The sequence below is a fragment of the Symbioplanes lichenis genome, assembly GCF_030709675.1.
GTDB classification, from domain to species: Bacteria; Actinomycetota; Actinomycetes; order Mycobacteriales; family Micromonosporaceae; genus Actinoplanes; species Actinoplanes lichenis.
In genome coordinates, this window is record NZ_JAUZQD010000012.1 from 113767 (window position 1) to 229109 (window position 115343).

Genomic DNA, 115343 nt, shown 5'->3' on the forward strand with positions numbered 1-115343 from the left:
TCACGCCGCTCCGCACCTCCCGTGACTTCCGGCTCGTCTTCACCAGCGGCACGGTGACCAGTTTCGGGTCGTTCATCACGTACGTCACGATCCCCTTCCAGGTCGCCCAGCTCACCGACGATCCCCTGATGGTCGGCCTGCTCGGCGTCTGCGAGCTGGTCCCGCTGCTGGTCATGGCGTTCGTCGGGGGCGCCCTGGCCGACTTCGTCGACCGCCGCCTGCTGGTCCGCGGCAGCGAGCTGGCCCTGGCCGCCCTCTGCGGCGCCCTGCTGCTCAACTCGCTCGCGCCGTCGCCGCACCTCTGGCCGCTCTTCCTGATCGCCGCGCTGACCGCGACGGTCGACGGCCTGCAACGGCCGGCCCTGGAGGCCATGCTGCCGCGGCTGGTACGCCCGGAGGAGATCCCCGCCACCATGGCGCTGCGCTCACTGGGCTCGGAAATCGCCCAGCTCGGCGGCCCGGCCCTGGCGGGCGTCCTGATCGCGTCGGTCGATCTGGCCTGGGTGTACGCCTTCGACCTGCTCACCTTCGCCGTCTCGGTCCTGTGCCTGACCCTCGTCAAGGCCGTCCCGCCGCCCCCGGACGCCGACCGCCCCTCCCTGCGCTCGGTCGTCACCGGGCTCCGCTACGCCCGCAGCCGCCCCGAACTCCTCGGCACCTACCTGGTCGACATCAACGCGATGTTCTTCGGCATGCCGCAGGCCCTCTATCCGTTCCTGGCCCTCAACCTCGGCGGCCCGAAGGTCCTCGGACTCCTCTACGCGGCGCCGGCCGCGGGTTCCCTGCTCGCCACGCTCGCGTCGGGCTGGACCAGTCACATCCACCGCCACGGCCTCGGGGTACTGATCGCCGCCACCCTCTGGGGCGTGGGCATCGTCGGCGCGGGTCTGTCGACCATGCTCTGGCTCACGCTCCTCTGCCTGGCCTTCGCGGGCGCGGCCGACATGATCTCAGGCATCTTCCGCATGACCATCTGGAGCCAGACGATCCCCGACCACCTGCGCGGCCGCCTGGCCGGCATCGAGATGCTGAGCTACACGACCGGGCCGCTGCTCGGGCAGCTCCGCTCCGGCCTGATGGCGCGCACCTCGCTCGGCATCGGCGGGTCCATCTGGGTGGGCGGCGTGCTCTGCGTTGCCGGTACGGCCGTCATGGCGCTCGCGCTCCCCAAGTTCGCCCGGTACGACGGCCGGGACGGGCTGGCCCGGAAACAGGCCGAGGACTCGGCGTGGGCTGCTCGCGCCGTTTAGCCGTCCCGACGCGGGGAAGCTTCCTGGCAACGTCGAGAGAATGGGGAATTCGCCATGACTACCTCGATCAGCGGTAAGCGCGTCGCGTTCCTCGCGACCGATGGCGTCGAAGAGGTCGAGTACACCGAGCCGCGCAAGGCCGTCGAGGCCGCGGGCGGCGAGGCGGAGCTGATCTCCATCAAGAGCGGCGAGATCCAGGCCGTGAACCACATGGACAAGGCCGGCACGTACCCGGTCGAGAAGCAGGTCAAGGACGCCCACGTCGATCAGTACGACGCCCTCGTGCTGCCCGGCGGCGTGGCCAACCCGGACTTCCTGCGGACCGACCCGGACGCGGTCCGGTTCGTGCGCGACTTCTTCACCGCGGGCAAGCCGGTGGCGGCCATCTGCCACGGCCCGTGGACGCTGGTGGAGGCGGGCGTCGTCGACGGCCGCACGCTCACGAGCTGGCCGTCGTTGCGGACCGACCTCGCCAACGCCGGGGCGACCTGGGTGGACGAGGAGGTCTATGTGGACCAGGGCCTGGTGACCAGCCGCAAGCCCGATGATCTTCCGGCCTTCTGCGAGAAGATGATCGAGGAGATCGCCGAGGGGGCGCACGACCTGCAGCACGCTTAGGGGTAGCGCTCCCCCTCACCAGAAACGCCCGGGATCGGTGATCCCGGGCGTTTCCGTGTGTGCGTTCTCTGCTGCGCGCTTTTTCGCCGGGCGTGGGTCAGCGGACTCCGGCCCGGGCGCGGGCGTAAGCGGGGCGGCGGTTGACCAGCTCGCCGCCGTACCAGGCGCCGAAGACCGCGGCCGCCAGGGCGAGCAGCTCGACGACGAAGAGGCCGCCGCTGATCACCCGGTCGGCGCTGCTCATCCGCACCATCGCGATGACCGCGAAGAGGATGAGCACGCCCATGTTGGCCAGCCCCTGCAGCACGCCGATGCGCTTGGCCCGCGTGCCGTTCGGGATGAACATCAGGTCGATGGCGCCCGCCACGGCCACCAGGACGCCACCGATCAGCCCGGCGACGATGTTCCAGTAGGCGAGCGATCCGACGATGTCGGGGGCGCCGGCCAGCGTGGCGAGATCGAAGAAGACGGCCATGGCGAACAGGCCGAGCGGAAACATCACGAGAACGGGCTGGACCGCCTGGTTCGCGATCTTGAGTCGGCTCTCCATACTGGTGCTCACCCTCCCCAGGCTGCTCATTCGTGTGCCATCGATGGGCTACCCGGCCCTTGCGGGGCGCTAAACGTGCAGTGCCGTCCCCCACAGGACCAGGATATGGATCTTGTTCGCCTACGCTGGCCGGATGGAATGGGCTGCGCGAATCCTGGTGGGCCTCGTGGCCCTCATCCACCTTTACATTCTTGTCCTGGAAATGTTCCTCTGGCGTACCGATCGTGGGCGTGCCGCCTTCGGGCTGACCGAGGATTTCGCCCGCCAGAGTGCCACCCTCGCCGCCAACCAGGGCCTCTACAACGGCTTCCTGGCCGCCGGCCTCGCCTTCGGCCTGGCGACCGGCGACGTGAGCTTCCAGATATTCTTCCTGTCCTGCGTGGTGATCGCCGGAATTTATGGCGCCGCGACGGTCAGCCGCCGCATCCTGTTCGTGCAGGCCACACCGGCCGTGGTCGCCCTGGCCCTGGTGCTGCTGGCCCGCTGACCGGCGCCGAGCGGCTTGTACGCAATCTGCGATATGGCAGGTTGAAGTGTGGCGGACGGCTGGCTCGCATGCTTCACTGAATGCGGGGACGAGGCTCCGCGACAGGCCGAATCCCCTGGTAGGACGGCGGTGCCGTGGCTTGGCGACAACACCGGCGACAGGTGACAAGCAACCGTTTCAGCGACAGGACACACGCGGCACCGCAGCGAAAGGCAGCACTCGACCGACCGGATCCCACCGGGGCGACGCCGGGGGGATCCGATCGGACGACACCCTCTTTCCGAGGGGCAAGTCATCAACGTCCTCATTCCGCGCAACATCCGACCGACAGCTCTCGTCCCGAAGGGGCGGGCAATCATCCTCCCCCGGTTTCGGGGTGAGCGAACGAACGGCCCTCGGCGTCGAGGGCGGGCAATCGACGAGACCGCAGGCAGACACAGCAACGGCACCCGGCGGCAACCGGGTGCCGTTGACGCCTTCGGCTTCGTGTGACACGAGCGAGGCGGGGAATTCTCTCTGCGCCAATGGTGGCTTGCTTTCCCCCTCCTCGCAAGGAGGCGGAAGGGGGAGTTCGCCATGCGCATCTATTACCGTGGGCCGGACGCGATGGTGACCAGCGAACACTTCATCTATCGCACGGACACGTCATCGAGGACGTTTCTCATTCGCGATCTGCGCACTGTCACCATCACGGAATCCCGGACCACCGGCACCTATCCGGTCGCTTTTCTCCTGGTCAGCACCGCAGTGGTGAGCGCCGCGGCCTGGCCGCTGTGGGGATCGGCGCCTTTGCACGCGGTGGCTGCCGTGGGACTGACCGGATTCTCGGTCTCGGCGGCGGTGCTGCTGGGGCGCACACGGCCCCGATCCTGGCTGCTGCGGGCGACCTACCGCGGCCAGCCCACCGATCTCTACGAGAGCGCCGACCCGCGGGTCTTCAACCAGGTCAGCCGCGCCCTGCGCCGAGCCATGGAGGAGGCCGACCCGCTGTCCGCGGGCAATGATCTCGCCGCGGCGTGACGCGCCGCTTCCGTCAGCCCTTGCCGCCGAGGAGGGTGATCGCCGTGCGGATGCCCCGGCGGCGGACCGCCCGCGCCATCGTGAGGTCGCCCTGGCAGAAGCTCTCGAATGCCCGCCAGCCCAGCGGGGTGCGCATCGCCGCGTGCACGAGGGCGCGCCGGCGGGCGAAGACGCCGAGCAGCTCGCGGCCGGCGATCATCTCCGGGACGAGATGCCGGTCGACCAGCTGGTCGTACTCGGCGAGGCCGGCCGGGTCCCGCACCCGGGCGGCCACCTCACCGGCCCAGGTCCCGGAACGCAACGCGTAGCTGATGCCTTCGCGCGTCCACGGCTCGAGCAGTCCGGCGGCGTCCCCGGCGACGAGGACGCGGCCCTTGCGGAGGGGGGCTCCGGGCGTACGGCAGCGGGTCAAATGGCCCGAGTCACGCAGGACCCGGCGGCCGGACAGCCCGAGCTGGGCCAGGAAGAGCGCGAGATAGTCCTTGGTCTGGGCCCCGCGCCCCTTCGCCATGATCACGCCAACGGTGAGCTGGTCGCCCTTGGGAAAGACCCAGCCGTAGGAGCCCGGCTCCGCCCCCCAGTCGAGCAGCACCCGCCCCTGCCACGTCGCCTGGTCCTCGGGCGTGGCGGCGAGCTCGACCTCGAGCCCGAGATCCTGCTGCTCGAAGGTCACGCCGACATGCCGCGAGCTGATCGCCGCGGAACCCTCGGCCCCGATCACGGTACGCGCGGTGAGCGCCCGGCCGTCCGACAGCGTCACGGTCGCGGCGTCCGCGTCCTGGTCGACCGCCCGGACCTGCGTGCTCTGCCACACTTCGGCGCCGGCCGCGACGGCTGCTTCGTACCAGGCGAAGTCGAAGTCGTCCCGTTTCACCAGCTTGAGCACCGGACGGCCGCGCGAGCGCCGGGTGAACGACCGCCGCCCCCGGTCGGTGAACGTGATCGCGTCGATCGTGTCCCGCGCCGGCACAGTGATGTGCTGCTCGGCCACGCTGAGCGACGTGCCGATCAGCCCGCCGCCACAGGTTTTGTAACGCGGATGCTCCGCCCGCTCGAGCACGACGGTCCGGGCCCCGGCCGCCGCGGCTGCCCGGGCTGCCGCCAGCCCCGCCGGCCCGCCTCCGATGACGGCCACGTCCCACTCCGGTACCACGGCGGGGAGTCTATCCAGCTCGCCTCACCCGGCGCGGCGCGGCCAAGGCGCCCATCGGACCGGAGCGGCGAATCCTTCCCGGCGGGCGGCGCGAGCTTCGGCGCTGTCGACAGGTGCCTCCCGGGTCGACTCGAAGCCGGGCCCGATCAGCCGCGTCTCGATCAACGAGCCGGACACTCCGCGCCGGATCCGCTCCCAGAGGCCGCCCTCGACGTGGGCGGCGGCGAGGACGCGCAGGTCAGCGACGAGATCCGGGGTGCTTCGGGCCGGGTCGTCGGCCCCGGGCAACGGCTCCGCGAACCAGCGGCCGAGCCGCAACACCACTCCCGGATCGCCATTGAAGACCACGGCGAGGGGCCCGGCCGCGGGATGACGAGGCATCAGCCGTACGGTCCGGAGCAGCTCGTTCCCGTCGAACGGCTCCTTGGTCTCGCGTCGGTCGACGGCGTAGCGCTCGGTCAGCTCGTCGAGCAGATCCTCGGCGGCGTCGTGCAGGATCCGTCCCGGATTCGGGGCCATCACCAGCGCAGTATGCGATCCCGTGAGCCTGCTTGCCGGATCTTCGCCGGTTTCCGTCGGCGCCGATTCTTGCCGGCGCCGGTTTCCGTCGCGCCGGCTCTTGTCGGCGCCGGCTTCTGTCGGCGCCGGCTTTGTCCAACGTCGGCGCTCGCGCCGGAAATGGACGTGGTCGAAATGTCGTCGCTCTGGTCGAACTCCCGGGGCGGGCGGTGGACCGCCCGGCCTGCGGTCCGACCGGCTCGCCCGCGGGAGCCGTCGACCACTGTCAGCCGAAGTCGAACTCGCCGCGTTTCACGCCATCGGCAAAGGTCGCCCACTCCCGCGCCGTGAAGCGCAAGGGGCCGGTGCCCGGCTCTTTCGAGTCCCGGACCAGATAGTCGTCGCCGACCCTGGCGACCTCCACGCAGGTGCTCGTCCCACAGCGGCCGGCCCTGCGCCAGACGATCGACTGCTCCGCCCTGTCTGCCATGTTCGCTCCTCCGTATCGGCTCCCAAGGAACCACGGTAGGGGCCGCGAGCACGGCGTGAAACGAGAGCAACAGTGAGTGAACCCCGGCGTGAGCACGCAATGGGGCTTATCAACGCATTTGTCGTTGACTTTGTCCGCCCTGCGCACGATTTGAGACATTAACCATGCGCAAGGCGGCTAACACAGGGTCAGAACTGGAACTCTCCGTCGCGGACGCCGTCGACGAACGCGACCCACTCCTCCTTGGTGAAGGACAGGGCGGGCGCCTCCGGCTGCTTCGAGTCACGGATGAGGTAGGTGTCCTCGCCGACGCGGGCCACCTCCACGCACGTGGCATTTCCGCACTTGCTGCTCTTCCGCCATGCGGGCATGCTGACGCTGTTCATCTTTTCGCCTTTCAGCCCGTGACGTCGTCGTCGCGGGCTCTCGGTCAGGGAAGATATGTGGCCCGGGGGCCCTGTGCTTCCAATTCGTCTATGCGCTTGCGAACGAAATCGATCGTGTCTGCTTCGCTCAGTGCCTCGTGCCAGACCCGATCAAATCGGGCACGATGCCGCTCGGTCGTCGACTTGGTTTCGATCGCCTCGTCGGTGAGACCGTTCTCGTGATACAGCAACATGCCCTCGGAATCGTTTTCACCGAGCGAGAGCAGGTCAAAGGTCGCATTGTTGGTGACCGGGGCGTTCAGCACATAGGGGACCATCCGGAGATTGATCCGGCCCGCGCTCGCCAAACGGTGCATCTCACGCAGCTGCTCGGTGAAGACCTCGGCCCCACCGATCGGCCGCATCAGCACCGACTCGTCCAACAGCACGAACAACTCAACGAGCCCGCCGCGATTCAGAAGTGCCTGCCGGCGCCGTTGCCGGGCATCGAGTTTCAACCGGGCGAGCTCGTCCGGGAAATCGTCGCCGTACAGCTTCATGAGCGCGTCGGCATAGCTGGGAATCTGCAGCGTGCCCGGGATGAAATAGATCGACCAATAGCGGATCCGGCTGGCCTCGGACTCGTATTCGATCAATTTGCGCAACGACTCGCTGAGCACCTCGCGGAAGGCGGGCGACTGCCACCAGACCTGGCGCTGCCGGGTCCGGGCGATCCGCGCGTCGATCAGCAACGCGCTCACCACGGCCTTGTCCCTGACGCCCAGATAGCCCAGCAGCGGCCGGAGATCATTCGGCGCGATCGTGACCTCGCCGTTCTCGATCCGGATCACCTTGCTGAGCGACCACTCCATCTCGTCGGCGACCTGCTGTTGGGTGAGGCCGGCGGACTCCCGCGCCTCACGCAGCGCCACTCGCACGCGTCGGCGCGCGACAGTGGGCGTGGCAGCCTCAGCCATCAGTCCTTCATCGTCGAAGTCAGGTGGGCGGTGCACCGGATGCGACCTCGCAAAGTGCCATGAAGCACCCTGCGAGGTCGCGGGTCACTCTATACCCGACAAGTACCAGACCGGGAAGGCGCCTACCCATGGTTTCGGAAAAGATATCTGTTGCTTTCTAGTCACATGACGTGACGGTCACGCCGCCGCCAGCCCGTATCCGTCCCGGTCGGCGACCCGGTCCTCGAGGTTGCGCCGCACCGCCCGCTTGACCTGGTTGAACGCGGTGATGTCGGCGCTGGAGTAGACGATGGTCCAGGTGCCCGCGTAGTCCGCCTCGAGGCTCCACGTGCGCGCGGCCCGGCGACGCACCGTGGTGAGAACCAGTAACCAGAAGAGTGCCGCCGCGGCGGTCGCGGCGAGCCCGACGGAACGGCCCGCATAGGCGTAGGCGACACCCGCAAGAGTGACGAGACCGGCCGTGCCGGCGAGCAGAGCGCCGATCGCCTGCGCCGCGGGCTCACCCCGGACCACGCGAACCTCCCGGACCGCATCGAAGTGGAAGACCTGAGTCGGAGCGGCCAGCCAGACGAAATGGCGACCGGTGACGATCGCGTCGGGACCACGATAGTAGGTACGCACCGTACGAGCTCCTTCCGTGCGGGCCGGCGAGGAAGGATGCGGGCCGCCGTTGCGACTCGGAGAGAATTCCCACCTCGCGTCGTCGTGCCGTCGTGCTCTCGGGCGACAACGGCACCCGGTTGCCGCCGGGTGCCGTCTCCTGTTGCGAAATCCGCCCTGTGTTGCTGTCAGCTCACTAGACCACGGCCACCAGTCTGATCGCCACTTCTCAAAGTGCCATGTGGCAGATAGCGACAAGCAAGATTGAGGAGTACGGGCGTGAGCTGCACGGATGTCGATGAGCGGCCTTGCGGCGGTGTGCTGGGTGGGTCGCTCGTTCGGCGTACGCGGTGCTGCCGGCGCGCTCGCCGCCCTACAGCACGTGATTGGGCTCGCTCTACACAGCGTTGCGCTTCTTCGCCCTGCGCGCCGACGACCTTGGCGCAGATCGACAAAGGCCCGATGACCATGGGAGTTTTCCCAGGTCACCGGGCCTTTGCCAGGTGGAGCCGCCTGTCGGAATCGAACCGACGACCTACGCATTACGAGTGCGTCGCTCTAGCCGACTGAGCTAAGGCGGCAACGGTGACCAAGTGTACGGCATGACCCGCCGCCGCTTCCGCCGGAGGGGTGCCCGCGCCGGAAAGATCGACAAGGTTCTCGTCGCACCCCGGCGCTAGGGCGCGTCTGGCGAATCACGGCGTCGCCGAGGCGAGGCCCAGGTTTCGCGTCGCAAGAGGGGTGGGTGGTCCGATACCGGGGTTGTATCGGGCCGCCCGCACCGCGCAGCGAGGCGGAAGCTGGGCCCGCCGTAGGCCGTCGTGATCCGCCAGACGTGCCCTAGGGTGCTCTGCGTGACCGATCATCAGCCGCCGCCGCGCCCCCGGGAGCCGTCCGCCGAGGGTGAGCCGTCGCGGGCCCGGCGACCGGAGAGCATGGACCCGCGGCAGCTCGGTTTCACGCCGCAGCGGCCGGTCGGGTGGCTCGCGCCGTTGCTGCTGCTCAACACCGGGTTGCGCACGCTGCTGGCGATCCTCTTCGGCGCGTTCCTCGACAAGCGCGAGCTGCAGAACGCGCTGTCCGCCGAGTCCTTCGAGGAGCCGGGCGACGGCGGTGAGCTGTGGTTCGACTATGTGGCCGACCTCGGCGACGGTTTCGACGCGACCTATTCGGTGGCCTATCTGCTGGCGCAGCCCGAGCTGGCGGTCGGCGGCGAGCGCCTGCCCCGCGGCCGCATGCTGCTCATGGGCGGCGATCAGGTCTATCCCGTCGCGAGCGGCGACGGCTACGAGAATCGCACGAAGGGTCCCTACCGGGCCGCGCTGCCGGAGGCGCCGGCCGAGGGGCCGCAACCGACGCTGTACGCGCTGCCGGGCAACCACGACTGGTATGACGGGCTCACGGCTTTCCTGCGCTTGTTCGCGCGCCGCCGCGACGGGCACATCGGCGGCTGGCGCACCGGTCAGCGCCGCTCCTACTTCGCGGTGCGGCTGCCGTCGAAGTGGTGGCTGTTCGCGATCGACGAGCAGTTCGGCGCCTACATCGACGATCCGCAGCTGCTCTATTTCGCCGACGTCGCGCGGCAGCTGGGCCAGGAGGATCGCGTGATCCTCATGACCCCGTCGCCGACCTGGGTGAAGGCGGCGCAGAAACCGGAGGCGTACGACGCCGTCGACTACTTCCTGCGCACGATCCTCGCGCCGACCGGGGCCGAGGTGCGGCTCCTGCTCTCCGGAGACCTGCACCACTATGCCCGCTACTCCGGCCCCGACCGCGAGCTGATCACGTGCGGAGGCGGCGGTGCCTACCTCGTGGCGACGCACGACCTGCCACAGACACTGACCGTGCCGCCCCGCGAGACGCTCACGCGCAGTGCCAGCCGCAGCCGCGACTACGACTTGGTCGAGACGTTCCCGAGCAAGGCCGAGTCACGCCGGCTGAGCTGGGGAGTCTTCCGCAATGCGCCGATCCGCAACCCCGGCTTCGCCACGATGCTCGGCATCATCCACACCCTCACCATGCTCGCCATGGCGGGCGCGGCCGGCGAGGGCGACATCTTCCGGCGCCTCTTCAGCATCCCGCTGCTCATCATGCTGGCCCTGATCATCACCGGCACGGTGCTGTTCGCCCAGCCGCCGGACGCCGCCGAGCCCCATCACGCCCGCCACTGGATCCTGGGTCTGCTGCACGGCTTCGCCCACATCGCGCTCGCCGCCGGAGGAACGTGGCTCTGGCTGCACCTGCCGTTCCACGACTGGTCCTGGCCGGGCCCGTTCGTGGTTGCCGCGGTCGTCTACGGCCCCGTGAGCGCCCTGGTGGCCACGCAGCTCCTGGCGCTCTATCTGCTGATCGCCGGCCGCTTCTTCGACGTCAACACCAACGAGCTGTTCGCGGGGCAGAGCATCGAGGACGCCAAGAGCTTCCTGCGCCTGCACATCACCCCGGACGGCACCCTCACCGTGTACGCCATCGGCGTCAACCGCGTCTGCCGCAAGTGGACCGCCACGCCCGAGGGCGCGCCGCACGACTCCTGGCTCCGCCCCGCCGAGCCCCTCACCACTCATCTCATCGAGCCGCCCATCACCGTCGACGGCCCGACCACGCCCGAGTCGCCGCTGCCCGCCCCGAGCGAGCCCGCCACGACCTGACGCCCCGCCGCGACCCCGCTCGCCCGTCACGATCCGGCGCGCCGCGCCACGACTCAGCGCGCCCTGCAGCAATCCAGCGCGCTCCGCCACGACGCAGCCCGCTCCGCCAGGACGCGGCGTGCTCCGGGCCGGCGACGACGGCGCGGGTCAGCCGTAGGTTTCGTCGTGGGCCTGGCGCGGGCCGCACACCGAGGCTCGGCTGCAGGAGCAGCGGGAGCCGTCGGCGTCCATGCGGACCACGACCGAGTCCTTCGGGACGCTGTGAGCGACGACCCGCCCGTCGCCCTCGGGGGTGGAGACGCGCGAGCCGACGGCCGGCGCCGTGGCCTGGAACTTCTGGTACAGCGGGTGTTCGTACTTGAGGCAGCACATGAGGCGGCCGCAGGCGCCCGAGATGCGAAGGGGGTTGAGGGGAAGATCCTGGTCCTTGGCCATGCGGATGGTGACCGGCTCGAAGTCCGTGAGGAAGGTCGCACAGCACAGGTCACGGCCGCAGGAGCCGATGCCGCCCTGGACCCGGGCGGAGTCGCGGGCCGAGAGCTGGCGGAGCTCGACCCGGCAGTGCAGGGTGGCGCCGAGGTCACGTACCAAAGAGCGGAAGTCGACCCGGTGCGGCGCCGTGAAGTAGATCGTGGTGCGGGGGCCGCCCGACCCCGCCTGGTCGAGCACGTGGTCGACGGCGACGACCTTCATCGGCAGCTCGTGGGCCTTGATCAGCTTCTTGGCCGCGACCTTCGCCTCGGCCTTGCGTTTTCTGAGCAGGTCGTCGCGGCGGAGGTCCTGGTCGTCGGCGAGCCCGGCCACCTTGGGGAAGCCGTCCGTATCCTCGCTGACCCATTGCGCCGCCCAGACGCACTCCGCCACCTCGGGCCCGTCGTCGGTGGGGACCAGCACACGGTCGCCCACCTGCGGCGAGAACTCGCCCGGGTCGAGGTAGTAGAGGCGGCCGTACCGGTTGAAACTGACCGCGCACAGCATGCCCATGCATCCACCCTACGGCGACGTACCGTGCGTGCGAAATGGTCCAGAACTACATAGACCCCCGCAACCCCCCGCATCGAACCTCGTTGGGCAGTCCCGTAGACGCCGCCCACGCGGCGGCTTTCCTTGGGGGAGGACATTTTCATGACGCCCGTCGGGCCCGCACGAAATGATCATGGTCGAACTGTCGGTGCGACCGGCGTTCCGACACATCGGGATGATCGGGCGCATTCTGCTCGTACGCCGGCGATCGTCGAATTCGCCCGCGGACGCGCCCTCGCCGTGCCGGCACTGCTCGGCGGCCGATCGGTGACCAGCGCAAATGGCCTGGTCGGCAGCCTGCCTGGGACCCGCGTGAATGGCCTGGTCGGCGGGCGGCCGGGGACGCGGGTGCGGCGGGGTTTGGTGGCTGCCGGTGCCTTCGGGGCGATCAGTGCTCTGCTGCTGCCGATGCCTGCTCACGCCGCGCCGGCGTTGTGCGAGGGCACCCAGCGGTACTCGGCGCAGTCCGGCAGTCAGATCATGCGAATCACCGAGCTCGACCTCGACGGCAAGCGCACCGAGGAGAAGACCGGACCGGCGGTGCACCTCGGCGACGCCAAGTCCGCGATGGTGGCGCAGGCGCCGGTGAGTTCGGCCGCCGTGGCGCGCATGCTCGACGCCAAGGACGACGCCACGCACGAGTCGGTGACGCACCTGCTCACCCAGCAGGCGCCGCCGACGAACAAGACCGCCGCGAAGCTGCCGACCCGTCCGGCGGACATCGGGCCGCTCAGCCTCGGCGACGGGAAGCTGAGCACCCACGCGCGCTGGGTGGACGGCATGGCCTGCGGCGTGAAGTACGGGGAGGTGACTCGCGCCACGGCACGACTCGGTACGGCAGCCCTCTCCGACGGGGACGAGCAGCTGGCGGCCGTACCGGCGAAGGTGGAAAGCGTGAGCACGACGGCGCTGGAGCGAAACGGCTCGGCCGCGACCACCGTGGCGGGCGCCACCTTGACCGGCGGCGATCTCGAGCTGCTCGACGGGGCGGTCCGCATCAGGGTCAAGAAGGCGCCGCACCTCGAAGCGCGGATGTCCACGAAGGACGGCGGGGAGGTGCGCTACGTCCCGGCCGTTGTGGAGGTGACCGGGGAGGGCGTGCGCCGCGCCCGCCTGAACGAGGCCGGCGACGAGGTGGAAGTCACCGTCAAGGCGCCCGTGTCCGCGCACTCGGGGAACTCCCCCGCCGAGGATCAAGAGACGGACAAGGCCGAGGAGAGTACGAAGCAGCGAGCGTCGCAGCGCGCCGACGACTCCGGCGACGGGCCGACCGGTGGCTCGTCCGACGACTCTGGCGCGGGGGCGGTCCGTGGCTCGTCCGACGGTTCGCCGCTGGGGCTGCTCGGGCGGTTGCCGATCATCGGCGGGCTGCTGGGCGGCGGGAAGAACACGCCGTTGCCCGAGGTCCCGGGCGTACCCGAGGTGAGCGAGCCGGAGACCGCGCCGGCCGACGACCTTGACAATGGCGCTGGTCACGACGGCTCGAACTCCGGCGACGGCGCCGACTCGGACGCCGGACGTGAATCGAACTCCGGCGATGACTCGGGGGCCGGCGACGATTCGGGGGCCGGCGACGGCTCGGGGGCTGACAGCTCGGACGCCAACGGTGGCTCGGCGGCTGAGACGAAGGTCACCGTCTCGCTCGGCGAAGTTCGCCAGGCCACCAACAACCACGCCATCGCGGCGCGGGCGGCGGCACTTTCGGTGCGCATCGCCCAGGGTACGGGCGGCAACCGCACCAAGCCCGGCTACGCCAAGTCCCGTACCGTCAGCTTCGACCTCGGCGTCCTCGAAGCCGCCGCCGTCTCCCCCGAACCCGCGAGCGCCGCCACCGGCACCGCACCCGGCGGAATCTCCGGCGGCACAGCAGGCATGGCCGGCGGCGCCGCGACCCTGCCCATCACCGGCCCGAAGGTGACCGTCGTCGCCTTCACCGGCCTGGGCCTGCTCATCGCCGGCGTGGCAGCAGTCGTCGCCACCACCCGCCGCCGCTCCCGCCCCTGACCACCCAGCTGCGGCGCCTCTCCAAGACCCGGATCGGCGCCGCAGCCAACGCCCGCCGACGGTCACGTCACCGTGTCCGTCAAGCGGCGCCGCAGCCGACGCCCGCCGACGGTCACTTCACCTCGCTCGTCAAGCGGCGCCGTGGCCGACCGAGCGTGCCGATCAAGCCCCAGCTCCACAGCGCATTCGAGGCGCGTTTCGGATCAAAGTGTCGGCGGTCACTTCGGCATGTCCGGCAAACGGCGCTGACGCCGACGCGCGTTACCGAGTCGGAGATCGTTTCGGGTCAGAGGGTGAGCGGCTGCTTCAGCTTGCTTGTCTCGAACAGCAGGTCCTGGCCGGCGTCGTAGGCGTCCGCGACGGCTCGGAGCACCACCGTCGCCGCCTCGGCGGCCGCCATGGTGTCGGGCAGGGAGTGCGGGTCGGGCTCCTCGCCGGAGAGCCGGACCGACTCGATGGAGGTCAGGATCTCGACGAGGGCCGCGGCGGTGGCGCTTCGGGTGGTGGACATCCATTCGGCCAGGCGCTCGGCGAGGGTGGCGGAGGCGGCGAGGCGCTCGTCGAGACTCCGGTCGGTGCCGCTGATGTGTTTGGCCAGGCGTTGGCGGGTGCGGTCGTAGGCGTCGGCGGCCGGGCCGGACCAGGGGCCCGGGCCGGGCAGGGAGGCGGCGATGCCCGCGTAGGCGTGGGACTCGCGCCGGAGCCGCCGGGCCGCCTCGTGCAGCTCGGCCGGGCGGAGGGCCGCGACCGTCTGCACCGCATCGCCGGGCAGCAGCCGGACGCGTCGGATCTGGTGCCACACCTCGTGTCCGGCCGGCGCGCCGCCCCATTCGAGCATCGCGTCGACGCGGCGCAGCAGGGCGTCGGTCAGGGGTAGGAGCCGGTCGAGGCTGTCCATCAGAAGCCTCGCTGGAAGCGGTGGGCCACGGTCGCGTCGGTCGCCGCGTATTCCTCGTCGGTGACGCGTACGTCGGCGGCGAGGTTGCGCAGGCGGGTCGCGGCGTCGGCTGCTTCGAACGCGCGGGCGGCCAAGGCGGCGGCGAAGTGGTCGCGCATCTCCCGGGCCACTCGCCCCGGAAGGCCGTCGCCCACCCCGGAGGGCGAGTCGGCCGGGCCGAAAGACGCGCGTGTCATCTCGTACGCCGGGAGGTCTCGCTCGGTCGTCTCCAGCTCGCCGACGGCATGCTCCAGCTTGTCCAGGATCTCTTCCAGCATCACTGCTCTCCGAGCACCCGGAAGCCGTTGAAGACCTCGTCGTGCAGTTTTCGCCGCGCCCACTCCGCCGCTTGTGCCGCGTTGGTGACCACTGCCTGCACCTCCCTCGCCAAGTCCGGGCCCGTCCGGTTGTGCAGCGAGCCCCGGATGCGCACCTCGGTGATGGTGCCGGTCGCACTGACCAGCAGCTCGATCGAGCCGTCCGGCGACTGCACCGACACGACATGGGCCGCGACCACCCGTTCGTATTCAGCCCGCAGGGCATCGAGCCGTTGGTGCCGCTCGATCGCCTCGTCGATCCACGCCTCGTCTATCTCACGGGGCATGCGCGGACTCCTTACGTAGCGTGCCGCAGCTGTTGCGTTACGCAGGCGACGCTACTCGGTCCGACAGTCGCCGCGCATCCCAAGTGGACACAGCCTGTGGATAACCGTCGCCTGTGGATAACTCGCTGCCGCAACCTCTGGCGGGGCTAGGGTTTGCGCCACCTGGACGTACCCCATGCGTAAGGAGGTGGATCGTGCAATCAACCGCGCCAGAGGCTCAGCATCATGGCTTCCACGGCGATCTTGGGCTTGACGTTCTGGTCGATGGCCTCGCGGCAGGCGAGCACTGCTTCGAGGCGGCGGAGCGTGCTCTCCGGGGTCCACTTCTCGGCGGCGGCCGAGCTCTGGGTGGCGGTGTCGGTGTGGACGACACCCACCGGGGCGCGCAGCGAGGTGACCAGGACGTCGCGATAGAAGGCGGCGAGGTCGACGAGGGCCCGGTCGAGGGCGTCGCGTTGGGCCCGGGTGAGGCGGGACTTCTGCCGCTTCTCGAGCTCCTTGAGCTGGCCGGCGGCGCCACGCATCGCTCCGGCGGCGCCCCGGCCGGTGCCACCGGCGCCGAGGGCCTGCTCGAGGGCTGCCCGCTCGGAGGTGACCGTGTCGGCCGACGCGGCGGCGGCCTCGGCCTCGGCGGCTTCGATGAGGGCGGAGGCGGCGTCGAAGCAGGCGCCCACACCCGTGAGCCGGCGCGGGACGGTGAGGACGGCTTCGCGACGGGCGCGGGCGTCGGGGTCGTTGGCGAGCCGTTTCGCCCGGCCGACGTGACCCTGGGCGGCCGCGGCGGCCCAGGCGGCCAGATCGGGGGCGACGCCGTCGCGCCGGACGAGCACTTCGGCGACGGCATCGGCCGGGGGCTGGCGCAGCGCCACGACCCGGCAGCGCGAGCGGATGGTCACCGAGATGTCGTCGGGATGCGTCGACGGGGTGCAGAGCAGGAAGACCGTGCGGGGCGGGGGCTCCTCGATCGCCTTGAGGAGGGCATTGCCGGCCGCCTCGGTGAGCCGGTCGGCGTCCTCGATCACGACGGCCTGCCAGCGGCCGCCGGAGGGAGCGCTGGCGGCCCGCAACACCAGGGCTCGCATCTCGCTGACACTGATGGACAAGCCCTCCGGCACGACGAAGCGCACATCGGCATGGGTGCCGCCGAGGGCCGTGCGGCAGCCGTGGCACTCGCCGCAACCCGTGCCGTCGCGCTCGCACTGGAGGGCGGCGGCGAAGGAGCGAGCTGCCACCGAGCGGCCGGAGCCGGGCGGGCCCGTGAAGATCCACGCGTGCGTCATCGCCCCGTTGCCGGCGGTGTCACCGGCCACGATGCGGGCGGCGGCCGCGGCGGCCCGGCTCAGCGTCGCGACGGCCTCGGCCTGCCCGACCAGCTCGGCGAAGACACTCATGACGTCAATTCTCGCTCGCTCACCGGCGCCCGCCCACCGGGCCCTCGCCGGCGGACTCGTCGTCCTCAGCGGCCCGGGACCGGTTGCCTGTCAGGTCTTCCAGCACCTCGAGCGGCGTCTCGGTCTCGGTCGCCTCGCCGGGGTGCGTGCTCGGCCGGTCCGCCGCGTCCCGATCCGCCTCGGCCGGCGTGGCCGGGATCACCTGCGTGGCGTCGGTCCGAGGCAGGGCGATGGTCGCGTCGACAGGCTCCGGCAGCTTCGCCGTGGCGTCGGGCGAGCGCGGCGGGGAGCCGGCGGCGGTCGGATCATCTGGCGGCAGCGCCATCGTGGGGTCAGGCGAAGGCGGCAGCTTCGCCGTCGTGGTGGGAGCCGCGGCCTCGGACGGGGGCTGAGCTGGGAGCGCGATGGTGGCGTCAGGCGCGGCGGGCGGAGTCGACCGGGGCTTCTTCACCGCCGGCAGGATCACTGCGGTCTCATCGGGACCTCGACCGGCCCGCACCACCACCGTCTCGTCCGGCGAAGCACCCGCGGGCGCCGCGGTCGCCGAGAGATCCGGCGCAGCACCGGCGGGCGCCGTGAGGTCGGGGGCGTTCAGGTCCGGGCCCGGCGGGAGGTCGGTCGAGGCCGGCGCCGGGTGGCTGTCGTCGCCGGCGGTCAGGAGGCCGTTCACCCGGGCGGCCACCACGTCGGCGATCTCGCCCATGGGCCGGGCCGCGTCGAGGACCAGGTACCGCTTCGGGTCGGCGGAGGCGAGGTCGAGGAAGGCGTACCGCACGCGTTCGTGGAACGACCGGGACTCGCTTTCCAGGCGGTCCTGGCCTTCGCCGCGGTCGTCGACGCGGCTCAGGCCCACGGTCGGGTCGACGTCGAGCAGGACGACCAGGTCGGGCTTCAGGCCGCCGGTCGCCCACGACGACAGCCACGAGATCTCCTGGACCGGGAGGGTGCGGCCGGCGCCCTGGTACGCCAGGGAGGAGTCCACGTATCGGTCGCTGATGACGACGGCGCCCCGGGCCAGGGCGGGGCGGACGACGGTGGCGACATGGTGAGCGCGGTCGGCGGCGTAGAGGAGGGCTTCGGCTCGGGGCGAGGGGGCGCCGTCGGTGGAGTGGGAGAGGACCAGGCTGCGGATGCGGGCGCCGACGTCGGTGGCTCCCGGTTCACGCGTGACGACGACGTCGTTGCCCGCGGCGATCAGGCTTTCGGAGAGGCGGGTGACCTGGGTCGACTTCCCGGCGCCCTCGCCGCCCTCGAAGACGACGAAGATGCCCGTACGGGTGAAGGGCTCGGCGGCCGACAGCGGCCGGCCTCGGACCGCACCCCACAGGTCGGCGAGGACCGGTACGCCCTTTTTGTCATCCATCTGCCGGAAGGCGACGATGCCCGACCAGATGCCGACGGCCCCGGCGACGAGCAGGAGGACGCGCGTGGAGGAGAGGTCGAAGGAGAGCGCGCCGGAGCCGATGCGGCGGGAGCCACCGAGACCGGTCAGGACGCCGGCGATCGAGATGGCGGCGAGCAGGACGAGGCGGGCGCCGATCTGGACGACGGCGAAGACGCGGCCGCGGACCTCGTCGTCGACCTGGCCGCCGAGCAGCGTGACGCCGGCGAGGAACGCCATGCCCGCGCCCATGCCGACGAAGACCGCGCCGAAGAGGGCCATCGAGAGGTGGAAGGCGACGGAGAGGAAGGCGACGGCGCCGCTCGCGAGGACGAGGCTGATGCCGAACCAGCGGCGGCGCGACAGCTCCTTGACGATCGTGGGCCCGAGGCCGATGCCGATCGCGAGACCGATGAAGAGGGTGCCGAAGAGCAGGTAGAAGGCGGCGTCACCGGCGCCGAGCGAGCTGGTGAAGAAGCGCGCCGTGCCGATGACCACGCCCGCGCCGGCGAAGGCGCCGAAGATGCCGAGGACCAGGCCGCGGACGAAGGGGGTGCGGCCGATGTACTGCCATCCTTCGCGGAACTGCTTCCAGATGCTCTGCTCGGCGTTGCGTTCCTTGCGTTCCCGGCTGCCCTCGCTGATCTCCTTGATCCCGAAGAAGACGACGGCGGCCGTGGCGGCCCGGGACAGGGCGTTGATCCAGAGGGCCAGCTGGACGGGCTCGGCCCAGTCGGGCAGGCCGCCGATCGGGCCGCGGACGACGCCGTCGAGGGCGGCGAGCACCAGCGCCGCCAGGATGGGCGTGATGCCGTACGTGGAAATCAGGCTGAGCTGGTTGGAGGCCTCGAGCCGGCCCCGCGGGATGAGGTTGGGCACCGCCGCTTCCTTGGCGGGGATCCACATCATCGTGATCGTCTCGCCCAGGAACGTGGCGATGACCGCCCACGTGACGGTGAGGCCGCCGGAGTCGCTGATCAGGGCGACGAGCGGGATGGACCCGTACACGAGGAAGCGCAGGATGTCGCAGATGACCATGGTGTAGCGGCGGTCCCAGCGGTCCGCCATCACGCCCGCGACGGGGCCGAGCAGCAGGCCCGGCAGCAACCGGATGGCGATCGTGCTGCTGAACGCGCTGCCCTGGGCGACGCTGCCGCTCACCTGCTGCGACGCGAAGAGCGCGGTGGCCAGGGTGCCAATCCAGTCACCGAACGACGCGGCGCTGAGCACCAGCCACAGCCGCCGGAAGGGCCGGATGCGCAGCACTGCCCGCAGGGCCGCGATCCCCGAAAGGTCCACCGGCCCGGCGTCCTGCCGCGCCGAGCTCGTCTCGGTGTCGATGACCGTACCTCCGATGCGCGTTGTCGCTGCCCGAAGCACTCTAACGGGCCAGCGCAGCAGGCCGGGTCGCGCACGATCGGGTGGTCCCCAAGATGAAGGTGTTTCGTCTTTGTCGATATGCCGATAGGTTGCAGTCGTGATCGCCGAACGTGTGGCACTGCGCCAGCGCCTTGACCGTGCCACCGACAAGCTCGAGAGCCCGGTGGCGGTGGTCGACCTGACCGCGTTCGACGCCAATGCCGCGGCGCTGACGGCCCGCGCGGCCGGCAAGCCGATCCGGGTGGCCAGCAAGTCCGTACGCGTCCGGGCCCTCCTGGAACGCGTGGTGCGCCGCGACGGGTGGGCCGGGGTCATGGCCTACACGCTGCCCGAGGCCATCTGGCTCGTCCGGCAGGGCGTGAGCGACGACGTCCTGGTCGGCTATCCGACCGCCGACCGCACCGCCCTCGCCGAGCTGGCCGCCGACCCCGCCCTGGCCGCCGCCGTGACGGTGATGGTCGACAGCGTCGAGCACCTCGACTTCATCGACTCCGTCATCGCCCCGCAGCACCGCCCCGAGCTGCGCATCTGCCTGGAGCTGGACGCGTCCTGGCGACCCGTGGGGCCGGTGCACGTGGGCGTGCGGCGGTCGCCCGTCCACACCGCCGGGCAGGCCGGGAAGATCGCCCGGCAGCTGGTCGCGCGGCCGGGCTTCACGCTGGTCGGGATGATGGCCTACGAGGCGCACATCGCCGGGGTCGGCGACCTGCCCCCGGGCCAGGCGTTGCGCGGCCGGGTGATTCGCCAGATGCAGCGCTTGTCATACCCGGAGCTGCTCGAGCGCCGGTCGGCCGCGGTCCGCGCGGTCCGCGAGCACGCCGAGCTCGAGTTCGTGAACGGCGGCGGCACCGGCAGTGTCGCGGCGACGGCGGCGGACGAGTCCGTCACCGAGGTCGCGGCCGGGTCCGGGCTGTTCGGGCCGACGCTCTTCGACGCCTACCGGGCGTGGCGGCCCACTCCCGCGGCGTTCTTCGGCCTGTCGGTGGTCCGCCGGCCCGCGCCGGGCATCGCCACGGTGCTGGGCGGCGGCTGGATCGCGTCCGGGCAGACCGGCCCGTCCCGGCAGCCGATGCCCTGGCTGCCCGAGGGCCTCAAGTACAAGACCGACGAGGGCGCCGGCGAGGTGCAGACCCCGCTGATCGGCCCGGCGGCCGAACACCTGCGCCCGGGCGACCGGGTGTGGTTCCGTCACGCCAAGGCCGGCGAGCTGTGCGAGCACGTCAACGAGGTGCACCTCGTCGACGGCGACACCGCGACGCCGACCCCGACCTACCGCGGAGAGGGGTATGCGTTCCTCGGTTGAGAGAGCGTCACGCCGGTACGTGCCGGTGCAGATATTCGCGGATCAGCGCCTTCGCCTCGGTCAGCACGGCCTCGTCGCCCGTCACGTCGCGGCGGAACGCGAGCTTGATCAGCGCGTCCGCCGACTCGACCGCGATCAGCAGCGCGAAGCGCAGCCGCTCGGGCTCCGCCAGCTGGAACTGCTCGACCAGCAGCTCGGCCAGCCGCTCGCCGATGACCGCGTTGTTGTCCCGCTCGGCGTCGAGCAGGTGCAGGTCGACGACGTCGCCGAAGTGCAGCGTGCGGAAGCCCGGCACGCTGCGGTGCATGTGAATGTAGGCGTCGATCGCCGCGTCGACGCCGTCCCACCAGTGGGCGAACGTCTCGTTGGCGAAGCGCGCGGACAGGCTCTGCAGGTACGCGTCCATGTTGCGCATCGCGAGCGCCTGCACGATGGCCCGCTTGTCCGGGAAGAACTGGTACACGGAGCCGATGGCTACCTCGGCCCGCTCGGCCAGCAGGGTGGTGGTCAGGCCCTCGTACCCGACCTCGTCCACCAGCTCGGCACAGGCGTCGAGCATGCGCTGGACCCGGGCAACGCTTCTGCCCTGCACCGGAACCCGCCGCAGCGGACCGGTGGTGACGGTTGGTGTCGACACGCGTCGCCACTCCCTCTCAGCAGTGATAATCGGAACGTTACTCGGATCAACGAGCGAGAAGCATCGACGGGACGCCGCGGACGGCGCGCATTCCCGGTTTTGTGCGACTGTGCGCTCCGCGGGAGGACAAGGCAGAAATGACCACTGACTTCGCACCCCCCGCCGCGGCGCGCCGCTGGCGCAACTGGGGACTCAACCAGGAGTCCCTGGCGACCGACGTTCTCATCCCGGCCACGGTGACCGAGGTCGCCGCACAGGTCAAGGCGGCGGGCGCGGCCGGGCGCCGGGTCAAGGTGGTCGGAAGCGGACATTCGTTCACCGCCATCGCCGTCGCGGACGACCAGCGCATGCTCCTGCACCGGCTCAACGGGCTGGTGTCGGTGGAGGGCGATCTCGTCACGGTTCAGGCCGGTATGCCGATCTATGAGCTGAATCGGCGGCTGGCCGAGCACGGGCTGGCCATGCCCAATCTGGGCGATATCGACCAGCAGACCGTCGCCGGCGCCATCTCCACGGGTACGCACGGCTGCGGCGCCACGCACTCCACGCTCGCCTCCTGCGTCGAGGCGGTGACCCTGGTCACCGGGTCCGGTGAGGTTCTGCACATTGACTCGTCGTCGGAGCTTTTCCCGGCCGCCCGTCTCGGACTCGGCGCCCTCGGCATCCTCGTCGAGGTGACTCTTCGCTGCGTGCCGGCCTTCGTGCTGCTGGCCGACGAGCGCCCGATGCTGCTCTCCGAGGTGCTCGCCGGGCTCGACGAGGGCATCGCCGCCAATGATCACTTCGAGTTCTACTGGTATCCGTACACGGATCGGGCGCAGCTCAAGCGCAACAACAAGGTCGACGTCTCGGACCGCCCGCTAGCCGCCTCCCGCCGCTGGCTGGACGAGGAGTTCCTCTCCAACACCGTCTGGCAGGGCGCGTGCAAGATTGGTCAGAAGATCCCCGCCATGGTGCCGTCGATCAGCGCCGTCGCCGCCCGCGCCCTGACCGCCAGGACCTACACCGAGCGGTCGGACCGGGTCTTCTGCACGTCCCGGCGGGTGCGGTTCACCGAGATGGAGTACGAAATCCCGCGCGAACACGTCGCGGAGGCGCTCGCCGCCCTGCCGGTGATCATCGACCGGCTCCCGTTCAAGGTGCAGTTCCCGGTCGAGGTCCGCTTCACCGGCCCCGACGACGTCTGGCTCTCCCACGGCTACGGGCGCGACTCGGCCTACATCGCGGTTCACCAGTTCACGGGCAGCCCGTACGAGCCCTACTTCCGCGCCTTCGAAGCGGTCTGCGAGCCCCTGGGCGGCCGGCCGCACTGGGGCAAGCTGCACTACCGCGACGCGGAGTCGCTGCGCCGGGCGTACCCGAAATTCGACGACTTCCTGGCCGTCCGCGACCGCCTGGACCCCAACCGGGTCTTCGCCAACCCCTACCTGGAGCAGGTGCTGGGCAGCTAGACCCGGTTGTCCACAGAGTTATCCACAGGCCGTCAGTCGGCGGCGGCAGCGGTGGCTTTCTTCGGAGCAGCCTTCTTCGCCGGTGCGGCTTTCTTCGCGGCGGTGGCCTTCTTGGCTGCGGTTTTCTTCACAGGCTTGGCGTCGGCGGCCTTCTTGGCCGGAGCCTTCTTGGCGGCCGCCTTCTTCTTCGGCGCCGGGCCCTTCGCGCGCTTCTCCTCCAGCATCTCGGAGGCCTGCTCGACGGTCAGCTCCTCGGGCGTCTGCCCGCGGCGCAGCGACGCGTTGAACTCGCCGTCGGTCACGTAGGGGCCGAAGCGGCCCTCCTTGATGACCATGGGCTTCTCGGTCTTCGGGTCGGGGCCCATCTCGCGCAGCGGCGGCTTGGGGGCGCCGCGCTGGCCCCGCTGCTTCGGGGCGTTGAGCAGGGCGAGCGCCTCGTCCAGGGTGACCGTGAAGAGCTGGTCCTCGGAGGCCAGCGAGCGGGAGTCCTTGTCGCGCTGCACGTACGGGCCGTAGCGCCCGTTCTTGGCGACGATCTCGTTGCCCTCGGGGTCCTTGCCGACCACCCGGGGCAGCGTCAGGAGCTGGAGCGCCTGGTCGAGGGTGAGCGTCTCGGGCGACTGCGAGCGGAAGAGCGAGGCCGTCAGCTCGCCGCTCGACACGTACGGACCGTAACGGCCGGACTTGAGCACGACGGGCTCGCCGCTGGCCGGGTGGTTACCGAGAGTCTTCTCGCCGCCGCCACCGAGGAACAGCTCGGCGACCTTCTCGGGGGTCAGCTCGTCCGGGGCGATGCCCTCGGGGATGGAGACCCGGTCGCTGGCCGGCTCCTCGGTCTCGTCCGGCGCCTGCTTCTGCAGGTAGGGGCCGTAACGCCCGACGCGGACGACGACGTGCTTGCCTTCCTCGTCGTCGAAGAGGGGGATCGAATTGATGGAGCGCGCGTCGATGGCACCGAGGTTCTCGGTGACCAGCTTGCGCAGACCGCCCGCCTTCGCGATGGCGTCGTCCGCCCCGGCCGTCTGGCTGCCGAAGTAGAACGACGTGAGGAAGTCCTGCGACGCGTGGTCGCCCCCGGCGATGCCGTCGAGGTCGTTTTCCATGGCCGCGGTGAAGTTGTAGTCGACCAGGCGCGGGTAGTGCTGCTCCATGAGGTTGATCACGGCGAACGCGATGAACGTGGGGATCAGCGCCTGGCCGCGCTTCTCGACATAGCCGCGGTCCTGGATCGTCTGCATGATCGACGCGTACGTGGACGGGCGCCCGATGCCCAGCTCCTCCAGCGCCTTGACCAGCGACGCCTCGGTGTAGCGGGCGGGCGGGCTCGTGTGGTGCCCGGCCGCCGTCAGCTCCTCGGCGGTCAGCGGCTGGTCCTTGACCAGGGTGGGCAGCCGGCGCTCGGCGTCCTCGGCGTCGGCGTTCTCGTCGTCCGACGACTCGACGTAGGCGCGCAGGAAGCCGGGCTCGGTGATCGTCTTGCCGGTCGCGCCGAAGTCGGCTTCCTCGTTGGCCGAGGAGACCGCCCGGATGCGTACGGAGACCGAGTTGCCGACCGCGTCGATCATCTGCGAGGCGACCGTGCGCCGCCAGATCAGCTCGTAGAGCCGGAACTCGTCACCAGAGATCTCGTTGGCCAGCTCACCCGGCGCCCGGAAGGTGTCCCCGGCGGGCCGGATCGCCTCGTGCGCCTCCTGGGCGTTCTTGACCTTGCCGGAGTAGCGCCGGGGCTCGGACGGGACGTTGCGCTCGCCGTAGAGCTCGACGATCTGCCGCCGCGCGGCCGCGATGGCGGTCTCGGAGAGGTTCACCGAGTCCGTACGCATGTAGGTGATGTAGCCGTTCTCGTACAGCCGCTGGGCCGTCCGCATGGTCTGCGCCGACGACATGCGCAGCTTGCGCGCCGCCTCCTGCTGCAGCGTCGAGGTGATGAACGGCGCGTACGGCTTGCGGCGGTACGGCTTCTCCTCGACCCGCGTGACCTTGAACGGCTGCCCCTCAAGGCGCGCCGCGAGCCCCCGGGCGCCGGCCTCGTCGAGCTGCACGACCGCGGCGCCGGGCTTGAGCTTGCCGGTGGTGGCCTCGAAGTCCTTGCCCGTGGCGATGCGGTCGCCGTTGAGCGCGATCAGGGTGGCCCCGAAGCGCCGGGCGCCCTCGACCTTCTCCAGCACGGCGAGCTGGGCGTTGATGTCCCAGTATTCAGCCGAGCGGAACGCCATGCGCTGGCGCTCACGCTCGACGACGATGCGCGTGGCGACGGACTGGACGCGGCCGGCGGACAGCCGGGGCATGACCTTTTTCCACAGGACGGGGCTGACCTCGTACCCGTAGAGGCGGTCGAGAATGCGCCGGGCCTCCTGCGCGTCCACCAGGTTCTTGTCGATGTCGCGGGGGTTGGCCACCGCGGCCTGGATGGCCTTGCGGGTGATCTCGTGGAAGACCATCCGCTTGAACGGGACCTTGGGCTGGATCGTCTCGACCAGGTGCCAGGCGATGGCCTCGCCCTCGCGGTCCTCATCCGTGGCCAGGAAGATCTCGTCGACCTCGCGGGCGAGCTTCTTGAGCTTGGCGATCTGCTGCTTGCGGTCCGAGGAGATCACGTAGAGCGGGTGGAAGCCGTTGTCGACGTCGACGCCGAGCCGCGCCCAGGACTCGCCCTTGTACTTCTCGGGGACCTCGTCGGCGTTCTTCGGCAGGTCGCGGACATGGCCGATGGAGGCCTCGACGAAATAGTCGGGGCCCAGGTAGCCGGCGATCGTCTTGGCCTTCGACGGGGACTCGACGATGACCAGACGGGTCGTCCTGGCATTGCTCGGCACGGCACTCCCAAACTTCGGCTCACTCGGCGACCCGCAGGACGGGTGCACGGACGTTCAACGTAACGCGCCGGACAAGCTCCCATTCCCCGGGCAGGCAGAAGTCGGATGGTAACGGCCCGGCCACCGCACGCGTCCGACTGGCGACACCGTACACCGGGAACACGGCGTCGTGCCGCACACAATCACGGAAGATCACGCCGCTGCGCCGCCCGGCCACAGCCGCGCGGGCGCCGCCTCCGGCCGGTCCCCGACCAGCTCAGCGAGGCGGGCGAGACGTCTGCGACCTGCGATCACGTACGCCGGACCGGCCTGGATCGTCCCGGCCAGGCCGACCTTGGTCAGCGCCGCATCGACGGCCTTGTCAAGGGAGCCGTCGGGATTCAGACCGAGGGCGTAGCCCTGGGGGCGGGGCGCACCGGCCGCCGCGGCCCACAGCCGCAATCGCGGGCCGTTGAGGAAGAGCTTGCCGGGCGGCGGCGGCCAGGCGTGGGCCAGGCCGTTCAACCTGCTGCTGTACGCCGTCCGCACCTCGAACCCGACGACCGGCGACGGCACCTCTTCTCCCCCGGGCTGGTCAGCCTCCGGCACAGTGACGGGAGTCTCGTCGTCCTCGTGTTCCACCGGCACCGACGTGAGTTCCGCCACGGCTTCCTCTTCCGGGTGCTCGGCGACCGGCTGCCAGTTGACCACGAGACCGCGCCCGACCAGCTCCTCGACGAGGACGTGCACGCGCCAGGCGGCGTCGACGCGTACGGACACCCGGGCCGTACCCCCCATGGTCCCGAGGATCCCGGGGCCGGACAGCAAGCCGGCGAGATCAGCCAGCGAGGGGTCGATCGCCTCCACCCCGAAGACCGACAGCTGCTTGCCGGCCGGGGCGCCGGGCGGCACGCGGCGGCGGGGCGGCGTGACGCGCTCGACCGGCGCGGGTAGCACCTCGCGCGGAATCAGCGGCCACCCGGGCTCGGTCATGGTCAGCGGCACTCCGGGGCTTCGTCGAACGCCTGCTTGAGCTCCACCGACGACAGGTTGCTGGTGTCCAGCTCGCTCGCCTGGTACTCGGTGTTCAGCGTGTCGACGACCGAACCGACCTTGGTGTAGAAGTCCTTCGACTCGGCGGTCGAGAGCCCCTGCACGCCGGTCCGGGCCTTGCCGTAGGCGTCGCGCATGGCGCTCAGCGACGTGGTGAAGCTCTCCGCCACCTGCCGGCCCTCGTCCACGTCGGGCACGCCGGCCTCCTGCACGCCGGCGCGCGCCTTCTCGCTCGCGGTCTCCGCCCCGCCGAAGAGCCGCATCAGGTTCTCCTTGGCCTGAGCGGGCGTCGTCTCGGCGGTCATCTGCTGCTGCGTCCTGGTCGCGAGATCGCCGATCTCGGTGCGCCAGGGGGCGAGCACTTTGCAGACCGTGGCCGCCCACGCCTGCGGGGTCGGACTGCCCGAACAGGCACCCAGCGTCACGACGAACGAGATGACGAGGAGGAAAGACAAGGAGCGGGCCGAGCGCATGGTTTGCAGCGTACGGGTAACGCACCGTGGAGGGCACCCGGCGAGCGCCGGGCACCCCCCACGACTCTGTCCGATCAGGCACTCACCCGCTCGGAGGAGGAGGGTGTGGTGGGCGTCTCGTCACCCATGGAGATCGGCTTGCGCTTGCTCCAGACCACGGCCGACACAATGATCAGTACGGCCACCACGGCGATGCTGATCCGCAGGGCGTTGTTCTGGTCGTCGCCGATGCTCCACGCCACGACGGCCGGGGCGATCAGCAGCGAGACCAGGTTCATCACCTTGATCAGCGGGTTGATCGCCGGGCCCGCCGTGTCCTTGAACGGGTCGCCGACCGTGTCGCCGATCACCGTCGCGGCGTGCGCGTCGGAGCCCTTGCCCCCGAAGGCACCGTCCTCGACCAGCTTCTTGGCGTTGTCCCAGGCCCCGCCCGAGTTGGCCAGGAAGACCGCCATCAGCGTGCCCGCCCCGATGGCCCCGGCCAGGTAGGACGCCAGCGCGCCGGCGCCCAGCCCGAAGCCGACCGCGATGGGCGCCAGGATCGCGAGCAGGCCCGGGGTGAGCAGCTCCCGCTGGGCGTCGCGGGTGCAGATGTCGACGACCCGGCCGTACTCGGGACGCTGGGTGCGGTCCATGATCCCCGGGAAGTCGCGGAACTGGCGCCGCACCTCCATCACGACCGCGCCGGCCGAGCGGGAGACCGCGTTGATGGCCAGCCCGGAGAAGAGGAAGACGACGGCCGCGCCGATCAGCAGGCCCACCAGGTTGCGCGGGTTGGCGATGTTGAGCAGGCCCAGGATCTCGCTGCCGATGCGGTCGGCGGAGATGCCGGCGTCGGCCAGCGAGTCCGAGAGCGTGTTCGTGTACGACCCGAAGAGCGCCGTGGCGGCCAGCACCGCCGTGGCGATCGCGATGCCCTTGGTGATCGCCTTCGTGGTGTTGCCGACCGCGTCCAGCTCGGTGAGGATCTGCGCGCCGCGCTCGTCCACGTCGCCGGACATCTCGGCGATGCCCTGCGCGTTGTCGGAGATCGGGCCGAAGGTGTCCATCGCCACGATGACGCCGACCGTGGTGAGCAGGCCGGTGCCGGCGAGGGCGACCGCGAAGAGTGACAGCGTGATGGAGGAGCCGCCGAGCAGGAACGCTCCGTACACGCCCGCGCCGATCAGCAGCGCGGAGTAGACGGCCGACTCGAGCCCGACGCTGATGCCCGCGAGCACCACCGTCGCCGGGCCGGTCTGCGACGACTTGCCGATGTCCTGGACCGGGCGCCGCTGCACCTCGGTGAAGTAGCCGGTGAGCGCCTGGATCGCCGCCGCCAGCACGATGCCGATCACGACCGCGCCGATCGCGACCCACTGCGGGTTGCGACCACTTTCGGCCACGCCGGCCGCCAGCTCCTCACCGAACCCGGCGAACGAGCTCGGCAGGTACGTGAAGCTGACGACCGCCACGATGATCGCCGACAGCAGCGCCGAGATGTAGAACGCCCGGTTGATGGCGGTCAGCCCGTTGCGGTCCGAGGCCCGCAGCCGCGTGATGAAGACGCCGACGATGGCGATGACCACGCCGACCGTCGAGATGATCAACGGGAAGATCAGGCCGTCGGTGCCGAACGCCGCCTGGCCCAGGATGAGCGCGGCGACCAGCGTCACGGCGTACGACTCGAAGAGGTCCGCGGCCATGCCGGCGCAGTCACCGACGTTGTCGCCCACGTTGTCCGCGATCGTCGCCGCGTTGCGCGGGTCGTCCTCGGGGATGCCCTGCTCCACCTTGCCCACCAGGTCGGCGCCGACGTCGGCGGCCTTGGTGAAGATGCCGCCGCCGACCCGCATGAACATGGCGAGCAGCGCGGCACCGAAACCGAAGCCCTCCAGCACGGTCGGCGCGTCTTCCCGGAAGATCCACACGACCAGCGCGGCGCCGAGCAGGCCCAAGCCCACGGTCATGAAGCCGACCACGCCGCCGGTCCGGAAGGCGATGCCCATGGCCTTCTCCCGGCCGCCGGACTCCCCCGCGGCCGCCGCGACGCGCAAGTTGGCCCGGGTGGCCAGCGCCATGCCCGCCCCGCCGATCACCGAGCTGAAGGCCGCGCCGACGACGAAGAAGAGTGATCGGCCGATCTTGACCCAGGTCTCGTTGCCGCCGGTGTCGTGCACCGGCAGCAGGAACAGCAGCACGACCGCGATCACGACGAAGATCGCCAGGGTGCGGAACTGCCGCAACAGGTACGCCGACGCGCCTTCCTGCACGGCGCCGGCGATTTCCTGCATGGACTGGGTGCCGCGGGCCGTCTTCAGCACCGACTGCACGAACATGGCGGCGAACCCGAGCGCGACCAGGGCGAAGACCACGGCGACGACGACGAAGACGAGGTTCCCTCCGCCCAGGTCGACAGCGCCGGACTCGGCCGCGAGGTAGGTAGTTGTGGAGGTTCCGGACATCAATGTCCTCCCGCTACACCGACTGACGCCGGACAGCGGACGAGTCTGCCGGCGCTTCCCCCCGGACGAGGGGACGACGAATCCGGGTCACGCGGCTGCGGAACCCGGGGAGCAGTGACTGACTACCAGCGCACTGTAACGGCTAACGTGTTGATGGTCACATCCGGACGAGGGTGCATTCCAGTGAGATCCATCGCTGTGTTAGCCGTTGTCCCAGCACGGTGGAAGGCCCTACTCTCCCGGCCGCTACCTGGCTTTTCCCGGGCCGTGCGCCGAGCGGTGGCCCCGATGCGCCAAACGGCAACGCCCTGCCACTTTCGGGCAGGGCGTTGCTCGCGGTGTTGCTTCGGGCTGCGGGCGTCTTACCTCCCGGCGACCGTCTTCGCGTTCCGGGCGGCTTACCTCCTGGCCACCGGCCAGACCATGCGGACCTCGGTGCCGATGCCCTCGTCCACCGGGCGCACCTGCAGGTCGTCGACGAAACCGGCGAGCAGGGCGAAGCCCACGCCCGTCGTGAGCGCCTCGTCGGTCAGCGACTCGTCGGCCAGCTCGTCCGGCGGCAGCTTGGTCAGGCCGATGCTCGCCTCGATGGGCGCGCGGTCGATGACCCGGACCGTGTAGGAGTCCGAGTCGGACATCTCGACCATGACCAGGTCAGGGATGTCGTACTGGTTGTGCAGGGCCACCGCCCGGGTGCAGGCCTCACCGATGGCCAGCCGCACCTCGTCGAGCAGGTCCTCGGCGACCCCCGCGCGCCGGGCCACCGCCACGCCGACCAGCCGGGCCGTGCGCACGTGCACGGGGGCGGGCGAGAACGACAGCCGTACTGTTGCCATCACGCCGTCGGAGGGTTGTCGGAGCGTTCTGAGGTCGCGGCCTCGACGGAGGGGTAGATCGGGAAGACCTGGTCCAGAGCGGTGATCCGGAAGATCTTCAACAGCGGCTCCTTGGCGCAGACCAGCCCGAAGGTGCCCCCGGCCGCGCGGAGGCGCTTGAGCGCGCCGACCAGCACACCGAGGCCCGTCGAGTCGAGGAAGTCGACCTTCGCCAGGTCCACCACCACATTGCGGGCACCCCCGTCGACCAACTCGACGAGCCGCTCCCGCAGCCGTGGTGCGGTGTAGACGTCCACCTCACCGCCGACGTCGAGCACCGTGTGCTCGCCGACGGTACGGGTCGTCAGCGACAGCTCCATCGGTCCTCCTCCCTCCGGACAAGCCTGCAGGCAGCCGATCCCCCGAGCGAATCTAACCACCGTCCGTCTTCCCCGGCGCGTGGCACCCACCGTCGTACCCGTTTGGGGTTGACGCCATACCGGTGTCAGAGTGCAGGACGTGACGACGACAGCCCGGGGTGTGCCCGCAGCCCGGCAGCCGCTGGGCGCGCTCGGCCCGGCCGAGTTGCTGCATCGCCTCCGCGCCGGCCGGACCAGCGCGGACGAGTCGCCGATCACCCACGTCGAGCGGGTCGAGGCACGCTCCGGACGCCCGGTGTCCTGGCCCGAATGGGCCCCGCCGGAGCTGCGAGAGGCCTACGGCTTCCAGCCCTGGGAGCACCAGGCCGCCGCCGCGACGCTGGCCCACGAGGGCAGCAATGTGGTGATCGCCACCGGCACGGCCTCGGGCAAGTCGCTCGCCTATCAGCTGCCCGCGCTGAGCCGCCTGCTCGCCGACCCCCGGGCGACCGTGCTCTACATCTCCCCGACCAAGGCGCTCGCAGCGGACCAGTTGCGCTCGCTGCAACGGCTGGGCCTCGACGGGGTACGCCCGGCGGCCTACGACGGCGACACCCCGCGCGAGGAGCGGGAGTGGATCCGGCAGCACTCCCGCTTCGTGCTGACGAACCCGGACATGGTGCACCACGGCATGCTGCCGAGCCATCAGAAGTGGGCCGTCTTCCTGCGTCACCTCGCCTACGTGGTCATCGACGAGTGCCACGCCTACCGGGGCGTCTTCGGCTCCCACGTCGCGCATGTCCTGCGCCGCCTGCGCCGGATGGCGGCCCGTTACAACGGCGCCCCCACCTTCGTCCTCGCCTCCGCCACCTCCGGCGACCCGGCCGGCGCCGCCTCCCGGCTGACCGGGCTGCCCGTGACCGCGGTGACCGACGACGCGTCGCCCCGGGGCGCGGTCACCTTCGCCCTCTGGGAGCCGCCCCTGCTCCCCGCCGAGGACCCCGAGCTGCCACCGACCCGCCGCTCCGCCCTCAGCGAGACCGCCGACCTGCTCACCGACGCCGTGGTGGCCGGCACCCGCACTCTCGCCTTCGTCCGCTCCCGCCGCGGCGCCGAGGTCGTCGCCTCGATGACCCGCCACCAGCTCGACGAGGCCGTTCCCGGGCTGGGCAGCCGCGTCGCCGCCTACCGCGCGGGCTATCTCAAGGAGGACCGCCGGGCCATCGAGCGCGCCCTCCTCACCGGCGACCTGCTGGCCCTGGCCTCCACGAACGCCCTCGAGCTGGGCGTCGACCTGGCCGGCCTCGACGCGGTGCTCATCTGCGGCTATCCAGGCACCCGCGCCTCCCTGTGGCAGCAGGCGGGCCGGGCCGGGCGCGCCGGCGGCGAAGCCCTCGCCGTCCTCGTGGCCCGCGACGACCCGCTGGACACCTATCTCGTGCACCATCCCGAGGCGCTCTTCGGCCGCGGCGTCGAGGCCACGGTGCTGGACCCCGCCAACCCGTACGTCCTCGGGCCCCAGCTCTGCTGCGCGGCCGCCGAGGCCCCGCTCCGCCCGGCCGACCTCGAGCTCTTCGGCGGCGCCACGGCCCAGGCGGCGGTCGACGCGCTGGTCGCCTCGGGCGCCCTCCGCAAGCGCCCCACCGGCTGGTACTGGACGCACCAGGGCCGCCCCGACGTCGACCTCCGTGGCACAGGTGGCGCCCCGGTCGCCGTCGTCGAGTCCGCCACCGGGCGTCTGCTGGGCACTGTCGACCCCGGCTCCTCCCACGTCATGCTCCACACCGGCGCGGTCTATCTGCACCAGGGCGCCACCTATCTGGTCGACGACCTGGACCTCGAGGATGCCGTGGCCCTCGTCCACGCCGCCGACCCCGACTGGTCCACCCACGCCCGCGACGTCACCGACATCTCCGTCGTCGCCGTCCGCGAACGCCTCGACACCGGCCCGGTCAGCCTCTTCCTCGGCGACGTCGACGTCACCAGCCAGGTCGTCTCCTATCAGCGCCGGCGCCTGCGCACCGGCGAGGTGATCGACACCCACCAGCTCGACCTCCCGGCCCGCCAGCTCCGCACGGTCGCCGTCTGGTGGACCATCAGCCCCGGCGCCCTCCTGGCCGCCGGCGTCGAGCCCGCCGACGTCCCGGGCGCCCTGCACGCCGCCGAGCACGCCGCCATCGGCCTCCTGCCGCTCATGGCCACCTGCGACCGCTGGGACATCGGCGGTTTGTCCACAGCCGACCACCAGGACACCGACAGCCCGACCATCTTCGTCTACGACGGCCACCCGGGCGGCGCGGGCTTCGCCGAACGGGCCCACGCCACCGCCCGCGCCTGGCTCGGCGCCACCCGCGAAGCCATCGCCACGTGCGTCTGCGAGACGGGCTGCCCGTCGTGCGTCCAGTCCCCGAAGTGCGGCAACGGCAACAACCCCCTGGACAAGGCCAAGGCCATCCACGTCCTGGACATCGTCCTCGCCCACCTCCCCCGGCCCGCCTGACCCGCGCTCCCCCGGCATCCGGTCACCTCCTCGGCTTGCCGCAGTCACCGGACGGCCGCCGGTCGCCTCGGATCCGCTGCCTGGATGAGTCACCGGGCCCGCTTTCGCGACCGCTGAAGCGTGACCGGTGTAGCCGGGCAGCTCGAGGTCCGTCCGAGCCGTGACGGTCAGTTCGAGGCCGTGGAGGGAGCAGCGCGTCAGGCGTCCACCGTTCGCGGCGACCAGCTCGGCGGCGCGGGCGCACGCGGCGGGCTCCCCTTCGATCGCCCGGGCGGCCCCGGCGAGCGCCCCGAAGTCGGCGGCCGTCCGAGCCTCGTGCCGCGCGACCCGGGCGGCACCGATGGCCGCGCCGCTCATCCCCGCGAACACCATGACGAGCCCGGCCGCAACCCCCATGATCGTCGCCGACCCCCGGTCCCGAGCCGATCCCCGGCTCCCGCCCGTCATGGCAGCACTCCCGGCTCCAGTGCGGCCACGGCCCGCCCCTCGACGGTGATCTGCGGAAGCATGTCGCCGAGCAGAGGCGCGGGCGCCCGCACGGTGACGGTCACCGTGCCCTCGGCGGCCGAGGGCGTCACCACGATCTGCGCGCCGTCGGGGGCGATGTCGGCGGCGGCCCGGACACCGGAGTCACCGCGCGCCGCCATGAGGGCGCCCTCGCGGGCCGCGTCGGCGCAGCTTCCCTGGGCGCCGACGGCACAGATGGCGGTCAGCCCCGCGAACAGGAGCAGCATGAGCGCCGGCAGCCCGGCAGCGAGCTCCACCGTGTAAGACCCCCGATCACAGGCCGCGTAGGACCCCCGGTCACCCGCCGCGGGCTGCCGGCGCGCGATCAATTCAGGGCCTCGCTGATCAGCTTGGTGAGCTGGGTGGTGATGGAGGTGCTCTGGACGACCTTGTAGAGCACGGTCCCGAACCCGGCCGCCGCCAGAGTGCCCACCGCGTATTCCACCGTGTGCGATCCGTCGTCAGCCCCGAGCGGGCCGACCAGCTGAGCGATCAATCGATGCACGAAGAGTTGCTCCTTCTTCTCTCGGTGCCGCCGCGACGCGACGGCCTTTCGGCGCCGCCCCGACGCGACGGCTTTCGATGCCGCCGCAACGCGACGGCCTTTCGGCGCCGCCGCAACGCGACGGCCTTTCGGCGCCGCCGCAACGCGACGGCTTTCGAGGCCGCCGCGGAGGGCGGCCTCATGGGTGGTCAAAGCACGTCGCCCAGAACGGCGATCAGCACCGGGACGAGCCCGGCGAGCAGGAAGGCGGGCAGGAAGCACAGCCCCAGCGGCAGCACGATGAGCACCCCGGCCCGTCGCACAGCCGCCTCGGCGGCGATGGTCCGGTCCGCGCGGTAGTCGCCGGCCAGCCGCGTCAGCGCCCCGGCCAGAGCCGCACCGCTCGCACTCGACCGCACCGCCACCGCGACGAGCCGGTCGGCGGCCGAGGGACCGGCCGGTCGGGCCAGGTGCGCCCACGCCTCCGGCGGGTCGGCGCCGAGCCGCAGAGAGCGGGCCACCCGGTCGAGCTGGTCGCTGAGGGGTCCGGACAGCGCCTCGGCCACGGCGGCCACCGCCCGTTCGACCGGGGCGCCGGCCCGCAGCGCCGCCGCCAGCAGATCGGCCGCGAGCGGCAGGTCGGCCTCGGCCCGCTCCCGAGCCGCCCGCACCGCCGCGGGCTCGAGCCGGCGGAGATAACGATCGACCCCGTACGCCACCACCCCGCCCAGCGCGATTCCCCACCACCGCCCCGAATACCAAGCGACGACCGCACCGCACAGCACCGCCACCACGATCCGGCCTCTCATGCCGCCCGCCCCAGGTCGTCCCGCTGCTCGACGCTCCCCGCGCCGGGGCGGGCTGTGGTGCGCGCCAGCAAGCACTGAGGAGGAGCCTGCCCGGCGCTCGTGGCGAACAAAGCGGCCACGCAGCACAGCCGGAACGGCACGCGCACCGGCCCGCCGCCCGTCGCCGAGACCGCCAAGGCGCCGCAGGGGTGCTCGATCACGACAGCACCTCCCGCCCGACGGCGAGCCGGAAGGCGCCCGTGGACCGCTCCCGCCCGTGCGTGATGCGTTCGGACCAGAGCAGGCCGGCGGTGTGCAGCGCCGCCGCTCCTACCGCGCACGCCGCGCCGACGGGCGTCCGCAGCAGGACGTCGAAGGGATTGATGCCGAAGACGGCTCCGAGTCCGAGACCGCCGAGCGGCATGAACGCCAGCACCACCGCCGTCATGCGCGCCCCGGCCGCCTCGGCCTCGGTCGACGCCTGCAGCCGCCGGCCGGCCCGGGCGTCGGACTCGACCCGGTCGAGCAGGTCCGCGGCCGGCGCCCCCGTCCGCTCGGCGAGGTGCTGCACGGCACCCAGAACGGCACCGAGCCGGCTCGCGCCCCCGACGCTGTCGTGACCCTGACGGGCGGCACCGGGCAGGGCTGCCCCGGCGCGCAGGTCGGCAGCCAGGGAGCTGAGCGCGTCGAGGTCGGCGAGCTGCTGCCGGGCCGCGCGCCGCCGCCGGGTCATCCGCGTCACCATGTGCGCGCCCAGCGCCGCGTAGATCCCGGCCAGGACCGCGGCCACCGGTCCGCCCGTCAATAAGGCCAGAGCCGCAGCAGCCAGCGATGTGAGCGCGAGGAGGCGCCTCGGCGCGCGCACAAGAAGCTGCTCGAAGCTCGGCCGCCGCCGGGGCGCGCGGGTCCGGGGACCGAGCCGGCGCAGACCGGACGGCGCCGGCCAGGCCACGACGACGGCGGCGAGCAGCACCAGGGCAGCGGCGACGCGGGTCACGACCGGCCGCCCAGCACAGCGGGCACGGCAACGCCGCGCTCGGTGAGGAGCCGGACGAGCGTGGCGGATCCCGGCCCGGTGCCCCGGCCGCGCTGCCAGGCGGGCACAACGGTGACGAGCCGCTCCTCGCCGGTCGCCAGCAGCACGCCGATCGAGTCGAGCTGACGGCCCTGGTCGGTGCGGCGCAGCTGGAGGACGACCTGCAGCGCGGCGGCGACCTGGGCGTGGACCGCGGCCCGGGGCAGCCCGCCGAGCATGCCGAGCGCCTCCAGCCGGGCCGGTACGTCCGCCGGGGCATTCGCGTGGAGAGTGCCCGCCCCGCCCTCGTGGCCGGTGTTCAAGGCGCCGAGCAGGTCGACGATCTCGGCGCCCCGGCACTCGCCGATCACCAGACGGTCGGGGCGCATCCGGAGGGCCTGCCGCACCAGGTCGGTCAGGCCGATCGCGCCGGCGCCCTCGACGTTGGCGGTGCGCGGCTGGAGGGTGATCGCGTGCGGGTGCACCGGGCGGAGCTCGGCAGCGTCCTCCACCAGCACGATCCGCTCGGTCGACGGGACGAGACCGAGCAAGGTGGCCAGCAACGTCGTCTTGCCCGAGCCGGTGCCCCCGGTGACCAGATAGGCCAGCCGGGCCGCCACGACCGCCTCGAGCACCGGGGCGAGGGCGGGCGGCACCGTGCCCGCGGCGACCAGGTCGTCGAGGCTGAAGGGCCGCTGCCGGAAGGTGCGCAGCGACAGGTACGGCCCCGCCGTGGCCACCGGCGGCAGGACGGCGTGCAGCCGGGTGCCGTCGGGCAGCCGGGCATCGGCGAACGGCTGGCCGTCGTCGAGCCGGCGCCCGCACGCGGCGACCAGGCGCTGGGCCAGGCGGCGGACGTCGTCGCCGTCGCCGATGGGCACGGCCGCGCGCTGCAGGCCGTGGCCCCGGTCGACCCACACCTGGTCCGCGTTGACGAGGATGTCCGTGACCTGGGGGTCGGCGAGCAGCGGCGCGAGCGGGCCGGCGCCGACGAGCTGGTCGCGCACCCGGCCGGCGAGGCTGAGCACGGTGGTGTCGCCCAGCACCGCGGCGTCGGCCTCCTGCCGCACGGCGGTCACGACGGCGGCCGGGGTGGCCTCGCCGCGGTCCTCGGCGATGTAGCGGCGGACCCGCTCGGCCAGCGAGGGCATCCGCATGGTCACGGCGACCGGGCCGCCCTGGGCGCCGCTCTCGGAGGAATGCCGCGGGCGGGCGGTCATGCCACGGCCTCCGTCGTGCGGGCGGTGACCAGCGCCAGGAGATCCCGGCAACTGTCCGCGAACGGTCCCCGGCCGGTGGCGGCGGGCGGCTCCCGGCGCTCCACCGCGTCGCAGAGCGCCGGCTCGTGGCGCACCTGGGCGGCCAGGGGAAGACCGAGAGATCGGGCCACCTCGCGGGCCGTCACGGTGCTCGCCCCCGGGTTGCCCCGCACGACGACCGACAGCGCCTCGCAATGCAGGCGGACGGTGGCGGCGATGCGACCCGCCGCGGCGACCGCGCGCAGGTCGGCCGGCACGATCAGCAAGGCCTCGTCGACGGACTGCAGGGCCAGGACGGCGGCGTCGTCGAGATGCCGCGGCAGGTCGACAACCGTGAGGTCGCGCAGCTTGCGGGCGGCGGTGAGGGTCACGGCCATGACCTCGCCGGGCACCCCGGGCAGGGCGTCGCGGGCGAAGGACAGCAGCACCAGGTCGCCGTCGGCGGGCAGCGACTCCAGCAGGGCGGACGACTCGAACCCGGGCCCGGCCTCGGCGAGGGCCGACCAGCGCAGGCCGCTTCTCCGCTCCCAGCCCAGAATCAGGTCGAGGCCGCCGCCGAGCGGGTCGGCGTCGAGCAGGAGCGTGCGCAGTCTCGCCCTGACGGCCGTCACGGCCAGGCCGGTGGCCAGGGTGGAGGTGCCGGCCCCGCCCCGGCCGCCGACGAACGCGACGACCCGGCCCTGCGGCGGGGGCCCGGGCTGCTCACCGAAGCGGTCCACGAGCCAGGGCTCCGCCTGGGGCAGCAGTGCCACGTGCTCGGCACCGAGACCGCGGGCCAGCTCCCAGAGCGGATCGAGCGCCGCGCCGTAGCCCGCGACGATCAGCTTGTCGCGGCGCGGCAGACCGGCCCGGCCGCAGGCCACGACCTGGTCGGCGCCGACGATCACGAGCGGCGCGGAGCGGTAGTGGGCGCGGGCAGCCACCGGATCAGGCGCCACGTGGGCCTCGACGCCACCGGCGGCCGCCAGGCGTAACAGGTCGTCGAGGAGGTGCTGGTCGGCGGTCACCAACAGCGGGCGCCCGGTCAGGAGCGCAGGAACCGGGTCAGAGCGGGACATCGGGCCTCCAGCGGAGCGGGGGACGGCTGGTGAGGGGCCCTACGGTGGCCGCCCGGGCCGGTGCCGCTCAAGCCACGATCGCTAGCCTGTGGACAACGGCGCGGCCTGTGGACAACCGGGGCGCGGGCGGCTCGATCTGCTATGCGGAGCTGGGCAAATCCCCGCGGACCGGGCGTACGACGGGCGATCCGGCGCCGATGCGGGAAGACTGAACGAGTTCGGCGTTGGGTATGTTGGTGCCGACACGACCGATGGAGTTGGCATGGAGAACCCGATCCGCAGCACGTTCGGCGAGGACGGCACCGCGTGCGTGACCGTGCTGGGCGAGATCGACTTCTCCAACGCCGACGACGTGGCGCAGGGCATCCGCGACGCGCTCGGCCAGTGGTCGCCGGAGCGCATCCAAATCGACCTCGGCGACGCCACCTTCATCGACTCGACCGGCCTGGGCGCGCTGATCGAGGGCTACCGGGCCGCGTCCGAGGCGCAGATCCGCTTCGTGGTGGTCAACCCGAGCGACAGCTTCCGGCGCGTTCTCTCCGTGACCGGCTTGACCGAGCTCTTCGGCATGCCCGACGACGAGCAGTCCGCCGGCCTGAGCCAGGCCACCGGCGCCTGACCCGCGAGCAAAAGCGGGCGGAAAACGCCGGGCAACAAACGCCCGGCAGGCAAGCCGAGGACAAACGCCGGGAAAGGCGAGAAGGCCCGCCACAAGAGACGGGAACGACCCCCGCCGGGGGCGACGGGGGTCGTCCGAGATTCGGCTCCGGGGGGGTCGAGCCGAATCGCGCTCGGTGATCGCGGGGGGCGCAACCACCGAGAGACGGACGCACGAACTGCGCGGCAATCGCGACCGCGACATGCCACCACACCAGCAACATGAATCGCTGTCGCACCACAAGCATGCCTCAGCCACGCGTCACCGTCGAGTACCCACCGTCACCGGATATGCGAGCCCGGCACCATCGGGCGTGTTCCTCGCGCCTTACGGCTACACTTTCGGCCCGTGGGCCCCAGCGCCGCGTTCTTCGACCTCGACAAGACCGTCATCGCCAAGTCCAGCGCGCTGGCTTTCGGACGGCCGTTCTATCGCGATGGGCTGATCAGCCGGCGCGACGTGGTGAAGTCGGCCTATGCGCAGCTCATGTTCCGGCTGGGCGGCACCGACGAGCAGACCATGGCCCGCACCCGCGACTATCTCGCCGCGCTGTGCAAGGGCTGGAAGGTCGAGCAGGTCCAGCAGATCGTGGCGGAGACCCTCAACGAGCTGATCAACCCCTACGTGTACGCCGAAGCAGCCGCCCTGATCGCGGAGCACCAGGCGGCGGGGCGCGACGTGGTCCTCGTGTCGGCCTCCGGCGACGAAATGGTGCGCCCGATCGGCATGCTGCTCGGCGTCACCGACATCATCGCCACCCGGATGCGAATAGTCGACGGGCGGTTCAGCGGCGAGGTCGAGTTCTATTCGGCCGGCCCCGCCAAGGTGGAGGGCGTCCGCAAGCTCGCGGCCGAGCGCGGATACGACCTCGCCCACTGTTACGCCTATTCCGATTCGAGCAGCGACCTGCCGTTGCTGGAAGCGGTCGGGCACCCGAGCGCGGTCAATCCGGACCGCACTTTGCGCCGTGTGGCCGCGGAGCACGCATGGCCCGTGCTGGAGTTCCGGCACCCGATTCCGGTGGGCCGGCGACTGCGGGAGAAGCCGGCCGTTCCGGTCGCTGCGGCAGCGCTCGGCGTCGGTGTCGGAGTGGCCATCGGCGTCGCTCTCTACGGGCGGCACCGCAAGGCCAGAATCGCCGCCGCAAGCGTCTGACCATATGGTTTCCCCTTCCCGGGGGGCCGGGCGAGGCGTAGAAAGAAGGAGCGGAAGCCCCGAGCGGGCACCGTGCGCGGCCACCGGGAACCCACGCGCGATCAGCCACGGCAGGCACGTTGCGGCGGGACCCTCCGGATGCCGGAAGGACTGCCGACAACGACCCAGGTACACGCTTGATAACCCGGTCGGACGCGCTAGCGGCGGCGCCTCGCGAGCGAGGCGCCGTCCTTACATTTCACGACGAAGCCGCGGCCAGGTGCCGATCGCGCAGCTCGTGATAGACCTCGCGGAAGACGTGCGGCCGCCGGTGGAAGTCGATCCCCTGCGCGAAGAGCTCGGTGTTGACGTACGACCCGTCGCGCCGTTCGATCAGCACGGTCATCCCGCCCTCGATCTCGAACCGGCCGATCTTGTTGGTGTGCCGGTGCAGCCGGACGTGCGCGATCTCGTCCCAGCGCAGCGTCCGCGAGCGCAGCAGGCCCCGGATCTGCAGCCCGGCCGGGCGGACGTAGACGCCCATCTCCAGGATCCGCCAGCCCGCCACGACCCAGACGGCCGCCGTCACCATCGCGAGCACGTGCAGGCCGGCGCCGCTGATGCCGAAGAGGTCCACGCTTGCCCACGCCAGCAGCCCGAACGCCACCGCTTCCCAGCCGATCACCAGCCAGCGGCCGGTCCCGGGCGAGTAGGGACGGTTCCAGTCGTCTCCCATGGCCCCAAAAATAGAACGGTCACCCGGCCGCCGGGGACAGAACCTCATCCCCGATGCGGATGATTCCGTCGGCACCTTCGGCCACCGCGGCGGCGTAGTGCTTCAGCCAGGACCGGACGCCGTCGGGCGTGCCCGTCGCGTACGCACCGGCGGAGCCCACGTATTCGGGCTCGCGCGCGAGATGGCCCTCCTCGACCCCGACCAGGCCCCGGGCGTCGAAGCCGCGGGAGACCAGGGTGAGCCGGGCGGCGGCACGCGCGACGACTCCGGCCGGGCCGGCGAAGGGGCGCAGGGTGATCAGCTCGGCGTGCACGATCGCGGCGAGCAGCAGCGGCGGCGTGCGCTCGTTGCCGGCGACGAGACCGGCGAGTGCGTCGATCCGCTCCGCGCCGGAGGTGAGGCGGCCGAGGGCGGGCTCGGCCACGGAACCCCGGGCGGCGAGCATGTGCAGCCGGGCGAGCACCTGACGCGGCGCCCGGGGCCAGAGGTCGACGAGCCCGCCGAGCGCCTCGGAGACGCGGAGGGCACCTTGCACCACCGGGTCGGTGACGGTGCCCGCGCGTACCTCGGAAAGGTCGTAACGATGCTCGTCGAGGGCCGCGCTCGCGACTGCGGCCCGGAGCCCCACCTCGGCCGCGACCTGCCCCCCGTGGCGGCGCAGGGCCCGGTGGCGCAGGGCGGCGTCGACCCGCTCACGGGCCTCGGCGAAGGCGTCGGAGACGCCGGGGAGGGCGAGCAGCGGCGCCAGCGGATCAGTCGTCACCGGACTACGGTAGCGGGAAAAAGTCCCGAAACATGTGCTGCGCAAAGTGGCGTGGAAGTGGCAAGATTCGCGCAGTACCGATCATGTCATGCCCGGTCGGCGCGCACGGTCCCCCACTCGGCGCGCTCCGGCTCGCGGGCCTCGCCGCCCTGCCGGGGCGCCACTAGTGTGCAGAAAAAAGAGCAGAGGAGCCGCCCTCATGAGCAAGTCGCTGGAGAACCTGTATTCGGAGACGCGGCAGTTCCCGCCGCCGGCCGAGCTGGCCGCGAACGCCAATGTGCAGGCCGAGGCTTATGACCGGGCCGCCGGCGACCGTGAGGCGTTCTGGGCCCAGCAGGCGGGCCGTCTCGCCTGGACCAAGCAGTGGGACCAAGTGCTCGACTGGTCGAACCCGCCGTTCGCGAAGTGGTTCGTCGGCGGCGAGCTGAACATCGCCTACAACTGTGTGGACCGGCACGTCGAGGCGGGTCACGGCGACCGGGTCGCCATCCACTGGGAGGGCGAGCCCGGCGACACCCGCACCATCACGTACGCGGACCTGCTCACCAGCGTCAGCCAGGCGGCCAACACGCTGACCGAGCTGGGCGTCACGGCCGGCGACCGGGTCGCGATCTACCTGCCGATGATCCCGGAAGCCGCGGTCGCCATGCTGGCCTGCGCCCGGATCGGCGCCCTGCACAGCGTGGTCTTCGGCGGCTTCTCCGTGGACGCGCTGGCCACGCGCATCCAGGACGCGGACGCCAAGCTGGTCATCACGGCCGACGGCGGCTACCGCCGGGGCAAGCCGTCCGCCCTCAAGCCGACCGTCGACGAGGCCGTCGCCCAGTGCCCCAGCATCGAGCACGTGCTGGTCGTCCGGCGTACGGGGGAAGAAGTCACCTGGGGCGAGAAGGACCTGTGGTGGCACGAGACGGTCGAGCAGGCTTCGGGTACGCACGAGCCGCGCGCCTTCGACGCCGAGCACCCGCTGTTCATCCTCTACACGTCGGGCACCACCGGTAAGCCCAAGGGCATCCTGCACACGACCGGCGGCTACCTGACCCAGACGTCGTACACCTACAACGCGGTCTTCGATCACAAGCCGGAGACCGACATCTACTGGTGCACCGCGGACATCGGCTGGGTGACCGGGCACTCGTACATCGTCTACGGGCCGCTCTCCAACGGCGCGACTCAGGTCATGTACGAGGGCACGCCGGACACCCCGCACCGCGGCCGCTTCTGGGAGATCGTCGACAAGTACAAGGTGACGATCCTCTACACCGCGCCGACGCTCATCCGCACGATGATGAAGTGGGGCGACGACATCCCCGCCAAGTACGACCTGTCGTCGTTGCGCGTGCTCGGCAGCGTGGGCGAGCCGATCAACCCCGAGGCCTGGATCTGGTACCGGAAGAACGTCGGCCACGAGAAGACCCCGGTCGTCGACACCTGGTGGCAGACCGAGACCGGCTCGATCATGATTTCGCCCCTGCCCGGCGTGACCAGCACGAAGCCCGGCTCGGCGATGACCCCGCTGCCCGGCATCGCCGCTGACGTGGTCGACGACGAGGCGAAGTCCGTACCCAACGGCGGTGGGGGTTTCCTGGTCCTCAAGGAGCCGTGGCCGTCGATGCTGCGCACGATCTGGGGCGACGACAAGCGCTTCATCGACACCTACTGGTCGCGCTTCGGCCAGGGGGCGGGCACCGGCGACGACTGGATCTACTTCGCCGGCGACGGTGCCAAGAAGGATGAGGACGGCGCGCTCTGGCTGCTCGGCCGGGTCGACGACGTCATGCTCGTGTCCGGTCACAACATCTCGACCACCGAGGTGGAGTCGGCGCTGGTGTCGCACCCGTCGGTCGCCGAGGCCGCGGTGGTCGGCGCCACCGATCCGACCACGGGCCAGGCAATCGTGGCGTTCACCATTCCGCGGGGCAATGTGGACACCGAGGGCGACGCGGGCGAGCAACTTATTCAGGACCTGCGCGCGCATGTGGCCAAGAAACTCGGTCCGATCGCCAAGCCGCGGCAGATCATGCTCGTACCGGAGCTGCCCAAGACCCGGTCCGGAAAGATCATGCGGCGCCTGCTCCGGGACGTGGCCGAACGCCGTTCCCTGGGCGACGTGACGACCCTTCAGGACTCGACGGTGATGGACCTCATCTCCTCCGGGATGCAGACGGCGAAGCCGGAGGACTGACGCAAAACGGGTGGTGGAGGGGTGTTGCCCAGAGACACCCCTCCATGTCGGAGCATGCACATTAATTCACTCACACCACTTCCATGCATCTCCAATTTTGCATACGTTCACCTCTGGCCCCGAACACGGGACCAACGCACACCGGCCCGCTGCACCCAGCGATCCGGGAACGTCGACGGAGGTACGTACGTGCGCAAGGTAGTCGCGGGACTACTCGGCGCTGCCATGGTGACCAGTGTCGGAATCTCGCTTCCGACCGTGGCCCAGGCGGCGCCACCGGTGGAGCCCACCACGACAGCCGGCAAGGCCCCGAAGCTGGACGACAAGGTCAACCCGGTCGAGGCCAAGCGGCGTGAGCTGCGCGAAGAGGCTGTTCAGGGCGTACTCTCCGGCAAGTTCAAGACGGAGAAGCGCAACGGCAGCACCGTCACGAAGGTCGGCAAGACCCGAGGTGACGGTTTCGGCAAGCGTAAGAACAAGAACTCCACGGGCAAGGACCAGTACGTCGAGCTCAGCAACGAGCGCACCGACAAGATCTTCGTGATCCTGGCCGAGTTCGGCAATGAGCGTCACCCCAACTACCCCGATGTGGACAGCGACCCGGACACTCCGGGGCCGGTCACCTTCGACGGTCCGCTCCACAACTCGATCCCCCAGCCGGATCGCACCAAGGACAACAGCACGATCTGGCAGGCGGACTACAACAAGGAACACTACGAGCAGCTGTACTTCGGCGAGGGCAAGGGCGTCGAGTCGCTCAAGACCTACTACGAGACGCAGTCCTCGGGGCGTTACAGCGTCGAGGGCGAGGTCTCGGACTGGGTCAAGGTGCCCTACAACGAGGCCCGCTACGGCCGGGACTGCGACATCAACGGCGTCTGCAGCGACACCAACACGTGGGCGCTGATCACCGACGCGGTCAACAAGTGGGTGGCCGAGCGCAAGGCGGCCGGCCGCACCGACGCGCAGATCAAGACCGAGATCGCGCAGTTCGACCAGTGGGACCGCAACGACTACGACGGCGACGGCGACTTCAACGAGCCGGACGGCTACATCGACCACTTCCAGATCGTCCACGCCGGCGGCGACCAGGCCGACGGTGACCCGTACCAGGGTGAGGACGCCATCTGGGCGCACCGCTGGAACGCCTACCTGAACGACGTCGGCGTCACCGGCCCGTCCTACAACCGCTACGGCGGCCAGCAGATCGGCAACACGGGCATCTGGATCTCCGACTACACGATCCAGGCCGAGAACGGCGGCATGAGCGTCTTCGCCCACGAGTACGGGCACGACCTCGGCCTGCCGGACGACTACGACACCTCGGGCGGCACCAACGCCAACCCCGAGTTCTGGACCCTCATGGCCCAGAACCGGCTCAGCGCGCTCAACGAGCCGATCGGCACCCGCCCCGGCGACCTCGGCGCCTGGCAGAAGCTGCAGCTCGGCTGGCTCGACTACGAGCTCGTCGTCGCGGGTCAGAAGAAGACCCTCGACCTCGGTCCCCAGGAGTACAACTCCAAGAAGGCACAGGCTGCGGTTGTGGTCCTGCCCGACAAGGAGGTCACCACCCAGCTCGGGGCGCCGTTCGCGGGCACCAAGCAGTACTTCTCGGGCAACGACGACGGTCTCAACACCACGCTGACCAAGACGGTCGACCTCGCCGGCAAGACCACGGCGGCGCTCGACCTCAAGGGCCGCTACGAGATCGAAGAGGGCTACGACTACCTCTACTTCGAGGCGTCGACGGACGGCACCACGTGGACCGCGCTCAACGGCACGGTCAACGGCCAGCCCCTCGGCACCGACGGTGGTCAGAACCCGCGTCCCGCCATCAGCGGCTCCAGCGGTGGCGCCTGGCAGGACATCCACATCCCGCTCGACGCGTACGCCGGGAAGAGCGTGCAGGTCCGCCTGCACTACCTGACCGACGGTGGTGTCTCCGCCGGTGGCTTCTTCGGCGACGACCTCACCATCACGGCGAACGGCACCGTGGTGTCGACCGACGGCGCCGAGGCCACCCCGGCCTGGACCGCCAACGGCTTCAGCATCGTCGGGGCGTCCACCTCGGCGGCGTACGACAACTTCTACATCGCGGGCAACCGCAGCTACGTGTCGTACGACAAGTACCTGAAGACCGGCCCGTACAACTTCGGCTGGCCGACCACCCGCCCCGACTGGGTCGAGAAGTTCCCGCTCCAGCAGGGCCTGCTCATCTCCTACTGGGACACCTCCCAGAAGGACAACAACATCAACGTCCACCCGGGTCAGGGCCGCAACCTCATCATCGACGCGCACCCGGCGCCGATCTACAACATCGAGGGCACGCCCTGGCGGTCGCGCATCCAGACCTACGACGCGCCGTTCAGCCTGACCAAGGCCGACTCGTTCACGCTGCACGTCAACGGCAAGGCCAGCTACATCCGGGGCCAGGCCGCGCAGTCGACGTTCGACGACACCAAGAAGTACTGGTACTCCGAGATCCCGTGGGCCGGCGTCAAGCTGCCCGCCGTCGGAGTCAAGATCAAGGTGACCCAGCAGAACGGGACCTCGATGAAGGTCAAGTTCTCCTGATCTCCGCGTGGTGAGGGCGCCCGGGGGCCTCGGCTCCCGGGCGCTTTCTCGTGGGAACCTTTTCGATGCGCTGCGGGTCTCATCGAGGTGAGACATTTTGCTGGTACGGCTCTGCTGACGCTCGCGTTCGTGGCGGGATGCGCGTCCCCTTCCGCCTTCCCTGCGGCGGCCCCCGCTCCCTCTTATTCCGGCATTTCGGTCCCGCCGTTGCCCAGTGGCATCGCCAAGACCCCGACGGACAAAATCGCGAGCCCCGGCTGGACCGAGGGCTGGATCGTCCGGGGCGGCACCGGCCCCTGCTACGGGCTGCTCGACATGGACGGGAAGCCGTTCGCCATGTACTCCGACGAGGGCCTCACGCTGGCGAAAGGCGACCACGTGCGGGTCCGGGTCGTGCCGTCGCGGCTGCGCATCGACTGCGGGGAGGGCGAGCCCGTACGCCTGGAAGTGCTCGAGCACGTCTCGTAACCGTAATGTCCGGCGGTACCGGATACCCGTACCCTGGGTCGCATGACTTCCCAGGTGGACGAGTCGTGCGTGCTGACCGAGGGCCCCTGGACCCACCGGTTCGTCGGAGCGAACGGCAGCCGGTTCCACGTCGTCGAGGCCGGCACCGGGCCGCTCGTGCTGCTGCTGCACGGCTTCCCCGAGTTCTGGTGGGCGTGGCACGACGTGCTGCCCCGGATCGCCGACGCCGGCTTCCGGGCCGTCGCGATCGACCTGCGCGGCTACGGCGCCAGCGACAAGCCCCCGCGCGGCTACGACGGCTACACGATGGCCGCCGACGTGACCGGTCTCATCCGCGCGCTCGGTGAGCGCTCCGCCATGATCGTCGGCGCCGGCGTCGGCGGCATGATCGGCTGGGCCGCCGCCGCGTTCCACCCCAAGATGGTCAACCGGCTCGTCGTCCTCGGCGCCGCCCACCCACTCCGGCTGCGCGCCGCCCTCTTCGCTGACCCGCGCGGCCAGCTCGCCGCCAGCCGGGCCATCCTCAAGTTCCAGGTGCCGCGCTACGAGCACGTGCTCACCCGCGACGACGCGGCCGAGGTGGGTGCGCTGGTCGAGCACTGGGCCGGTCCGGCCTGGCGAGACACCGACGAGTACGCGGACTATGCCGCCCGATGCCGCGAAGCCATGCGGATCCCGCAGGCGGCGTTCTGCTCGCTGGAGGCGTACCGGTGGGTGTTCCGCTCCGCGCTGCGGCTGCAGGGTTACCGCTTCGTCAAACTCATGCAGCAGCCGATCACCACGCCGACGCTGCAGATGCACGGGGCGCTCGACACCGCTGTGCTGCCCCGGACGGCACAGGGGTCAGGACGTTACGTCATCGCCCCGTACGAATGGCGGCTGATCGACGGCGTCGGCCACTTCCTGCACCAGGAGGCGACGGACGTGGTGACCGGGGAGATCTTGCGCTGGATCAAGACCTGAGGCCCGGCTTCGCCGCTTAGGGGTTGCCTGCCGCCCCTTACTCGCGCCGGGCCCGCCCCGCCTGCCCTGCTTCACTGCCCTGAGCGTGCCGCCGCTGGACTGGACGCGCATCGCCGCGGGCTGGCTGCTATCGGCCCGCCTGGCCGCACTCTACCGCCGCCGGCCCCTCTCACCAGCTCGCAGTCGGGCCGCTTTCCGCTGGTCGTGCGTCAGACGCGGTGCTCGTAGAGCTCGGTGACCTCGTTGGCCGGAGCCCAGCCCTGGTAGACGCCGAAGTCGAACTCCTCGAGGCCCAGCGCCCGCGCCACCGGCGCCCGGCCGCCCGTGTACTCGACGCGGAGCCAGGCGTCCACCTCGGCGAGCACGATGAAGGGCTGGCCGCGCCACGAGCAGGTCGTCCGCACGTACGTCAGATCGGTGAACTCGCCCGGATGCAGCACCCGGACGAAGCGGCCGGGGCGGACCTCCTCGAAGCCGTCGCCGGCCTCGGGCGCGTAGATCCGGACGTTGTCGCCGTCGGGCGCGGCATCGTATTCGCGCCCGTGCCACGTCACGACGTACCCGTCACGCATCCTGCTCTCCCACCTTGCGCCAGCCCGGGGCATCCCCGTCGAAGACCGCCACGAGATGCTCCGCGCCGTCGGCATCCATCCGCCACAGCTGGGTGCCGTGCGGCAGCCGGACGCTGTCCACCTTGAACTCGGCGATCACGTCCCGGCCCTCGCCGGGCGCGAACCCGTTGCCACGGAACGGCGCGCGCTCGATCACCCAGCCGTCCATGGCCCGCAACGCCGGCTCGTTCTGGCCGCCGTAAGGGATGCGGTAGAGGCTCGGCCGGTGCGCCGGCCAGCGGAGCACGAACGCCTCCTTGGCGTCGCTCTGGTACGGCGAGTCGTTGTGCACCAGCCCGAGCGCCGCGAACAGCTCGCCCGGCGTCTTCAGATGCTCGACCTCGGCCGCCCGGTGCACGAACCCGGCAACCCGGTCGTAGCCTCGCTCGAGATAGAAGTCGACCTGCTCCGGCGGCACCGTCTTCTGCATCGTCGTCGGGCGCGCTTCGACCTCGCCCGCCGGCGGCAGGGCGCCCGCGGCGTCACCGAGCATGTCGTCGGGCTCACCGCCGAGCCCGGCCTCGGTGGCCCAGCTGGCCAGCGCGATGACCTGCGGGCCGGGGTACTTCGCGCCGACCGCCGTGCCCGGGTTGACCGCGAACGACCAGGCCGGGTCGGGCCAGTTGCGGATCAACTCGACGAAGCGCACCGCCACGGTACGGGTCGGCTCGTCGTAGTGGTCGCCCAGCCTGTCCCGGCTCGTGAAGACGATCAGGAACCGCTCGCCGTCCATCTCCTCGGTCCGGAAGGCGAAGCCCGGCTCACCGGGCGAGCTCCCCGGCCGCGAGTCGTGCGCCACGGGCACGAGCACCGTCGCGAGCAGCAGCGTCGACAGGAACGAGTCGGTGCTGTGCTCGATCGACGCCTGGTGCAGGTCGCGCTCCACGTCGTTCGCGGGCACGAAGTCGTCGGCCGGCGGCGGAACCGGCGCGTTGTAGCCGGTGCTCCAGCCGGATCCGGCATTCGACTGCTGGGCGCCGCCCGAACCAGGAATGACCGGCGGCGCAATGGTCGGCGGCGTGGTCCGGAAGGCACCGGAGTTGCCCGCGAAGGCAGTCGTCGGGAAGGCGCCCGTGGCCCCGGCCAGCCGAGGCGCGGACGTCTGCGTCGTGGGCCCCGGCAACGTCAGCCGCGACGTGACCGCCGGGTCGGCTGCGGTGGGCGGCACGTCGATCGAACCGTCGGCTTCCGGTCCAGCGGACGCCCCGGCCTCGCCCTTGGCCGCGAGAGCCTGCGCCGCCGCGGCCATGGACGACGGCCGCTCCGACGGCGGCGCCACCTGGCGGCGCGGGAGCGGGCTGCCCGGGCCGCCCTGCTGCTCGGCCGGAGCCTGCTGAGCCGCTGACTGCGAGGCCGCAGCGGCCTGCCGAGCCCCGAACTGCTGAGCCTCGGACTGCTGGTTCGCCGACTGCTGAGTCGCGGACTGCTCCGGGCGGCGGATCTGCTCGAGCGGACGAGTCTGTCCTGCGTCGGTGAAGGCGCTGCTGAGAGCCCCGGGAACGCCGAAGCCGGGCGCGCCGGTGCCTGCTGCGGCCGGGCTCTCGGTGTTCGAGCTGTCCGGCGCGGGCTGAGCGATGTGGCTGGGCAGCGGCGGCGTCTGAGCCATCGGCTTGCGGACGGGCAGGGGCCCGTCGTTCGACTGCAGTGGCGGAAGCGCCGGCGGGGTGGTCCGCTCGCCGGCGAACCCGGGGCGAACAGGAAGATCGCCCGCTCCAGAGGTCGGCGCCGCCGCCCCGGAAGTCGGATTGGCCGCCCCGGAGGTCGGGTTGGCCGCCCCGCCGAAGGACGATCGAGCCGGCGCGCCCGAGCCCAGGCCCGTCGCCGCACCCGAACCCATTGCCGAGCCCATCGCTGCGCCTGAACCCATCGCCGCGCCGGATGTCGGTGCTGCACCCGAGGTGGGCGCACCCGAGGCATCCGGAGTGGCATTGCCCGGCGGGAAGCCACTGCCCGCGCCCGGGGAGAACGCCGACGGGCCGCTCGGAGCGCTGCCGCCGGGGCGAGTCTCGCCGAAGCCGGGCCTGTTGGTCATGCCGCCGCGGCTGCCCAGGGCGTCGAGGGCGCTGGGGCCGCTGGCCGGCGCGGTCGTGCCCGTGCGGCTGGCGAGAGCGTCCAGCGCACTGCCACTGCCGAACGCGGTGAAGCCGGACGGTGACGTCTGCCGGGCGGCGCCAGCTCCGGCCAGTCCGCCCGCTGCTCCGCCCGTTGTTCCCTGCGGCGCAGTCGATTCCTGACCGCCGGAAGCACCCTGGCCCGCAAAAGCGCCCTGACCCGGGAACGCACCTTGACCCGAAGGAGCGCCCTGACCTGCAGCAGCACCTTGACCGGCGGCACCCTGACCGGCGGCGCCCGCTCCGGCGGAGAAGCTCTGACTGCCACCGAAGCCGGGCAGCGTGGGAATCGCCTGAGTGGCGGGCGCGATCCCACCGGCGACCGAGGCCGGCTCGGGGGTCGCGCCGACCGGCGGCTGGCTCGGGGCTTCCGATCCGGCGCTCCGGCCCGAGTTCACAGGGGTGAAGCCACTGAACGACGAGCCACTCGCCGCACCGCCGCCCATGCCGGGAGGGGTCGACGGGACGCGGGAGGGCAGGCCGCTGGGCAGGACTGCTCCCGGCGTACGCAGAGGAAGCCCGCCGGGCCCGATCGAGGAACCGCCGCGACCCTGATCCGAATCGGTCGGCTGCCCGCCGCCGCTCATAGAGCCGGAACCGCCCGGCCCCGCGCCGAAGGCACCGTTGCCGGACACAGCACCGCCACCAGCGCCAATACCTGAGGGTGCGCCGCCGAATCCTGAACCAGCACCGCCGAAGCCGGGCGCCGAACCACCACTCGCGCCGCCGAAGCCGGAGGGCGCGCCACTCGCACCGCCGAAGCCGGGCGCTGCACCGCCGCCGGCGTTGAAACCGGGCGCCGTGCCGGCCGCGTTGCCGAAGCCGGGGGCGGGGCTGGGGGACGTACCGAAATCGGAAGGCCGGTCAGACCCGAAGCCCGGCGGCGTGTCACCCGAGCTGTAGCCGGAGGCCGTGTCGCCCGGAGCGTAGGCGGCGGGCGCGCCATTGCTCGGGGCGTAAGCAGCGGCCGCGCCGTTGCCCGAGTCGTAGTTCGAGGCGGCAGCGCCATAGGCGGCAGCCGCGGGGTCGTAGCCGCCGGCCGCCGAGGAGACCCCCGGCGCGGCGAACGAGTCGCTGCCGTCCGGGGCACCCTGCACGGGGCCGCCCGAGGCCGGATCGGCGTACGTCTGGGCGGCGGCGTTGGCGGCGAGGGCCGCGGCGGCGTGGATGTCGGGGATGCGGTTGGGGCCGTTGCTGCCCTCGCGGCCGGGGCCACGCGTCGGGAGGCGGAGGTCACCCCGGCTGAGCTGGGCGACGAACCACGCGGGGAGGTAGCCCTCGACGGGCAGGCCCGGGTTGACCGCGAGCCACCATTCGAGGTTGGGCCAGGTCTCGGCGAGCTCCTGGTAGGCGACGCGGCGCGCGGAGCCCGTGTAGTCGGCGAGGCAGGCTTGCAGCGCCGACGGGGAGGTGAAGGCGAGCACGTGCGTGCGGCCGCCGGTGCTCCACGTGCCCCACCCGAGCGGCTCGCGGCCGGCCAGGGCATCCGCGGAGACGGGCAGCAGCAGGTCGACGCCGGCCAGGATGCGGAAGTAGGACTCCTGGTCGTCCGTGCGCAGGGCATTGCGCATGGCGACCTCGGCGTCCGTAGCCGGCTCCCACTGGGTCACGTCCACCTCTCCCTTCGCGGCGAACGGGCCACCTCAACGCGTACAACCTACAAGGTCAGACCACGATCACAATGGGCGGCTGCACGCATACAGCAAACCGATACCCGAACCGCTATACACATCGCACAGAGACACTGCCCGATGACCTTAGGTAGCCATAACCCCGGGCGGTACCACCGAAAAGTTGATCATGATTCACCCGGGTGTACCGGCCTCACGCTCGCCGCGGGCCGCAACGGTCGCGCGGGGCGAAACAATACCGGCTGACCACCCCGCACGTCAGTAGCAAGTTGGCCGAATCCCTCCCGAATGCCACTCCCCCCATTTCTGTACGTCAATACCGACACGAGAGCACGCCGCGCGCGGCAGTGCCCTCATGCCCGCCGATCGGACAGCCCGAGGCCGCCGTCAGGCCAGGAAGCGTTTCTCCGCGTTCCCCTCGGTCGTCGCGTAGTCCTGCGCGGCTTGATCCACCGCACCCTTGATGCCGCGCAGGATGCTCTTCAGGTCACCCGACGCGCTGGTCCACCTCTGCTGCCGCGACGCGTACGCCTGCTGCGCACCGCCCTCCCACGTGGCCACCAGCGGCCGGGCGGCCGCGTCCAGATCGGCGAGCTGGGACTCCAACTCGTTCACAGCCTTCTGGATGTCGGCGCTCGCTTGGCTCAGAGCACCGAAATTCACCCGGAGCAGACCGTCGCCCATCGTCGCGTCCCCTCGTCAGTTCTCGAGCGGGAGGTAGCCCCCGCCGCCGCCGGCACTGGTCATCAAGCGCGCAGCCGACTCGTCGGTGGCCGCATAGCCCGCGCCGGAGGCCCTGATCGCCTCGGCCGTCTCCGCGAGCGCGCTGTTGAGATCGGTCAGATCCCGCTGATACTGGTTCTTCACTGCCTCGAAGGCCGCGCCGCCACGACCCACCCACGCGGTCTGCAGCACCGCCAGCTCCGCCATGAGCCTGCTCAACATGCTCGTCAGCGACTGGTTGACCTGGTCGAACTTCCCGGCGGTCTGCGCCATCACCGCGGCTTCCGCCTGCGTCTGAGCCATGCCGGACGTCACCTCGCTCCCCTGCTCGCTGTCGCCCCGTGCGCCGGGACGTCTTACCTTCGTCACGCTGATTTCCGCGTTCCGGTTCACGCCGGTCCGGTCGGAACGCCGCCGAAGGTAGCCGCCCGGCCGCCCGCGCCGAAAGCCGCGAAATTCAGCCTGTGGATATCGATGAGCATGAGCAGAGTTATCCACAGGCCATCCCCGCCGACCCCCGAAAATCTCTACGATGGCTGCACGAGCGAACACAAGCGGCAATCGAAGGGTGGCGGAGCGTGACGACAACAGCACGCAATCACGGTCCGACCGGCCTGCGCGCCGTCGACCGCCCCGCCGGCCGAGCTGCGGGCGGCCAGATCCGGGAGGGACGGTCGGTCCTCGTCCGAGCAGGCCAGATAGTCGCCACGGAGCTGGCGGCGGCGCTCGTCGTCATTGGCGCTCTCGGTGGCCGCATCACTCTCGGGGCGACGGTCTTCGGGGCGGTCGTGCTGCTGGCGGCGGCGTGGGTGCGGTTGCGCGGCCGTTGGGCGTACGAGTGGATGGGTGTCGTCCTGCGTCACTCGGCCCGCAGGCGGGTCGCGGATGCCGGGGACAGCGTCGGCATGCTGCTCGAGCTCGCCGGCGCGCGGGTCGACGCGGCGAAGCTGGCGGGGCGACCGAGCGGCGTGATCCGCGACGGCCACGGATGCGCTGTCCTCTTCGACCTGGGCGAGTCGGCCGGTGTGCTCGGCGGCGGTGAGGATGTCGTGCCCGCGCCGGTGAGCCTGGTGAGGGCGAGACTGGCCGGCCAGCTGCCGTACCGGTGCCAGGTGCTGCTGATCGGGACGCGACCTCCAGCTCATTCCGGCGGCACCCTTGCGGCCGCCTCATATGAGCAGCTCACCGGCGGTGATCTGCTCAGTGACAGTCGAGCGGTGCTGGCTGTGCGCCTCGCCCGGCCGGACGGATGGACCGACGCCGAGCTGCGGCAGGGGCTGGAGCGGGTCGTGCGTGCTCTGCGGCGCGGCTTGGCTCCTGCGCAGCCGCTTGACGCTGCGCAGACCCGGGCGGCTCTTTTGCAGGCCGCCGCCGCTGAGGGTTCAGCCGCATGGGAGGAGTCCTGGTCCGAGCTGCGAGTCGGCGAGACGGTTCAGGCGGCCTTCCGGCTAAGCGGCTGGGCCGGGCCACCCGATTTCATCGGCCGGCTGCTCATGTTGCCCACGCGGGCGACGACTGTTGCGCTCGGTGCGGGGCCACAAGCTTCCCCGGGTACGGGCACAGCAGTCGACCTGCACGTCCGCCTCGCCGCCTCCGACCCGCCGCAGCTCGCAGCGGCCGTCGAAGCGCTGCACCGGATGGTCGCGGCTCACGGCTCGGCGACTGGTGCCCGCGCGGTGCTCACGCGTCTCGACGGCGAGCAGCGTGACGGCTTCATCGCGACGTTGCCGCTCGGCATCGTGCCCGGTCAGGCCATCACCGGGCGCCCCGGTCCACCCGCTGCGCCCGCCGCACTGGTCGACGCGCTGAACGGCATGGCGCTGCCCCTCGGCGAGGCGGGTCTGATGGTCGGCCGGAATCGGCACGGCGACCCGGCGGTCGTGCGCCTCTTCCGGAGCCGGCCGACGCGAGTGCTGCTCGTCGGCGGTGTGTCCGGTGCCCAGCTGGTGGCGATGCGGGCGTTGGGCATGGGAGCGCGGGTCGTCGTACGGACAGATCGTCCTTCGGCCTGGGAGCAGCTTGTTCATCGGCTCAGCGTGAGTTCGTCGGGGTCCGGCTCCGCGGGTGGCGGGATCAGCTTGGTCGCGGTGAGCCGGGCGGTGCGTCCGGTTGCGGTGGCCGGGCCGGACGGCGAGCCGGAGGAGTCTGCCGTGGTCAGCCGACCGAGCGGATCGGCGGCCGGGGCGGCGGAGGAGGAGCAGCAGCAGCAGGCGGGCTCGGACCTCGCGGAGGACGGTTACTCGGAGTTTGGGGACGACATCGTCTCGACCGCGGCGGGCGGGTGGGACTCGTCGGCCGGCTGGATTTCTCCGGGTGGCTGGGCTACTCCGGCGTCTGATGCGGCGTCTTCGGGCATGGGTTCTCCGGCTTCCGATGAGGCGTCGGCGGGCAGCGCGGGTGGTCGCTCTTCGGGGGATGTCTCGGTGCGGGCGGAGGAGCCGCGACGGTTGACGCTGATCGTGGTTGATGCCGGGCCCGCGGGAGTGGCCGAGCAGCAGGTGGAGAGTGGGCAGGCTGTTCTGGTGGTGCGGGACGGCTACTCGCCCGAGGACGCCGGTGACGCGCTGGCGGCGGACTTGTTGATGGTCACGCCGGTGAGAGCGGAGGAGGCGGGTGCGCTCGGGGCGGCGCTCGGGCTGGGCGAAGCTACCGGGTGGTTGGCGCGGATGCGGCCCGGGATGCTCGCGCTCATCAATGAGCGGGCGGTGCGATGGGTGGCTGTCACGCCTACGACGATGGAGTCTCAGCTGGTCGGAGGCGTGGGACGGCTGGCGGCGTGAGATGGGTCCAGCGGGTGTGATCGTGGAGTGTCGCCGGATCTGGTGGCCCGGGCGTGGCACCATCGCGAGCCATGGGAATCATCATCCGGCTGGTGATCACCGCCGTGTCGTTGTGGATCGCGACGCTGGTCGTGGGTGGGATCCGGCTCGACACCGACTCGGTCCCCGCGAAGATCGGGACGCTGCTGGCGGTCGCGATCATCTTCGGCATCGTCAACGCGGTGCTGCGGCCGATCATCAAGACGATCGGCTGCGGACTGTACGTGCTGACGCTCGGCCTGATCTCGCTCGTCATCAACGGGCTGCTCTTCCTGCTGACGGGCTGGATCGCGGGGCAGTTCGACCTGGCGTTCGAGGTCGACGGCTTCGTGGCCGCGGTGCTCGGTGCGCTCATCGTCGGCATCGTCAGCTGGGTCCTCAACATGCTCGTCCCGGACGGCGGCGACAACGACTGACAGTTCCGCTCACGCTGCCGCACGAAGGCCACCAGCACAAACTCGAGCTGCGGACGTCGGCACGCGGCCGAGTCAGGAGGCGATGTCAGCGCGCGGCCCACGGCGCACGGGGTTTATGCGCCGCTCGGGTTCGAGGCGGTTGATGCCGGCGGCTGGATGGTGTGTGAGCTGCAGCGGGTGACGCCCGGCCGGGAGGGCGCCGGCGCCGGAGAAACGGCGAAGTGAGGAATCGGGGCCACGGCTCGGAGAACGTCGACGACATCCGCGCCGAGGGAGCGGGCCGGTGACTTCACCGGGGAAGGGCTGCACCGGCGCAGCGATCCGACGTTCAGGCCGAGGTGGCGGGCCCGGCGACCGGCCGTGAACTTCGACATAGGCAAGGACCATCCGGCCGGGTGCCCCTTACGGTGACAGGCATGGGTGAGGAGCGTCGGGGTTATCTGCACGGGTTGGCGGCGTACGCGCTGTGGGGCGTCTTCCCCATCTATTTCAAGCTGCTCCGCCCCGCCTCGCCCCTCGAGATTCTCGCCCACCGCGTGCTCTGGTCGGTGATCTTCATTGCCGTCGTGCTGACCGCCATGCGCAACTGGCGGTTCCTGGCCCGGATGGCCCGCAACGGACGGCTGCTGCTCGGAGTGGTCGCCGCGGCGCTGTTGATCGGGGTGAACTGGGCGACCTACATCTACGGGGTCAACTCGTCGCGGGTGGTCGAGACGGCGCTCGGGTATTTCATCACTCCCCTGGTCATCGTGCTGCTCGGCGTCACAGTGCAACGGGAGCGGCTGCGGGTGTGGCAGTGGGCGGCCATCGCCGTCGGGGTGGTCGCCGTCGCGGTGCTGACGGTCGACTACGGGCACCTGCCGTACATCGCGTTGATCCTGGCGGCCAGCTTCGGCACGTACGGGCTGGTCAAGAAGCGTCTCGCGCTGCCGCCGGCGGAGGGCCTCTTCGTGGAGTCGGCCGTTCTCGCGGTCCCGGGCGTCGCGTACCTGATCTGGCTCAATGTCGCCGGGCACGCGGAGTTCGGCCACGTCTCCGCCACACACACCGTGCTCATGCTGCTGTCCGGCGTCGCGACGGCCGTACCCCTGCTGCTCTTCGCCTCCGCGGCCAACCGCGTGCCGCTGGTCGGGATCGGCATCCTGCAGTACGTGGCGCCGATCCTCCAGTTGGCCTTCGGAGTCCTGCTGTTCCACGAGCCGATGCCGCCCGCACGGCTCGCCGGGTTCGCGCTGGTGTGGGTCGCCCTGGTCATCTTCACGATCGACGGGCTGCGGAACGCCCGCAAGCAAAGGACGACAGCCGCCAGCACAGAGCCGGCGCCGGTCGCGACCAGCTGAGGAACGCCAAAGAGGGGGCCGGAAACAAGGACGGTGGCCGACGCCGCGGCCGCCACCGCAGAGCCGACCACCGTCCCGACCCGCTGACCAGGAGTCAGCGGATGATCAGGGGATGTCGTAGACCAGCAACGTCCGCCCGTCGTTGCGGACCAGCGCCAGCCGGTTGAGCATTCCCGTCGTGAAGTGCGTGACGCCCGACATGCTGAACTCCTTGCCGGGGGCGGCGATCCACGAGCCGAGCTGCTCGCTCTCGTCGTCCGGCCCGTACGCCATGAGCCTGATCGTGTAGGGCTGGGAGTCCTCGTCGCCCCGGTTGTAGGCGCAGACGAGGTTGACCCGCGTGCCGCCCGGCGCCCCGGCGATGTTGATCTGCGCGTCGACCGGCACGAGATCGTTGGAGGGCGTCATGAAGACCGTGGGGCCCTGGGCGTCGACAGCCGGCGTCGAGCGGTCCATCCAGAAGACCGCGCCGATGCCCGCCACCAAGGCGAGACAGGCGGCGGCCAATGCGGTGCCCAGCACTCGCCAGCGGACCCGTTTGCGTTCCTCCCGGCGGGTGGACTGGGCCGCTGTCATGAGGTCCGGGGTGCTGACCCGGCGCACCGGCGGCGGGGGCGTCGAGGTCATGAGCCGTTCGAAGTCGGCCGCGTCGAGCCGGCCGAGCAGACCGGGCAGGACGGCGATGTCCGCGACCGCCTCGCGGCAGAACGAGCAGGTGGCGAGGTGCCGCTCGTAGGCGATGCGCTCGGCCGGGCTGAGGGCGCCGAGGACGTACGCGCCGTCGTCGTGCTCGTGGTCGCATCTCATCCTGTCACCCCCATCTCGTCCAGGACCATGCGCAAGGAGCGCAGGGCGTAGTGCGTGCGCGACTTGACCGTGCCGGGCGGGACCCCCAGCCGGGCAGCCGCCTCGGCGACCGAACGACCCTGGTAGAAGCACTCGACCAGGACCTCGCGATGACTTTCGGAGAGCCGGCCCAGCGCCTCGGCGACCGTCCAGGCCTCCACGGCCCGGTCCGCCTCGTCCGCGCTGGGCGGAGGTTCGGGAATCATGTCCGTGACCACCTCCCCGACCCGGACCGACCGCCGCCGCCAGGCGTCGATGGCCAGGTTGCGGGCGGTGGTGAACAGCCATGACCGCACCGTGCCCCGCTCGAGGTCCAGCGATTCCGGATATCGCCAGGCGCGCAGCAGGGTCTCCTGCACGAGGTCCTCGGCGCGCTGCCGGTCGCCCCCGGAGAGGCGTACGGCGTGGGCGAAGAGGGCTTCCCCGTGCTCGTCCTGGAGCGCGCGCAACAGCTCGGCGTCCTGATCTTCCAAGCCGGCCGACCTCCCTCGCGCGTTCCACCCAGTCTTACGGGCGGCGGGGGCAGTCGGTTCAACCGGTCAGGCGGTGGCGGCGTCTCCCGCGGAGAGGGCCTCGGCGACACTTCGGGCAGCCGACGTCAACTTGGCCCGAACCACCCGCGCGGAGGTCAGCATCTCGGCCGCCGGAAGTGAGCAGGCCAACACCAGCCGGCGTTCCATGTCGCGGTCGGTGATGACGTTCACGGCCGCGCAGGCGAGCCCCTGGCGGAACTGGCCCATCTCCAGCTGCATCCCCCGGCGCTCGCCGGCGGCCAGGTCGGCCTCCAGCGCCTCCGGGGTGGTCAGCGTGGCCGGGGTGAAGGCGCGCATGCCCCAGTCGCGGAGATAGCGGGCGCGCTGGTCCGCGGTCAGCGTGGCGAGCAGCGCCTTGCCCAGCGCGGTGGCGTGACCGCCCTCGTCGAAACCGGGGGCGATGTCGTCGAGGAACGGCGAGCGGGCGCCCTCGGCCGAGGCGGTGACCGCGATCCGGCCGCCGACGAATCGGCCGAGGAAGTGGCTGTAGCCGGTCTCGGTGGCGGCGCGACGCAGGGCCTCTCCGACCGAGGGCGGTCCCCGGAACGCCGAGACCAGCTCTCTGTACCGGTCGGCGATCTCGAGGCCCACGATGTAGGTGCCGTCCTCCCGCCGGATCACATAACCCTCGTACGCGAGCGTGCGCACGAGGTGATACGTCGTCGCGACGGTCAGCTCACACCGTCGTGCGATCTGTTTCACGGTGAGTCCGCGCGGGGCCCGTCCAACCGATTCGAGTACCCGTAGCGCACGGGACACGCTACGAATGAGGTCTGACGGCTCCGCCAGGGGGTCGCGCACAGCTACCTCCGACGCCGGGGACTTACACCATATGAATAATCTTCCGCCGGGGGAATGCCTAGAGCGTGTCGACCATGACCAATCTGTACGGCACGTGTGGTTGTTGCCACTCAGTGTCCAGATAACGCAAGCGCCCGGAATAGACTCACGGTGATGGTCTCGCCCCCGAAAAACGCGCCCACCAGCACAAACACCGTCCGGCCGGCCCGGGCCGCCCTGAGTGCCCTTACCACGACGACGGCCTGTTCGGTCCCTGTCTTTCTTGTCGGTGGGCTGGCCGTGCAGATCGGGGACGAGCTGAAATTCTCGCCCGCCGGGCTCGGTCTGGCCGTCTCCGCGTACTTCGGAGCCAGCGCCCTCGCCTCCGTGCCGGCCGGCGCGCTCGTCGAGCGTTACGGCTCGACCGCCGTCGCCCGGACGGCGGTCGGGCTGGCCTCCGCGTGCCTGCTCGGCATCGCGGCCGGCGCCCGAGCACTGTGGAGCTTGATCGCCATCCTCGTCCTCGGGGCGGCCGCGAACGCGATGGGTCAACTGGCGAGCAACACCAGCCTGTCCCGGCACGTCCCGCTCCGGCGGCAGGGGTTGTCCTTCGGCCTCAAGCAGGCCGCCATCCCGGTCAGCACGCTCCTGGCGGGCGCGGCCGTGCCCGTGGTGGCACTGACGGTCGGCTGGCGCTGGGCGTTCGCGCTGGGGGCCGTCCTGGCGGCCGCGGCGATCGCCCTGGTGCCCGTGGAGCGAGACGAACGCCGCAGGTCCCAGGCCGACCGCGGAGAACGAGCGACGACCGCGCTCGTCGTGATCGGACTGGGCGCCACGCTGGCGTCGGGCTCGGCCAACGCCCTGGGCACGTTCCTGGTCGACTCGGCGGTCGCCCGGGGCATCGAGCCCGGGCCCGCCGGTCTCGCGCTCACCCTCGGCGGCGTGGTGGGCGTGGCCGCCCGGATCGGCGGCGGCTGGCAGGCGGACCTCTTCCCCACCCGGCAGATCGGCGTGATCGCGGGACTGCTCACGGCGGGCGCGGGCGGCTTGGCGCTGCTGGCCGTCCCCGGCCTGGGGGCGCTGGTGGCCGGCGTGGTGCTCGGCTTCGGGCTGGGCTGGTCGTGGCCGGGCCTGATGAACTTCGCGGTCGTCCGGCTGCATCCACAAGCGCCCGCGGCGGCGACGTCCATCACGCAGACCGGCGTCTACGCGGGCGGCTGCCTCGGCCCACTCGGCCTCGGCACGGTGGCGTCGGCGACAAGCTACGAGACGATGTGGATGGTGGCCGCCGCGGCGATGCTGGGCGCGGCGGTGCTGATGCTGGCGGGGAGCCGGCTGCTCAGCCGGTCCGATCCGCGATGAAGTCGCAGAGCGCCTCCATGGCCCGCCGCGCCGGCCCGTCCGGCAGCGGCTCGAGGCTGGCCCGCGCCTCCTCGGCATAGCTGCGGACCGTCTCGCGCGCCCGCTTGAGGGCCGCGGACTCGCGCAGCAGCCCGAGCGCCTCCGCGTGCAGGCCGTCGTCGACCAGCGGGCCCGAGGCGAGCAGCTCGCGCAGCCGCACGGCCGAGGCGTCCGTGTCGTCGCCCGCGAGCGCATAGAGCACCGGCAGCGTCGGCACGCCCTCGCGCAGGTCGGTGCCCGGAGTCTTGCCCGACTGCACCGACTCGGAGGCGATGTCGAGGAGGTCGTCGGAGAGCTGAAACGCGATGCCGATCGTCTCGCCGTATTGCGCGAGGGCCTCCACGTGCTCCGGCGCGGCCCCCGAGAACATGCCGCCGAACCGGGCCGACGTCGCCATCAGGGAGGCGGTCTTCTCCGCGATCACGTAGAGGTAGTGCTCGATCGGATCGCTCTCGCGCGGGCCCACCGTCTCGGCGATCTGCCCGTGCACGAGGCGCGAGAAGGTGCGTGCCTGCAGCCGTACGGCCTCCGGACCCAGGTCCGCGGCGATGTCGGCGGCGCGCGCGAAGAGGTAGTCGCCGACGAGAATGGCGACCGAGTTGCCCCAGCGCGCGTTGGCGCTCGGCGCGCCCCGGCGCACGGCGGCCTCGTCCATGACGTCGTCGTGATAGAGCGTCGCGAGATGGGTGAGCTCGACCACCAGCGCGGCGGGCACGATCTCAGCCCGCTGCGAGTCGCCGAACTGCGCCCCGAGCGCCACGATCAGCGGCCGGAAGCGCTTGCCACCGGCGTCCATGAGGTGCCGCGCGGCCTCCGCCACCAGGGGATCCGCGCTCGTCACATTGCTGCGCAGCGCTTCCTCCACGACACCGAGCGTCGCGGAGACCGACTCGTCGACCCGCGGGTCGATCACGACTCCGAGCGACGCCAGCGCTGTGTCTCCGGTGCTCACCACACATTTACGATGCCATACCGCGACGGCAACGACCCGGCCAGGGTGCGGCGCCACCCTCAAGATCAAATTCAAGCGAAAAGTACGGGCACCATAGGCTGACCATGTTTGCAGCCACTCACCTGCATGGTTGCGCCCCACTCGCCGCCGCCGGGCTGTCCCGCGCCCCGGCCAACCGTGAGTGACACCTCAGGAACTGTGAGATATCGAACCCTCAGCCGGCGCCCGTGACGCTGTTCCGAAAGCGCTGGAAGGCGCGCCAACCCTCCGCGCCGGTCACAAACTCGCCCGTCGAGAGCTCGAGGACCCGCGCGTCCAGTCGCGTCGCGAGTTCCGCGATGGCGGGAAAGACGTCGTCGCCGGCGCCGCGGACGTGCAGCGCGACTGACTCCACCGGGTCGTCCGCGCCGATGAAGAGTTCGATGGTCCAGCCGGGGCCGGCGACCACAGCGCGCGTCGAGTCGAGGGAGTCGATGAGGTCGGCCAGCCGCTGCCGCACCTCGGCGAGAGAACCGAGCGGCGGCGGCCGGAAGTCGGCGGCGAGGTCGTCGATCGACTCGGCGTCGGCCGGCATCCGCGCGACGAACAAGTCCCCGCTCACACGGACTCCCGATGACAAGCCGACGAAGGGCCGATGAAGCGGGCCCCGGCGCATGGAACGCCGGGGCCCAGTGAAGCCGGTGCAGACGGCTACCGGACGAAGTTCGCCGCGTCGTTGGTGAGGTCGAGCAGCGGCGCCGGGACCACGCCCAGCGCGAACGTCGCGATCACCCCGATCGCCAGCGCCGCCGAGGTCAGGAACCCCGGCACCGACACGGCCGGCGTCGTCTCGCCCGGCTCCGAGAGCCACATCAGCACGACCACCCGCAGGTACGGGAACGCCAGCAGCATGCTCGTGATGACGCCCACGATGACGAGCCACGTCTGCCCGCCGTCGACCGCCGCCCCGAAGACCGCGAACTTGGCCGTGAAGCCACTGGTCAGCGGGATGCCGGCGAAGGCCAGCAGCAGGAACGAGAAGAGACCGGCGAGCACCGGGCTCTTGCGCCCCAGACCGGCCCAGCGGGACAGGTGCGTCGCCTCCCCCTCGGCGTCGCGGACCAGGCTCACGATGCCGAAGGCCGCCAGCACCGAGAAGCCGTACGCGACCAGATAGAACATGGTCCCGGACAGCCCCTCCTTGTTGAGCGCCAGCACGCCCACCAGCAGGTAACCCGCGTTCGCGATCGACGAGTACGCCAGCAGCCGCTTCATGTCCGTCTGCGTCACCGCCAGGATGGCGCCGACGAGCATGGTGAGCACGGCAACCGCACCGAGGACCGGCTGGAAGTCCCAGCGCACCCCGTCGAAGGCCACGTAGAGCACCCGCAGCAGGGCGCCGAACGCCGCGACCTTCGTACAGGCGGCCATGAGGGCCGTCACCGGGGTCGGCGCGCCCTGATAGACGTCCGGCGTCCACACGTGGAAGGGCGCCGCCGCGCTCTTGAAGAGCAGGCCGATGGCGACCAGGGCGAGCCCGCCGAAGAGCAGCACCTCGCTGCGCGCCGGGTCGGCGACCGCGGCGTGGATGGACGCGAGGTCGACCCCGCCGCTGTAGCCGTAGAGCAGCGCCACACCGAAGAGGAAGAACGCGGACGCGTACGACCCGAGCAGGAAGTACTTGAGCGCCGCTTCCTGGCTCAGCAGGCGCCGGCGCCGGGCCAGCGCGCACAGCAGGTAGAGCGGCAGCGAGAGCACCTCGAGCGCGACGAACATGGTGAGCAGGTCGTTCGCCGCGACGAAGAGCAGCATGCCGCCGAGCGAGAAGAGGGTCAGCGGGTAGACCTCGGTCGCCCCGCCCGAGCTGCCCGCCTGCCGCAGGTCCTTCTGGGAGCCCACGGTGATGGCGGCCTGGGAGACGAAGGCGCCGCCGGCCTCGATCGAGCGCTCGCCGATGAGCAGCAGCGAGACGATGCCGAGCAGCAGGATCGAGCCCTGCAGGAAGATCGACGGACCGTCGATGGCGACCGCGCCGCCGATGGTGACGATCCGGGTGTTGCGCTCGAGGATCACCACGACGAGCGCGGCGACCAGGGACAGCAGGGCCAGCCCGAGCTGCACGCCGTGGCGCCGGGCCCGGGGCACGACCGCCTCGACGAGGACGCCCAGGCAGGCCGCCCCGAAGAGGATCAACATGGGCGCCAGCGCGCCGTAGTCGATGTCGGGCAGTTTGAGGTCTCCCATGGCTACCGCGCCACCCTTCCGTTCGCGACCGCCGTCGGGGCCGGGTCGGTCGTCCCGACGTCCTGCATGGTCGCCTCGACCGCCGGGTTGATCACATCCGTGACCGGCTTCGGATAGAAGCCGAGGATCAGCAGGAGGAGCACCAGCGGCGCGACGACGATCTTCTCGCGCAGCGTGATGTCCTTCCGCATCTCCGGCGCCTCGGCGAGGGCCGGATTGAGGGTGCCCTGCGTGGTCCGCTGGACCATCCACAGCACGTACGCGGCGGCGAGGATGATGCCCGCGGTGGCGATGACCGCGTACGCCTTGTGCGTGCTGAAGGTGCCGATGAGCACCAGGAACTCGCTGACGAAGGGCGCGGTGCCGGGCAGCGCCAGCGAGGCCAGGCCGGCGAAGAACAACAGACCGGCGAGTACGGGCACCAGCTTCCCGGCGCCCCCGAAGTCACTGACCAGGGCCGAGCCCCGGCGCGCCACGAACATGCCCACGACCAGGAACAGCAGGCCGGTGGCGAGCCCGTGGTTGACCATGTAGAGCACCGAGCCGGTCCCCGCCTGGGTGGTGAAGGCGAAGATGCCGATGCCGATGAAGCCGAAGTGCGCGATCGACGTGTAGGACACCAGCCGCTTGAGGTCGTTCTGACCGACGGCGAGCAGGGCCGCGTACAGGATGCCGATGACGCCGAGGATCAGCGCGGCCGGCGCGAACCAGCGGGAGGCCTCCGGGAACATCGGCAGGCAGTAGCGCAGGATGCCGAACGTGCCCACCTTGTCCAGGACGCCGACCAGCAGCGCGGATGCACCGACCGGGGCGGCGGCACCGGCGTCGGGCAGCCAGGTGTGGAACGGGAAGAACGGCGCCTTGATCGCGAACGCGACGAAGAAGCCGAGGAACAGCCACCGGGCCGTGTCCGTCTCGAACGAGCCGGACGCCTGGACCAGCGCCTGCCAGTCGAAGGTGTGCCCGCCGACCACCCACAGGCCGATGACCGCGGCCAGCATGAAGAGGCCGCCGACCAGCGAGTAGAGGAAGAACTTGACCGCCGCGTACTGCCGGCGGGGCCCGCCGAACGAGCCGATGAGGAAGTACATCGGCACGAGCATGACCTCGAAGAACACGTAGAACAGGAACACGTCGGCGGCTGCGAAGACGCCGATCATCGTGCTCTCGAGGACGAGCAGCAGCGCGAAGTACGCGGGCACCGAGCGCTGGGACTCGTCGACGTCGTTCCAGGAGGCGAGCAGCACCACCGGGATGAGGATCGCGATGAGCACCAGCATGACGAGCGCGATGCCGTCGGCGGCGAACGTGAAGCGCGCGTCCCAGGTGGGGATCCACTGGTAGGACTCGCGGAACTGGAAGCGCTCGCCGTCGACTTGGAAGGCGATCCACATGACGATGCTGAGCACCAGCACCGCCAGCGAGAAGCCCAGGGCGACGTACTTGGCCGGGCCGGGCCGCGTCCGCGGGAGGAACGCCACGACCACGGCGCCCACCAGCGGCAACAGCGTCAGGATGGACAGGAACGGGAAGTCACTCATGACGCCAACCACCCCAGTTGGATCGCGAGGAAGGCGCCGACGACCAGCACAGCCCCGGTGAGCATGGACAACGCGTACGAGCGGACGAACCCGGTCTGCAGCCGCCGGATCCGTCCGGAGCCGCCGCCCACCCCGGCCGCGAGCCCGTTGACGATTCCGTCGATGCCCTTGTTGTCGAGGTAGACGAGCGCGCGGGTCAGGTAGATGCCGGGCCGCTCGAACACCGCCTCGTTGATCGCGTCGGTGTAGAGGTTCTTGCGGGCCGCGGTCACCACGACCCCGGCCGGCTGCGGCGCGGTGGCCGTGCCCCGGCGGAACATCGCCCAGGCCAGGCCGGCCCCCAGCACCGTGATCACCAGCGACAGCACCGTGATCAGCCAGTGCGGGATCACCGCGTGCAGATCCTCGGCCTCCGGTCCGAGGACCGGCTCGAGCCAGTGCGCCACCGGCGAGGCCATCAGGCCACCGGCCACGATCGAGCCGAGCGCCAGGAGCATCAACGGCACGGTCATGATGTACGGCGACTCGTGCGGCTCGTGGATGTCGTCGGTCCACCGCGCGGGGCCGTGGAACGTCAGCACGAACAGCCGGGTCATGTAGAAGGCGGTGAGCCCGGCGCCCAGCAGCGCGGCCAGGCCGAACAGCCACGCCGTCCAGCCCTCCCGCTCGAACGCCGCCGCGATGATCGGCTCCTTCGAGAAGTAGCCGGACAGCGGCGGGATGCCGATGATCGCGAGCCAGCCCATCATGAAGGTGAGCCAGGTCCACTTCATGTACTTGCGCAGGCCACCGAAGCGCCGGATGTCGACCTGGTCGTGCATGCCGTGCATGACCGAGCCGGCGCCGAGGAACATGTTGGCCTTGAAGAAGCCGTGCGCGAGCAGGTGGATGATCGCCAGCGCGTACGCCCCGCCGCCGAGCCCGACGCCGAGGAACATGTAGCCGATCTGGCTGACCGTCGACCACGCCAGGACGCGCTTGATGTCGTCCTTGGCCGCGCCGATGATGCAGCCGAGCAGCAGAGTGAGCGCGCCGACGCTGACCACGATCGTCTGCAGCGTCAGATTCGCCGAGAAGATCGGGTTGGAGCGGGCGATCAGGTAGACGCCGGCGGTGACCATCGTCGCCGCGTGGATGAGCGCCGACACCGGGGTCGGTCCCTCCATGGCGTCGGGGAGCCAGGCGTGCAGCGGGAACTGACCGGACTTACCCGCGGCGCCGAGCAGCAGCAGGATGCCCATGATCAGGATCGTCGTGCCCGAGAGCGCGCCGACCCCGCTGAACACCGCGTCGTACTGCGTGGTGCCGAGCGTCGTGAACATCAGGAAGATGCCGACGGCCAGGCCGGCGTCGCCGACCCGGTTCATCAGGAACGCCTTCTTGCCCGCCGTGGCGGCCGACGGCCGGGTGTACCAGAAGGAGATCAGCAGGTACGACGCGACGCCCACGCCCTCCCAGCCGAAGTAGAGCATCACGTAGTTGTTGCCGAGGACCAGCAGGAGCATGGCCGCGACGAACAGGTTGAAGTAGGCGAAGAACTTGCGGCGCCCCTCGTCGTGCGCCATGTAGCCCACCGCGTACAGGTGGATCAATGAGCCGACGCCGGTGATCAGCAGGACGAAGACGCCGGAGAGCGGGTCGAACAGCAGCCCGAAGTCCACGTGCAGCTGGCCGACGACCATGAAGTCCCAGAGGCTCTGCTGCGCGGAGCGGGCCTCCTCGTCGAGCCCGGCGAGGCTGATGAACATCGCCAGACCGAGGACGAAAGGTACGGCCACGGCGAGCACGCCGAGCCAATGTCCCCATTTGTCGGCCCGCTTGCCGAGCAGCAACAGCACCGCCGCACTCGCCAGCGGAATGGCGACCAGCAACCACAAACTACTCAGAAGCCCCGTGGCCTGGGCATACTCCACTTGTTCCACGTGAGGAGCCCCTTTAGTACTTGAGGAGGTTGGCGTCGTCGACGCTCGCCGAGCGCCGCGTGCGGAAGATCGACATGATGATCGCGAGCCCGACGACGACCTCCGCCGCCGCGACGACCATCACGAAGAACGAGATGATCTGGCCGTCCAGCGTGCCGTTGATCCGGCTGAAGGTGACCAGCGCGAGGTTGGCCGCGTTCAGCATCAGCTCGATGCACATGAACAGCACGATCGCGTTGCGGCGCACCAGCACGCCGGCGGCGCCGATGGTGAAGAGGATGGCCGCGAGTACGAGGTAGTAGTCAGGTGTCACTTCTCTGTCCTCTTCGGTGCGGCCTCGGTGGGCGTCAGCTCACGCCGGGGCAGGATCGGCGACAGCGTCCGCTCGGACTCGCTGCCGTCGGGCAGCTTGCCGGGCGCGGCGACCGACATGGTGTTCGCGTAGACGCCCGGGCCCGCCTTGGCCCCGGGGTAGTTGCCGGGCCGGAAGCGGTCGCGCATCCGGGTCGGCTGGTCCACCTTCTCGCCCTTGGCCCGCTCGACGTGGGCGAGCACCATGGCCCCGACCGCCGCGGTGATGAGCAGCGCGGAGGTCACCTCGAAGGCGAAGACGTACTTGGTGAACAGCAGCCGGGCGATGCCCTGCACGTTGCCGCCGGCGTTGGCGTCGGCCAGCCCGGCGACCGCGGTGTCCCCGAGCGAGCGGGCCAGGCCGGTGGCCAGCAGCACGCCGAAGGCGACGCCCAGCAGGATCGCGGCGACGCGCTGGTTGCGCAGCGTCTCGATCAGGGAGTCCGAGGCGTCCCGGCCGACCAGCATGAGCACGAAGAGGAACAGCATCATGATCGCGCCGGTGTAGACGATGATCTGCACCGCGCCGAGGAAGGGCGCCGCGTTGACCACATAGAGGAAGCCCAGGCAGAGCATCGTGACGACGAGCCAGAGGGCCGAGTGCACCGCGTTGCGCGCGAGCACCATGCCGAGGCCGCCGATCACGGCCAGCGTCCCGAGGATCCAGAACGCCCAGGCCTCCCCCGTGGACACCTTCGCCGCGGCGTCGGCGGCGAGCAGGACGACGTCGCCGGTCATCGCGCGGCCTCCGTCCGCTGACCCGGCGTCATCTCGCCGGCCGCGTCGGTCGTCCCGGTCTCGGACCACGGCGCCCGCTCGGCGCCGGCCGACGTGCCCGGGTTCTGCAGCGCCCCGACGTAGTAGTCCTTGTCGGTCTCGCCCAGGCGCATCGGGTGCGGCGGCTGCTCCATGCCGGGCAGCAGCGGCGCCAGGAGCTCCTTCTTCGTGAAGATGAGGTCCTGCCGGTTGTCGCGGGCCAGCTCGTACTCGTTGCTCATGGTCAGCGAGCGGGTCGGGCAGGCCTCGATGCACAGCCCGCAGAAGATGCAGCGGGCGTAGTTGATCTGGTAGATGCTGGCGTACCGCTCGCCCGGCGAGAAGCGCTGCTCGTCGGTGTTGTCGCCGCCCTCGACGTAGATCGCGTCGGCCGGGCAGGCCCAGGCGCACAGCTCGCAGCCGATGCACTTCTCCAGCCCGTCCGGGTGCCGGTTGAGGATGTGCCGCCCGTGGTAGCGCGGCGCCGGCGTGGGCGGGGAGAACGGGTAGTCGGTGGTGATGACCTTGCGGAACATGTGCGCGAAGGTCACGCCGAAACCCTTGAAGGAGCCGGTGAAGGTGCCCACGTCACACCTCCTTCTCTTGCTCGGGTTCCGTGCCGCCGACAGTGGCGGGCTGCCGCTCGGCGACCGCGCGCCGGGCCCGGGGGCTCGGGGGCACCTGCAGGTCCATCGGCGGGACCGGGAAGCTGCCCGGGGGCCGGGCCGCCAGCTGCTCCTCCAGCGAGTACTCGCGTTCCTTGCGGCTCGCCGGCCACAGCCAGGCGATGACCAGCACCACCACGGCCGCCGCGATGTAGACCAGGTAGCGGGCGCCGCCGTCGACCCGGTCGTTGGTGACCCGGACGCCGGCCAGGAAGAGGATCCAGACCAGGTTGATCGGGATGAGGATCTTCCAGCCGAACCGCATGAACTGGTCGTAGCGCATGCGCGGCAGAGTCGCCCGCAGCCAGATGAAGCCGAAGAGCAGGATCAGCACCTTGGCCAGCCACCAGACCAGCGGCCACCAGCCGGAGTTCGCGCCCTCCCAGAAGCTCGTGATCGGCGCCGGGGCTCGCCAGCCGCCGAGGAAGAGCGTCGTCGCGAAGGCCGAGACGGTGATCATGTTGATGTACTCGGCCAGGAAGAACAGCGCGAACTTGAACGACGAGTACTCGGTGTGGAAGCCGCCGACCAGCTCCGACTCCGCCTCGGGCAGGTCGAACGGGGCCCGGTTGGTCTCACCGACGGCCGCGATGCAGTAGATGATGAAGCTGGGCGCGAGCATGATCGCGTACCAGCTGGGGGCCGTGGGGTTCCAGCCGAGGATGTCGAAGGACGCCGTGCCGTTGCCTGCCTGCGCCTTGACGATCTGCGAGGTGCTCATCGTGCCCGCGGTCATGAAGACCGCCACGATGGACAGGCCCATGGCGACCTCGTACGAGATCATCTGCGCGCTCGACCGCAGACCGCCGAGCAGCGGGTAGGTCGACCCGGACGCCCAGCCCGCGAGCACCACGCCGTAGACGCTCATCGACGAGCACGCGAGCAGCACCAGCACCGACACCGGAACGTCGGTGAGCTGCAGCGCCGTGTGGTGCCCGAAGATTGACACCACCGGCCCGAACGGGATCACCGAGAAGGCGGTGAACGCGCAGGTCGCCGAGATCACCGGGGCGATGAAGTAGACCACCTTGTCCGCGGTCTTCGGGATGATCTCTTCCTTGAACGGCAGCTTGAGGCCGTCGGTCAGGCTCTGCAACCAACCCTTGGGTCCGACCTGGTTGGGGCCCGGCCGGACCGCCATCCGGGCCACGACCTTGCGCTCGTAGTTGATGGTGAACAGGGTCAGCAGCAGCAGGATGACGAAGACGCCGAAGAGCTTGATGAGCGAGATCCACCAGGGATCGTTCTCGAACGTCTGCAGCGTCGGGTCCTGCGCCGCGGCGAGGATCTTCATCGGTCGGCCCCTTGTGCGAGGATCGGGCCCGGCTTACCGGCGGTCAGCCGGACCACCGCGCCCGAGGTGACGCCCAGGCTGCGGCGAGTCGTCGCGCCCGGCGAGTTCGTGGGCAGCCACACCACCTGCGGGGGCAGGTCGGTGATCGCCACCGGCAGCGTGATCGCGCCGCGGTCGGTGCCGACGGTCACCGCGTCGCCATCGGCCACGCCGAGCGACTCCGCGAGGGCCTTGCCGATCCGCACCAGCGGCGGCCGGGCGGTCCCGGCCAGCACCTCGTCGCCGTCGAGCAGCGAACCGAGGTCGATCAGGTGGTGCCAGGTGGAGAGCACAGCCTCGTCCTTATCGGGCTTCGGCAGGTCCTTGGCGGTGACGGTCGGCGCGGCAGGCCGGGCCGACTGGCTGGCCGGCATGACACCGAGCTCCCGGCGCACCGCGTCGACGTCGCCGGTGCCGAGCGTCACGTCCAGCAGGGCGGCGATCGCCTCGAGCACCCGGCCGTCGGTCATCGCCCCGGTCGGCAGCACGGTCCCGAAGGTCCGCAGCCGGCCCTCCCAGTCCATGAACGTCCCGGACTTCTCGGCCGCCGGCGCGATCGGCAGCACCACGTCGGCCCGCCGGGTCACGGCGCTCTGCCGCAGCTCGACGCTGACCAGGAAGGGCACCGCGTCCAGGGCCTGCTCGGCCAGCCGCACGTCGGCCAGGTCGGCCGGGTCGACGCCGGCGACCAGCAGGCCACCGAGCGAGCCGTCGGCCGCCGCCGCGATGATCGCGTCGGTGTCCCGGCCGGCCGCGGTGGGCAGGGCGGTCACGTCGACGTCCCAGGCGCGCGCGATCTCGGCCCGGGCCGCCTCGTCGGCGACCAGGCGGCCACCGGGCAGCAGGTTGGGCAGGCAGCCCGCGTCCACGGCGCCTCGGTCACCCGCGCGCCGCGGGACCCAGGCGAGGCGGGCACCCGTACGCGCGGCCAGCGCCGCCGCCGCGGAAAGCCCGCCCGGCACACTCGCCAGCCGCTCGCCCACGATCAACAGCGCACCCGGCGTGGCGAGCGCGGCCGCGACCGTGGCGTCGGTGTTGAGCAGCCGCGCCTCGTCGCCGGGCACCGCCGTGACCACCGTCGCGCCGAGCTTCTCGAAGCCCCGGCTCAGGAACGGCGCCACGGCCGTCACCTTCAGCTTGTTCTTCCGCGAGCCCTTGCGCAGGCGCAGGAAGAGGATCGGGCACTCCTCCTCCGGCTCCAGCCCGACGACCACGGCCGAGGGCGCGTTCTCCACGTCGTCGTACGTGACGTCGCTGACCCCGGCGACCGTGGCGGCCAGGAAGTCGGCCTCCTCGGTGGACAGCGGGCGGGCGCGGAAGTCGATGTCGTTCGTGCCGAGGACCGTGCGGGCGAACTTCGCGTACGCGTACGCGTCCTCGACCGTCAGGCGGCCACCGGTGAGCACGCCGACACCGCGCTCCTTCGCCGCCGCGAGCCCCTCGGCCGCCGCGAGCAGAGCCTCCGACCAGGACGCTTCGCGCAATTCCCCGGTACGGGCATCGCGTACGAGCGGCGTCGTGATGCGGTCGTAGCCGGTGGCGTAGCGGAAGCCCCACCGGCCCTTGTCACAGTTCCACTCCTCGTTGACCGCGGCGTCGTCCCCGGCCAGGCGGCGCAGCACCTTGCCGCGCCGGTGGTCGGCCCGCATCGAGCAGCCGGCCGAGCAGTGCTCGCAGGTCGTGGGAGTGGAGACGAGGTCGAAGGGGCGGGCGCGGAACCTGTACTGCTCGCCCGTGAGTGCCCCGACGGGACAGATCTGGATCGTGTTGCCGGAGAAGTACGAGTTGAAGGCCACGTCGCCGTCGCCCTCGCCGACCTGGCCGTCCCCGGTGCCCGTACCCCCGAAGAAGTCGTCCCTGTAGACGTTGATCTGCTCGCCGGACGAGCGGTCCATCAGATCGATGAACTTGTCGCCCGCGATCTCCTCGGAGAACCGCGTGCAGCGCTGGCAGAGAATGCACCGCTCGCGGTCCAGCAGCACCTGGCTGGAGATGTGGATCGGCTTCTCGTACTCGCGCTTCTTCTCGTGGAAGCGCGAGTCGACCCGGCCGCTGCTCATCGCCTGGTTCTGCAGGGGGCACTCGCCGCCCTTGTCACAGGTCGGGCAGTCGAGCGGGTGGTTGGCCAGCAGCAGCTCCATGATGCCGCCCTGGGCCTTCGCGGCCACCGGCGAGCTGAGCTGCGTCTTGACCACCATGCCCTCGGCGACGGTCTGGGTGCAGGAGGCGACCGGCTTGCGCTGGCCCTCCACCTCGACCAGGCACTGGCGGCAGGCGCCCGCCGGGGCGAGCAGCGGGTGGTCGCAGAACCGCGGGATGGCGATGCCCATCCGCTCGGCGACGCGGATCACCAGCTCGCCCTTCGCGGCTTGGACCTCGATGCCGTCGATGGTGAGGGTGACCTGGTCGGTCTTCTTGGCTACGTCGGTCATCAGTGCGCTCCCACCAGGGTCTTCGCGGACAGCCGGGGAGCCGTCCGACCCTCGATGTAGTCCAGGTAGTCCTGCCGGAACCACTTGAGCGTCGACACGACCGGGGTGGCCGCGCCGTCGCCGAGACCGCAGAACGCGCGGCCGAAGATGTTGTCCGCGGTGTCCTGCAGGGTGTCCAGGTCCTGGTAGGTGCCCTCGCCGGAGAGGATCCGCCGGTAGGTGCGCACCATCCAGTAGTTGCCCTCGCGGCACGGGGTGCACTTGCCGCACGACTCGTGGTGATAGAACTCCAGCCAGCGCCAGGTCGCGTACACCGGGCAGTCCTGATCGCTGAAGATCTGCATCGCCGTCGTGCCGAGGATCGAGCCGGCCGCCGCCACGCCCTCGAAGTCCATCGGGGTGTCGATGTGCTCGGCGGTCAGCAGCGGCGTCGACGAGCCGCCCGGCGTCCAGAACTTCAGCGTGTGGCCGGGCTTCATGCCGCCCGCGAGCTCGAGCAGCTCCCGCAGCGTGATGCCGAGGCCGCACTCGTACTGGCCGGGGTTGGCCACGCGGCCGGACAGCGAGTAGATCATCGGGCCGGACGACTTCTCCGTGCCCATGCTCTTCCACCAGTCGGCGCCGCCGAGCACGATGTACGGCACGCTGGCGATCGTGCCGACGTTGTTGACGACCGTCGGGCTCGCGTAGAGGCCGGCGACCGCGGGGAACGGTGGCCGCAGGCGGGGCTGGCCGCGGAAGCCCTCGAGCGAGTCGAGCAGCGCCGTCTCCTCGCCGCAGATGTACGCCCCGGCGCCGGAGTGCACGACCAGGTCCAGGTCGAACCCGGAGCCGAGGATGTTCTCGCCCAGGTAGCCCTTCGCGTACGCCTCCTTGACGGCGTTGCGGAGGCGGCGAGCGGCGTGGACGGCCTCGCCGCGGATGTAGATGTAGGCCCGGGCGGCGCGGATGGCGTACGCGGCGATGATCGCGCCCTCCACCAGCGAGTGCGGGTCCCAGGTCATCAGCGGCAGGTCCTTGCAGGTGCCCGGCTCGCCCTCGTCGGCGTTGATGACCAGGTAGTGCGGCTTGCCGTCGCCCTGCGGGATGAAGCCCCACTTGAGACCGGTCGGGAAGCCGGCGCCGCCGCGGCCGCGCAGGCCCGAGTCCTTGATGAGCTGGATGAGGTCGTCGGGGTGAACCTCGAGCGCCTTCTTGACGGCGAGGTAGCCATCGAGGCGCTCGTAGGTGTCGATCTTCCAGGCGTCCGGCGAGAGCCAGCGCTTGGTGAGGACCGGGGTCAGTTTCTGGAGGACCTCACGACTGGGCTGCGTCACTTCGTCTCCCCTTGCCCGCTGTTCTTGGTGGTGTCGGCCGGGGCCGATGCGGGGCGCTCGGTGTCGCCGGCGGGCTTGCCGTCGCCGGCGGGCTGGTTCTTGGCCACGCCGGCTGCCTCGGCGGCGTTCTCCGGCTGGGGAGTCGGCTGCTGGCTGCCCGGACCCGGCGTCTTCGCGTCGACGTTGCGCTGTTCCGCCGTACGGGATTCCGGGTCCTTGACGTCGCCCGCCCTGTGGGTTTTTTCGGCGACTGCACCCACTGCGGCCTTGACGGCGGTGACCGCCTTGGCCAGTGGGCCGGTCTTCTCCGGCGCCGGGCGCTGCACCTTGCCGTCGGGCACGGCCTTGGCGCCCTCGTCGCGGGCCGGCTTGGTCGTGGTGATCGGGGTGTCGGTGTTGAAGCCGGCCACCGCGATCCCGTGCTCCTGCGCGAGCGTGACCCCGCGCAGCGTCGGCGCCCCGGGCCGGCCGTCGGCGACCGCGCCCTCCCGCTCGTCGTTGAAGCCGGCGAGCTGGTGCTGCATCTCCTTGAGGGTGCAGATCCGCGCTCCGCGAGGGAGTACGGGACGCTCGTCACGCCGCAGTTGCTCGGCGAGCTCGACGGCGCCGGCCGGGGTGGCCTGGTCGATCGCGTAGTCGTAGTTGACCGTCACGACCGGCGCGTAGTCGCAGGCCGCGAGGCACTCCGCGTGCTCCAGCGTGATCTTGCCGTCGGCCGTGGTCTCGTCATGCCCGACGCCGAGGTGCTCGACCAGCTCGTCGTAGACCTCCTGGCCGCCCATCACGTTGCACAGGGTGTTCGTGCACACGCTGACGAGGTAGTCGCCCGTCGGCTTGCGCTTGTACATCGTGTAGAAGGTCGCGACCGCGCCGACCTGGGCCTTGTTGATGCCCAGGACGTCGGCGCAGAAGGCGACGCCGGCCGGGCTGACGAAGCCCTCCCGCGTCTGCACCAGGTGCAACAGCGGGAGCAGCGCCGAACGCTCCCGGCCCGCGGGATAGCGGGCGATGATCTCCAGCGCGGGCTCGAGCAGCTCGGCGGCGAGCGGCGCGGCGGCCGGGGAGAAGTCCACCGTGGTATCGGTCATCAGCGGTCACACCCACCCATCACGGGGTCCAGGGAAGCGCCGCCGGCGATGACGTCGGCCAGCAGCGCACCTTCGGCCATCGCGGGGATGGCCTGGAGGTTCACGAAGCTCGGGTCACGCATGTGGACGCGGTAGGGATGCGTGCCACCGTCGGACACCGCGTGGACGCCGAGCTCGCCCCGCGGGTGCTCGATGCCGACGTAGACCTGACCGGCCGGCACCCGGAAGCCCTCGGTCACGAGCTTGAAGTGGTGGATCAGGGACTCCATGGACTGGCCCATGATCTTGGCCACATGCTCCAGGGAGTTGCCCATGCCGTCCGTACCGATGGCCAATTGCGCAGGCCAGGCGATCTTTTTGTCGGCGATCATGATCGGCCCCGGGCGCAGCTTGTCGAGGGCCTGCTCTATGATCTTGAGAGATTCACGGATTTCCGCCATGCGGACCAGATAGCGACCCCAGACGTCACTGGTCTGCGCGGTGGGCACCGCGAACTCGTAGTTCTCGTAGCCGCAGTACGGCATGGTCTTGCGCAGGTCCCACGCGAGACCGGACGCACGCAGCACGGGCCCGGTGATGCCGAGGGACAGGCAGCCGGTCACGTCGAGGACCGCGATGCCCTGGGTGCGCTCCTGCCAGATGATCTGGCCGGAGAGCAGGCTCTCGTACTCCTTGAGCTTCTTGGGCATGTAGGTCAGGAAGTCGCGGATCTTCTTGATCGCCGACTCCGGCACGTCCTGGGCAACGCCGCCCGGGCGGAAGTAGGCGTGGTTCATCCGCAGGCCGGAGGTCTCCTCGAAGATGTCGAGGATGTACTCACGCTCGCGGAAGCCGTAGAGCATCATCGAGATCGCGCCCAGCTCCATGCCGGTCGTGGCGATCCAGACCAGGTGCGACGAGATCCGGTTCAGCTCCATGAAGAGCACCCGGATGGTGTTCGCACGCTCGGTGATCTGGTCCTCGATGCCGAGCAGCTTCTCGACGGCCAGGCAGTAACCGGCCTCGTTGAAGAGCGGGGCCAGATAGTCGGCGCGGGTCACGAAGGTCGTGCCCTGCGTCCAGTTGCGGTACTCGAGGTTCTTCTCGATGCCCGTGTGCAGATAGCCGATGACCGGACGGGCCTCGGTGACCGTCTCGCCCTCCAGCTCCAGCACGAGCCGGAGCACGCCGTGCGTCGACGGGTGCTGCGGGCCCATGTTGACGACGATCTTCTCGTTGCTCAGCGGGTCGATCGCCTCGGTGACGCTGTCCCAGTCGCCGCCCGTGACCGTGAAGACGCGGCCCTCGGTGGTCTCTCGCTCGGTGGCGTATCCCTGTGTCACTGGTAAACCCTCCGCTGGTCGGGAGGCGGAATGACCGCGCCTTTGTACTCGACGGGCACGCCGCCGAGCGGATAGTCCTTGCGCTGCGGGTGACCCTCCCAGTCGTCCGGCATGAGGATCCGGGTGAGGTTGGGGTGGCCGGCGAAGACGACACCGAACATGTCGTACGCCTCCCGCTCCTGCCAGTCGGCGGTCGGGTAGACGCTCGTCACGCTCGGGACCGTCCCGTCGACGCCCACGGCGACCTCCAGCCGCACGCGCCGCCGGTACGTCATCGATGTCAGCTGATAGACGACGTGCAGCCGGCGCGCGTCCGTGGCCAGGTAGTCCACGCCCGACACCGAGGAGCAGAGCTCGAAGCGCAGCGACTCGTCGTCGCGCATGATCCGGGCCACCTCGGCGATCCGCTCCGGCACGATGTGCAGGGTCAGCTCGCCGCGGTCCACGACGACCTTCTCGATCGCGTCGGCGAAGCCGGGGTAGGCCTCCTCCAGCGCGTCGTAGACCTCGTCGAAGTAGCCGCCGAACGGCCGCGGGCTGTCGGCGACCGCGGGACGCCGGCGCACCAGACCGCCGAAGCCCGACACGTCGCCCGTGCCGTGGATGCCGAACATGCCCTTGTCGGGGCTGGCCGGGTTCTGGGCCGGCGCGTCCAGCTGCGCGCCGATCGGCTCTTCCACCGTCATTTGCCGGCCTCCCTCAGGTGCGGCTGCAGCTTCATCCAGTTCTCGATGCGCAGCTGCTCCTCGCGGCCTTCCTTGACCGCCTGCGTCCACTCCGCGCGGCGTGCCTTGTCGACGCGGTAGGAAGAGGGCATCGCACCCGGCGCCACCACGGGGACGTCCCCGCGCTCGCGGCGGGCCTCGAGCATCTTGCGGCCGTTCGGCCCCAGCGGAGCGGCCATCACTTTCTCGCGCATCTTGAGGATCGCGTCGATCAGCATCTCGGGGCGCGGCGGGCAGCCGGGCAGGTAGATGTCGACCGGGACGATGTGGTCGACGCCCTGCACGATCGCGTAGTTGTTGAACATGCCGCCCGACGAGGCGCAGACGCCCATCGAGATCACCGAGCGCGGCTCGGGCATCTGGTCGTAGATCTGCCGCACGACGGGCGCCATCTTCTGGCTCACCCGGCCGGCGACGATCATCAGATCGGCCTGCCGCGGCGACGCCCGGAAGACCTCCATGCCCCAGCGGCCGAGGTCGTAGTGCGGGCCACCGGCCGCCATCATCTCGATGGCGCAGCAGGCCAGCCCGAACGTCGCTCCCCAGAACGACGACTTGCGGGCCCAGTTCGAGAGCTTCTCCACCGAGGTCAGCAGAATGCCGCTCGGCAGTTTCTCCTCGATTCCCATAACGGCTTCTCTCTCCTCAGAGACCAGCTAGTCTGGACTCAGTCCCAGTTGAGGCCGCCGCGTCGCCACACGTAGGTGTAGGCGATGAAGACGGTGACGATGAAGAGGACCATCTCGACGAAGCCGAAGAGGCCGAGCGCCTCGAAGCTGACGGCCCACGGGTAGAGGAAGATCGTCTCGATGTCGAAGACGATGAAGAGCATCGCGGTCAGATAGAACTTCACCGGGAACCGGCCGCCGCCCACGGGTTGCGGGGCCGGTTCGATGCCGCACTCGTAAGCCTCGAGCTTGGCCCGGTTGAAGCGCTTGGGCCCCACGATCGGCGCGACCGACACCGAGAACAGGGCGAAGAGCATGCCGAGTATCAGCAGCCCGACGATCGGTACGTAGGGGTTGAGCGTCATGCCGTCTCCTACTCGACTGTTAGCACCTTCACACTATTTGTACGGTTTTGCGGTGATATGACCGGGGTGCCCGATTGTTAGACGGCGGGCGCGATTCTGGTGAGACCGTTGATCACACGGTCCATCGCGTCGCCGTCGCGCTGGTCAGTCAGATTCGCCAGCAGCTTGAGCACGAAGCGCATGAGCACGGGGTGCGGCATGCCGTGCTTGGTGGCGATCCGCATGATCTGCGGGTTGCCGATCAACTTCACGAAGATGCCGCCGAGCCGGTAGTAGCCGCCGAAGCGGTTCTTGAGCTCGGCCGGATAGGCGTGCAGGGCCCGTTCGCGGTCCGCGCCGGCGGTCCGGGCCAGCGCCTGGACGACCACCTCGGCCGCCAGCTCGCCCGACTCCATGGCATAGGCGATGCCCTCGCCGTTCATCGGGTTGACCATGCCGCCCGAGTCGCCGACCAGCAGCATGCCCCGGGTGTAGTGCGGCACCCGGTTGAAGCCCATCGGCAGCGCGGCCCCCAGGATCGGGCCGTCGGCGTTGGCCTCGTCGCGCATCCCCCAGTCCTCGGGGGTCGTGGCGAGCCAGTCGGTGAGCAGCGACCGGTAGTTCGTCTTGCCGAAGGCGCTGGACGAGTTGAGGATGCCGAGGCCGACGTTGACCCGCCCCTCCCCCAGCCCGAAGATCCAGCCGTAGCCGGGCAGCAGCCGCTCGGGGTCCTGGGCGCTGCGCAGCTCGAGCCACGACTCGAGGTAGTCGTCGCCCTGCCAGCCGGGCGCCTGGTAGTAGCGCCGGACCGCCACGCCGAGCGGGCGGTCGTCGCGCTTCGCGAGCCCCATGGCCAGCGGGAGCTTGCCGGACACGCCGTCCGCCGCGATCACCAGGGGCGCGCGATACTGGACGGGCTCCTTCGCGGGGCCGGCCTTGGCCTCGACCCCGATCGCCCGGCCGTCCTCGTCGAGCACCGGCCCGGTGACGGTGACCCCGGTGCGGAGCAGGGCGCCGGCCTCCACCGCGCGCTTGGCGAGCATGTCATCGAAGTCGAGGCGGGTGCGGACGAGACCGTAGTTGGGGAAGCTGGCGAGATCGGGCCAGTCGAGCTCGAGCCGGACCCCGCCCCCGATCACGCGCAGGCCCTTGTTGTGGATCCAGCCGGCCTTCTCCGAGGTGTCGATCCCCATCCGGACCAGCTGCCGCACGGCGCGCGGGGTGAGACCGTCGCCACAAACCTTTTCCCGCGGAAACTCCGTCTTTTCGAGCAGCAGTACTCTCAGCCCGTGCCGGGCCATGTGGTACGCGGCGGCGGATCCAGCGGGACCCGCACCCACCACGATGACGTCAGCCTCGTCGGCGACGGTTCCGTTCACGGCGTACCTCCGTCTCACCCGGGGGGCTAGTGAAACAGTTCACAAGCCCGCCCTGTCCGGAGTCTAAGACCGGAATCGAGACGGATCACGGTTAGGGAACCCTAACTGTTTCGCGCAGGTGAAATGCCCGCAATGAGCAGATCACTCTCCGTGTTTGCCCCCCGGTTGGCAATTTGCCTGGTCGCAGCATCGTAGTAAGAACGGAACCGGCCCTCGAGGGCGACGTCGAGCGCAGTGATCAACTCGTCAACGAGGCTCTGTGCGTACTCAGGGTCACTGGCCGCTACGACGCGAATGGCGTGCGCGAGTTGCAGCGCGCGCTGCTCGCCCTCTTCCCGGTCGTTGATCGGAACGTCGATGTCCGAGTCATCGACGAACAGGTCGATAGTCGTCATACCATCCAGCTAACACCCTTTTCGGGCGCAAAACGGGTGTTTCATGTCTTGTCGCTCGTTGCGGTTCGTTTCTCGGGTCGGTCGTTCGGAGCCTTTGTCGCGCGCGCTTCGCCTTCGTCGCGCTTCGCCGCGGCCGCGCTTCGCCTTCGTCGCGCTTCGCCTTCGTCGCGCGTGCTATGCCTTGGTTGCGCGGTGCAGGGCCACGATGCCGCCGGTCAGATTGCGCCACCCGACGCGGCTCCACGGGCCGGAGCCGGCGATCTTCGCGGCCAGGGCGCGCTGATCGGGCCAGGCGCGGATCGACTCGGCCAGGTAGACGTACGCGTCGGGGTTGCTCGACACACTGCGCGCGACGGCGGGCAGGCTGCGCATGAGGTAGGACAAATAAACCGTGCGGAACGCGGCGTTGACCGGGCTGCTGAACTCGCACACCACCAAGCGGCCGCCGGGCCGCGTCACACGGGCCAGCTCCCGCAGCGCGGCCTCGGTGTCGACGACGTTGCGCAGGGCGAAGGAGATCGTCACCGCGTCGAAGGCGTCGTCGGCGAACGGCAGCTTGAGCGCGTCCCCGGCCACCAGCGGCACGGCACGACCCCGGGCCCGGCCCGCCCGCAGCATGCCGGTCGACAGATCGGCGCCGACCGCGAAGGCGCCCGACAGGCTCAGCTCCTCGGTGGAGACGCCGGTGCCGGCACCCACGTCGAGCACGCGCTCCCCCGGCCGCAGACCGAGCGCCGCCCGGGTCGCCCGGCGCCAGCCGCGGTCCTGCCCGAAGCTCAGCACCGTGTTCGTGAGGTCGTACCGCTGGGCCACGCCGTCGAACATCTCGGCGACCTCGTGCGGCTGCTTGTCCAGGTCTGCGCGCGTCACGGGCCGAGTCTTTCACCCCGGAACACAGAACGAGCGGGATGGTGACCCATCCCGCCCGGACCTTCGTGCGTTATATATACGACCGCCATCGGGTCGGTTCCGAACCCACCGCCGGCGGTCTGAAAGCCTCGGCGACGCTTCACGCTTGCCTGGTGCTGATCTTGCTCGGTGCTCGTCGTGCTCGGTACGGGATGACCGTAACCAGCCACGGACGAGTGAGACCAGGGACACGCTGTGCTCGTTACCGAGGAGCAATACAGCCCTCTCCGCTCCGCCTACCCGGCCCTGACCGATCGGGTGAGCCGGACGGTCGTACGGCCCACCTCACCCCTCAGCTGGGCGTGTCGCCTTGCCCCGACAGCGCCGGCCCCCTTGGACGCCGCCTTCCCCCGTCACCGGGGCGCGCGCCTCACCCTCTGACCGCGCGCCCTGCTTTCCGACCGCGCGCCCTGCTTTCCGACCGCGCGCCTTACTCCTCGACCCGCGCGCTCTGCTCTTTGGCGCGGCGCCACTGGCCCACGCGCCTCGCCCTTCCCCCGTCGAACCGCATCAGCGTGCCGAGCGCCGCACTGCCGCCGTCGCGCGCAGCTGAGCCCTCCCTCGCGTGGTCGCCAGGTCAGCTGGCCTCGACCAGCGGAAGGGAGGTGCGGGTGCCGCCGGGCGGCATCGCGATCGAGGAGAAGTGCGAGCGCACCCGGTCGTCGGTCGGGTCGTCGGCCGGGGTCCAGTGCACGGCCAGGTGCCGGTAAACAGTGTCGCGCTGCGCCGGGATGCGGTCGGCGGTGCGGATCATCTCGATCAGCTGATGCAGGTTGGAGCGGTGCCGCGCGCCCGCGGAGGAGATGACGTTTTCCTCGAGCATGATCGAGCCGAGGTCGTCGCCGCCGATGTGCAGGGCGAGCTGGCCGACGTCCTTGCCCGTGGTCAGCCACGAGGGCTGCAGGTGGGAGATGTTGTCGAAGAAGAGCCGGGACACCGCGAAGAGCCGCAGGTATTCCATGGTCGTGGCCTGGGTGCGGCCCTTGAGGTGGTTGTTCTCCGGCTGGTAGGTCCACGGGATGAACGCCCGGAAGCCGCCCTTGCCGTCGCCCGCCTCGACCGGCGAGTCGACATAGCCGTTGGCCACGGCGAGGTCCTGGCAGTCGCGGATCATCCGGAGGTGCTCGATGCGCTCGGCGGCGGTCTCGCCGGTGCCCATCATCATGGTCGCGGTGCTGCTCAGGCCGTTGCGGTGGGCGACGGACATGACCTCGACCCAGCGCTCGCCCGACTCCTTGAGCGGGGCGATCGCCTTGCGCGGCCGCGCGGGCAGCATCTCGGCGCCGGCGCCCGCGAGCGAGTCGAGCCCCGCCGCCTTGATCCGCAGAAGCGCCTCCTCGATCGAGGTGCCCGAGACCTTGGCCATGTGCAGGACCTCGCTGGGCCCGATCGAGTGGATGGTCAGCTGCGGGAAGGCCGTCTTGACCGACGAGAAGAGGTTCTCGTAGTACTCGATGCCGTAGTCGGGGTGGTGCCCGCCCTGCAGCATGACCTGCGTGGCGCCCAGGTCGACGGCCTCGGCGCACCGACGGAGGATCTCCTCCATCGGATGCGACCAGGTCTCCTTGTGCTTCGGGGCGCGGAAGAAGGCACAGAACTTGCACGCCGTGACGCACACGTTCGTGTAGTTGATGTTGCGCTCGATGATGTAGGAGACGATGCCCTCGGGGTGCCGCCGGCGCCGCACCGTGTCGGCCGCCTCGCCCAGCGGGTGGAAGGGCGCGTCGGTGTAGAGCAGCAGCGCCTCCTCCGGCGTGATGCGCCCGCCGTCGGACGCGCGGGCCAGGATGTCGTCGATCTCCGCGTTCACCGTCACGCCCAGAAGCGTACGTCCGAACGGGCCGGCCGGGCAGCGGCGCGGGTCACTGACGCCGCCCGGCCCCGATCAGAGCGCCGAGCCCGTCGAGGACGCGCTCGAGGCCGAAGGCGTACGCGTGATCGGGGTCATAGGCGGCACCCAGCTCAGCTCCCGCCGCGGCGCCGATCCGCACGGCCAGGGGATAGCGCTCCCGATCGAGGACCTCGTCGAGCAACGGGCCGCGCTCCGCCCACCACTGCTCGTCGGATTCCTCCGCGGCGGCCGCCCTCGCCTGCGCACGCGCCCGCGAGGAGTGCTGTACGAAGCCGAGCAGGAACGTCAGCGCGTGATCCACCTCGGTGTCGGGCAGGCCGGTGCCGGCGAAGGCGGCGAGCTCGTGCTCGTACTTCGCCATGAGCCCGGGGCCGAGCGGCGGCCGGGAGGACGACAACTCGGCGGCCCACGGATGCGTGTCGTAGAGCACACGATTGTCGTGCGCCACCGCCCGGGCCCGGTCGCGCCACTCGGTTCCCGCGGGCTCCGACCTGCTCATCTCCAGGTAGAGCGCGTCGAGCATGAGGTCAAGCAGGGCCGCCTTGTCCGGCACGTACGTGTAGAGCGTCATCGGCACGACGCCCAGCTCCTGGGCCATCCGGCGCATGCTGACCGCGTCGAGGCCCTCGGCGTCGGCCAGCGCGATCGCCGTGCTGACCACCTGGCCGACAGTCAGGCCCGGCTTGCGTCCCCGCCTGCTCGGAGGCGGTCTGTGCCACAGCAGGTCGATGGTCGGGCGCGCCATTGGCCATCCTTTCCTGTACGGCGTATTGTGTACACCGTCCAACTAACCCGGGAGGCACCGTGCAGATCACCTCGTCCGCCGTATCCCTCACCGTCGCCGACGTCCCGGCGTCGAGCAAGTTTCTCGCCCGGCATCTCGGTGACACCGACCGGCTGTTCAAGGTCACCGACCCCAACGGCGTCCGATACGAGCTGGCCTCCTGGGTGTCGCCATGAGCCGCTCCCCTGCCAGGTCGTTAGTCTCGATGGGTCGATCGGAATCGGAGTCGCAGTGCTCGTCGTGCATGGCGTGTGGATCGCCGGTGAGTCCGTGCCGGGCCGGCTCGCTCTCTGGGCGGAGGATCCCGCCCGTCCCCTGACCACCACCTCGCGGGCCCGCTCGCGGCCCCACCCGTTCGCGGCTCCGGCCGACGAGCTCGCCGCGGTCCTCGCCGGGGCGTCCGACGACCTCCGCGCGGCGCTCGCGGAGGCCCAGCCGGTCGAGCTGACCCTCGACCTGCCGAGCAGCGCCCAAGGTCCCGTGCCGTCGCCCGAGACCGGCAGCGACGGCTCCCCGCGCGGTCTGCGGCTCACCGCGTGGGAGGTGCCGGCGCTGACCGTGGCCGGCGACGACGCGCTCAATGCCCTGAGCGCCCTGGCGGCCCCCGAGGGTTCGTGGTCGGCCGCGGCCTCCACCCGCTTCCTCTCGCTGGTCGCCGGCTGGGCCTGCGATCTCGCCCGCCGGGGTCGCATGCTCCCGCAGCTGGTGACCGAGGCCGAGGTGCCGGCCGCGCGCTGGCGACCGGTGCTCACCGGGCCCGACGCCGTGACGTTCCGCGACTTCGGATCGGCCGTGCCGCCGGTCTGCCGAGCCTCCGGTCACGTGCCGGCCCGAGCCGTCGTCCAGGGCGCGCTCGAGGTGCTCGTCGACGCGGCAGCCCGCTCCCTGATGCCCGAGCGGCTGCTGCTCGGCATCCGGCCCGGCGTCAAGGGAGCCCTGGCCGACCGCTGGATCTCCGCCCTCACCGCGACCGACCCCACGCTGCCCGGGGCCCGCGAGTCCGAGGTGACCGAGCTCGCGAAGCCGCTCACCGCCTGGCTGCGCGCCGCGCACGACAGCGACGGTCCCGTCCGGCTCAGCTTCCGGCTGGTGGAGCCCGAGCCCGGCGAGGACGAGTGGCGGCTCGACTTCGCGCTGCGGTCCGCCGACGACCCCAGCCTCTACCTGCCCGCCGACCAGCTGTGGGAGGGGCGGCGACTTCCCGGGCTCGCCGGCCGGCCCGACGAGTTGCTGCTGGCGGGGCTGGGCCGCGCGGTCCGGCTCTTCCCGGCCCTTCATGAGGCGTTGCTCGAGGCCCGCCCGGCCGGCATGACCCTCAGCACCGCGGAGGCGCACGGCTTCCTGAGCCAGGCGGCGCCTTTGTTGCAGGCGGCGGGCTTCGGCGTGCAATTGCCCGCGTGGGCGGGCCGCAAGGCGGTCGGCCTCAAGCTCACCACCCGCGCCAAGGGCACGACGCCGTCGGGCAAGGCCGCGGCCGACTCGGGATTCGGGCTGGAGCAGCTGGTCGACTTCCGCATCGACCTCGTGATCGGCGAGGGCACCGTGACGGCCGAGGAGCTGGCCGAGCTGGCCCGGCTCAAGGTGCCGCTGGTGCGCGTCCGCGGCCAGTGGGTCGAGCTCGACGACCGGCAGCTCAAGGCCGCCCTCAAGGCGGTCGGGCGGCGCCGCACCGGCGAGCTGACCGCGGGTGAGGTGCTCCAGCAGGTCATCGACGGCGGCGAGGAGGACCTGCCGCTGGTCGAGGTCGACGCCGACGGCCGGCTCGGCGATCTCCTGTCGGGCGAGGCGGCCGAGCGGCTGACCCCGCTGAGCACCCCGACGGGCTTCCGCGGCGTGCTCCGGCCCTACCAGGAGCGCGGGCTGTCGTGGCTGCACTTCCTGGCCGAGCTGGGGCTGGGCGGCATCCTGGCCGACGACATGGGCCTCGGCAAGACCGCCCAGACCCTGTCGCTACTGCTCACCGAGCGCTCCGGTGGGGCGCGGCCGGCGCCGACTCTGCTCATCTGTCCTATGTCTTTGGTGAGCAACTGGCAGAAGGAGGCCGCCCGCTTCGCGCCGGAGTTGCGGGTGCACGTGCATCACGGCGGCTCGCGCAAGCGCGACGACGAGTTCACGCGAGCCGTGGCCGAGTCCGATGTGGTCGTCACCACCTACGGCACGGCACTCCGCGACCTCGGCGCCATCCGCGGGGTCCCATGGGGACGCGTGGTCTGTGACGAGGCCCAGGCCATCAAGAACAGCGGCACCCGGCAGGCGCAGGCGGTGCGGGCCATCCCGGCTCGCACGAGGCTGGCCCTGACCGGCACACCCGTCGAGAACCACCTCGCCGAGCTGTGGTCCATCATGGAGTTTGCCAATCCGGGGTTGCTCGGGCCGGCCAAGCGGTTCCGCAAGAGGTTCCAGGAGCCGATCGAGGTGCGCGGCGACGCGGACGCCACGGCCGCCCTGAAACGAGCCACCGGACCGTTCGTGTTGCGGCGCCTCAAAACTGACAAGTCGATCATCTCGGACCTTCCGGAGAAGAACGAGATGAAGGTCTGGTGCTCACTCACGGCGGAACAGGCCACTTTGTACCAAGCCGTCGTCGAGGACATGATGTCCGTGATCGAGGGCTCCGAGGGCATTCAGCGCCGGGGCAACGTGATCGCCGCGATGACCAAGCTCAAGCAGGTGTGCAACCACCCCGCCCACCTGCTCAAGGACGGGTCCCGCCTCCCGGGGCGATCGGGCAAGCTGGCCCGGCTCGAGGAGCTGGCCGAGGAGATCGTCACGGAGGGCGACAAGGCGCTCGTCTTCACGCAATACTCGGAGTTCGGCACGATGCTGCAGCCCTATCTCGCCGCGCATCTCGACCGCCCGGTGCTCTGGCTCCACGGTGGACTGTCGAAGAGCAAGCGCGACGAGCTGGTCGAGCGCTTCCAGCACGACTCCGAGCCGATGCTGTTCCTGCTGTCTCTCAAGGCGGCGGGCACCGGCTTGAATCTGACCGCGGCCAACCACGTCATCCACGTGGACCGCTGGTGGAACCCCGCCGTGGAAGACCAGGCAACCGACCGCGCCTTCCGCATTGGACAGTCACGCAACGTGCAGGTCCGCAAGTTCATCTGCAGCGGCACGCTGGAGGAGAAAATCGACGCAATGATCGAGCGCAAAAAGGCGCTGGCGTCCACAGTGGTCGGCACTGGCGAGGACTGGGTCTCCGACCTCACCACGGACCAGCTGCGCGACTTGTTCGCCCTCGACACCGCGGCGGTGCGCTGACGTGCGCAACTCTTCGCTCTCGACACCATGGCGGCGCGCTGACATGCGTGCCTTTTCGCCCTCGACACGACGGCGGCGCGCTGACGTGCGCGACTGGTTCGCCCTCGACGCCACGGCGGTGTGCTGAGATGCGCGCTGCCATCCTTGCCCATCCGGAATTCCGCCCACAATCTTGCCCTGAGCTGCGCCCGAGATCTTGCTCGGAGGGATGCTGACATGCCCGTCGACCCGGAGGGACGCTGGTTCACGTCGGAGGGGCCGATCCGCGTGGACGGCGGCATCGCGGTGCGAGCGCAGCGCGGCAAGATCGGTGAGCAGTGGTGGTCGCGGCGCTTCGTGGACCTGCTGGAGCAGATCTGTCAGCCGGGGCGGCTGGCGCGCGGGCGGACCTATGCGCGCAAGGGCCAGGTCATCGACTTCGAGCTGTCGCCGGGTCAGGTGGTCGGCCGGGTGCAGGGTTCACGGCCGGATCCCTACCAGGTGACGTTGCGCCTGCCGGCCTTCGATGAGGCACAATGGACGCTCGTATTGTCGGAGCTCGCGTCCCAGGCGCTCTTTCGGGCCGCGCTGCTCGCCGGGGAGATGCCGCACGAGATCGTGGAGGTGTTCGACGGGCTCGGGCTGCCGCTCTTTCCATCCACCTTGGACATCAGGTGCTCGTGTCCCGACTGGGGAGTGCCGTGCAAGCACGCCTCCGCAGTGCTCTACGTGCTCGCCGAGGCCTTCGACCAGGATCCGTTCCTGGTGCTGGCGTGGCGGGGGCGTGACCGCGAGTCGGTGCTGTCGGAGCTTCGCGGACTGCCCGACGAGGTGGAGACGCCCGACCCGCTGGCATTCGAGGAGGTCGCGCTGGAGGACCGGCTCGCCGACTTCTACGCGCCGGCGATCTCGCTGAGCAGGCTCCGCGAGCGGTCGCCCCGCACGACCGTGCCGCCCGAGCTGCTGCTGCGCGTGCTGGATGCCCCAGACGTCCGGGTGCGGCACATTCCGCTCGTCGACATTCTCCGGCCGGCCTACAGAGACCTCGCCGCCGACAACGGGCCGGCCTGACACCTCGCCGCCGACGCCGGGCCAGCCTGACGCCTCGCCGCCAACAGCAGGCCGGCCTAACGCCTCGCCGCCAACAACGGGCCGGCCTGACACCTCGCCGCCGATAACGGGCCGGCATGACACCTCGCCGCCAACAGCAGGCCGGCCTGACGCTTCGTCGCCCGGCGCGTCGAGGTCCGACGCGCAGCGTGAGACGGTCGGTATCGGGGCCGAGCGCCGCGCGAGAGGAGGTCGCCCCGAAACCCGGCTCGCAGCGCGGAGCGGCCGGCGTCGGAGCCGGGCCCCCGCGGGAGACGGTCACCTCGAAGCCCAGCGCGCACCGCGAAGCGGTCATCTGGGAAACGGGCGCAGCGGGAGGCGGTCGCTTCGACGGGATGGCCGAGGCGGGGCGCGGCGACGGGCCCGGCCAGGGCTGCCGAGATGAGGCGATTCGTCCGCGTACCGCAACTGCATAGGTTGTTATCTATTGACACCGGCTGTTCACGCTTCGATGCTGTGAGAGCGCTCTCCGCCACCCCCTAGCCGCGGCGGGCGCGTCGTCTCCGTGTCGTGGCCCCGGCTGCGGGCGGAACCATCCCCATGAGGAGTCGCCGTGCGTTTCCGACGAAAGTTGGTGCATGCCCTCGCCGCCCTGGCGGTGACCGTCCCTCTCTCCTTCGCCGTCACCTCACCCGCCGAGGCGATCGGCCCCGCCCTCCTTCCGGTGACCGTCTCGAACACCACCGGACGCGGCGAGGCCGTCTACCTCTACGTGATCGGCATCAACCTCAACACCGGCCGCCTCGGCTACGTGAACCAGGGCGGCACCTTCACGCCCTGGCCCGCGGGCTCGATCCCGCCCTCGCCGGCCCCGGACGTGGCGATCGGCGGCCCGGGCAACGGGGGCTCGTCGACGATCCAGTTCCCGCGCGGCTTCTCCGGCCGGGTCTATTTCTCCCTGGGCGAGAAGCTCAAGTTCTTCCTCACGCCGGATGGGCTCGTGCAGCCGGCCCCGTGGGCGAGCGGCGACGCCAATTACAACATCCTGTTCGACTGGAGCGAGTTCACCTACAACGACTCCGGGCTCTGGCTCAACAGCTCGCAGGTCGACATGTTCGCCGTGCCGCACGCGGTGACCGTCACCGGGTCGAACGGTGTCACGACGCGGACCGGCGACCCCGTCGCCAACGGGCGCACCAACGTGATCAACGGGATCAAGGCGCAGGCGGGCTGGGCCAACACGGTCGTGACCCGCTCGGACGGCACGGTCCTGCGCGCGCTGGCGCCGGGCAAGGCGGCCGGTGCGGGCCTGCTCAGCTCGACCTACCTGGACTCGTACATCACGTCGGCGTGGAACGCGTACACGAGCAAGACTTTGACCGTCGTGCCGTTCGGCGATCAGCCGAACACGAAGTACTTCGGGCGTACGTCCGGCAATGTCATGCGTTTCACCAATTCGGCCGGCCAGCAGGTCGCGTCGTTCAACAAGCCGTCGTCGGCGTCCGTCTGGGGCTGCGACGGTGATCTGCCGGCCCCGAACGACCAGGTCGTCGGGCCGATCTCCCGGACCCTGTGCGCCGCCCTCAACCGGGGCACGCTGGGCACGATCGACACCCAGCCCAGCACCAACGCCGCGCAGTTCTACCAGAACAGCCCGACCAACCAGTACGCGAAGATCATCCACCAGAACATGGCGGACGGTAAGGCGTACGCGTTCGCCTTCGACGACGTGGCCAACTTCGAGTCGCTGGTGCACGACGGTGACCCGCGCTCGGCCGGCCTGATCCTGTCGCCGTTCACCGGCGGGGGCGGCACCACCCCGCCGCCCAGCAGCAGCGGCAACGCCCTGGTCAGCGACTGGAACAGCAAGTGCATCGACGTCCCGAACGGCAGTGCCGTCGACGGCGCCCGGCTCCAGATGTGGACCTGCAACAACAGCAACGCGCAGAAGTGGGCCTTCCAGAGCGACGGCACGGTGCGTGCGGTCGGCATGTGCATGGACCCGGCCGGCGGCGCGCTGACCAACGGCACGCCCATCCAGCTGGTCACCTGCAACGGCAACCCGGTGCAGCGGTTCACGCTGTCGGGCGCCGGCGACCTGGTCAACGTGTCGGCCAACAAGTGCGTCGACATCGCGGACTGGAACGGCACCGACGGCGCGAAACTGCAGCTGTGGGACTGCGCCGGCACAACGAATCAGAAGTGGCACAAGGCCTGATGGGGTAACCGAGGCGGCATAGGCTCGGATCATGAGTGAGATGAGCTATCGCCGCCTCGGCACCTCGGGACTCGTCGTCTCCGTCGTCGGGATCGGCTGCAACAACTTCGGCCGCAAGCTCGACCTGGCGGGCACGCAGGAGGTCGTCGGCGCGGCGCTCGACGCGGGCATCACCCTCTTCGACACCGCCGACATCTACGGCACGCCGCACGGCGCCTCCGAGGAGCTGCTCGGCCAGGCGCTCAAGGGTCACCGCGACGAGGTGGTGCTGGCCACCAAGTTCGGCATGGACATGGAGGGGCTCAACGGCGCCGACCGGGGCGCCCGGGGCTCGCGGTGGTACATCGTGCGGGCCGTGGAGGCGTCACTGCGCCGGCTGGGCACGGATCACATCGACCTCTACCAGATGCACCAGCCCGACGAGACCACCCCGATCGAGGAGACGCTCGCCGCGCTCGACGACCTGGTCCGCGCGGGCAAGGTGCGCTATCTGGGCAACTCCAACTTCTCGGGCTGGCAGATCGCGGACGCCGACTGGACCGCGCGCGCCGACGGGCGTACCCCCTTCATCAGTGCGCAGAATCGCTACAGCCTGCTGCACCGCGAGGTGGAGACCGAGATCATCGGTGCGTGCGAGCGGTTCGGGCTCGGCCTGCTCCCGTTCTTCCCGCTCGACAGCGGCCTGCTCAGCGGCAAGTACCAGCGCGGACAGGCACCCGCCGAGGGCACGCGGATGGCCCAGGAGCGCTACAAGTCGTGGCTCGACAGCGCCGACTGGGACACGATCGAGGCGCTGACAGCGTTCGGGGCCGAGCGCGGCCACTCCCTGCTCGACGTGGCGATCGCGGGGCTCGCCGCCCGCCCCGCGGTCACCAGCGTCATCGCGGGCGCCACGACTGCCGACCAGGTGCACGCCAACGCCGCGGCGGGCACCTGGCAGCTCGACGTCACGGACATTGCCGCACTCGACCAGATCTTGGACGCCTGAGACCGAGGTCAGTCGACGACGGTGACGATGCGCCGGCGGCGCGCCACGTAGAACGCCGCGCCGCCGGCCAGCAGCATTGCAGCGCCGCCCGCGGCGACCATCCCGGCCGGAGCACCCGTCACCGGAAGCCCCTCGTCGCCACCGCCGCCACCGGCACCGCCGGTCGACAGCTTGACGGCGATCGCCGCGGTGTCATTGCTCCGGTTCGGGTCCACGGGGCCGTTGTCGACCGTGATCGATCCCGCCTCGCCGGCCGACTTGATCGTGCCGGTGAACGAGAACTCCGCCTTCTCGCCCTTGTGCAGGCTGTCGATGAGCAGGCAGAAGTACTTGCGGTCGGAGTCCTTGAAGCAGTTGGGGTCCGCCTTGGTGATCTCGACCCCGGTCGGCAGCTCCACGTCCACGAGCAGCAGGCCGTTCTGCATCAGCGAGCTGGTCGCCGCCGGGCCGTTGTTGCGCACGCCGACCTTGACCGTACGGCTGTCGCCCTTCGCCCCGGCGAAGGTGCCACCGATGGCGGCCACGTCAGCCGGGTTGCGGGACACCGACACCGTGAAGGTCCGGATGTTGTCCCAGTCGTTGATGTCTTCCGGCAGATCGTCCTCGTCGAGCGGTTGCGCCTCGAGCGCCGACGCCTTCCGGGCATTGCGGACACCGGCCGGCACCTCGGCGAGGTCTTCCTCGGTGAGCCCGACCAAATAGGTGCCGGCGAACAGCTCGGACGGCCCCGGGGTGTCGGCCGCGAGCTTGAACTTGAACGGCGCCTTGTCCGCGAGCGTCACGGTCTCGCCGGGCTGGATGGGCTCGTCGAAGACGCACGCGATGCCGAACAGCTCGTCATCGAAGAAGCAGTTGCTGTACTTCATCGGGTAGCTGAGGAAGGGATCGCCGACCAGCACCACGCCGTAGCCGGCCGGCGCCTTGTTGCCCGTGTTGGAGAACACGATCGGCACGTCGGCGGTGTCGCCCGGGTCGAGCTTGTAGTCGTCGATCGGGGCGAGCTCCAGGTCCACGCCCTCGTCGACGGAAACGACGGTGACGTGCGAGTACTGCGCCCACTCGTTGCCCGCGTCCTTGAGCAGCACGTCGAAGCCCACGCCGAACGTCGGCAGCGCCGCGGTGGGGGCGACCGTGAACGTGAGCGTCTTCCGCTTGCCCGGCGCGATCGAGTCGATCCGGCACCCGTCGGCGTCGCACCCCGCGGGCGGGACAAATCCGACGCTCTCCGGAATCGGTGCGGTGCCGAAGGTGACAACCAGATTCTTGGCGGTGTCCTCGCCGTAGTTGAGGACCTCCACCTCGACCTTCTTCGACTTGCCGTCGACGGCGACGACCTGCTCGGGCAGGGCCAGCTCGACCTCCGGACCGAGATCGTCGCCGGGGTCCGCGTACGCGGGCAGGCCCGCACCGGCCGTCGCCAGGCCGGTCAGGAGGAGGGGCAGGCCGACGCGGCCCACCAGGGTTCGCAGACGCATGGTCACCGTTTCCGACGATTCGTCGATGATCAAAAGGGCAGGTCGGCGAACAGTAAGGGACGGGACCGTATCGGCGCTACCCCACGTCCGGTCCAAGATTCCGGCGGCGCGTCAGGACCAGCATCGCGGCGCCGATCAGGACGAGCAGCCCGCCGCTTCCTGCGATCTTCGCCACCGGGGCGCCGGTGATCGGCAGCGACTCGCCCCCGCCGGTCCCGCCCGCCGGCGTCGTGGTGGTGGCGGTCGCGGTGGGCGTCGGCGAGGACGTCGGTGAGGGCGACGTCGTGGCGGAGGGCGACGGCGACGGCGAGGTCGTCACGGGCGCCACCTTCACGCCGATCGCGGCCTTGTTGTCGGCCTGGTTTCCATCCTGGGCGAGGATCTCGACCGTTCCGGCCGCGCCACCCGACTTGATCTTGCCGGTGAACGAGAACAGCGCCTCGTCGCCCATGCGCAGCACCCCGGCCGGTCGGCAGACATATGCGCCGCCGGTGACGAGCGCACACCGCTCGTCGGCCTCCGTCACCTCGACACCCGCGGGCAAGGTCACGGCGACTTCCACAGCGCGGGCGGCCGCCGGGCCGTCGTTGCGAGCGCCGACCTTGACGGTACGAGCGTCACCCACCGCCCCGTCGAAAGTCCCGCCCACGGCCACGAGGTTCGCCGGGTTCGCGGACACGGCGACGGCGAAGGTACGTACGTTGTCCCAGTCGTTCAGCTCCGAAGGATCGGGAGCGGGCGCCGCACTCGTCGTCACCGGCTCGGCGCGGAGAGCGGAGCCACGGGACTTCCGGGCAGTCGCCGGCACCTCGCGGAGATCGTCATCCGTGAGCCCGACGACGAAGGCGCCCCCGATGTACGTACCGGGGCCGGGCGTGTCCTCGGCCACGTGCAGGCGCATCGGCGTACCGGCGGAGATCTTGACCATGTCGCCCGGCTGGACCGGGCCGTCGAAGACGCACACCGTCCCGCCGAGCTCGTCCTCGGCAAAGCAGTTGCTGTAGAGCACCGGGAAGTCGAGGAACTGGTCGCCGGTGAGCACGAGCCCGAAGCCGGCCGGCGCCTCGGTGCCGGTGTTGGTGAGGGCGATCGGCACATCGGCGGACGCACCGGCGGCGAGCCGGAAGTCGTCGATCGGCGCCAGCTCCAAGTCGACGCCGCCCTCGGGCGCCCGGACCGCCGTCACGCGCTCCTGCGTGATCCACTTGCCGTCCGCGCCCTGCAGGCCGACGGTGAACTCCTCGCCGAAGCGGTCCAGGTCGTCGGTCGGATCGATGCTGACCCGCACCGCGGCCCGACCGCCGGGCGCCACGTCACCGACCGGGCAGGCGTCCGCGGCGCAGCCGGCCGGCAGAGCGAGACCCACGGCGGCCGGTGCGTCGAATCGCACCTTGGCCCCGGTCAGCGCCGCGCCACCCCCGTTGACCACGGCGATCTCGACGGACTTGGGCTGGCCGGCGACGGTGTAGACGTAGCCGGGCACCTCGAGGTTGAGCTCCGGAGCCGGGTCAGGATCGGCGTGAGCGGGCAGGCCGGCGCTCGCGGTGGCGAGGGCGACCAGGGTGACGGGCAGACCGATCCGGCCCAGCAGGGTGCGCAGACGCATAATCGCGCACCCTAACGACGGAACGATCTCGGGGCGACCCCGACTGTCTATATCGGACTTTCAGACCTCGGCGAACGTCGGGCCGTCCTCGGGCAGCGGCGGCACCTCACCGCGCAGCGCCGCCCGCCGGGCGAACTCGCGCAGGCCCGCGATCTGCCGCTCCCCCAGCGAGAAGTCGAGCGCCCGGAAATACGTGGCGAGCGTCTCCGCGTCGAACGGCTCCCAGCGCGCACCGGCCTCGGCGACCGCGTCCAGCTCCTGGAGGGAGAGGTCACGCGAGCGCTGGAACGCCTCGTGCACGTCCTTGACCAGCCCGGGGTGCGCCGCGGCGAAGTCCTTGCGGACGGCCCACACCGCGAACACCATCGGCAGGCCGGTCCACTCGCGCCACGCCTCGGCCAGGTCGACGACCGTCAGCCCCTGCTTCGGCGCCTCGTAGTTGGCCCGCAGCGCCGGGTCGCCGATCAGCACGGCGGCGTCGGCCTCGAGCAGCATCTGACCGAGCTCGGGCGGGCACCGGAAGTATTCGGGCTCGGCGTTGTACTGCTCGGTGAGCAGCATCTGGGCCAGCATCACGCCGGTGCGCGAGGTCGAGCCCAGCGCGACCGGCCGCCCGTCGAGCTCGGCGAGCGGACGGGTGGAGACGATGTTCACCGACAGCACCCGGTCGGCCGCCCCCACCGCCAGATTGGGCAGGAGCAGCAGCTCGTCGGCGTGCCGCAGATATTCGACAAGCGTGATCGGCCCGATGTCCAGATCGCCGGCGACCAGGGCCGCGCTCAGCTTCTCCGGGGTGTCTTTGTGCAGGTCGACGTCGAGCAGGGCACCCGAGCGCATCAGGCCCCAATAGATCGGAAGGCAGTTGAGAAACTGAATGTGCCCGACCCGGGGGCGCTGTGCGGGGGCGTCGTCACTCATCCTCCGACGCTATCTCCGCCACCCGCCTCCGCCGCCTTTGAGGGAGCAACATCACGTCCGTCCGGCCCCAGCCGTCCCACTGGCATAAATCGGTCGCAGCATCGGAGCGGCGGACGTCAGGCGACCTTGAGTTCGCCGGGGCAAGAGTAAATGGGTCGCTGCGGTCACGTGACGCGCGTAGGGTTGTCGGTCGCGCTTTCTTCTCTTTGGGCACTGCCGACACCGCACCTCGACGGAGCGCCGGGCGGCCCCCAGCCGGACCATCGCACCGACGCCGGAAGGTTCCTCGGATGACGCTGCCTGCCCACACCGACCTGGACGACGATCTCGCGGCCGAGCGCCGCCATCTGGTCGAGTCCCGCGCCGCGCTGCACCGGATGCGGGGGCGGGCCGAGTCGCTCTTCTCCACCGCCGACACCGTCGCCGGGGACGCCTTCGCCGCCGAGACGCTCGGGCGGGCCCTGTCGCGCCGGGTGAAGGAGCTGGCCGACGATCCGAACACGCCGCTCTTCTTCGGCAAGCTCGACGTGACGGACGCGGCCTTCCACATCGGCCGGCGGCACGTCACCGACGACGCCGGGGAGCCGATGGTGCTCGACTGGCGGGCGCCGTTGTCGCAGTCGTTCTACCAGGCCAGCGTGCGGGATCCGCGGGGCGTGGCGACCCGGCGCCGGTTCGGGTTCGTCCGGGGCGAGCTGACCAGCTTCGAGGACGAGCACCTGGACCGCGGCGAGGAGCTGGGCACAAGCAGCCGCATCCTGACGGCCGAGATCGAGCGGCCGCGCGTGGGGCCGATGCGGGACATCGTCGCGACGATCCAGCCCGAGCAGGACGAGCTGGTCCGGGCCGAGCTGGAGGACTCCATCTGCGTGCAGGGCGCGCCCGGGACCGGCAAGACCGCGGTGGGTCTGCACCGGGCCGCCTTCCTTCTGTACGCCCACCGCGAGCGCCTCCGCCGCACCGGCGTGCTGGTCGTGGGGCCGAACACGGCGTTCCTCTCGTACATCGCGGCGGTCCTGCCGGCCCTCGGTGAGATCGAGGTGCAGCAGTCCACGGTGGAGGCATTGATCGAGCGGTTCCCGGTCAAGAGCAAGGACACCGACGCGGCGACTTTCCTCAAGCACGATCCACGGATGGCCGACGTGCTGCGCCGGGCCCTGTGGGGACGCCTGGCCAAGCCCACCGAGCCGATCATGGTGTCCGACGGCTCGTACCGCTGGCGCATCGACACCGAGCCGCTGCGCCGCCTCGTCGACGAGGCCCGCCGCGAGGGGCTTCCCTACGCCGTGGGTCGCGAACGGGTCCGTGCCCGGGTGGTCGGGCTGTTGCAGCGGCAGTCGGAGTACCGGACCGGCAACTCGCCCAGCGAGACGTGGCTGCGCAAGATGGCGAAGGTCACCCCGGTTCGTGACTTCCTCGACGCCGCCTGGCCCGCCGTGACCCCGGAAGCCCTCGTGGTGACCCTGCTCACCGACGCGGAGGTGCTGGCCCGGGCGGCCGACGGCATCCTGACCGCCGAGGAGCAGGCCACGCTGCTGTGGGCCAAGGCCCCGAAGACTCCGAAGTCGGCCAAATTCAGCGCCGCCGACCTGCTGCTGCTCGACGAGGCCGCCGGCCTGCTCGAGCGTGAGGGCAGCTTCGGCCACGTGGTGGTGGACGAGGCCCAGGATCTGTCACCCATGCAGGCCCGGGTCATCGCCCGGCGCAGCGAGCACGGGTCGATCACGCTGCTCGGGGACCTGGCCCAGGGCACGGCACCGTGGGCGGCGGCCCGGTGGCAGGACACGCTCGGTCACCTGGGCAAGCCCGATGCTGCCGTCGTTCCGCTCACTGTCGGGTTCCGCGTGCCCGCGGCGGTCGTGGCTCTCGCCAACCGGCTGTTGCCTGCGCTCGCGGTGGACGTACCGGAAGCGGTGTCTCTGCGTCGCGACGGTGACCTGGCCGTGATCGCCGTGCCGGACCCTGCGGAGCTGGATGCCGCGATCCTGGTCGAGGTGACCGCGGCGCTGGAGCACGAGGGATCCGTCGCGGTCATCGCGGCGGACGCGGCGGTGGACCGCCTACGCGGGCACCTCGCCGCCGCCGGCATCGAGACCGCGAGCGCCGACGACCCCGAGTCCGAGGCGCGCGTCATTGTGGTGCCGGCCACGCTTGTCAAAGGCCTCGAGTACGACCATGTCGTCGTCGCCGAGCCGGCGGACATCGTGGCGGCCGAGCCGCGCGGGCTGCACCGCCTCTACGTCGTCCTGACCCGGGCGGTCTCCCGGCTCTCCGTGGTGCATGCACAGCCGCTGCCCGAGCCGTTGCGCTGAGTGACGCGGGAGGGCACAGACCCTAGGCATTTCAGTTGAACTTCCGACTGGACAGTTCGCTGGATGGCGTCGCGGTGCCACTATCTAGGGCGTCTTGTGTGCTGGCCGAGAAGTGGGGGGCCATGACCGACCCGATGCCGGGCGTGCCCAACTGGGTGGATCTGGGCACCGCCGACCTCGCGGACGCGACCCGCTTCTACTCCCTGCTGTTCGGCTGGGAGGCGGACGTCTCCGGCGAGGAGTACGGCCACTACACGACCTATCGCCTCGACGGCCGCGCCGCCGCCGGCGCCGGCCCCCTCGCGGGCATCGGCCAGCCCACCGCGTGGAGCACCTACATCAGCACCGACGACGCCGACGCGGTCACCGAGCGGGTAGCCGCCGCGGGCGGCAAGGTGCTGGTCCCGCCGTTCGACGTCATGTACCAGGGCCGCATGGCCGCCTTCCTCGACCCGGCCGGCGCCCCCTTCAGCGTCTGGCAGCCCGGCACCATGAAAGGCGCCGACGTCTTCGACATCCCCGGCGCCCTCACCTGGAACGAGCTGGTCACCCGCGACATCGAGGGCAGCGCCGCCTTCTACGGCACGGTCTTCGGCTGGGTCGCCCGGGAGAGCGCGATGGGCGAGCTCCCCTACATCGTCTGGGAGCACCACGGCGAGACCATCGCCGGCATGCTGGGCATGGACGACAACTGGCCCCAGGACCTCCCGGCGCACTGGATGATCTACTTCGCCGTGATCGACTGCGACGACTCCGCCGCGTACGCCCAGAGCCTCGGCGGCCGCGTCATCCACCCGCCGACCACCCTCCCCATCGGCCGCTACGCCGTCCTCGAAGATCCCCAGGGCGGCGTCTTCGCCATCCTGCAGGGCCAGGCCTGATCGCCTTTCGAATTTTTCGAATAGGAGTACGCTTGGCCTCATGGGTTCCAAGCTGCGCGAACGCACCGTCATCCCACCGGACGACCTGTCGTCGCTGACCCGTTTCGCCAACGGTCTTGCCCGGAACGACACGCGCGCGCCGGCCCGCTTGATCGGCCCTGACGGCTCTGAGCTGGAGCTGCCGGACGATCTGTATGACCTCCTGCGCGATGTGGTGACAGCCCTCTCGCACGGTGTCGCTGTCTCGATCGCGCCGCGCAACACCATGCTGACCACGCAGGAAGCAGCGGATTTGCTCAACATCTCGCGGCCCACCCTCGTCCGCCTGCTTACCGACGGAGAGATCCCCCACAACCTGCGCGGAAGACATCGTCGCGTTCTGCTGCGCGACGTGCTCGACTACCAGGATCGGATAAGGGACGACCGGCGGCGGGCCCTGGACCAGATGACCGTCGAGGCGGAAGAAGACGGCTTGTACGACCTCACGGCACAGCCGGAAAACATGCGGTGAGGCCGGGTCGTGCCGTTACCCGCCATGCTCGATACCTGCGTCCTTTTTCCTTCGACGCTTTGTGACACGCTTCTGCGCATCGCGAGTACGCGGACCTTTCGACCGCTATGGTCGGCCGACATCATGACCGAGTTGCACCGCAGCTTGGTCAAGAAGGGCCTGGCCGCGGATCGCGCCGACCGCCGCATCGGGCACATGAACCGCTTCTTTCCCGATGCCATGGTCAGCGGCTACGAATCGCTCGTGGGCCAGATGACAAACGACCCGAAGGACCGGCATGTTCTCGCCGCGGCGGTGCGAGCCGGCGCCGAAGTCATTGTCACTTTCAACCTCGGCGACTTCAGAACCACCGACCTGGCGCCCTATGACGTCGAGGCGGTGAGCCCGGATGACTTCTTGCTCGACCAGCTCGATCTCTATCCGGCGGTGACAATCCGGGCGCTCGAGGCGCAAGCGGCAGCCCATCGACGAGAGCCGAAGACCGTGCCCGGCATCCTGGCGGCATTGGAGCGCTGCGGTTTGCCCGGTTTCGCTGCGGAGGTGCGTCGGCACCTGTGACAGCCCAAGGCGGCCGGTCGACCGCCTTGGGGACGCTCGTCAGCAGTAGGTGCTCTGCTTGCCGATCACGCGGTAGGGGCAGTCGGCGATCTCGGCGAGCTGGAGGGCCGCCTCGCGGTTGCGGGTGGTCTCGCGGGTGATGACGCTGGCCGGCGGGTAGAAGCCGCCCGCCGAGCTACTCGTCGGGTACATCTCGAAGGTGTAGGCGAAGATCTTGTGGGTGCCCCACAGGTAGTCGAGCAGGTCGCCGTCGGTGACGTAGAGGGCGCTGGACTGCTCCGGGGTGTAACCGTTGGTCGCCGCCATCTGCCGGCCGAGCGTGGCGAAGGTGTTGTACTGGTCGGCCGTCATGCCGGTGGTGGTGGTCGCCGAGGTGTGACCGAAGGGCCACAACACCAGCTCCGAGTACGTGTGGAAGTCCATCGCGGCCTTGATCTGCTGGACACCGCCGATGGCCCGGCTGAGCACGAAGTCGCGGACGACCTTGGTCTCCGGGGCGGAGAAGGCCGCCGTGCCCCGGTACGTCTCCGAGGACGTGCTGCCCGACGAGCCGCCGCAGCAGCCCCACTTGTAACCGTAGTTGCGGTTCAGGTCGGTGCCCACGTAGGAGGAGCCGCTGTTGGGCTGACGGTTCTTGCGCCATGAGCGGTAACTGCCGGTCGCGATGTCGTACTCGGAGCCGTCCGGGTTGACCGACGGGATGATCCAGAGTTCGCGCGAGTCGACGACGCTCTTGACCCGGCTGTCCGTGGCGTAACTGCCCGTGTAGAGCTTGAGCAGGTAGAGGGCCATCTCCACCGTCAGATGCTCACGGGCGTGATGGTTGGCGTCGTAGAGGACCTCGGGCTCGCTCTCGTCCGTACCCACGTTGTCCGAGATCTTGACCGCGACGATGTCGCGCCCCTCGTAGGTCTTGCCGAGCACCCGCTTCGAAGCGATCGACGGGTACGCCGCCACGGTCGCGTTCACCTCGGCGATCATCTCGGCATAGTTGTGGTACGCGGCGTCGCGCGACGGGAAGTCCAGCGTGGACGGGCCATCGGTCTCGCCGCTCGTGTCCACCGCGCGAACGGTGAAGCCGAGCGACCGCAGCGACCGCACCTCACGGTCCGTGGCGGTGATCTCCACGACGGCGTGCTCGACCGCGTCGATCGAGGCGCCGGTGGAGGCGATGAGGTTGCGCTGGGCGAGGGTGCGGACGTCATAGATCTCGTACGCGGCGGGGGCGTCGGCGCGCGGCTCCGCGGTGGCGGGTTGCGCGCCGGTCGCCCCGGCGGCGATGAGGGCCAGGCCGGCCGTGGCGGCCGCGAGCAGGCCGGTGACGCGTCGTCGTCTCATGAACGACCTCCGGGGGGTGTCAGAGGGTGTCCGGGCCCTGTCACCCCATCACCGGACATCGACGCTTGGCAATGCCGTTGGCGTGCCTGCCGACCATGCCAAACTGCCCCCTACGCCGACATGATGACCGCCGGCGACCACGGCCGGCCGCCGCCATCAGCGTCTTCTCGGCGCGCGCCGGTTGTCGCGTGGGCCAGCCGGATTCGTCGGATTTGGCGGGCGCGCGGGCGTCTCCGCAGCCGTCCGCGCGAGTGTTTGTGCGGCCGTCCGCGCGAGTGTTTGTGCGGTCAGTCGACCTTGTCGGCCTTGGCGGGCGCGACCGGGGCGCCTTCCTCGGCCAGCGTCACCCGGTCGCCCGCGGCGGCCGCCGCCTCGTCCCCGGCCAGGGCGGCGCGGAGCCGCTCCTTCTCGGCGGACCGGCGCTCGGCGGCCGAGCCCAGCTGCTCGGCCATCTCGTTGCGCCACTTCGCCAGCAGGAAGTACGAGAACGCGGCCGACGCGACGAGCGCGATCATGGCCTTGACCAGGAAGTTCAGCGGCACGGGCAGCAGCAGCGCGAAGACCACGACGAACAGTCCGAAGCGGCCCAGCGTGTACTTGAGGGCGGGATTCATCACCAGACTCCTGTCAGCCGACCCGATGACTGAGCCATCGGAGGCCGTAGAACCAGACCAGGCAGTAGACCACGGTCAGCCCGAGCGCCCCCACCGTCCCACTGACCAGCGCGGGAAACGCCGGCGCCACGAGCCCGGCCAACGTCATGCCCACGGCGATCCCGAAGCCGGCCGCCAGCGCCGCCACGATGATCCGATAGGCGCCGTAGCCCGCCGCGCGAAACTCCTCGGTGAACAGCCACACCGGCAGCACGATCGCGATCCAGCCGCTGGCGTCCCCGAACTCCGAGGCGCGGATCAGAGCCATCGCGCCCTCGAAGATCAACAGGATGACAACCCCGGACGCCAGCCCGGCCAGCGCCACCCCGAGCAGATCCTGGACAGTCGCCAGCCGCCCGTCCGCATCCCGGCGCGGGCGTCGCACACTCTCGGTCTCCGCCATGACAACCACAGGGTACGCCGTACCCCGCCCGCCCCTTCAGCCCACACCCGCCCACCAGCCCGAACCTCCCGGGCCGAACCGAAACGCCCCCATCCCAGCGCCCAAGGCACCCGAGGCCGCGAACAGGCTCGCAACGACCCACGAGCCGCAACCGAATCACGGCAAACCGGACGCCGCGAGTGGGTGCGGCCCGCCAAGGGCACGCGACCAGGCGCCGGGAGCCCGAGAGCCGCAGACGCCTCCAAGGTGACCAAGGGCGGCGCGCGGGGCCGGGCCGACCCCGACGCGCGGTCCGGGCGCCCGGGTCAGGCCCAGACGCGCTGGGGTTCGCTGCGGCGCTCGGCCAGGGAGATCGGCTTGTCGTATTCGCGGACGACCTCGTAGCGGGTGTTGCGCTCGACCGGCTGGAAGCCCGCGTCGGTGATCAGCTCGAGGAGGTCGTCGCGGTGCATGGTGTGGGGGGTGCCGTAGGCGTCGGCGTCGTGGGTGATCTTGTATTCGACGACCGAGCCGTCCAGGTCGTCGGCGCCGAAGTTGAGGGACAGCTGGGCCACGGAGAGGCCGTGCATGACCCAGAAGCACTTGAGGTGCGGCACGTTGTCGAACATCAGCCGGGACACCGCGAACGTCTTCAGCGACTCGGCCGGCGCCGCCATCGTGGTGCGCTCTTGGAGGCGGTTGCGGATCTTGCCGTCCGCCGAGTCGACGAAGTCGTGCTGGTAGCGCAGCGGGATGAACACGGCGAAGCCGCCCGTCTCGTCCTGCAGCTCACGCAGGCGCATGACGTGGTCGACGCGGTGGCGGGGCTCCTCGATGTGGCCGTAGAGCATGGTGGCCGGGGTCTTCATGCCCTTCTCGTGGGCGAGCCGGTGGATCCGCGACCAGTCCTCCCAGTGGGTGTCGTGGTCGACGATGTGCTGCCGGACCTCCCAGTCGAAGATCTCGGCGCCGCCGCCGGTCAGCGACTCGAGCCCGGCGTCCATCAGCTCGTCGAGGATCTCGCTCGCCGGCAGTCCGCTGATCTTCTCGAACCACTGGACCTCGGTCGCCGTGAAGCACTTGAGCTTGACATTCGGCAACGCGGCCTTCAGCTCGCGGAGCACCTTGGGGTAATAGCGCCAGGGCAGCGAGGGGTGCAGACCGTTGACGATGTGCAACTCGGTGAGCTGCTCGTCCTCCATCTCCTTGGCCTTGGCCACCGCCTCCTCGATGCGCATCGTGTAGGCGTCCTTCTCCCCCGGCTTGCGCTGGAAGGAGCAGTAGGCACAGCTCGCGGAGCACACGTTGGTCAGGTTGAGGTGCCGGTTGACGTTGAACATCACCCGGTCGCCGTTGAGCTCGGTGCGCTTGTGGTGGGCCAGCCGCCCGAGCCACGCCAGGTCGTCGGACGCGTAGAGGGCTATGCCGTCCTCGCGTGTCAGCCGCTCACCCGCATAGACCTTGGCCTCCAGCTCACGCTTCAGTCCGGCGTCCACCCGAGCCCCCTCTCCCCGCATCGCTTCGGTGGATCGAGCGTACGTCCTGACGTTGCGTCAGGTTCCAGTCGTGCCGTCTCGGGTGCGGCGCAGGTCACGTCGTCACTCCGGCCCAGGTCACGTAACCGGCTCACGATTCTCAGGGTCCTTTCATCTTGCATCAATCGACAGCGGTACAGGTGTTGCGGTAAGACCATTAGGGAGCCGGGAACGCCCGGCGACAGGTCTCGGACGGGAGCGCATGCCGATGAAGAGGCAGCACCGGTTCACCTCGGCGCTGCGGGGACGGCCCTGGTGGCGTCCGGTCGTGCTGTCGGCGACCGCGGCTGCGGCCATTGCCGCCCTCTTCAACCCGATGCCCGCCTTCGCCGAGCCGGTCTCCCCCGGCGGCGTCCCGGTCGCCGTGCCGGACACCGGTTCCCGGCCGGTTCTGCCCGGCGCCATCACGCTGCCCGGTCAGCAGGGCGCGACCGGCGGCAGCACGGCCGCCTCGACGGTGAGCCCTGTCACGTCCACCCTGCCGACCGACCCGGTGCTCCGGAAGGTCGAGGCGGGGCGGGCCGAGCTCGCCACGCTCGGCGAGCAGCTGGCGAAGCTGCAGGAGGACATCACCCTCACGCAGACCCAGCTCGCCACCGCCGAGCAGAAGGCGGTCGACGCCCGCGCGGCGGTCACGCAGGCGCAGACCGAGGTCGAGGAAGCCGCCAAGACATCGGTACGCGACGCCGCCGCGCTCCCGCCCGGCACGCTCGGCTCGGGCCTGCAGGACCTCGACTCCCTGGCTCGCATCCAGCGCGGCGAGTCGGCCACGCAGGAGGCGGCGAGCCGTCAGCTGGGCATCGCCCAGGCGGCTCTCGACGCGGCCCTTGCCGATCAGCAGGCCCTCGGCGCCAAGCTGACGCAGCTCGGCCAGCAGCAGACCACCCAGCAGACGGCCGTCGACCGGAAGACGACCGCTCAGCAGAAGCTCGAGCAGGACAACGCCGCCGTCATCAGCGCGGCCGACACGGCCGAGGCGGCTCAGGACGCCGCGATCGGGCAGGGCATCCTCGCCGGCGAGACGGCCGGCCGGGGCGCCGACCCGCGGGCCCTCGCGGCGCTGCAGATCGCGCTCGCCCAGCGCGGAGACCCGTACGTGTGGTCGGAGGAAGGCCCGAACGAGTTCGACTGCTCCGGCCTCATGTATTACTCCTACCGCTCGGCGCAGGCGGGCAGCTTCCCGCTGGTCCGGGTGTCGCGCGACCAGTACTACCAGACCCGCGGCAAGACGGTCGACCGCTACTCGCTGCTCCCCGGCGACCTGCTCTTCTTCAGCTCCACGAGCAGCTGGACGGGCATTCACCACGTCGCCATGTACGCGGGCGAGGGCATGATGGTCGAGGCGCCGCGCACCGGTCTCGACGTGCGGCTGACGCCCGTGCGCTGGACCCGGCTGTTCGCCGCGACCCGCATCTACGGCTCGGTCGAGGGCGTCGTCGAGGGCCCGAACCTGGGCGCCCCCGACCCGGAGACGCCGAGCGACCACACGCCGGCGACCCGGCCGACGAGCCCCACCAACCCGGGTTCGCCGCAGCAGCCGACCACGCCGACAAAGCCGACCACACCCACCAAACCCACCAAGCCGGGTACGCCCACCAAGCCCAGCAACCCGGGCACGTCGCCGAGTAACCCGGGCACCTCCCCGAGCAACCCGGGCACGTCGCCCAGCAACCCCGGCACGTCGCCGAGCAACCCGGGCACCTCCCCGAGCAACCCGGGCACGTCGCCCAGCAACCCCGGCACCTCGCCCAGCAACCCGAGCACGACGACGCCGGCCACCCCGAGCGAGGAGCCGTCGACCCCGGCGACCACGACGACGCCGAGCCCGGAGGAGACCACCAAGGCTCCGACCGAGAGCGCCCCGGCCTCGGAGACGACGAAGACCCCGACGGAAGAGACGACGAAGACCCCGACGGAGACGACGAAGGCGCCCACGGAGACCACCAAGGCGCCCACCGCGACGACGAAGTCACCGTCGGAGTCGGCCGCGAGCTCGGCGTCGGCGGAAGCGTCCGCCTCGGCCAAGGCGTCGGCCGAGGCCAAACAATCCAGCTAGATCCTTTCTCGCTGGTCACGCCCGTTCGCAGGGGTAACACGCGCCGCGCGGACGGCCGACGCCGGATGCGCTCACGAGCACTGATATGGCACGGTGGTTACCAGCGCCCGGCAACCGGCTTGCCCGGCGTCCGGTAGTTGGCGCCGGCGCACCGCGTGGCGGCGATCGGGAGGACCCATGGACGAGCAGCAGGCGGGATCGGGCAGCGACGGCACGAAGCCGGCGGCTGCGCGATCTTCGGCGAGCAGCTCCCCGCCCCACGGCACGCCGAAGCCCGAGCAGCCCCACGACGACCAGCCGCAGGACGACCAGGGCTACCGCCCGCCGCCGCCCCCCGGCCCGGGCGCCCTCTGGCCCCCGGCCGCCCCCGCCCGGACGACCTCCCCGGTCTCGACCCCGCCCTCCGGCGCACCCGCCACTCCCGGCGCCGCCCCGACCTCCGGCGCGGCGACGACTCACGGCACGGCACCGACCTTGGGCACGGCACCCACCTCAGGCACGGCGACGACTTACGGCGCAGCCTCCGCAGCGGGGAGCGCAGCCCCCACCTCAGGCGGAGCCTCGACCGCGGGCGCGGCGACGACTTACGGCACGGCATCAGCTTCCGGCGCGGCGCAGGCGTCCTCGGCGGCCAGTGCGACTTCGGCGTCCAATGCGGCCTCGGCGTCCAGTGCGGCTCCGACGTCGGGCGCGGTGTACGGCTCCAAGCCCAGCTCCGCCCCGGTGTCCGGCTCGGTCTACGGCAGCTCGTCGAAGCCCGCCGCCGCCCCGGTCTCCGGTGGTCTCTACGGCACGCGACCGGCTGCGGCCCCCGTCTCGGGTTCCGCCGCCGTGCCGCTCAACACCGCTCCGAAGTCAGCCCCGCCCGCAGCGGCCGGCTCGGCGTCGCCCGTCTCGTCATCGGGAAGCTCGGCGTCGGGCAGCTCATCATCCGGCAGCTCGGTGTCAGGCAGCTCGGCATCGGGCAGCTCGGCGTCGCCAGCGGCATCCGTTTCGGCGCCGGGCGGTCAGGGGTTGGCGCCGGGCGGTGAGGGGGAGGACCGCACGGCCTTCTTCCCGAGCTCGTCCGGCAGCGCAACCTCTGGCACCGCGACCTTCGGCAGCGCAACCTCAGGCACCGCGACCTCCGGCACCGCCAAGTCCGCCGACGCCGCGGAGCCGGATCTGCCCGAGCCGTCGACCCCGGAGCCGCGCCCGGCGAAGCCCGAGCCGCAGCGCCCCACCCCGGCGGACCCCACCGAGCCGCTCAAGCCGGAGCCCGCGCCCGTCCCGGCGCCGCCCGGCCCCGGACCGTCGCCCACGCCGCCCGGCCCCACGCCGCCCGGTCCTGATCCGTCGCCCACGCCGCCCGGACCGGGCCCGTCGCCCGTGCCGCCTGGTCCCGGGCCGTCGCCCACCCCGCCCGGCCCCGGACCCTCGCCGGTGCCGCCGGGGCCTGGGCCCTCGCCCGTACCCCCTGGTCCTGGGCCTTCGCCCACGCCGCCGGGGCCCCACCCCTCGCCGGTGCCGCCGACGCCGCCGGTGCCTTTCCCCGCCCCACCCGCCCTCGGCGGCGGTGCGACCGGGCTGCCGAGCTATACAGTGCCGCCGACTTCCGCTACCGACCGAAGGATGCCGGTGCCCACCCCGCCCGCAGACGCCACCATGCCCATCAACACCGCCTTCGCCGCCGGGTCGCAGTTCCCGGCCACGCCGCAGGCCGATCAGACCATGCCGATCTCGACCGCGATGCCCGGCTCCGACCGGACGATGCCGGTGCGCAACGACGAACCCGAGTCCGACCGGACCATGCCCATCAGCACGGCCGCCGCGCAGGCCGCCGCCGCGGGGACGTCCTTCGGGGTCGGCGCATCGGGTGGATCACGGCACCCGTTCGGGCAGCCGCCCGCCCCAGCCGGGGGCCCCGGAACGTACGGGTCGGGTTCCGGACAGACGTCGGTGCCGCAGCAGCGGGAGCAGGCCGGCGTGTACGGGGGCCTGGCCGACTACGCGCCCGCCGAGATGACGATGCCCATCAGCATGAACGCGGTCGAGAACTCGGGCTCGCTGACCGGGCACATCCTGGCCCAGGGCTGGCGTGACGTCCCCGAGGTCCAGCGGCGCAGCAACGTCAAGGTCGTCGTGGCGATGCTGGCGGTGCTGGGCTTCCTGGTGGGCGTCAGCCTGCTGTTCGTCTTCACCGTGGGCGACGCGTTCAGCGACATGATCGGTGGCGTTTTCTCGGGCTGAGTTGTCGGAGCGACCCGCGGACCCTAAGCTGGCGAGGTTGCGCCGAGGGTGAGTCTGCCCACTACCGGCGCGGAATGCGGGCCGGGTCGCCGACGTTGACCCGTACACTGATGACAGTAATTGACCTGGCGTGCCCTCGACGGGCACGCCACGGGCGTTCTTGCGGGAATTTCAGCAGCGGGCTTCAAGGTTTCCGCGGCGGATCGCGAGCATGCGCCCCCGTAGAGAGGTTCTCTTGACCACTTTTGCTGACCCCAGCACGTTCCCGTCCGTCTTCGAATCCCCCTCCGCGGCGTCTGCCGCCGAGACGGTGAACACCGCTGCCGAGACCACCGAGCCGGCGCAGGTCCCCGCGACCGCCGCCGCTGTCGAGGCCGCCCCCGCCGCCGAGACGACCGCCGCCGACGCGGCCGCGCCCACCCAGGCGCAGAACGAGACCACCGCGCCCGCCGAGGCGCAGAACGACACCACCACGCAGGCCGACGCGAACCAGGACGTCACCGAGGAGCCGGCCGCCGTCGCGCTGCCCAGCTTCGCCGAGCTGGGCCTGCCCGCTGAGCTCGTCCGCGTGCTCAACCGCGAGGGCATCACGACGCCCTTCGAGATCCAGGCCGCGACCCTCCCGGACGCGCTGGCCGGCCGGGACGTGCTCGGCCGTGGGCAGACCGGCTCGGGCAAGACGCTCGCCTTCGGCCTGCCGGTGCTCGCCCGCGTCGCCCAGGGGGGCCGGGCCCGCCCGCACCACCCCAAGGCGCTGATCCTGGTGCCCACCCGTGAGCTGGCCATGCAGGTCGCCGACTCGCTGATGCCGCTGGGCCGGTCCGTGGGCGTGTTCCTCAAGACCGCCGTCGGCGGTGTGCCCTACGACCGGCAGATGGACGCGCTGCGCCGCGGCGTCGAGGTCATGGTCGCCACCCCGGGCCGCCTCGGCGACCTGATCGAGCGGGGCGCGTGCAAGCTCGACGACGTCGAGGTCACCGTCCTGGACGAGGCCGACCAGATGGCCGACATGGGCTTCCTGCCCGAGGTCACCGAGCTGCTGGCCAAGACGCCGGCCCGGGCGCAGCGCCTGCTGTTCTCGGCGACGCTCGACGGCGACGTCGACACGCTGGTCAAGCGGTTCATGAACGACCCGGTGACGCACTCGACCGCCCCGGCCGAGGCGAGCGTGTCCACCATGGACCACCACCTGCTGCTGATCCCGCCGCACGACAAGTTCCCGATCACGTCGTGGATCGCCAACCGTGAGGGCAAGACGATCGTCTTCGCCCGTACGCAGATGGGCGTCGACCGGCTGGTCGACCAGCTCGCGGCGGTCGGCGTCCGCGCCGGCGCGCTGCACGGCGGCAAGACCCAGCGGGTACGCACCCGCACGCTGGCCGAGTTCAAGGAAGGCCGCACGAACGTGCTGGTCGCGACCGACGTGGCCGCCCGTGGCATCCACGTCGACGGGATCTCGCTCGTCGTGCACGTGGACCCGCCGAAGGACCCCAAGGACTACCTGCACCGGGCCGGTCGCACGGCTCGCGCGGGCGAGTCGGGCGCCGTGGTGACGCTGGTGCTGCCCAAGCAGCGCCGCAGCACCCAGTCCATGATGCAGAAGGCCGGCGTCTTCCCGGGCGAGGTGCGCGTGCGCCTCGGCGACGAGAAGCTGGCCGAGATCACCGGCGCCCGCGAGCCCAGCGGCATCCCGGTGAAGGACGAGCCGGAGCCCCGCCGCGAGCGTGGCGACCGTCCGCGCCGCTTCGGCGACCGCCCCCGTGGCGGTTACGGCGACCGTGACCGCGGTGGCTACGGCGACCGTTCGCGCGGTGACCGTGGCGGTTACGGCGACCGGTCGCGCGGCAGCTTCGGCGAGCGCGACCGCGAGCGTGGCAGCTTCGGCGACCGTCCCCGCACCGACCGCCCGTTCGGCGACCGGCGTCCGGCCGGCGACCGCGGCGGCTACAGCGGCGGCGACCGCGGGGGTTACAGCGGCGGCGACCGCGGTGGCTACGGCGACCGGGCCGGTTCGGGCGAGCGCGGCGGCTACAGCGGCGGCGAGCGCGGCGGCGACCGGGGTGGCTACGGCGGCGACCGTTCGTCGCGCAACTTCGGCGACCGCACGGGCGGCTTCCGGCGCGAGACCGGCCGCAACGACCGTCGCGACCAGGGCGGCAACCGCTACTCCAGCGGCCGCCCCGCCCACACGCACTGACCAAGCACATGCGTTGACCAAGCACCACCTGGTAACAAGCAGCTGCAAGCACCACGCAGCACCGAGCAGCTGCAAGCGCCAAGCACCACGCGACGGCGAGCAGCTGCTAGCGCCAAGCACCACGCGACGGCGAGCAGCTGCTAGCGCCAAGCACCACGCGACGGCAAGCAGCTGCAAGCGCCAAGCACCACGCGACGGCGAGCAGCTGCTAGCGCCAAGCAAGCGGTAGAGGAGAAAGGCTCCCGGCTGACCCGGGGGCCTTTTTTCGTGGCAGCACCCGCCCGACGGGGTAGGAACAGACCATGCCCACCTCGCTCTTCTGGGAACGCCGCGACACCACCGGCGCCGAGCACGTCCTGGCCGACACGCGCGCCGGCCTCGTCGCCAAGGGCACGGCGCTGGCCGTGGACCCGATCGCCTACACGGCCACGTACGAGCTGCGCACCGACCCGGACTGGGTCACCACGAGCCTGGACGTGTCCGCGGCGGGCGCGGGCTGGAAACGTACCGTCAGATTGGAAGCCGACGGCGGGCGATGGCGGGTGACCACCCACGAGGAGGGCGACCTCGACTCGGCGCTGGCGGCGACCGGTCACGCCCGCGCGGGGCTGGCCGGCATCGAGGATCCTGACCTGCTGCTCGGGGCGTACGACGTGGATCTGACCGGCTCCCCGCTGACGAACACGCTGCCGATCCGCCGCTTGAAGCTGCAGACCGAGGGCACGGGCGTCGCCCACCGGATCAGCGTCGCCTGGGTGCGCCTGCCCAGCCTGGAGGTGATCCAGGCGGACCAGATCTACACCGCGCTGGGCGACGGCAAGGTCCGCTACGCCAGTGAGACGTTCAGCGCCGACCTCACCGTCGACGAGGACGGTTTTGTCCGGGATTACCCAGGAATGGCCGCGCTCAAAAAACCTTAAGCGTTGTCCCTGATCCACGCCACGCACGTCTTGTCGACAGTGGCGAACGGCCGCCCGAACGCCGCCTCCGACGCCGGGTCGAGGTCTTTCTCCTCGCGCAGATACAGCCGTACGAACGTGAAGAGCGCCCGCTGCCCGTACTTCTCGGCCAGGCACGCCGCCGCGAAGTGCCCCAGCCCGTAGAAGCTGTCACCCTCCTCCTGCCGCGCGTCGGTCGCCATGGCCTTCGTGGCGATGCTGGTGGGCGGGTTGTCGCCGGTGACCAGGTCGTGCACCGAGCCGCGGCGCCAGCTGGCGGTGGCGGGCTCGGGGTACCAGCCGATGTACTCGGCGATGCCCTCCTTGAGCCACATGTCGCCGGACCCCCAGTCACGGCGGTGCAACGTGCCGATCGTCACCACGTGACCGAGCTCGTGCTGCACCGTCGTCTCCAGCAGCCGCCGGTCCTTCGAGAGCGCGTCCATGTTGAGGACGACGTCCATGCCGGCCTCCCCGAGCGGGACGGCATAGCCGACGACCCACTTGTCGTCGATGCCGCCGTACCAGCTCTTCCACTGCTTGGCCCCGGCGAGATAGACGCGGTAGCGCTGCTGCGGATTGCCGACGAGGGTCGCGAACTTGTCGTTGACCAGCGCGGCGGCGTCGGCGATCGGCAGGACCGAGGCGAAGTGCTTCTTCTGCGCGGGAAGGGCGGCGAGGGTCACCCGCTTGCCCTGCGCGAAGACGAGCCCGCCCTCGTCCCACGGCGGCGGCTGGAAGTCGTCCTCGCTGCGCTCGGTGCTCGACGCGGCGATCACCCAGCGGCCGGCGACCGGCTTCAGTGTGACGCGGTGCTCCAGCACGGGCGCGGTCGCGGCCGTACATGTGGTGCCGGTCAGGCAGTAATGGATCCGGGCGCGGGCGTTGATGACGTCAAAGGAGTCGCCGGACGCGAGGAGGTCGTAGTCGAAGCGGCTGACGCCCAGCGACCGCAGCGACGCGAACATCGCCTCGTAGCGGGACCGGAGTGACGGGGCGACCGCCGCGAGCCATCCGGCGGAGTCGCCGCTCAGCAGGGCCGCGGACTGCTGCTTCAGCGAGGCGCGGGCGGCCTCGAGCGGCGTCGGCGGACGGGCGACAGCGGGGCGGACGGCTGTGGCCAGCATGTCCCGGCCCGCAACGAGCGCGACGACGGCGACGAGCGCCAGCACCGCGAGGAGCAGGGGACCCCGCCGGCGCCGGCGCTGCGGAGCGGGAGGCAGATCCGCGAGGGAGAAGTCGCCGCGCTGCCGCGGAATGAGCGGGTGGGCCACAGCGGCACGGGCCGGCTGACCGTCATCCGCCACGAGCACTCCTCGAACGTGAATCGCTTGGGGGCCACGATCCTCCCATGGAACAGCCGCTCAGGAACCCCCACTCCACTCTCCGGTGGACAGGAAGAGGTCCACCGCATGAAAGAAGGGGGTGATCGACAGCCCCTGGTCGGCCACCCAGGCGTCCGAGTAGTACGTGTCCGCGTACCGCTCGCCGCCGTCACAGATGAGCGTGACGACCGAGCCGCCCCGCCCCTCGCGCAGCATCTCCGCGATCAGCCCGAAGGCGCCCCACAGGTTGGTGCCCGTCGACCCGCCCACACGCCGGCCCAGCACCGCCGAGCCCGCCCGCATCGCGGCGATCGACGCGGCGTCGGGCACGTGGATCATGCGGTCGACCACGGCCGGCTGGAACGACGGCTCGACCGAGGGCCGCCCGATGCCCTCGATGCGTGAGCCCCGGCCGGTCGAGACGGTCCAATCCTTCTTCTCGTACGCGGGAAAGAAGGCGGAACCCTCGGGATCCACCACCGCCAGTCGCGTGGCGAACCGCCGGTACCGTGTGTACCGCCCGATCGTCGCGCTCGTGCCACCCGTACCGGCGCCCACCACGATCCACGCCGGCTCGGGGTACCGCTCGAGGGCCAGCTGGGCGTACACGGACTCGGCGATGTTGTTGTTGCCCCGCCAGTCGGTGGCCCGCTCGGCGTAGGTGAACTGGTCCATGAAGTGCCCGCCCAGGTCGGCGGCCAGCCGCTGCGCCGTGGCGACCACCGCCGTCGGATCGGCGACCAGGTGACACTTGCCGCCCTGGAACTCGATCAGCGAGATCTTCTCCGGCGACGTGGCGGCCGGCATGACCGCGATGAAGTCCAGCCCGAGCATCCGCGCGAAGTAGGCCTCACTCACGGCCGTCGAGCCCGACGAGGCCTCGACGATCGTGGTGTCCGGGCCGATCCAGCCGTTGCAGAGGGCGTACAGGAAAAGGGAACGCGCCAGACGGTGCTTGAGCGAGCCGGTGGGGTGCGACGACTCGTCCTTGAGATAGAGGTCGATCCCCCAGCGCGCGGGCAGCGGGAAGGGCAGCAGGTGAGTGTCCGCCGAGCGGTTGGCGTCGGCCTCGACGAGCCGGATGGCCTCGGCGGCCCATTCCCGGCTCATCGGGCGGCCAGGTCGCGGCCGGGCTGCGGGCGGTTCTCCCACTTGGTGGAGAGGGCGATGGCCGTACGCGTGGACGCCACCCCCGGCGTCCGGTTGACCCGCACGATGAGCTGCTCGAGCTCGGCGATCGTCCCCACCCGGACGGTCAGCTGGTAGGACTCGACGCCGGCCATGAAGTAGCACGACTCGATCTCGGGCATGACCCGCAGCGCCGCGAGCACGTCGTCGGTGTCCGCGCCGGAGTCCTCGACGATGCTGATCAGCGCGGTGATGCCCAGGCCGATGGCGTCGGGCTCGACCTCCGCCCGGTACGCCCGGATCGTCCCCGCGGTCTCCAGCTTGCCCACCCGCTCGTGCACGGCCGGGGCGGAGAGGCCCACCTGCCGGGCGAGTTCCGCGTAGGAGGACCGGGCGTTGTCCCGGAGCAGGTCAATCAGGCGCAGATCGATGGCGTCCATGTCAGCAAAGGTTAGTGTGGGCCCGGCAGGTGTTCACGCCCGGTAGCGGGCGACGACCGCCCGGCCGCGCAAGAATAACGGCCATCGGAGCAATCGGGGCTTTTTCCGCATTTCAGCGACTTGCTGTTTTGCCCGATGCTCTAATGGCTGTACGTCCCGATCGAGCACGCCGACACGCACCGTGACCACCGGCGCTCCCACAACGAACGCGAGGAGAGGGCCGTGGACACTGGAGATCGACTGCTGACGCCCGGGGAGGTTGCCGCACTTTTCCGGGTCGACCCCAAGACCGTGACGCGCTGGGCGGCCGCCGGACGCATCGGCAGCATCCGGACTCCGGGTGGCCACCGGCGCTTCCGCGAGTCGGAGGTGCGGGCGCTGCTCGAAGGCGAGGGCGCCGCGGTCGTCGAGGAGATGCGCGAGGACGACGCGCAGAACAGGCCTCGCAACCAGGGGCCGTCGAACCCGGGTGGCGGTTACGGTCCGCCCAACGGGCTGCGCTGATTGAGTTCGCCGCGCCACCGCTGAAACAGGTCGTGCGGCACGCCGAGAGCATCGAGCACCTTGCCGGCCACAAAATCGACGAGCTGCTGGGCCGTGGCGTCCGCGCCCGCGCCGTAGAAGCCGGGCGACGCCGGGAGCACGACGGCCCCGGCGTCCAGGAGGGCGATCTGGTGCTCGAGGTGGCTGCGGGTCACCGGGGTCTCGCGGGGCACGACGACCGTGCGCCGGCGCTCTTTGAGGTTGACCTCGGCCGCGCGCTGCAGCAGGTCCTTGCTCAGCCCGATCGCGATGCCCGCGCAGGCCGCGGTGCTGGCGGGCACCACGGCCATGCCCTTCACCGGGTACGAGCCGCTGCTCGGCCCGGCGGCGAGGTCACCGGCCGGCCAGTACGCGAGATCCGCCTGGCCCAGGTCCCGCGCAAGCCAGGCGGCCACATCGTCTTTCCAGTGGGCGTCCCGCACGGTCGCGCCCGTCTCGTCGAGCAGGGTGAGCCGGGCGGCCTTCGAGACGACCAGGTCCACGGCCTCGCCGGCGTCCAAAAGCGCTCCGATCACGGCCTTGGCATAGGGCGTGCCGGAAGCTCCTGAGACGCCGACGATCCACGGGGTTCGCATGCCCTCAAGCATGCACCGTCACTTGGTCGCGCCGGTGGCGTCGAACCAGGTCTTCTGGTTGTTCGCCGCGGCGAAGGTCACATTGTCGAGCACCTTGAGCAGCTCGTCGTCGGAGATCATGCCGCCGCCACTGAGCTCCAGGACGTAGTCGCCGCCCGGCGCCGCGATGTAGCAGAGCGACTCCGACTCGCACCACGACTTGTCGTCCTTGGCCGGGTACTTGGCGTACCACTTCGGGAAGACCTGCAGCTGCAGGAGCGGCAGCTGCTTGTCGCCGACGA

101 protein-coding genes, 1 tRNA gene and 3 pseudogenes (2 of these 105 only partly in view) are annotated in these 115343 nt (G+C 70.9%); 33 read left to right on the forward strand and 72 right to left on the reverse strand.

Going from position 1 to position 115343, the window contains the following annotated elements; all coding sequences use genetic code 11:
* Together RAN62_RS27555 and RAN62_RS27560 are read left to right on the forward strand one after the other, a co-directional pair.
* Window positions 1-1250 carry the 3' portion of an MFS transporter gene (locus RAN62_RS27555; protein ID WP_305787686.1) on the forward strand. Its footprint begins 37 nt before the window's first position, so only the last 1250 of its 1287 coding nucleotides appear in the window; its start codon lies off the left edge, out of view; the stop codon is at window positions 1248-1250.
* 54 nt (window positions 1251-1304) lie between these two features.
* Complete coding sequence (locus RAN62_RS27560) at window positions 1305-1868, forward strand: type 1 glutamine amidotransferase domain-containing protein (protein WP_305787687.1); 564 nt, start codon at window positions 1305-1307, stop codon at window positions 1866-1868.
* A gap of 97 nt (window positions 1869-1965) precedes the next feature.
* Here RAN62_RS27560 and RAN62_RS27565 read toward each other — a convergent pair whose 3' ends face one another.
* Window positions 1966-2418 carry a DUF2231 domain-containing protein gene (locus RAN62_RS27565; RefSeq protein ID WP_305787688.1) on the reverse strand — a complete coding sequence of 151 codons (453 nt, stop codon included), beginning with the start codon at window positions 2416-2418 and terminating at the stop codon, window positions 1966-1968.
* Between the two features lie 133 nt (window positions 2419-2551).
* On the opposite strand from RAN62_RS27565, the gene RAN62_RS27570 reads away from it, so the two are divergent.
* Window positions 2552-2905 (forward strand): DUF1304 domain-containing protein, encoded by a 354-nt coding sequence (locus RAN62_RS27570; RefSeq protein ID WP_305787689.1) that lies wholly within the window; start codon window positions 2552-2554, stop codon window positions 2903-2905.
* A gap of 576 nt (window positions 2906-3481) precedes the next feature.
* Window positions 3482-3925 (forward strand): DUF6232 family protein, encoded by a 444-nt coding sequence (locus RAN62_RS27575; RefSeq protein ID WP_305787690.1) that lies wholly within the window; start codon window positions 3482-3484, stop codon window positions 3923-3925.
* 13 nt (window positions 3926-3938) lie between these two features.
* Here the strand turns inward: RAN62_RS27575 and RAN62_RS27580 are convergent, their stop codons facing one another.
* The 7 genes from RAN62_RS27580 to RAN62_RS27610 form a co-directional block, all read right to left on the reverse strand.
* Window positions 3939-5078, reverse strand: coding sequence for a geranylgeranyl reductase family protein (locus tag RAN62_RS27580; protein ID WP_305787691.1), 1140 nt, complete (start codon window positions 5076-5078; stop codon window positions 3939-3941).
* Between the two features lie 24 nt (window positions 5079-5102).
* Window positions 5103-5597 (reverse strand): DUF6226 family protein, encoded by a 495-nt coding sequence (locus RAN62_RS27585; protein WP_305787868.1) that lies wholly within the window; start codon window positions 5595-5597, stop codon window positions 5103-5105.
* Between the two features lie 265 nt (window positions 5598-5862).
* A complete protein-coding gene (locus RAN62_RS27590; RefSeq protein ID WP_305787692.1) occupies window positions 5863-6066 on the reverse strand; it encodes a DUF397 domain-containing protein in 204 nt (67 codons plus the stop codon).
* A 188-nt stretch (window positions 6067-6254) separates the two neighbouring features.
* Entirely contained in the window at window positions 6255-6437 is a 183-nt protein-coding gene (locus RAN62_RS27595) for a DUF397 domain-containing protein (RefSeq protein WP_305787693.1), read from the reverse strand.
* Between the two features lie 59 nt (window positions 6438-6496).
* Window positions 6497-7408: a helix-turn-helix domain-containing protein gene (locus RAN62_RS27600; RefSeq protein ID WP_305787694.1), complete on the reverse strand. Its 912-nt coding sequence runs from the start codon at window positions 7406-7408 to the stop codon at window positions 6497-6499.
* A 177-nt stretch (window positions 7409-7585) separates the two neighbouring features.
* A complete protein-coding gene (locus RAN62_RS27605) occupies window positions 7586-8029 on the reverse strand; it encodes a DUF6232 family protein (RefSeq protein WP_305787695.1) in 444 nt (147 codons plus the stop codon).
* Window positions 8030-8512: 483 nt separating this feature from the next.
* Window positions 8513-8589, reverse strand: a tRNA-Thr gene (locus RAN62_RS27610).
* A gap of 273 nt (window positions 8590-8862) precedes the next feature.
* Here RAN62_RS27610 and RAN62_RS27615 point away from each other — a divergent pair.
* Window positions 8863-10656, forward strand: coding sequence for a metallophosphoesterase (locus RAN62_RS27615; RefSeq protein ID WP_438874557.1), 1794 nt, complete (start codon window positions 8863-8865; stop codon window positions 10654-10656).
* A 147-nt stretch (window positions 10657-10803) separates the two neighbouring features.
* Here the strand turns inward: RAN62_RS27615 and RAN62_RS27620 are convergent, their stop codons facing one another.
* A complete protein-coding gene (locus RAN62_RS27620; RefSeq protein WP_305787696.1) occupies window positions 10804-11640 on the reverse strand; it encodes a PSP1 domain-containing protein in 837 nt (278 codons plus the stop codon).
* Between the two features lie 402 nt (window positions 11641-12042).
* On the opposite strand from RAN62_RS27620, the gene RAN62_RS27625 reads away from it, so the two are divergent.
* Window positions 12043-13683 (forward strand): ICP22 family protein, encoded by a 1641-nt coding sequence (locus tag RAN62_RS27625; RefSeq protein ID WP_305787697.1) that lies wholly within the window; start codon window positions 12043-12045, stop codon window positions 13681-13683.
* Between the two features lie 286 nt (window positions 13684-13969).
* On the opposite strand, the gene RAN62_RS27630 is transcribed toward RAN62_RS27625, so the two are convergent.
* The 5 genes and pseudogenes from RAN62_RS27630 to tmk form a co-directional block, all read right to left on the reverse strand.
* Window positions 13970-14581 carry a hypothetical protein gene (locus RAN62_RS27630; RefSeq protein WP_305787698.1) on the reverse strand — a complete coding sequence of 204 codons (612 nt, stop codon included), beginning with the start codon at window positions 14579-14581 and terminating at the stop codon, window positions 13970-13972.
* A complete protein-coding gene (locus RAN62_RS27635) occupies window positions 14581-14898 on the reverse strand; it encodes a hypothetical protein (protein ID WP_305787699.1) in 318 nt (105 codons plus the stop codon). The genes RAN62_RS27630 and RAN62_RS27635 overlap by 1 nt, the downstream gene beginning before the upstream one ends.
* Window positions 14898-15224: a YbaB/EbfC family DNA-binding protein gene (locus RAN62_RS27640; RefSeq protein WP_305787700.1), complete on the reverse strand. Its 327-nt coding sequence runs from the start codon at window positions 15222-15224 to the stop codon at window positions 14898-14900. The genes RAN62_RS27635 and RAN62_RS27640 overlap by 1 nt, the downstream gene beginning before the upstream one ends.
* Before the next feature lie 200 nt (window positions 15225-15424).
* Entirely contained in the window at window positions 15425-16615 is a 1191-nt protein-coding gene (locus RAN62_RS27645; protein ID WP_305787701.1) for a DNA polymerase III subunit delta', read from the reverse strand.
* 502 nt (window positions 16616-17117) lie between these two features.
* Window positions 17118-19226: pseudogene (gene tmk, locus RAN62_RS27650) on the reverse strand (dTMP kinase); the annotation flags it as partial.
* A 247-nt stretch (window positions 19227-19473) separates the two neighbouring features.
* Here tmk and RAN62_RS27655 point away from each other — a divergent pair.
* Window positions 19474-20679 carry an amino acid deaminase/aldolase gene (locus RAN62_RS27655; protein ID WP_305787702.1) on the forward strand — a complete coding sequence of 402 codons (1206 nt, stop codon included), beginning with the start codon at window positions 19474-19476 and terminating at the stop codon, window positions 20677-20679.
* A gap of 7 nt (window positions 20680-20686) precedes the next feature.
* On the opposite strand, the gene RAN62_RS27660 is transcribed toward RAN62_RS27655, so the two are convergent.
* Window positions 20687-21316 carry a TetR/AcrR family transcriptional regulator gene (locus RAN62_RS27660; RefSeq protein ID WP_305787703.1) on the reverse strand — a complete coding sequence of 210 codons (630 nt, stop codon included), beginning with the start codon at window positions 21314-21316 and terminating at the stop codon, window positions 20687-20689.
* Between the two features lie 137 nt (window positions 21317-21453).
* Here RAN62_RS27660 and RAN62_RS27665 point away from each other — a divergent pair, with 137 nt between their 5' ends.
* On the forward strand, window positions 21454-22767 hold the full coding sequence (locus RAN62_RS27665; protein ID WP_305787704.1) for a D-arabinono-1,4-lactone oxidase: 1314 nt from the start codon (window positions 21454-21456) through the stop codon (window positions 22765-22767).
* Between the two features lie 32 nt (window positions 22768-22799).
* Here RAN62_RS27665 and topA read toward each other — a convergent pair whose 3' ends face one another.
* The 6 genes from topA to RAN62_RS27695 form a co-directional block, all read right to left on the reverse strand.
* Window positions 22800-25583 (reverse strand): type I DNA topoisomerase, encoded by a 2784-nt coding sequence (gene topA, locus RAN62_RS27670; protein WP_305787705.1) that lies wholly within the window; start codon window positions 25581-25583, stop codon window positions 22800-22802.
* A 192-nt stretch (window positions 25584-25775) separates the two neighbouring features.
* Entirely contained in the window at window positions 25776-26555 is a 780-nt protein-coding gene (locus RAN62_RS27675) for a hypothetical protein (protein ID WP_305787706.1), read from the reverse strand.
* 2 nt (window positions 26556-26557) lie between these two features.
* A complete protein-coding gene (locus RAN62_RS27680; RefSeq protein WP_305787707.1) occupies window positions 26558-27088 on the reverse strand; it encodes a hypothetical protein in 531 nt (176 codons plus the stop codon).
* Between the two features lie 74 nt (window positions 27089-27162).
* A complete protein-coding gene (locus RAN62_RS27685; RefSeq protein ID WP_305787708.1) occupies window positions 27163-29532 on the reverse strand; it encodes a sodium-translocating pyrophosphatase in 2370 nt (789 codons plus the stop codon).
* 398 nt (window positions 29533-29930) lie between these two features.
* Window positions 29931-30371 (reverse strand): ATP-binding protein, encoded by a 441-nt coding sequence (locus tag RAN62_RS27690; protein ID WP_305787709.1) that lies wholly within the window; start codon window positions 30369-30371, stop codon window positions 29931-29933.
* Window positions 30368-30727: an STAS domain-containing protein gene (locus RAN62_RS27695; protein WP_305787710.1), complete on the reverse strand. Its 360-nt coding sequence runs from the start codon at window positions 30725-30727 to the stop codon at window positions 30368-30370. Before RAN62_RS27695 ends, RAN62_RS27690 begins: the two co-directional genes overlap by 4 nt.
* Window positions 30728-30866: 139 nt before the next feature.
* Between RAN62_RS27695 and RAN62_RS27700 the strand changes: the two genes are divergently transcribed.
* A complete protein-coding gene (locus RAN62_RS27700) occupies window positions 30867-33206 on the forward strand; it encodes a DEAD/DEAH box helicase (protein WP_305787711.1) in 2340 nt (779 codons plus the stop codon).
* 105 nt (window positions 33207-33311) lie between these two features.
* On the opposite strand, the pseudogene RAN62_RS27705 reads toward RAN62_RS27700, so the two are convergent.
* The 8 genes and pseudogenes from RAN62_RS27705 to ssd form a co-directional block, all read right to left on the reverse strand.
* Window positions 33312-33653: pseudogene (locus RAN62_RS27705) on the reverse strand (Rv3654c family TadE-like protein); the annotation flags it as partial.
* Window positions 33650-33970: a TadE family type IV pilus minor pilin gene (locus tag RAN62_RS27710; RefSeq protein WP_305787712.1), complete on the reverse strand. Its 321-nt coding sequence runs from the start codon at window positions 33968-33970 to the stop codon at window positions 33650-33652. The pseudogene RAN62_RS27705 and the gene RAN62_RS27710, both read right to left, overlap by 4 nt.
* A 68-nt stretch (window positions 33971-34038) precedes the next feature.
* A complete protein-coding gene (locus RAN62_RS41440) occupies window positions 34039-34410 on the reverse strand; it encodes a DUF4244 domain-containing protein (RefSeq protein WP_438874558.1) in 372 nt (123 codons plus the stop codon).
* Window positions 34407-35081: a type II secretion system F family protein gene (locus RAN62_RS27720; RefSeq protein WP_438874559.1), complete on the reverse strand. Its 675-nt coding sequence runs from the start codon at window positions 35079-35081 to the stop codon at window positions 34407-34409. The genes RAN62_RS41440 and RAN62_RS27720 overlap by 4 nt, the downstream gene beginning before the upstream one ends.
* Window positions 35003-35206 (reverse strand): hypothetical protein, encoded by a 204-nt coding sequence (locus RAN62_RS27725; RefSeq protein ID WP_305787714.1) that lies wholly within the window; start codon window positions 35204-35206, stop codon window positions 35003-35005. The genes RAN62_RS27720 and RAN62_RS27725 overlap by 79 nt, the downstream gene beginning before the upstream one ends.
* Complete coding sequence (locus tag RAN62_RS27730; RefSeq protein WP_305787715.1) at window positions 35203-35982, reverse strand: type II secretion system F family protein; 780 nt, start codon at window positions 35980-35982, stop codon at window positions 35203-35205. The genes RAN62_RS27725 and RAN62_RS27730 overlap by 4 nt, the downstream gene beginning before the upstream one ends.
* Entirely contained in the window at window positions 35979-37151 is a 1173-nt protein-coding gene (locus RAN62_RS27735) for a TadA family conjugal transfer-associated ATPase (RefSeq protein ID WP_305787871.1), read from the reverse strand. Before RAN62_RS27735 ends, RAN62_RS27730 begins: the two co-directional genes overlap by 4 nt.
* A 65-nt stretch (window positions 37152-37216) precedes the next feature.
* A complete protein-coding gene (gene ssd, locus RAN62_RS27740) occupies window positions 37217-38266 on the reverse strand; it encodes a septum site-determining protein Ssd (RefSeq protein ID WP_305787872.1) in 1050 nt (349 codons plus the stop codon).
* 313 nt (window positions 38267-38579) lie between these two features.
* On the opposite strand from ssd, the gene RAN62_RS27745 reads away from it, so the two are divergent.
* Together RAN62_RS27745 and RAN62_RS27750 are read left to right on the forward strand one after the other, a co-directional pair.
* Window positions 38580-38936 (forward strand): STAS domain-containing protein, encoded by a 357-nt coding sequence (locus RAN62_RS27745; RefSeq protein WP_305787716.1) that lies wholly within the window; start codon window positions 38580-38582, stop codon window positions 38934-38936.
* A gap of 387 nt (window positions 38937-39323) precedes the next feature.
* Window positions 39324-40130, forward strand: a complete 807-nt coding sequence (locus RAN62_RS27750) for an HAD family hydrolase (protein ID WP_305787717.1) — start codon at window positions 39324-39326, stop codon at window positions 40128-40130.
* Between the two features lie 238 nt (window positions 40131-40368).
* On the opposite strand, the gene RAN62_RS27755 is transcribed toward RAN62_RS27750, so the two are convergent.
* Window positions 40369-40845, reverse strand: coding sequence for a PH domain-containing protein (locus RAN62_RS27755; protein WP_305787718.1), 477 nt, complete (start codon window positions 40843-40845; stop codon window positions 40369-40371).
* A 19-nt stretch (window positions 40846-40864) separates the two neighbouring features.
* Window positions 40865-41608, reverse strand: a complete 744-nt coding sequence (locus RAN62_RS27760) for a Fic family protein (RefSeq protein WP_305787719.1) — start codon at window positions 41606-41608, stop codon at window positions 40865-40867.
* 199 nt (window positions 41609-41807) lie between these two features.
* On the opposite strand from RAN62_RS27760, the gene acs reads away from it, so the two are divergent.
* From acs to RAN62_RS27780, 4 genes are all read left to right on the forward strand, one after another.
* The gene (acs, locus tag RAN62_RS27765; RefSeq protein ID WP_305787720.1) at window positions 41808-43793 is read left to right on the forward strand and encodes an acetate--CoA ligase; all 1986 of its coding nucleotides are present in this window, start codon (window positions 41808-41810) and stop codon (window positions 43791-43793) included.
* Between the two features lie 189 nt (window positions 43794-43982).
* Window positions 43983-46367, forward strand: a complete 2385-nt coding sequence (locus tag RAN62_RS27770) for an immune inhibitor A domain-containing protein (RefSeq protein ID WP_305787721.1) — start codon at window positions 43983-43985, stop codon at window positions 46365-46367.
* Between the two features lie 207 nt (window positions 46368-46574).
* Entirely contained in the window at window positions 46575-46835 is a 261-nt protein-coding gene (locus RAN62_RS27775; RefSeq protein ID WP_305787722.1) for a hypothetical protein, read from the forward strand.
* Between the two features lie 42 nt (window positions 46836-46877).
* Window positions 46878-47798: an alpha/beta fold hydrolase gene (locus RAN62_RS27780; protein WP_305787723.1), complete on the forward strand. Its 921-nt coding sequence runs from the start codon at window positions 46878-46880 to the stop codon at window positions 47796-47798.
* Between the two features lie 209 nt (window positions 47799-48007).
* On the opposite strand, the gene RAN62_RS27785 is transcribed toward RAN62_RS27780, so the two are convergent.
* The 4 genes from RAN62_RS27785 to RAN62_RS27800 all read right to left on the reverse strand — a co-directional run bounded on the left by RAN62_RS27785 (window position 48008) and on the right by RAN62_RS27800 (window position 53177).
* Window positions 48008-48370 (reverse strand): UCP033725 family protein, encoded by a 363-nt coding sequence (locus RAN62_RS27785; protein WP_305787724.1) that lies wholly within the window; start codon window positions 48368-48370, stop codon window positions 48008-48010.
* The gene (locus RAN62_RS27790; protein WP_305787725.1) at window positions 48363-52130 is read right to left on the reverse strand and encodes an SseB family protein; all 3768 of its coding nucleotides are present in this window, start codon (window positions 52128-52130) and stop codon (window positions 48363-48365) included. Before RAN62_RS27790 ends, RAN62_RS27785 begins: the two co-directional genes overlap by 8 nt.
* 408 nt (window positions 52131-52538) lie before the next feature.
* Window positions 52539-52835: a WXG100 family type VII secretion target gene (locus RAN62_RS27795; RefSeq protein WP_305787726.1), complete on the reverse strand. Its 297-nt coding sequence runs from the start codon at window positions 52833-52835 to the stop codon at window positions 52539-52541.
* 15 nt (window positions 52836-52850) lie between these two features.
* On the reverse strand, window positions 52851-53177 hold the full coding sequence (locus tag RAN62_RS27800) for a WXG100 family type VII secretion target (protein ID WP_305787727.1): 327 nt from the start codon (window positions 53175-53177) through the stop codon (window positions 52851-52853).
* Between the two features lie 161 nt (window positions 53178-53338).
* Here RAN62_RS27800 and RAN62_RS27805 point away from each other — a divergent pair, with 161 nt between their 5' ends.
* The 3 genes from RAN62_RS27805 (at window position 53339) to rarD (ending at window position 57449) form a co-directional block, all read left to right on the forward strand.
* Window positions 53339-55654, forward strand: coding sequence for a hypothetical protein (locus RAN62_RS27805; RefSeq protein ID WP_305787728.1), 2316 nt, complete (start codon window positions 53339-53341; stop codon window positions 55652-55654).
* Window positions 55655-55725: 71 nt separating this feature from the next.
* Window positions 55726-56109 carry a phage holin family protein gene (locus tag RAN62_RS27810; protein WP_305787729.1) on the forward strand — a complete coding sequence of 128 codons (384 nt, stop codon included), beginning with the start codon at window positions 55726-55728 and terminating at the stop codon, window positions 56107-56109.
* A 416-nt stretch (window positions 56110-56525) separates the two neighbouring features.
* On the forward strand, window positions 56526-57449 hold the full coding sequence (rarD, locus tag RAN62_RS27815; RefSeq protein ID WP_305787730.1) for an EamA family transporter RarD: 924 nt from the start codon (window positions 56526-56528) through the stop codon (window positions 57447-57449).
* Between the two features lie 105 nt (window positions 57450-57554).
* Here the strand turns inward: rarD and RAN62_RS27820 are convergent, their stop codons facing one another.
* From RAN62_RS27820 to RAN62_RS27830, 3 genes are all read right to left on the reverse strand, one after another.
* The gene (locus RAN62_RS27820) at window positions 57555-58256 is read right to left on the reverse strand and encodes an anti-sigma factor family protein (RefSeq protein ID WP_305787731.1); all 702 of its coding nucleotides are present in this window, start codon (window positions 58254-58256) and stop codon (window positions 57555-57557) included.
* A complete protein-coding gene (locus tag RAN62_RS27825; RefSeq protein WP_305787732.1) occupies window positions 58253-58768 on the reverse strand; it encodes a sigma-70 family RNA polymerase sigma factor in 516 nt (171 codons plus the stop codon). The genes RAN62_RS27820 and RAN62_RS27825 overlap by 4 nt, the downstream gene beginning before the upstream one ends.
* A gap of 66 nt (window positions 58769-58834) precedes the next feature.
* A complete protein-coding gene (locus RAN62_RS27830; RefSeq protein WP_305787733.1) occupies window positions 58835-59629 on the reverse strand; it encodes an IclR family transcriptional regulator in 795 nt (264 codons plus the stop codon).
* Window positions 59630-59908: 279 nt separating this feature from the next.
* On the opposite strand from RAN62_RS27830, the gene RAN62_RS27835 reads away from it, so the two are divergent.
* On the forward strand, window positions 59909-60970 hold the full coding sequence (locus RAN62_RS27835; protein ID WP_438874560.1) for an MFS transporter: 1062 nt from the start codon (window positions 59909-59911) through the stop codon (window positions 60968-60970).
* On the opposite strand, the gene RAN62_RS27840 is transcribed toward RAN62_RS27835, so the two are convergent.
* The 21 genes from RAN62_RS27840 to RAN62_RS27940 all read right to left on the reverse strand — a co-directional run bounded on the left by RAN62_RS27840 (window position 60948) and on the right by RAN62_RS27940 (window position 83927).
* A complete protein-coding gene (locus tag RAN62_RS27840) occupies window positions 60948-61940 on the reverse strand; it encodes a polyprenyl synthetase family protein (protein WP_438874565.1) in 993 nt (330 codons plus the stop codon). The two genes, RAN62_RS27835 and RAN62_RS27840, sit on opposite strands and share 23 nt — an antisense overlap.
* Before the next feature lie 235 nt (window positions 61941-62175).
* Window positions 62176-62562, reverse strand: a complete 387-nt coding sequence (locus RAN62_RS27845) for a hypothetical protein (protein WP_305787735.1) — start codon at window positions 62560-62562, stop codon at window positions 62176-62178.
* A gap of 89 nt (window positions 62563-62651) precedes the next feature.
* Window positions 62652-64184 carry an NADH-quinone oxidoreductase subunit NuoN gene (gene nuoN, locus RAN62_RS27850; protein ID WP_305787736.1) on the reverse strand — a complete coding sequence of 511 codons (1533 nt, stop codon included), beginning with the start codon at window positions 64182-64184 and terminating at the stop codon, window positions 62652-62654.
* 2 nt (window positions 64185-64186) lie between these two features.
* Window positions 64187-65725: an NADH-quinone oxidoreductase subunit M gene (locus tag RAN62_RS27855; protein WP_305787737.1), complete on the reverse strand. Its 1539-nt coding sequence runs from the start codon at window positions 65723-65725 to the stop codon at window positions 64187-64189.
* Window positions 65722-67647 carry an NADH-quinone oxidoreductase subunit L gene (gene nuoL, locus RAN62_RS27860; protein WP_305787738.1) on the reverse strand — a complete coding sequence of 642 codons (1926 nt, stop codon included), beginning with the start codon at window positions 67645-67647 and terminating at the stop codon, window positions 65722-65724. Before nuoL ends, RAN62_RS27855 begins: the two co-directional genes overlap by 4 nt.
* A 13-nt stretch (window positions 67648-67660) precedes the next feature.
* The gene (gene nuoK / locus RAN62_RS27865; protein WP_023357573.1) at window positions 67661-67960 is read right to left on the reverse strand and encodes an NADH-quinone oxidoreductase subunit NuoK; all 300 of its coding nucleotides are present in this window, start codon (window positions 67958-67960) and stop codon (window positions 67661-67663) included.
* On the reverse strand, window positions 67957-68736 hold the full coding sequence (locus tag RAN62_RS27870) for an NADH-quinone oxidoreductase subunit J (RefSeq protein ID WP_305787739.1): 780 nt from the start codon (window positions 68734-68736) through the stop codon (window positions 67957-67959). Before RAN62_RS27870 ends, nuoK begins: the two co-directional genes overlap by 4 nt.
* Window positions 68733-69341, reverse strand: coding sequence for an NADH-quinone oxidoreductase subunit NuoI (gene nuoI / locus RAN62_RS27875; RefSeq protein ID WP_305787740.1), 609 nt, complete (start codon window positions 69339-69341; stop codon window positions 68733-68735). Before nuoI ends, RAN62_RS27870 begins: the two co-directional genes overlap by 4 nt.
* A gap of 1 nt (window position 69342) precedes the next feature.
* Entirely contained in the window at window positions 69343-70713 is a 1371-nt protein-coding gene (nuoH, locus tag RAN62_RS27880; protein WP_438874561.1) for an NADH-quinone oxidoreductase subunit NuoH, read from the reverse strand.
* Window positions 70710-73184: an NADH-quinone oxidoreductase subunit G gene (locus RAN62_RS27885; RefSeq protein WP_305787741.1), complete on the reverse strand. Its 2475-nt coding sequence runs from the start codon at window positions 73182-73184 to the stop codon at window positions 70710-70712. The genes nuoH and RAN62_RS27885 overlap by 4 nt, the downstream gene beginning before the upstream one ends.
* Window positions 73184-74500: an NADH-quinone oxidoreductase subunit NuoF gene (nuoF, locus tag RAN62_RS27890; RefSeq protein ID WP_305787742.1), complete on the reverse strand. Its 1317-nt coding sequence runs from the start codon at window positions 74498-74500 to the stop codon at window positions 73184-73186. Before nuoF ends, RAN62_RS27885 begins: the two co-directional genes overlap by 1 nt.
* Entirely contained in the window at window positions 74497-75588 is a 1092-nt protein-coding gene (gene nuoE / locus RAN62_RS27895; RefSeq protein ID WP_305787743.1) for an NADH-quinone oxidoreductase subunit NuoE, read from the reverse strand. The genes nuoF and nuoE overlap by 4 nt, the downstream gene beginning before the upstream one ends.
* Entirely contained in the window at window positions 75588-76910 is a 1323-nt protein-coding gene (locus RAN62_RS27900; protein WP_305787744.1) for an NADH-quinone oxidoreductase subunit D, read from the reverse strand. The genes nuoE and RAN62_RS27900 overlap by 1 nt, the downstream gene beginning before the upstream one ends.
* Entirely contained in the window at window positions 76907-77596 is a 690-nt protein-coding gene (locus tag RAN62_RS27905) for an NADH-quinone oxidoreductase subunit C (protein WP_305787745.1), read from the reverse strand. The genes RAN62_RS27900 and RAN62_RS27905 overlap by 4 nt, the downstream gene beginning before the upstream one ends.
* Window positions 77593-78264 (reverse strand): NuoB/complex I 20 kDa subunit family protein, encoded by a 672-nt coding sequence (locus RAN62_RS27910; protein ID WP_305787746.1) that lies wholly within the window; start codon window positions 78262-78264, stop codon window positions 77593-77595. Before RAN62_RS27910 ends, RAN62_RS27905 begins: the two co-directional genes overlap by 4 nt.
* Before the next feature lie 38 nt (window positions 78265-78302).
* The gene (locus RAN62_RS27915) at window positions 78303-78668 is read right to left on the reverse strand and encodes an NADH-quinone oxidoreductase subunit A (RefSeq protein WP_305787747.1); all 366 of its coding nucleotides are present in this window, start codon (window positions 78666-78668) and stop codon (window positions 78303-78305) included.
* 77 nt (window positions 78669-78745) lie between these two features.
* The gene (locus tag RAN62_RS27920) at window positions 78746-80026 is read right to left on the reverse strand and encodes a geranylgeranyl reductase family protein (protein WP_305787748.1); all 1281 of its coding nucleotides are present in this window, start codon (window positions 80024-80026) and stop codon (window positions 78746-78748) included.
* Between the two features lie 101 nt (window positions 80027-80127).
* Window positions 80128-80421: a hypothetical protein gene (locus tag RAN62_RS27925; RefSeq protein ID WP_305787749.1), complete on the reverse strand. Its 294-nt coding sequence runs from the start codon at window positions 80419-80421 to the stop codon at window positions 80128-80130.
* A gap of 174 nt (window positions 80422-80595) precedes the next feature.
* Window positions 80596-81291: a demethylmenaquinone methyltransferase gene (locus tag RAN62_RS27930; RefSeq protein WP_305787750.1), complete on the reverse strand. Its 696-nt coding sequence runs from the start codon at window positions 81289-81291 to the stop codon at window positions 80596-80598.
* A 616-nt stretch (window positions 81292-81907) separates the two neighbouring features.
* The gene (mqnC, locus tag RAN62_RS27935; RefSeq protein WP_305787751.1) at window positions 81908-83146 is read right to left on the reverse strand and encodes a cyclic dehypoxanthinyl futalosine synthase; all 1239 of its coding nucleotides are present in this window, start codon (window positions 83144-83146) and stop codon (window positions 81908-81910) included.
* A 46-nt stretch (window positions 83147-83192) separates the two neighbouring features.
* Window positions 83193-83927, reverse strand: coding sequence for a TetR/AcrR family transcriptional regulator C-terminal domain-containing protein (locus tag RAN62_RS27940; protein WP_305787752.1), 735 nt, complete (start codon window positions 83925-83927; stop codon window positions 83193-83195).
* A 59-nt stretch (window positions 83928-83986) separates the two neighbouring features.
* On the opposite strand from RAN62_RS27940, the gene RAN62_RS27945 reads away from it, so the two are divergent.
* The 5 genes from RAN62_RS27945 to RAN62_RS27965 all read left to right on the forward strand — a co-directional run bounded on the left by RAN62_RS27945 (window position 83987) and on the right by RAN62_RS27965 (window position 91462).
* Window positions 83987-84142 (forward strand): hypothetical protein, encoded by a 156-nt coding sequence (locus tag RAN62_RS27945; RefSeq protein ID WP_305787753.1) that lies wholly within the window; start codon window positions 83987-83989, stop codon window positions 84140-84142.
* A 55-nt stretch (window positions 84143-84197) separates the two neighbouring features.
* Complete coding sequence (locus RAN62_RS27950; protein WP_305787754.1) at window positions 84198-87227, forward strand: DEAD/DEAH box helicase; 3030 nt, start codon at window positions 84198-84200, stop codon at window positions 87225-87227.
* A gap of 216 nt (window positions 87228-87443) precedes the next feature.
* On the forward strand, window positions 87444-88277 hold the full coding sequence (locus RAN62_RS27955) for an SWIM zinc finger family protein (protein WP_305787755.1): 834 nt from the start codon (window positions 87444-87446) through the stop codon (window positions 88275-88277).
* Window positions 88278-88869: 592 nt separating this feature from the next.
* Window positions 88870-90474, forward strand: a complete 1605-nt coding sequence (locus RAN62_RS27960; protein WP_305787756.1) for a beta-1,3-glucanase family protein — start codon at window positions 88870-88872, stop codon at window positions 90472-90474.
* A 31-nt stretch (window positions 90475-90505) separates the two neighbouring features.
* Window positions 90506-91462, forward strand: coding sequence for an aldo/keto reductase (locus tag RAN62_RS27965; RefSeq protein ID WP_305787757.1), 957 nt, complete (start codon window positions 90506-90508; stop codon window positions 91460-91462).
* An 8-nt stretch (window positions 91463-91470) separates the two neighbouring features.
* On the opposite strand, the gene RAN62_RS27970 is transcribed toward RAN62_RS27965, so the two are convergent.
* The 3 genes from RAN62_RS27970 to RAN62_RS27980 form a co-directional block, all read right to left on the reverse strand.
* Entirely contained in the window at window positions 91471-92937 is a 1467-nt protein-coding gene (locus tag RAN62_RS27970) for an LPXTG cell wall anchor domain-containing protein (RefSeq protein ID WP_305787758.1), read from the reverse strand.
* 76 nt (window positions 92938-93013) lie between these two features.
* Window positions 93014-94543, reverse strand: a complete 1530-nt coding sequence (locus RAN62_RS27975) for a COG1361 family protein (RefSeq protein WP_305787759.1) — start codon at window positions 94541-94543, stop codon at window positions 93014-93016.
* Window positions 94544-94603: 60 nt separating this feature from the next.
* Window positions 94604-95461 carry a menaquinone biosynthetic enzyme MqnA/MqnD family protein gene (locus tag RAN62_RS27980; protein WP_305787760.1) on the reverse strand — a complete coding sequence of 286 codons (858 nt, stop codon included), beginning with the start codon at window positions 95459-95461 and terminating at the stop codon, window positions 94604-94606.
* A gap of 290 nt (window positions 95462-95751) precedes the next feature.
* Between RAN62_RS27980 and RAN62_RS27985 the strand changes: the two genes are divergently transcribed.
* From RAN62_RS27985 to RAN62_RS28000, 4 genes are all read left to right on the forward strand, one after another.
* The gene (locus RAN62_RS27985; protein ID WP_305787761.1) at window positions 95752-97773 is read left to right on the forward strand and encodes a HelD family protein; all 2022 of its coding nucleotides are present in this window, start codon (window positions 95752-95754) and stop codon (window positions 97771-97773) included.
* Window positions 97774-97895: 122 nt separating this feature from the next.
* Window positions 97896-98654 (forward strand): VOC family protein, encoded by a 759-nt coding sequence (locus RAN62_RS27990; RefSeq protein ID WP_305787762.1) that lies wholly within the window; start codon window positions 97896-97898, stop codon window positions 98652-98654.
* A 40-nt stretch (window positions 98655-98694) separates the two neighbouring features.
* On the forward strand, window positions 98695-99165 hold the full coding sequence (locus RAN62_RS27995; RefSeq protein ID WP_305787763.1) for a helix-turn-helix domain-containing protein: 471 nt from the start codon (window positions 98695-98697) through the stop codon (window positions 99163-99165).
* Window positions 99166-99189: 24 nt separating this feature from the next.
* Entirely contained in the window at window positions 99190-99723 is a 534-nt protein-coding gene (locus RAN62_RS28000) for a PIN domain-containing protein (protein WP_305787764.1), read from the forward strand.
* A gap of 42 nt (window positions 99724-99765) precedes the next feature.
* Here RAN62_RS28000 and RAN62_RS28005 read toward each other — a convergent pair.
* The 4 genes and pseudogenes from RAN62_RS28005 to mqnE all read right to left on the reverse strand — a co-directional run.
* Window positions 99766-101061, reverse strand: a pseudogene (locus tag RAN62_RS28005) (M14 family metallopeptidase); the annotation flags it as partial.
* 287 nt (window positions 101062-101348) lie between these two features.
* The gene (locus tag RAN62_RS28010) at window positions 101349-101675 is read right to left on the reverse strand and encodes a DUF4229 domain-containing protein (protein ID WP_305787765.1); all 327 of its coding nucleotides are present in this window, start codon (window positions 101673-101675) and stop codon (window positions 101349-101351) included.
* A gap of 13 nt (window positions 101676-101688) precedes the next feature.
* A complete protein-coding gene (locus tag RAN62_RS28015; protein WP_305787766.1) occupies window positions 101689-102117 on the reverse strand; it encodes a hypothetical protein in 429 nt (142 codons plus the stop codon).
* A gap of 305 nt (window positions 102118-102422) precedes the next feature.
* A complete protein-coding gene (gene mqnE / locus RAN62_RS28020; RefSeq protein WP_305787767.1) occupies window positions 102423-103592 on the reverse strand; it encodes an aminofutalosine synthase MqnE in 1170 nt (389 codons plus the stop codon).
* 247 nt (window positions 103593-103839) lie between these two features.
* Between mqnE and RAN62_RS28025 the strand changes: the two genes are divergently transcribed.
* The gene (locus RAN62_RS28025; protein WP_305787768.1) at window positions 103840-105687 is read left to right on the forward strand and encodes a C40 family peptidase; all 1848 of its coding nucleotides are present in this window, start codon (window positions 103840-103842) and stop codon (window positions 105685-105687) included.
* 584 nt (window positions 105688-106271) lie between these two features.
* Here RAN62_RS28025 and RAN62_RS28030 read toward each other — a convergent pair.
* Window positions 106272-106394: a hypothetical protein gene (locus tag RAN62_RS28030; RefSeq protein WP_305787769.1), complete on the reverse strand. Its 123-nt coding sequence runs from the start codon at window positions 106392-106394 to the stop codon at window positions 106272-106274.
* 904 nt (window positions 106395-107298) lie between these two features.
* On the opposite strand from RAN62_RS28030, the gene RAN62_RS28035 reads away from it, so the two are divergent.
* The 3 genes from RAN62_RS28035 to RAN62_RS28045 all read left to right on the forward strand — a co-directional run bounded on the left by RAN62_RS28035 (window position 107299) and on the right by RAN62_RS28045 (window position 111033).
* Window positions 107299-107916, forward strand: coding sequence for a hypothetical protein (locus RAN62_RS28035; RefSeq protein ID WP_305787770.1), 618 nt, complete (start codon window positions 107299-107301; stop codon window positions 107914-107916).
* 235 nt (window positions 107917-108151) lie between these two features.
* Complete coding sequence (locus tag RAN62_RS28040; RefSeq protein ID WP_438874562.1) at window positions 108152-110113, forward strand: DEAD/DEAH box helicase; 1962 nt, start codon at window positions 108152-108154, stop codon at window positions 110111-110113.
* A gap of 302 nt (window positions 110114-110415) precedes the next feature.
* Window positions 110416-111033 carry a putative glycolipid-binding domain-containing protein gene (locus RAN62_RS28045; RefSeq protein WP_305787772.1) on the forward strand — a complete coding sequence of 206 codons (618 nt, stop codon included), beginning with the start codon at window positions 110416-110418 and terminating at the stop codon, window positions 111031-111033.
* Here RAN62_RS28045 and RAN62_RS28050 read toward each other — a convergent pair.
* The 3 genes from RAN62_RS28050 to RAN62_RS28060 are packed head-to-tail and all read right to left on the reverse strand — an operon-like array spanning window position 111030 to window position 113944.
* Window positions 111030-112358 (reverse strand): gluzincin family metallopeptidase, encoded by a 1329-nt coding sequence (locus RAN62_RS28050; RefSeq protein ID WP_305787773.1) that lies wholly within the window; start codon window positions 112356-112358, stop codon window positions 111030-111032. The two genes, RAN62_RS28045 and RAN62_RS28050, sit on opposite strands and share 4 nt — an antisense overlap.
* 57 nt (window positions 112359-112415) lie before the next feature.
* The gene (gene cds1, locus RAN62_RS28055) at window positions 112416-113486 is read right to left on the reverse strand and encodes an L-cysteine desulfhydrase Cds1 (protein ID WP_305787774.1); all 1071 of its coding nucleotides are present in this window, start codon (window positions 113484-113486) and stop codon (window positions 112416-112418) included.
* Window positions 113483-113944 (reverse strand): Lrp/AsnC family transcriptional regulator, encoded by a 462-nt coding sequence (locus tag RAN62_RS28060; RefSeq protein ID WP_305787775.1) that lies wholly within the window; start codon window positions 113942-113944, stop codon window positions 113483-113485. The genes cds1 and RAN62_RS28060 overlap by 4 nt, the downstream gene beginning before the upstream one ends.
* A 222-nt stretch (window positions 113945-114166) precedes the next feature.
* Between RAN62_RS28060 and RAN62_RS28065 the strand changes: the two genes are divergently transcribed.
* Window positions 114167-114448: a BldC family transcriptional regulator gene (locus RAN62_RS28065; RefSeq protein WP_305787776.1), complete on the forward strand. Its 282-nt coding sequence runs from the start codon at window positions 114167-114169 to the stop codon at window positions 114446-114448.
* Here RAN62_RS28065 and RAN62_RS28070 read toward each other — a convergent pair.
* Both RAN62_RS28070 and RAN62_RS28075 read right to left on the reverse strand, forming a co-directional pair.
* Window positions 114421-115062 (reverse strand): UbiX family flavin prenyltransferase, encoded by a 642-nt coding sequence (locus tag RAN62_RS28070; RefSeq protein ID WP_305787777.1) that lies wholly within the window; start codon window positions 115060-115062, stop codon window positions 114421-114423. The two genes, RAN62_RS28065 and RAN62_RS28070, sit on opposite strands and share 28 nt — an antisense overlap.
* A gap of 18 nt (window positions 115063-115080) precedes the next feature.
* On the reverse strand, window positions 115081-115343 hold the final stretch of the coding sequence (locus tag RAN62_RS28075; protein WP_305787778.1) for a hypothetical protein. It continues 862 nt past the right edge of the window; the window shows 263 of its 1125 coding nt (coding positions 863-1125); the start codon falls outside the window, past its right edge; it ends in the stop codon at window positions 115081-115083.

What these genes read in the sequence shown, in the direction of transcription:
- RAN62_RS27570 (WP_305787689.1), top strand. Translation starts at nt 2,552, where the DNA reads ATGGAATGGGCTGCGCGAATCCTGGTGGGCCTCGTGGCCCTCATCCAC.
- RAN62_RS27680 (WP_305787707.1), bottom strand. Translation starts at nt 27,088, where the DNA reads ATGCGCTCGGCCCGCTCCTTGTCTTTCCTCCTCGTCATCTCGTTCGTC.
- RAN62_RS27590 (WP_305787692.1), bottom strand. Translation starts at nt 6,066, where the DNA reads ATGGCAGACAGGGCGGAGCAGTCGATCGTCTGGCGCAGGGCCGGCCGC.
- RAN62_RS28025 (WP_305787768.1), top strand. Translation starts at nt 103,840, where the DNA reads ATGAAGAGGCAGCACCGGTTCACCTCGGCGCTGCGGGGACGGCCCTGG.
- RAN62_RS27795 (WP_305787726.1), bottom strand. Translation starts at nt 52,835, where the DNA reads ATGGGCGACGGTCTGCTCCGGGTGAATTTCGGTGCTCTGAGCCAAGCG.
- RAN62_RS27910 (WP_305787746.1), bottom strand. Translation starts at nt 78,264, where the DNA reads ATGGGAATCGAGGAGAAACTGCCGAGCGGCATTCTGCTGACCTCGGTG.
- RAN62_RS27595 (WP_305787693.1), bottom strand. Translation starts at nt 6,437, where the DNA reads ATGCCCGCATGGCGGAAGAGCAGCAAGTGCGGAAATGCCACGTGCGTG.
- RAN62_RS27695 (WP_305787710.1), bottom strand. Translation starts at nt 30,727, where the DNA reads ATGGAGCTGTCGCTGACGACCCGTACCGTCGGCGAGCACACGGTGCTC.
- RAN62_RS28035 (WP_305787770.1), top strand. Translation starts at nt 107,299, where the DNA reads ATGCCGGTGCCCACCCCGCCCGCAGACGCCACCATGCCCATCAACACC.
- RAN62_RS27785 (WP_305787724.1), bottom strand. Translation starts at nt 48,370, where the DNA reads ATGCGTGACGGGTACGTCGTGACGTGGCACGGGCGCGAATACGATGCC.
- RAN62_RS27575 (WP_305787690.1), top strand. Translation starts at nt 3,482, where the DNA reads ATGCGCATCTATTACCGTGGGCCGGACGCGATGGTGACCAGCGAACAC.
- RAN62_RS27925 (WP_305787749.1), bottom strand. Translation starts at nt 80,421, where the DNA reads ATGACGACTATCGACCTGTTCGTCGATGACTCGGACATCGACGTTCCG.
- RAN62_RS27780 (WP_305787723.1), top strand. Translation starts at nt 46,878, where the DNA reads ATGACTTCCCAGGTGGACGAGTCGTGCGTGCTGACCGAGGGCCCCTGG.
- RAN62_RS27980 (WP_305787760.1), bottom strand. Translation starts at nt 95,461, where the DNA reads ATGAGTGACGACGCCCCCGCACAGCGCCCCCGGGTCGGGCACATTCAG.
- RAN62_RS27970 (WP_305787758.1), bottom strand. Translation starts at nt 92,937, where the DNA reads ATGCGTCTGCGAACCCTGGTGGGCCGCGTCGGCCTGCCCCTCCTCCTG.
- RAN62_RS27855 (WP_305787737.1), bottom strand. Translation starts at nt 65,725, where the DNA reads ATGAGTGACTTCCCGTTCCTGTCCATCCTGACGCTGTTGCCGCTGGTG.
- RAN62_RS27975 (WP_305787759.1), bottom strand. Translation starts at nt 94,543, where the DNA reads ATGCGTCTGCGCACCCTGCTGGGCCGGATCGGTCTGCCCGTCACCCTG.
- RAN62_RS27955 (WP_305787755.1), top strand. Translation starts at nt 87,444, where the DNA reads ATGCCCGTCGACCCGGAGGGACGCTGGTTCACGTCGGAGGGGCCGATC.
- RAN62_RS28070 (WP_305787777.1), bottom strand. Translation starts at nt 115,062, where the DNA reads ATGCGAACCCCGTGGATCGTCGGCGTCTCAGGAGCTTCCGGCACGCCC.
- RAN62_RS27675 (WP_305787706.1), bottom strand. Translation starts at nt 26,555, where the DNA reads ATGACCGAGCCCGGGTGGCCGCTGATTCCGCGCGAGGTGCTACCCGCG.
- RAN62_RS27965 (WP_305787757.1), top strand. Translation starts at nt 90,506, where the DNA reads ATGAGTGAGATGAGCTATCGCCGCCTCGGCACCTCGGGACTCGTCGTC.
- RAN62_RS27635 (WP_305787699.1), bottom strand. Translation starts at nt 14,898, where the DNA reads ATGCTGGAAGAGATCCTGGACAAGCTGGAGCATGCCGTCGGCGAGCTG.
- RAN62_RS28045 (WP_305787772.1), top strand. Translation starts at nt 110,416, where the DNA reads ATGCCCACCTCGCTCTTCTGGGAACGCCGCGACACCACCGGCGCCGAG.
- rarD (WP_305787730.1), top strand. Translation starts at nt 56,526, where the DNA reads ATGGGTGAGGAGCGTCGGGGTTATCTGCACGGGTTGGCGGCGTACGCG.
- nuoE (WP_305787743.1), bottom strand. Translation starts at nt 75,588, where the DNA reads ATGACCGATACCACGGTGGACTTCTCCCCGGCCGCCGCGCCGCTCGCC.
- RAN62_RS28010 (WP_305787765.1), bottom strand. Translation starts at nt 101,675, where the DNA reads ATGAATCCCGCCCTCAAGTACACGCTGGGCCGCTTCGGACTGTTCGTC.
- RAN62_RS27990 (WP_305787762.1), top strand. Translation starts at nt 97,896, where the DNA reads ATGACCGACCCGATGCCGGGCGTGCCCAACTGGGTGGATCTGGGCACC.
- RAN62_RS27645 (WP_305787701.1), bottom strand. Translation starts at nt 16,615, where the DNA reads ATGAGTGTCTTCGCCGAGCTGGTCGGGCAGGCCGAGGCCGTCGCGACG.
- RAN62_RS27800 (WP_305787727.1), bottom strand. Translation starts at nt 53,177, where the DNA reads ATGGCTCAGACGCAGGCGGAAGCCGCGGTGATGGCGCAGACCGCCGGG.
- RAN62_RS27985 (WP_305787761.1), top strand. Translation starts at nt 95,752, where the DNA reads ATGACGCTGCCTGCCCACACCGACCTGGACGACGATCTCGCGGCCGAG.
- RAN62_RS27560 (WP_305787687.1), top strand. Translation starts at nt 1,305, where the DNA reads ATGACTACCTCGATCAGCGGTAAGCGCGTCGCGTTCCTCGCGACCGAT.
- cds1 (WP_305787774.1), bottom strand. Translation starts at nt 113,486, where the DNA reads ATGAGCCGGGAATGGGCCGCCGAGGCCATCCGGCTCGTCGAGGCCGAC.
- RAN62_RS27630 (WP_305787698.1), bottom strand. Translation starts at nt 14,581, where the DNA reads ATGGACAGCCTCGACCGGCTCCTACCCCTGACCGACGCCCTGCTGCGC.
- RAN62_RS28015 (WP_305787766.1), bottom strand. Translation starts at nt 102,117, where the DNA reads ATGGCGGAGACCGAGAGTGTGCGACGCCCGCGCCGGGATGCGGACGGG.
- RAN62_RS27915 (WP_305787747.1), bottom strand. Translation starts at nt 78,668, where the DNA reads ATGACGCTCAACCCCTACGTACCGATCGTCGGGCTGCTGATACTCGGC.
- RAN62_RS27885 (WP_305787741.1), bottom strand. Translation starts at nt 73,184, where the DNA reads ATGACCGACGTAGCCAAGAAGACCGACCAGGTCACCCTCACCATCGAC.
- RAN62_RS28000 (WP_305787764.1), top strand. Translation starts at nt 99,190, where the DNA reads ATGCTCGATACCTGCGTCCTTTTTCCTTCGACGCTTTGTGACACGCTT.
- nuoH (WP_438874561.1), bottom strand. Translation starts at nt 70,713, where the DNA reads ATGAAGATCCTCGCCGCGGCGCAGGACCCGACGCTGCAGACGTTCGAG.
- RAN62_RS27995 (WP_305787763.1), top strand. Translation starts at nt 98,695, where the DNA reads ATGGGTTCCAAGCTGCGCGAACGCACCGTCATCCCACCGGACGACCTG.
- RAN62_RS27685 (WP_305787708.1), bottom strand. Translation starts at nt 29,532, where the DNA reads ATGTCCGGAACCTCCACAACTACCTACCTCGCGGCCGAGTCCGGCGCT.
- RAN62_RS27665 (WP_305787704.1), top strand. Translation starts at nt 21,454, where the DNA reads ATGACCACTGACTTCGCACCCCCCGCCGCGGCGCGCCGCTGGCGCAAC.
- RAN62_RS28060 (WP_305787775.1), bottom strand. Translation starts at nt 113,944, where the DNA reads ATGGACGCCATCGATCTGCGCCTGATTGACCTGCTCCGGGACAACGCC.
- RAN62_RS27565 (WP_305787688.1), bottom strand. Translation starts at nt 2,418, where the DNA reads ATGGAGAGCCGACTCAAGATCGCGAACCAGGCGGTCCAGCCCGTTCTC.
- RAN62_RS27745 (WP_305787716.1), top strand. Translation starts at nt 38,580, where the DNA reads ATGGAGAACCCGATCCGCAGCACGTTCGGCGAGGACGGCACCGCGTGC.
- RAN62_RS27735 (WP_305787871.1), bottom strand. Translation starts at nt 37,151, where the DNA reads ATGCCCTCGCTGGCCGAGCGGGTCCGCCGCTACATCGCCGAGGACCGC.
- RAN62_RS27940 (WP_305787752.1), bottom strand. Translation starts at nt 83,927, where the DNA reads ATGGCGCGCCCGACCATCGACCTGCTGTGGCACAGACCGCCTCCGAGC.
- RAN62_RS27585 (WP_305787868.1), bottom strand. Translation starts at nt 5,597, where the DNA reads ATGGCCCCGAATCCGGGACGGATCCTGCACGACGCCGCCGAGGATCTG.
- RAN62_RS27640 (WP_305787700.1), bottom strand. Translation starts at nt 15,224, where the DNA reads ATGCCCCGTGAGATAGACGAGGCGTGGATCGACGAGGCGATCGAGCGG.
- RAN62_RS27820 (WP_305787731.1), bottom strand. Translation starts at nt 58,256, where the DNA reads ATGAGATGCGACCACGAGCACGACGACGGCGCGTACGTCCTCGGCGCC.
- RAN62_RS27600 (WP_305787694.1), bottom strand. Translation starts at nt 7,408, where the DNA reads ATGGCTGAGGCTGCCACGCCCACTGTCGCGCGCCGACGCGTGCGAGTG.
- RAN62_RS27810 (WP_305787729.1), top strand. Translation starts at nt 55,726, where the DNA reads ATGGGAATCATCATCCGGCTGGTGATCACCGCCGTGTCGTTGTGGATC.
- RAN62_RS27870 (WP_305787739.1), bottom strand. Translation starts at nt 68,736, where the DNA reads ATGACCGGCGACGTCGTCCTGCTCGCCGCCGACGCCGCGGCGAAGGTG.
- RAN62_RS27755 (WP_305787718.1), bottom strand. Translation starts at nt 40,845, where the DNA reads ATGGGAGACGACTGGAACCGTCCCTACTCGCCCGGGACCGGCCGCTGG.
- RAN62_RS27905 (WP_305787745.1), bottom strand. Translation starts at nt 77,596, where the DNA reads ATGACGGTGGAAGAGCCGATCGGCGCGCAGCTGGACGCGCCGGCCCAG.
- acs (WP_305787720.1), top strand. Translation starts at nt 41,808, where the DNA reads ATGAGCAAGTCGCTGGAGAACCTGTATTCGGAGACGCGGCAGTTCCCG.
- RAN62_RS27620 (WP_305787696.1), bottom strand. Translation starts at nt 11,640, where the DNA reads ATGGGCATGCTGTGCGCGGTCAGTTTCAACCGGTACGGCCGCCTCTAC.
- nuoN (WP_305787736.1), bottom strand. Translation starts at nt 64,184, where the DNA reads ATGGGAGACCTCAAACTGCCCGACATCGACTACGGCGCGCTGGCGCCC.